This window comes from Paraburkholderia phosphatilytica (assembly GCF_003443895.1).
Taxonomy (GTDB): domain Bacteria; phylum Pseudomonadota; class Gammaproteobacteria; order Burkholderiales; family Burkholderiaceae; genus Paraburkholderia; species Paraburkholderia phosphatilytica.
The window spans coordinates 57,672-169,668 of sequence record NZ_QQOA01000004.1 but is presented as its reverse complement, the minus strand read 5'-3'; the positions used below and the strand labels follow the sequence as shown (position 1 = coordinate 169,668).

General features: G+C 65.0%; 107 protein-coding genes, 5 tRNA genes and 1 riboswitch (2 of these 113 only partly in view). Of the genes, 55 read left to right on the top strand and 57 right to left on the bottom strand.

Annotated features, from left to right (window positions below; translation table 11 throughout):
* A protein-coding gene (locus DVS29_RS06035; RefSeq protein WP_118179510.1) for a UbiD family decarboxylase crosses the window boundary here: on the bottom strand, window positions 1-823 show its 5' portion. 758 nt of this gene lie to the left of the window's left edge; 823 of the gene's 1,581 nt are visible here — the first part of the coding sequence; its start codon is at window positions 821-823; its stop codon lies beyond the left edge, outside the window.
* Window positions 824-1,395: 572 nt separating this feature from the next.
* Here DVS29_RS06035 and DVS29_RS06030 point away from each other — a divergent pair.
* Entirely contained in the window at window positions 1,396-2,589 is a 1,194-nt protein-coding gene (locus tag DVS29_RS06030) for a transglycosylase SLT domain-containing protein (RefSeq protein WP_118179509.1), read from the top strand.
* 122 nt (window positions 2,590-2,711) lie between these two features.
* Here DVS29_RS06030 and DVS29_RS06025 read toward each other — a convergent pair whose 3' ends face one another.
* The 8 genes from DVS29_RS06025 to DVS29_RS05990 all read right to left on the bottom strand — a co-directional run bounded on the left by DVS29_RS06025 (window position 2,712) and on the right by DVS29_RS05990 (window position 9,157).
* The gene (locus tag DVS29_RS06025) at window positions 2,712-3,911 is read right to left on the bottom strand and encodes a pyridoxal phosphate-dependent aminotransferase (RefSeq protein WP_118179508.1); all 1,200 of its coding nucleotides are present in this window, start codon (window positions 3,909-3,911) and stop codon (window positions 2,712-2,714) included.
* A gap of 9 nt (window positions 3,912-3,920) precedes the next feature.
* The gene (nusB, locus tag DVS29_RS06020; RefSeq protein WP_118179507.1) at window positions 3,921-4,355 is read right to left on the bottom strand and encodes a transcription antitermination factor NusB; all 435 of its coding nucleotides are present in this window, start codon (window positions 4,353-4,355) and stop codon (window positions 3,921-3,923) included.
* Entirely contained in the window at window positions 4,352-4,867 is a 516-nt protein-coding gene (ribH, locus tag DVS29_RS06015) for a 6,7-dimethyl-8-ribityllumazine synthase (RefSeq protein ID WP_118179506.1), read from the bottom strand. The genes nusB and ribH overlap by 4 nt, the downstream gene beginning before the upstream one ends.
* Before the next feature lie 72 nt (window positions 4,868-4,939).
* A complete protein-coding gene (gene ribBA, locus DVS29_RS06010) occupies window positions 4,940-6,088 on the bottom strand; it encodes a bifunctional 3,4-dihydroxy-2-butanone-4-phosphate synthase/GTP cyclohydrolase II (protein WP_118179505.1) in 1,149 nt (382 codons plus the stop codon).
* A 170-nt stretch (window positions 6,089-6,258) separates the two neighbouring features.
* The gene (msrA, locus tag DVS29_RS06005; RefSeq protein WP_118179504.1) at window positions 6,259-7,044 is read right to left on the bottom strand and encodes a peptide-methionine (S)-S-oxide reductase MsrA; all 786 of its coding nucleotides are present in this window, start codon (window positions 7,042-7,044) and stop codon (window positions 6,259-6,261) included.
* 55 nt (window positions 7,045-7,099) lie between these two features.
* Entirely contained in the window at window positions 7,100-7,612 is a 513-nt protein-coding gene (msrB, locus tag DVS29_RS06000) for a peptide-methionine (R)-S-oxide reductase MsrB (RefSeq protein ID WP_118179683.1), read from the bottom strand.
* 250 nt (window positions 7,613-7,862) lie between these two features.
* Window positions 7,863-8,279, bottom strand: a complete 417-nt coding sequence (locus DVS29_RS05995; RefSeq protein WP_118179682.1) for a hypothetical protein — start codon at window positions 8,277-8,279, stop codon at window positions 7,863-7,865.
* 212 nt (window positions 8,280-8,491) lie between these two features.
* Window positions 8,492-9,157, bottom strand: coding sequence for an O-methyltransferase (locus DVS29_RS05990; protein WP_118179503.1), 666 nt, complete (start codon window positions 9,155-9,157; stop codon window positions 8,492-8,494).
* A 95-nt stretch (window positions 9,158-9,252) separates the two neighbouring features.
* On the opposite strand from DVS29_RS05990, the gene DVS29_RS05985 reads away from it, so the two are divergent.
* Complete coding sequence (locus DVS29_RS05985; RefSeq protein ID WP_118179502.1) at window positions 9,253-9,900, top strand: TetR/AcrR family transcriptional regulator; 648 nt, start codon at window positions 9,253-9,255, stop codon at window positions 9,898-9,900.
* 21 nt (window positions 9,901-9,921) lie between these two features.
* Here the strand turns inward: DVS29_RS05985 and DVS29_RS05980 are convergent, their stop codons facing one another.
* Window positions 9,922-10,527 carry a hypothetical protein gene (locus DVS29_RS05980; RefSeq protein WP_240655486.1) on the bottom strand — a complete coding sequence of 202 codons (606 nt, stop codon included), beginning with the start codon at window positions 10,525-10,527 and terminating at the stop codon, window positions 9,922-9,924.
* Window positions 10,528-10,607: 80 nt separating this feature from the next.
* Here DVS29_RS05980 and DVS29_RS05975 point away from each other — a divergent pair, with 80 nt between their 5' ends.
* From DVS29_RS05975 to DVS29_RS05960, 4 genes are all read left to right on the top strand, one after another.
* Window positions 10,608-11,189 carry an RNA polymerase sigma factor gene (locus DVS29_RS05975; protein ID WP_118179501.1) on the top strand — a complete coding sequence of 194 codons (582 nt, stop codon included), beginning with the start codon at window positions 10,608-10,610 and terminating at the stop codon, window positions 11,187-11,189.
* A gap of 12 nt (window positions 11,190-11,201) precedes the next feature.
* On the top strand, window positions 11,202-11,516 hold the full coding sequence (locus tag DVS29_RS05970; RefSeq protein ID WP_118179500.1) for a hypothetical protein: 315 nt from the start codon (window positions 11,202-11,204) through the stop codon (window positions 11,514-11,516).
* Entirely contained in the window at window positions 11,513-11,803 is a 291-nt protein-coding gene (locus tag DVS29_RS05965) for a 4Fe-4S dicluster domain-containing protein (RefSeq protein ID WP_240655485.1), read from the top strand. Before DVS29_RS05970 ends, DVS29_RS05965 begins: the two co-directional genes overlap by 4 nt.
* Window positions 11,804-12,507: 704 nt before the next feature.
* Window positions 12,508-13,809, top strand: coding sequence for a tetratricopeptide repeat protein (locus tag DVS29_RS05960; RefSeq protein WP_118179498.1), 1,302 nt, complete (start codon window positions 12,508-12,510; stop codon window positions 13,807-13,809).
* Here the strand turns inward: DVS29_RS05960 and DVS29_RS05955 are convergent.
* The 3 genes from DVS29_RS05955 to DVS29_RS05945 all read right to left on the bottom strand — a co-directional run bounded on the left by DVS29_RS05955 (window position 13,761) and on the right by DVS29_RS05945 (window position 16,554).
* Window positions 13,761-14,888, bottom strand: a complete 1,128-nt coding sequence (locus tag DVS29_RS05955; protein ID WP_118179497.1) for a hypothetical protein — start codon at window positions 14,886-14,888, stop codon at window positions 13,761-13,763. The two genes, DVS29_RS05960 and DVS29_RS05955, sit on opposite strands and share 49 nt — an antisense overlap.
* 150 nt (window positions 14,889-15,038) lie before the next feature.
* On the bottom strand, window positions 15,039-15,647 hold the full coding sequence (locus DVS29_RS05950; protein ID WP_118179496.1) for a hypothetical protein: 609 nt from the start codon (window positions 15,645-15,647) through the stop codon (window positions 15,039-15,041).
* Window positions 15,648-15,681: 34 nt separating this feature from the next.
* Window positions 15,682-16,554 carry a hypothetical protein gene (locus DVS29_RS05945; protein WP_124800602.1) on the bottom strand — a complete coding sequence of 291 codons (873 nt, stop codon included), beginning with the start codon at window positions 16,552-16,554 and terminating at the stop codon, window positions 15,682-15,684.
* 85 nt (window positions 16,555-16,639) lie between these two features.
* Between DVS29_RS05945 and DVS29_RS05940 the strand changes: the two genes are divergently transcribed.
* The 10 genes from DVS29_RS05940 to ptsP all read left to right on the top strand — a co-directional run bounded on the left by DVS29_RS05940 (window position 16,640) and on the right by ptsP (window position 27,925).
* A complete protein-coding gene (locus DVS29_RS05940) occupies window positions 16,640-17,629 on the top strand; it encodes a sugar-binding transcriptional regulator (protein ID WP_205962408.1) in 990 nt (329 codons plus the stop codon).
* Window positions 17,630-18,099: 470 nt separating this feature from the next.
* Window positions 18,100-19,437 (top strand): NAD(P)H-dependent oxidoreductase, encoded by a 1,338-nt coding sequence (locus tag DVS29_RS05935; protein WP_205962407.1) that lies wholly within the window; start codon window positions 18,100-18,102, stop codon window positions 19,435-19,437.
* A 37-nt stretch (window positions 19,438-19,474) separates the two neighbouring features.
* Window positions 19,475-20,542: a thiamine pyrophosphate-dependent dehydrogenase E1 component subunit alpha gene (locus DVS29_RS05930; protein ID WP_240655484.1), complete on the top strand. Its 1,068-nt coding sequence runs from the start codon at window positions 19,475-19,477 to the stop codon at window positions 20,540-20,542.
* Window positions 20,539-21,576, top strand: coding sequence for an alpha-ketoacid dehydrogenase subunit beta (locus DVS29_RS05925; protein ID WP_118179492.1), 1,038 nt, complete (start codon window positions 20,539-20,541; stop codon window positions 21,574-21,576). Before DVS29_RS05930 ends, DVS29_RS05925 begins: the two co-directional genes overlap by 4 nt.
* 1 nt (window position 21,577) lies before the next feature.
* On the top strand, window positions 21,578-22,948 hold the full coding sequence (locus DVS29_RS05920) for an acetoin dehydrogenase dihydrolipoyllysine-residue acetyltransferase subunit (RefSeq protein WP_118179491.1): 1,371 nt from the start codon (window positions 21,578-21,580) through the stop codon (window positions 22,946-22,948).
* A gap of 175 nt (window positions 22,949-23,123) precedes the next feature.
* Window positions 23,124-23,519 (top strand): transcriptional regulator GutM, encoded by a 396-nt coding sequence (locus tag DVS29_RS05915; RefSeq protein WP_164707850.1) that lies wholly within the window; start codon window positions 23,124-23,126, stop codon window positions 23,517-23,519.
* 124 nt (window positions 23,520-23,643) lie between these two features.
* Window positions 23,644-24,198, top strand: coding sequence for a PTS glucitol/sorbitol transporter subunit IIC (srlA, locus tag DVS29_RS05910; protein ID WP_164707849.1), 555 nt, complete (start codon window positions 23,644-23,646; stop codon window positions 24,196-24,198).
* A 29-nt stretch (window positions 24,199-24,227) separates the two neighbouring features.
* Window positions 24,228-25,250, top strand: coding sequence for a PTS glucitol/sorbitol transporter subunit IIB (gene srlE / locus DVS29_RS05905; RefSeq protein ID WP_118179489.1), 1,023 nt, complete (start codon window positions 24,228-24,230; stop codon window positions 25,248-25,250).
* 61 nt (window positions 25,251-25,311) lie between these two features.
* Window positions 25,312-25,689 (top strand): PTS glucitol/sorbitol transporter subunit IIA, encoded by a 378-nt coding sequence (locus DVS29_RS05900; RefSeq protein ID WP_118179488.1) that lies wholly within the window; start codon window positions 25,312-25,314, stop codon window positions 25,687-25,689.
* A gap of 67 nt (window positions 25,690-25,756) precedes the next feature.
* Complete coding sequence (gene ptsP / locus DVS29_RS05895) at window positions 25,757-27,925, top strand: phosphoenolpyruvate--protein phosphotransferase (RefSeq protein WP_118179487.1); 2,169 nt, start codon at window positions 25,757-25,759, stop codon at window positions 27,923-27,925.
* A 79-nt stretch (window positions 27,926-28,004) separates the two neighbouring features.
* Here ptsP and argG read toward each other — a convergent pair whose 3' ends face one another.
* Window positions 28,005-29,339 carry an argininosuccinate synthase gene (gene argG, locus DVS29_RS05890; protein ID WP_118179486.1) on the bottom strand — a complete coding sequence of 445 codons (1,335 nt, stop codon included), beginning with the start codon at window positions 29,337-29,339 and terminating at the stop codon, window positions 28,005-28,007.
* Window positions 29,340-29,737: 398 nt separating this feature from the next.
* Here argG and DVS29_RS05885 point away from each other — a divergent pair, with 398 nt between their 5' ends.
* Both DVS29_RS05885 and katG read left to right on the top strand, forming a co-directional pair.
* Complete coding sequence (locus DVS29_RS05885; protein ID WP_118179485.1) at window positions 29,738-30,394, top strand: DUF2278 family protein; 657 nt, start codon at window positions 29,738-29,740, stop codon at window positions 30,392-30,394.
* Window positions 30,395-30,556: 162 nt separating this feature from the next.
* On the top strand, window positions 30,557-32,734 hold the full coding sequence (katG, locus tag DVS29_RS05880; RefSeq protein ID WP_118179484.1) for a catalase/peroxidase HPI: 2,178 nt from the start codon (window positions 30,557-30,559) through the stop codon (window positions 32,732-32,734).
* Window positions 32,735-32,824: 90 nt separating this feature from the next.
* Here the strand turns inward: katG and DVS29_RS05875 are convergent, their stop codons facing one another.
* Window positions 32,825-33,487 (bottom strand): DsbA family oxidoreductase, encoded by a 663-nt coding sequence (locus DVS29_RS05875; RefSeq protein ID WP_118179483.1) that lies wholly within the window; start codon window positions 33,485-33,487, stop codon window positions 32,825-32,827.
* Window positions 33,488-33,513: 26 nt separating this feature from the next.
* Window positions 33,514-33,834, bottom strand: coding sequence for a pyrimidine/purine nucleoside phosphorylase (gene ppnP / locus DVS29_RS05870; RefSeq protein ID WP_118179482.1), 321 nt, complete (start codon window positions 33,832-33,834; stop codon window positions 33,514-33,516).
* A 227-nt stretch (window positions 33,835-34,061) separates the two neighbouring features.
* On the opposite strand from ppnP, the gene DVS29_RS05865 reads away from it, so the two are divergent.
* Window positions 34,062-35,195, top strand: a complete 1,134-nt coding sequence (locus DVS29_RS05865; protein WP_118179481.1) for an acyltransferase family protein — start codon at window positions 34,062-34,064, stop codon at window positions 35,193-35,195.
* Window positions 35,196-35,211: 16 nt separating this feature from the next.
* On the opposite strand, the gene DVS29_RS05860 is transcribed toward DVS29_RS05865, so the two are convergent.
* The 4 genes from DVS29_RS05860 to DVS29_RS37585 all read right to left on the bottom strand — a co-directional run bounded on the left by DVS29_RS05860 (window position 35,212) and on the right by DVS29_RS37585 (window position 39,227).
* Window positions 35,212-35,907 carry a P-loop NTPase family protein gene (locus DVS29_RS05860; protein WP_118179480.1) on the bottom strand — a complete coding sequence of 232 codons (696 nt, stop codon included), beginning with the start codon at window positions 35,905-35,907 and terminating at the stop codon, window positions 35,212-35,214.
* A gap of 394 nt (window positions 35,908-36,301) precedes the next feature.
* A complete protein-coding gene (locus DVS29_RS05855) occupies window positions 36,302-37,504 on the bottom strand; it encodes a hypothetical protein (RefSeq protein WP_240655483.1) in 1,203 nt (400 codons plus the stop codon).
* 78 nt (window positions 37,505-37,582) lie between these two features.
* Window positions 37,583-37,924, bottom strand: a complete 342-nt coding sequence (locus DVS29_RS37765; protein WP_240655482.1) for a DEAD/DEAH box helicase — start codon at window positions 37,922-37,924, stop codon at window positions 37,583-37,585.
* Between the two features lie 82 nt (window positions 37,925-38,006).
* The gene (locus DVS29_RS37585) at window positions 38,007-39,227 is read right to left on the bottom strand and encodes a TOTE conflict system archaeo-eukaryotic primase domain-containing protein (protein ID WP_240655481.1); all 1,221 of its coding nucleotides are present in this window, start codon (window positions 39,225-39,227) and stop codon (window positions 38,007-38,009) included.
* 59 nt (window positions 39,228-39,286) lie between these two features.
* Between DVS29_RS37585 and DVS29_RS05840 the strand changes: the two genes are divergently transcribed.
* Window positions 39,287-39,514, top strand: coding sequence for an AbrB/MazE/SpoVT family DNA-binding domain-containing protein (locus DVS29_RS05840; RefSeq protein WP_009889671.1), 228 nt, complete (start codon window positions 39,287-39,289; stop codon window positions 39,512-39,514).
* Entirely contained in the window at window positions 39,511-39,894 is a 384-nt protein-coding gene (locus tag DVS29_RS05835) for a type II toxin-antitoxin system death-on-curing family toxin (protein WP_118179479.1), read from the top strand. Before DVS29_RS05840 ends, DVS29_RS05835 begins: the two co-directional genes overlap by 4 nt.
* Window positions 39,895-40,114: 220 nt before the next feature.
* Here DVS29_RS05835 and DVS29_RS05830 read toward each other — a convergent pair whose 3' ends face one another.
* Both DVS29_RS05830 and DVS29_RS05825 read right to left on the bottom strand, forming a co-directional pair.
* Window positions 40,115-40,648 carry a GNAT family N-acetyltransferase gene (locus tag DVS29_RS05830; RefSeq protein ID WP_240655480.1) on the bottom strand — a complete coding sequence of 178 codons (534 nt, stop codon included), beginning with the start codon at window positions 40,646-40,648 and terminating at the stop codon, window positions 40,115-40,117.
* Entirely contained in the window at window positions 40,636-40,911 is a 276-nt protein-coding gene (locus DVS29_RS05825) for a type II toxin-antitoxin system TacA family antitoxin (protein WP_102608629.1), read from the bottom strand. The genes DVS29_RS05830 and DVS29_RS05825 overlap by 13 nt, the downstream gene beginning before the upstream one ends.
* 82 nt (window positions 40,912-40,993) lie before the next feature.
* Here DVS29_RS05825 and DVS29_RS05820 point away from each other — a divergent pair, with 82 nt between their 5' ends.
* Window positions 40,994-41,512, top strand: coding sequence for a DUF6933 domain-containing protein (locus DVS29_RS05820; RefSeq protein ID WP_118179477.1), 519 nt, complete (start codon window positions 40,994-40,996; stop codon window positions 41,510-41,512).
* A gap of 131 nt (window positions 41,513-41,643) precedes the next feature.
* Here DVS29_RS05820 and DVS29_RS05815 read toward each other — a convergent pair whose 3' ends face one another.
* The 4 genes from DVS29_RS05815 to DVS29_RS05800 all read right to left on the bottom strand — a co-directional run bounded on the left by DVS29_RS05815 (window position 41,644) and on the right by DVS29_RS05800 (window position 45,525).
* The gene (locus DVS29_RS05815; protein ID WP_118179476.1) at window positions 41,644-42,276 is read right to left on the bottom strand and encodes a riboflavin synthase; all 633 of its coding nucleotides are present in this window, start codon (window positions 42,274-42,276) and stop codon (window positions 41,644-41,646) included.
* Between the two features lie 74 nt (window positions 42,277-42,350).
* Window positions 42,351-43,505 (bottom strand): bifunctional diaminohydroxyphosphoribosylaminopyrimidine deaminase/5-amino-6-(5-phosphoribosylamino)uracil reductase RibD, encoded by a 1,155-nt coding sequence (ribD, locus tag DVS29_RS05810; protein WP_118179475.1) that lies wholly within the window; start codon window positions 43,503-43,505, stop codon window positions 42,351-42,353.
* Between the two features lie 69 nt (window positions 43,506-43,574).
* The gene (hemL, locus tag DVS29_RS05805; protein WP_118179474.1) at window positions 43,575-44,858 is read right to left on the bottom strand and encodes a glutamate-1-semialdehyde 2,1-aminomutase; all 1,284 of its coding nucleotides are present in this window, start codon (window positions 44,856-44,858) and stop codon (window positions 43,575-43,577) included.
* 202 nt (window positions 44,859-45,060) lie between these two features.
* The gene (locus tag DVS29_RS05800; protein ID WP_118179473.1) at window positions 45,061-45,525 is read right to left on the bottom strand and encodes a hypothetical protein; all 465 of its coding nucleotides are present in this window, start codon (window positions 45,523-45,525) and stop codon (window positions 45,061-45,063) included.
* A 164-nt stretch (window positions 45,526-45,689) separates the two neighbouring features.
* Between DVS29_RS05800 and DVS29_RS05795 the strand changes: the two genes are divergently transcribed.
* On the top strand, window positions 45,690-46,910 hold the full coding sequence (locus DVS29_RS05795) for a Bcr/CflA family multidrug efflux MFS transporter (RefSeq protein ID WP_118179472.1): 1,221 nt from the start codon (window positions 45,690-45,692) through the stop codon (window positions 46,908-46,910).
* Between the two features lie 119 nt (window positions 46,911-47,029).
* Here DVS29_RS05795 and DVS29_RS05790 read toward each other — a convergent pair whose 3' ends face one another.
* The 3 genes from DVS29_RS05790 to zwf form a co-directional block, all read right to left on the bottom strand.
* The gene (locus DVS29_RS05790; RefSeq protein WP_118179471.1) at window positions 47,030-48,946 is read right to left on the bottom strand and encodes a bifunctional transcriptional regulator/glucokinase; all 1,917 of its coding nucleotides are present in this window, start codon (window positions 48,944-48,946) and stop codon (window positions 47,030-47,032) included.
* Window positions 48,924-49,628 carry a 6-phosphogluconolactonase gene (gene pgl / locus DVS29_RS05785; protein WP_118179470.1) on the bottom strand — a complete coding sequence of 235 codons (705 nt, stop codon included), beginning with the start codon at window positions 49,626-49,628 and terminating at the stop codon, window positions 48,924-48,926. The genes DVS29_RS05790 and pgl overlap by 23 nt, the downstream gene beginning before the upstream one ends.
* Before the next feature lie 151 nt (window positions 49,629-49,779).
* Window positions 49,780-51,240 carry a glucose-6-phosphate dehydrogenase gene (gene zwf / locus DVS29_RS05780; RefSeq protein ID WP_118179469.1) on the bottom strand — a complete coding sequence of 487 codons (1,461 nt, stop codon included), beginning with the start codon at window positions 51,238-51,240 and terminating at the stop codon, window positions 49,780-49,782.
* Window positions 51,241-51,782: 542 nt separating this feature from the next.
* Here zwf and DVS29_RS05775 point away from each other — a divergent pair.
* The 4 genes from DVS29_RS05775 to DVS29_RS05760 all read left to right on the top strand — a co-directional run bounded on the left by DVS29_RS05775 (window position 51,783) and on the right by DVS29_RS05760 (window position 56,188).
* Window positions 51,783-53,030: an ABC transporter substrate-binding protein gene (locus tag DVS29_RS05775; protein WP_118179468.1), complete on the top strand. Its 1,248-nt coding sequence runs from the start codon at window positions 51,783-51,785 to the stop codon at window positions 53,028-53,030.
* Between the two features lie 167 nt (window positions 53,031-53,197).
* Window positions 53,198-54,139, top strand: coding sequence for a carbohydrate ABC transporter permease (locus DVS29_RS05770; protein WP_118179467.1), 942 nt, complete (start codon window positions 53,198-53,200; stop codon window positions 54,137-54,139).
* Entirely contained in the window at window positions 54,129-54,986 is an 858-nt protein-coding gene (locus DVS29_RS05765; RefSeq protein WP_118179466.1) for a carbohydrate ABC transporter permease, read from the top strand. The genes DVS29_RS05770 and DVS29_RS05765 overlap by 11 nt, the downstream gene beginning before the upstream one ends.
* An 83-nt stretch (window positions 54,987-55,069) precedes the next feature.
* Window positions 55,070-56,188, top strand: a complete 1,119-nt coding sequence (locus DVS29_RS05760) for an ABC transporter ATP-binding protein (RefSeq protein ID WP_118179465.1) — start codon at window positions 55,070-55,072, stop codon at window positions 56,186-56,188.
* Window positions 56,189-56,291: 103 nt separating this feature from the next.
* On the opposite strand, the gene DVS29_RS05755 is transcribed toward DVS29_RS05760, so the two are convergent.
* From DVS29_RS05755 to trxB, 3 genes are all read right to left on the bottom strand, one after another.
* Window positions 56,292-56,912: a trimeric intracellular cation channel family protein gene (locus tag DVS29_RS05755; RefSeq protein ID WP_118179677.1), complete on the bottom strand. Its 621-nt coding sequence runs from the start codon at window positions 56,910-56,912 to the stop codon at window positions 56,292-56,294.
* 31 nt (window positions 56,913-56,943) lie between these two features.
* Window positions 56,944-57,717 carry a Smr/MutS family protein gene (locus DVS29_RS05750; protein WP_118179676.1) on the bottom strand — a complete coding sequence of 258 codons (774 nt, stop codon included), beginning with the start codon at window positions 57,715-57,717 and terminating at the stop codon, window positions 56,944-56,946.
* A gap of 154 nt (window positions 57,718-57,871) precedes the next feature.
* Window positions 57,872-58,870: a thioredoxin-disulfide reductase gene (gene trxB / locus DVS29_RS05745; RefSeq protein ID WP_420816073.1), complete on the bottom strand. Its 999-nt coding sequence runs from the start codon at window positions 58,868-58,870 to the stop codon at window positions 57,872-57,874.
* A gap of 425 nt (window positions 58,871-59,295) precedes the next feature.
* Here trxB and DVS29_RS05740 point away from each other — a divergent pair, with 425 nt between their 5' ends.
* Together DVS29_RS05740 and lolA are read left to right on the top strand one after the other, a co-directional pair.
* Entirely contained in the window at window positions 59,296-61,608 is a 2,313-nt protein-coding gene (locus DVS29_RS05740; protein WP_164707848.1) for a DNA translocase FtsK, read from the top strand.
* A 116-nt stretch (window positions 61,609-61,724) separates the two neighbouring features.
* Window positions 61,725-62,447: an outer membrane lipoprotein chaperone LolA gene (gene lolA, locus DVS29_RS05735; protein ID WP_118179463.1), complete on the top strand. Its 723-nt coding sequence runs from the start codon at window positions 61,725-61,727 to the stop codon at window positions 62,445-62,447.
* 12 nt (window positions 62,448-62,459) lie between these two features.
* Here lolA and DVS29_RS05730 read toward each other — a convergent pair whose 3' ends face one another.
* Window positions 62,460-63,380 carry a LysR family transcriptional regulator gene (locus DVS29_RS05730; protein WP_118179462.1) on the bottom strand — a complete coding sequence of 307 codons (921 nt, stop codon included), beginning with the start codon at window positions 63,378-63,380 and terminating at the stop codon, window positions 62,460-62,462.
* Window positions 63,381-63,555: 175 nt separating this feature from the next.
* On the opposite strand from DVS29_RS05730, the gene speB reads away from it, so the two are divergent.
* Complete coding sequence (gene speB, locus DVS29_RS05725) at window positions 63,556-64,566, top strand: agmatinase (RefSeq protein ID WP_118179461.1); 1,011 nt, start codon at window positions 63,556-63,558, stop codon at window positions 64,564-64,566.
* Here speB and cytX read toward each other — a convergent pair.
* Complete coding sequence (cytX, locus tag DVS29_RS05720; protein WP_118179460.1) at window positions 64,557-65,921, bottom strand: putative hydroxymethylpyrimidine transporter CytX; 1,365 nt, start codon at window positions 65,919-65,921, stop codon at window positions 64,557-64,559. The two genes, speB and cytX, sit on opposite strands and share 10 nt — an antisense overlap.
* A 197-nt stretch (window positions 65,922-66,118) precedes the next feature.
* Between cytX and DVS29_RS05715 the strand changes: the two genes are divergently transcribed.
* The 3 genes from DVS29_RS05715 to DVS29_RS05705 all read left to right on the top strand — a co-directional run bounded on the left by DVS29_RS05715 (window position 66,119) and on the right by DVS29_RS05705 (window position 69,110).
* A complete protein-coding gene (locus DVS29_RS05715; protein ID WP_118179459.1) occupies window positions 66,119-67,429 on the top strand; it encodes a replication-associated recombination protein A in 1,311 nt (436 codons plus the stop codon).
* A gap of 118 nt (window positions 67,430-67,547) precedes the next feature.
* Entirely contained in the window at window positions 67,548-68,843 is a 1,296-nt protein-coding gene (gene serS / locus DVS29_RS05710; protein ID WP_118179458.1) for a serine--tRNA ligase, read from the top strand.
* A 176-nt stretch (window positions 68,844-69,019) separates the two neighbouring features.
* A tRNA-Ser gene (locus tag DVS29_RS05705) sits at window positions 69,020-69,110 on the top strand.
* Between the two features lie 78 nt (window positions 69,111-69,188).
* Here the strand turns inward: DVS29_RS05705 and DVS29_RS05700 are convergent.
* Window positions 69,189-70,613, bottom strand: coding sequence for a patatin-like phospholipase family protein (locus tag DVS29_RS05700; RefSeq protein WP_124800601.1), 1,425 nt, complete (start codon window positions 70,611-70,613; stop codon window positions 69,189-69,191).
* 1 nt (window position 70,614) lies between these two features.
* Between DVS29_RS05700 and DVS29_RS05695 the strand changes: the two genes are divergently transcribed.
* The 8 genes from DVS29_RS05695 to DVS29_RS05660 all read left to right on the top strand — a co-directional run bounded on the left by DVS29_RS05695 (window position 70,615) and on the right by DVS29_RS05660 (window position 77,861).
* The gene (locus tag DVS29_RS05695; protein WP_118179456.1) at window positions 70,615-71,868 is read left to right on the top strand and encodes a metal-dependent hydrolase family protein; all 1,254 of its coding nucleotides are present in this window, start codon (window positions 70,615-70,617) and stop codon (window positions 71,866-71,868) included.
* 86 nt (window positions 71,869-71,954) lie between these two features.
* Entirely contained in the window at window positions 71,955-73,367 is a 1,413-nt protein-coding gene (locus DVS29_RS05690) for an MFS transporter (protein WP_118179674.1), read from the top strand.
* A gap of 131 nt (window positions 73,368-73,498) precedes the next feature.
* Window positions 73,499-74,284 (top strand): type I methionyl aminopeptidase, encoded by a 786-nt coding sequence (gene map / locus DVS29_RS05685; protein ID WP_118179455.1) that lies wholly within the window; start codon window positions 73,499-73,501, stop codon window positions 74,282-74,284.
* Between the two features lie 250 nt (window positions 74,285-74,534).
* On the top strand, window positions 74,535-75,068 hold the full coding sequence (locus DVS29_RS05680; RefSeq protein WP_118179454.1) for a GNAT family N-acetyltransferase: 534 nt from the start codon (window positions 74,535-74,537) through the stop codon (window positions 75,066-75,068).
* Window positions 75,069-75,268: 200 nt separating this feature from the next.
* The gene (gene minC, locus DVS29_RS05675) at window positions 75,269-76,111 is read left to right on the top strand and encodes a septum site-determining protein MinC (protein WP_118179453.1); all 843 of its coding nucleotides are present in this window, start codon (window positions 75,269-75,271) and stop codon (window positions 76,109-76,111) included.
* Between the two features lie 105 nt (window positions 76,112-76,216).
* Window positions 76,217-77,032 carry a septum site-determining protein MinD gene (gene minD, locus DVS29_RS05670; RefSeq protein ID WP_118179452.1) on the top strand — a complete coding sequence of 272 codons (816 nt, stop codon included), beginning with the start codon at window positions 76,217-76,219 and terminating at the stop codon, window positions 77,030-77,032.
* 12 nt (window positions 77,033-77,044) lie between these two features.
* On the top strand, window positions 77,045-77,299 hold the full coding sequence (gene minE / locus DVS29_RS05665) for a cell division topological specificity factor MinE (protein ID WP_118179451.1): 255 nt from the start codon (window positions 77,045-77,047) through the stop codon (window positions 77,297-77,299).
* 244 nt (window positions 77,300-77,543) lie between these two features.
* Window positions 77,544-77,861: a YXWGXW repeat-containing protein gene (locus tag DVS29_RS05660; protein ID WP_118179450.1), complete on the top strand. Its 318-nt coding sequence runs from the start codon at window positions 77,544-77,546 to the stop codon at window positions 77,859-77,861.
* A gap of 221 nt (window positions 77,862-78,082) precedes the next feature.
* Here DVS29_RS05660 and DVS29_RS05655 read toward each other — a convergent pair whose 3' ends face one another.
* Window positions 78,083-79,468, bottom strand: coding sequence for a chloride channel protein (locus tag DVS29_RS05655; protein ID WP_240655478.1), 1,386 nt, complete (start codon window positions 79,466-79,468; stop codon window positions 78,083-78,085).
* A 256-nt stretch (window positions 79,469-79,724) separates the two neighbouring features.
* Between DVS29_RS05655 and waaC the strand changes: the two genes are divergently transcribed.
* Window positions 79,725-80,774 carry a lipopolysaccharide heptosyltransferase I gene (gene waaC, locus DVS29_RS05650; protein ID WP_118179448.1) on the top strand — a complete coding sequence of 350 codons (1,050 nt, stop codon included), beginning with the start codon at window positions 79,725-79,727 and terminating at the stop codon, window positions 80,772-80,774.
* A gap of 589 nt (window positions 80,775-81,363) precedes the next feature.
* Window positions 81,364-81,507, top strand: coding sequence for a hypothetical protein (locus tag DVS29_RS37210; RefSeq protein WP_164707847.1), 144 nt, complete (start codon window positions 81,364-81,366; stop codon window positions 81,505-81,507).
* A 56-nt stretch (window positions 81,508-81,563) separates the two neighbouring features.
* Here the strand turns inward: DVS29_RS37210 and DVS29_RS05645 are convergent, their stop codons facing one another.
* The 4 genes from DVS29_RS05645 to DVS29_RS05630 form a co-directional block, all read right to left on the bottom strand.
* Window positions 81,564-81,743: a hypothetical protein gene (locus tag DVS29_RS05645; protein WP_118179447.1), complete on the bottom strand. Its 180-nt coding sequence runs from the start codon at window positions 81,741-81,743 to the stop codon at window positions 81,564-81,566.
* 212 nt (window positions 81,744-81,955) lie between these two features.
* Window positions 81,956-83,266, bottom strand: coding sequence for an MFS transporter (locus tag DVS29_RS05640; RefSeq protein WP_118179446.1), 1,311 nt, complete (start codon window positions 83,264-83,266; stop codon window positions 81,956-81,958).
* Window positions 83,267-83,701: 435 nt separating this feature from the next.
* A complete protein-coding gene (locus DVS29_RS05635; RefSeq protein WP_240655477.1) occupies window positions 83,702-84,139 on the bottom strand; it encodes an energy transducer TonB family protein in 438 nt (145 codons plus the stop codon).
* Between the two features lie 206 nt (window positions 84,140-84,345).
* Window positions 84,346-84,561: a hypothetical protein gene (locus DVS29_RS05630; protein WP_118179444.1), complete on the bottom strand. Its 216-nt coding sequence runs from the start codon at window positions 84,559-84,561 to the stop codon at window positions 84,346-84,348.
* Window positions 84,562-84,748: 187 nt separating this feature from the next.
* Between DVS29_RS05630 and DVS29_RS05625 the strand changes: the two genes are divergently transcribed.
* Together DVS29_RS05625 and DVS29_RS05620 are read left to right on the top strand one after the other, a co-directional pair.
* Window positions 84,749-85,162, top strand: coding sequence for a hypothetical protein (locus DVS29_RS05625; RefSeq protein ID WP_240655476.1), 414 nt, complete (start codon window positions 84,749-84,751; stop codon window positions 85,160-85,162).
* Window positions 85,159-85,431 carry a hypothetical protein gene (locus DVS29_RS05620; RefSeq protein WP_240655475.1) on the top strand — a complete coding sequence of 91 codons (273 nt, stop codon included), beginning with the start codon at window positions 85,159-85,161 and terminating at the stop codon, window positions 85,429-85,431. The genes DVS29_RS05625 and DVS29_RS05620 overlap by 4 nt, the downstream gene beginning before the upstream one ends.
* A gap of 136 nt (window positions 85,432-85,567) precedes the next feature.
* Here DVS29_RS05620 and DVS29_RS05615 read toward each other — a convergent pair.
* From DVS29_RS05615 to rph, 4 genes are all read right to left on the bottom strand, one after another.
* A tRNA-Ser gene (locus DVS29_RS05615) sits at window positions 85,568-85,657 on the bottom strand.
* Between the two features lie 80 nt (window positions 85,658-85,737).
* Window positions 85,738-86,961, bottom strand: coding sequence for a radical SAM family heme chaperone HemW (gene hemW / locus DVS29_RS05610; protein WP_118179672.1), 1,224 nt, complete (start codon window positions 86,959-86,961; stop codon window positions 85,738-85,740).
* Window positions 86,962-86,966: 5 nt separating this feature from the next.
* Complete coding sequence (gene rdgB, locus DVS29_RS05605; RefSeq protein ID WP_118179442.1) at window positions 86,967-87,608, bottom strand: RdgB/HAM1 family non-canonical purine NTP pyrophosphatase; 642 nt, start codon at window positions 87,606-87,608, stop codon at window positions 86,967-86,969.
* Entirely contained in the window at window positions 87,601-88,341 is a 741-nt protein-coding gene (gene rph / locus DVS29_RS05600; protein WP_118179441.1) for a ribonuclease PH, read from the bottom strand. The genes rdgB and rph overlap by 8 nt, the downstream gene beginning before the upstream one ends.
* 261 nt (window positions 88,342-88,602) lie before the next feature.
* On the opposite strand from rph, the gene DVS29_RS05595 reads away from it, so the two are divergent.
* From DVS29_RS05595 to DVS29_RS05580, 4 genes are all read left to right on the top strand, one after another.
* On the top strand, window positions 88,603-89,526 hold the full coding sequence (locus DVS29_RS05595; RefSeq protein ID WP_118179440.1) for a YicC/YloC family endoribonuclease: 924 nt from the start codon (window positions 88,603-88,605) through the stop codon (window positions 89,524-89,526).
* A gap of 76 nt (window positions 89,527-89,602) precedes the next feature.
* Window positions 89,603-90,286: a guanylate kinase gene (gene gmk / locus DVS29_RS05590; RefSeq protein ID WP_118179439.1), complete on the top strand. Its 684-nt coding sequence runs from the start codon at window positions 89,603-89,605 to the stop codon at window positions 90,284-90,286.
* A 59-nt stretch (window positions 90,287-90,345) separates the two neighbouring features.
* Window positions 90,346-90,549 carry a DNA-directed RNA polymerase subunit omega gene (gene rpoZ / locus DVS29_RS05585; protein WP_006999799.1) on the top strand — a complete coding sequence of 68 codons (204 nt, stop codon included), beginning with the start codon at window positions 90,346-90,348 and terminating at the stop codon, window positions 90,547-90,549.
* Window positions 90,550-90,723: 174 nt separating this feature from the next.
* Window positions 90,724-93,099 carry a RelA/SpoT family protein gene (locus DVS29_RS05580; RefSeq protein ID WP_118179438.1) on the top strand — a complete coding sequence of 792 codons (2,376 nt, stop codon included), beginning with the start codon at window positions 90,724-90,726 and terminating at the stop codon, window positions 93,097-93,099.
* Window positions 93,100-93,210: 111 nt separating this feature from the next.
* Here the strand turns inward: DVS29_RS05580 and DVS29_RS05575 are convergent.
* Both DVS29_RS05575 and DVS29_RS05570 read right to left on the bottom strand, forming a co-directional pair.
* Window positions 93,211-93,287, bottom strand: a tRNA-Arg gene (locus DVS29_RS05575).
* A gap of 85 nt (window positions 93,288-93,372) precedes the next feature.
* A tRNA-Arg gene (locus tag DVS29_RS05570) sits at window positions 93,373-93,449 on the bottom strand.
* Between the two features lie 146 nt (window positions 93,450-93,595).
* On the opposite strand from DVS29_RS05570, the gene greB reads away from it, so the two are divergent.
* Entirely contained in the window at window positions 93,596-94,156 is a 561-nt protein-coding gene (gene greB, locus DVS29_RS05565; protein WP_118179437.1) for a transcription elongation factor GreB, read from the top strand.
* 166 nt (window positions 94,157-94,322) lie between these two features.
* On the opposite strand, the gene DVS29_RS05560 is transcribed toward greB, so the two are convergent.
* Both DVS29_RS05560 and DVS29_RS05555 read right to left on the bottom strand, forming a co-directional pair.
* Complete coding sequence (locus tag DVS29_RS05560) at window positions 94,323-95,471, bottom strand: porin (RefSeq protein ID WP_118179436.1); 1,149 nt, start codon at window positions 95,469-95,471, stop codon at window positions 94,323-94,325.
* 558 nt (window positions 95,472-96,029) lie between these two features.
* Complete coding sequence (locus tag DVS29_RS05555) at window positions 96,030-96,248, bottom strand: hypothetical protein (RefSeq protein ID WP_240655474.1); 219 nt, start codon at window positions 96,246-96,248, stop codon at window positions 96,030-96,032.
* A 424-nt stretch (window positions 96,249-96,672) separates the two neighbouring features.
* Here DVS29_RS05555 and DVS29_RS05550 point away from each other — a divergent pair, with 424 nt between their 5' ends.
* Together DVS29_RS05550 and DVS29_RS05545 are read left to right on the top strand one after the other, a co-directional pair.
* The gene (locus tag DVS29_RS05550) at window positions 96,673-96,876 is read left to right on the top strand and encodes a cold-shock protein (protein WP_118179434.1); all 204 of its coding nucleotides are present in this window, start codon (window positions 96,673-96,675) and stop codon (window positions 96,874-96,876) included.
* A gap of 205 nt (window positions 96,877-97,081) precedes the next feature.
* Window positions 97,082-98,281: an exonuclease domain-containing protein gene (locus DVS29_RS05545; RefSeq protein WP_118179433.1), complete on the top strand. Its 1,200-nt coding sequence runs from the start codon at window positions 97,082-97,084 to the stop codon at window positions 98,279-98,281.
* A gap of 1 nt (window position 98,282) precedes the next feature.
* On the opposite strand, the gene DVS29_RS05540 is transcribed toward DVS29_RS05545, so the two are convergent.
* From DVS29_RS05540 to DVS29_RS05535, 3 genes are all read right to left on the bottom strand, one after another.
* A complete protein-coding gene (locus tag DVS29_RS05540; RefSeq protein WP_118179432.1) occupies window positions 98,283-98,891 on the bottom strand; it encodes a chorismate mutase in 609 nt (202 codons plus the stop codon).
* Window positions 98,892-99,202: 311 nt separating this feature from the next.
* Window positions 99,203-99,352, bottom strand: coding sequence for a hypothetical protein (locus DVS29_RS37205; RefSeq protein WP_164707846.1), 150 nt, complete (start codon window positions 99,350-99,352; stop codon window positions 99,203-99,205).
* A 509-nt stretch (window positions 99,353-99,861) separates the two neighbouring features.
* The gene (locus DVS29_RS05535) at window positions 99,862-100,986 is read right to left on the bottom strand and encodes an aldo/keto reductase (RefSeq protein ID WP_118179431.1); all 1,125 of its coding nucleotides are present in this window, start codon (window positions 100,984-100,986) and stop codon (window positions 99,862-99,864) included.
* Window positions 100,987-101,103: 117 nt separating this feature from the next.
* On the opposite strand from DVS29_RS05535, the gene DVS29_RS05530 reads away from it, so the two are divergent.
* Window positions 101,104-102,021 carry a LysR family transcriptional regulator gene (locus tag DVS29_RS05530; protein ID WP_118179430.1) on the top strand — a complete coding sequence of 306 codons (918 nt, stop codon included), beginning with the start codon at window positions 101,104-101,106 and terminating at the stop codon, window positions 102,019-102,021.
* 287 nt (window positions 102,022-102,308) lie between these two features.
* Window positions 102,309-104,333, top strand: coding sequence for a CocE/NonD family hydrolase (locus DVS29_RS05525; protein ID WP_240655473.1), 2,025 nt, complete (start codon window positions 102,309-102,311; stop codon window positions 104,331-104,333).
* Window positions 104,334-104,427: 94 nt separating this feature from the next.
* Here DVS29_RS05525 and DVS29_RS05520 read toward each other — a convergent pair.
* From DVS29_RS05520 to pepN, 3 genes are all read right to left on the bottom strand, one after another.
* Window positions 104,428-104,503 (bottom strand) — tRNA-Thr (locus DVS29_RS05520).
* 54 nt (window positions 104,504-104,557) lie between these two features.
* The gene (locus DVS29_RS05515; protein WP_118179428.1) at window positions 104,558-105,574 is read right to left on the bottom strand and encodes a class 1 fructose-bisphosphatase; all 1,017 of its coding nucleotides are present in this window, start codon (window positions 105,572-105,574) and stop codon (window positions 104,558-104,560) included.
* A 213-nt stretch (window positions 105,575-105,787) separates the two neighbouring features.
* The gene (pepN, locus tag DVS29_RS05510; RefSeq protein WP_118179427.1) at window positions 105,788-108,499 is read right to left on the bottom strand and encodes an aminopeptidase N; all 2,712 of its coding nucleotides are present in this window, start codon (window positions 108,497-108,499) and stop codon (window positions 105,788-105,790) included.
* 239 nt (window positions 108,500-108,738) lie between these two features.
* Between pepN and DVS29_RS05505 the strand changes: the two genes are divergently transcribed.
* A complete protein-coding gene (locus DVS29_RS05505; protein ID WP_118179671.1) occupies window positions 108,739-109,440 on the top strand; it encodes a DUF4136 domain-containing protein in 702 nt (233 codons plus the stop codon).
* A gap of 46 nt (window positions 109,441-109,486) precedes the next feature.
* On the opposite strand, the gene DVS29_RS05500 is transcribed toward DVS29_RS05505, so the two are convergent.
* The 3 genes from DVS29_RS05500 to DVS29_RS05490 form a co-directional block, all read right to left on the bottom strand.
* Window positions 109,487-110,065, bottom strand: a complete 579-nt coding sequence (locus DVS29_RS05500; protein WP_118179426.1) for a TMEM165/GDT1 family protein — start codon at window positions 110,063-110,065, stop codon at window positions 109,487-109,489.
* Window positions 110,066-110,121: 56 nt separating this feature from the next.
* A riboswitch (yybP-ykoY riboswitch) is annotated at window positions 110,122-110,297 on the bottom strand.
* Window positions 110,298-110,375: 78 nt separating this feature from the next.
* Entirely contained in the window at window positions 110,376-111,719 is a 1,344-nt protein-coding gene (gene guaD, locus DVS29_RS05495) for a guanine deaminase (RefSeq protein WP_118179425.1), read from the bottom strand.
* Between the two features lie 58 nt (window positions 111,720-111,777).
* Window positions 111,778-111,997: the end of an adenosine deaminase gene (locus tag DVS29_RS05490; protein ID WP_118179670.1), read on the bottom strand. 824 nt of this gene lie beyond the right edge of the window; only the last 220 of its 1,044 coding nucleotides appear in the window; the start codon falls outside the window, past its right edge; it ends in the stop codon at window positions 111,778-111,780.

The window sequence follows — 111,997 nt, the reverse complement described above, 5'->3', positions numbered from 1 at the left end:
TATCGACGCCCGGCGTGATGCACTTCGCGAGTTCGGTGCGGCCGCCGCGCAGGAGCCCTGCGAACTGGTACTCGGAGAGCGTGTCGGGCACCGGCGTCACCGCGCCGAGGATCGTGGCCGGATCCGCGCCGAGCACGACCGCGACCGGATACGGCTTGCCCGGGTTCTGCAGCGCGAATTCGCGGAAGTCGAGCGCGCCGCCGCGATGCGCGAGCCAGCGCATGATCAGCTTGTTGCGGCCGATCAATTGCTGCCGGTAGATGCCGAGGTTCTGGCGCGGCTTGTTCGGCCCGCGCGTGACGGTGAGCCCCCACGTGATCAGCGGCGCGACGTCGCCCGGCCAGCAATGCTGGATGGGCAGCTTCGCGAGATCGACGTCGCTGCCCTCCCAGACGATCTCCTGGCAGGGCGGCGAGCTCACCGTCTTCGGCGCCATGTCCCAGACCGCCTTCGCGAGCGACAGCAGCTTGCCGGCGTCCTTCAGGCCGCGCGGCGGCTCCGGTTCCTTCAGCGCCGACAGCAGCCGGCCGACGTCGCGCAGCGACTCGAGCGCGGCGCCGTCGCCCGCGCCCGCGCCCGCATCGGCATCGGCATCGACACCCATGCCGAGCGCCACCCGGCGCGGCGTGCCGAACAGGTTGCCGAGCACCGGGAACGCGCGCTCAGGCTGCGCCTCGAACAGCAGCGCCGGGCCGCCGGCGCGCAGCACGCGGTCGCAGAGCTCGGTCATTTCCAGGTGGGGCGAGACGTTTTGCGAGATGCGGCGCAGTTCGCCGAGCGTTTCGAGACGGCCGACGAAGTCGCGCAGGTCTTTGTATTTCATCTGTCCGATCGGGCCGCAAAAAGCGGCGAGCGTGGAGGAAGGGGCGGGTGCCGCCCGTTGATAGTCGATTGTCGATTTTACCTGTGTTGGTTGCCGCACGTTCGGAGGCGAATTATCGGCACCCCGGAGAATGAGGTTCCACGCGGCTCCTGTCGGACTGAACGCTGTTCATTATTACGTTTGGTTATAATTTCGTCGATCTATAGTGTTGACGATCTATAAAACTTTGCTAGAATCCGTGCACATTGGTTGCAGGGATTGCAGTTTTTAGCCACCGCCCCCCGGTCCAAGACGCATCGCGTCGCCGTACGCCGTCTTCCCTGCACGGTAACTGAACGGTCTTTTGCTGTCCTCGCCAGCGCCAATCGACGCTGGCTTTTCGCGTGGGAGCCTCCGAACGCGTGCTTTTCGAGCATGCCTGCGGACTTTTTGGCTCCCAGACGGTGTATGCCGTTTTCCCGACGCCGCTCGCGCCCGAACCAGAGCGTGCGACGTCTTGATTCTGCGAACACAGGCTGTCGCCGGCTCAAAGCCCGGTGCGTTCGCGGCGTCATGCAACATGGGAGATCTGAATGAACGCCTGGTTAACGTGGCGTCCCGATGCGCGAATCGCGCAGGCAACGCGCGCAGTGTTGCGCCGTGGGACGCGTGTGAGTCACCATCTTTTCAGTATCGTCGGCGTGTTCGCCGTGCTGCTCGCCGTCGCCATGTGGCTCATGCCCACGTTGCGAGGTACCCTGGCTGCCAGGATCATGCCGTTCGTGTCGGCGGCCGTTCAGGCGGGTCCTGCGCGTCTGCTGCAGGGCAATCCGCTGCCGGCCATCAATCACGACGACAACGGCTCGTCGGACGATTCGCTCGCGGTTTCCAGCAACGACGGCGCGTCGAACATGTCCGGCCCGGCCACCGCGCAGACTTTCCAGATGGCCCCGACGGCCTATGACGGCACCAGCCCGCTCGATGCATCGGGCCCCGGCACCAACGTGTCCACGCTGAACGGTCTTGACCCGCGCACGCTGCCGAGCGTCGGCCAGCTGGCGCGCCTGATTCCGGCGCAGCGCGTCGCCGCGGATGCGCGCGACGACCGCGTGCTCGTCTCCAGGCGCGAGCAGGACCTCGTCGCTAACTATCTCTCGCGCCGCTATCGCGTCGCGCAGCAACCGGTCGGCGCGCTCGTGCGCGCGGCCTTCGATACGGGCCGCGAAGTCGGCCTCGATCCGCTGCTGCTGCTCGCCGTGATGGCGATCGAATCGGGCTTCAATCCGTATGCGGAAAGCGGCGTCGGCGCGCAAGGGCTGATGCAGGTGATGTCGAAGGTGCATTCCGACAAGTTCGATTACTTCGGCGGCGAACGCACGGCGCTCGAACCGTTGACGAACATCAAGGTCGGCGCGCTGGTGCTGAAGGACTGCATCGCGCGCGGCGGTACGCTCGCGGGCGGCCTGCGCCTCTACGTCGGTTCGACGTCGCAGGACGACGGCGGCTACGGCGCGAAGGTGATGGCCGAGCGCGGCCGTCTGCGCGACGTGGCGCGCGGCGTCAAGGTGCCGATCAACGCGCCGCAGGCGCCGGTCACGACCACGGCCTCGACCAGCACGCCGGCGGCACCGGCGAAGCGCGTGACCGTGTCGCTCGACTCGGCTCACCCGCTCGCCACGACGAAGACCGCGGCGGCTGCCACGACGCAGAAGCCGGAGCAGGACGACGCCAGCACGAATGCGGCACCTGCCGCGAAGCATCCGACGTCGCCGGAGTTCGGCGCCTGAGTTTTATCGCGGCGTTCCGTGCGCCGCGCAGTATGCGTAGCGCCAAAGAAGAAGGGCACCCTCGGGTGCCCTTCGCGCTTTCAGCTCGTGCCGCTCTTCGCGAGAAGGTGCCGCGCCGCGCTTCACCCGTTCCGCGTAAACAGCACCCGCAGCCGTTCGACCGCTTCTTCTAGCTTGCCATACGCAGTCGCATACGACAGCCGGATGTAGTCGTGCGGCGCGTACGAACCGAAGTCCATCCCCGGCACCAGCACGACGCCCGCGTCGTGCAGCATCGCGTTGGTGAGCTGCGCGCTGTCGTTCGCATGCGGATGCGCAACGCCGCGGCAGTTCGCGTACACGTAGAACGCGCCGTCCGGCATCACCGGCACCGAGAAGCCGAGCGATTCGAGCGCGGGCACGATGAACTCGCGCCGGCGACGAAACTCGAGACGCCGGCTCTCGTAGATCGCGAGCGTATCCGGCTCGAAGCACGCGAGCGCCGCGTGCTGCGCGAGCGCCGACGCGCAGATGAACAGGTTCTGCGCGAGCTTCTCGAACGCGCCGACCAGGGCCGGCGGCACGACGAGCCACCCCAGCCGCCAGCCCGTCATGTTGAAGTACTTCGAGAAGCTGTTGACCGTGATCACGTCGTCGCCGTACGTCAGCGCCGAGACGGCCGGCGCGTCGTAGCTCAAGCCCTGATAGATCTCGTCGACGATCGTGAAGCCGCCGCGTGCGCGCACCGCGGCGACGATGCGCTGCAGTTCCGCCGGCTCGATCGACGTGCCCGTGGGATTCGACGGCGACGCGAGCAGCACGCCGCGCGTGCGTGCATTCCAGCGCGCTTCGACGTCGGCGGCGGTCAGCTGGAAGCGTTCGGCCGGGCCGCTCGGCACGAGCACCGGCTTGCCTTCGGCAGCCGCGACGAAATGGCGGTTGCACGGGTAGCACGGGTCCGGCATCAGCACTTCGTCGTCGCGATCGACGAGCACCGCGCACGCGAGCAGCAACGCTGCCGACGCCCCCGCGGTCACGACGATCCGCGCCGGGTCCACGGCGATGCCATACGCGTGCTGATAGTGGCCCGCGATCGCTTCGCGCAGCGCCTGCAGCCCCACCGCGCTCGTGTACTGCGTGACGCCGCGGCGCAGCGCTTTCGCGGCCGCTTCGACGACCGGCTCCGGCGCCGTGAAGTCCGGCTCGCCGATGCTCATGTGGATGATGTCGCGGCCCGCGCTTTCAAGCAGCGCGGCTTCCTTCATCAGCTCCATCACGTAGAACGGCTGGATTGCGTCGACGCGGGCGGCGAGCCGCACGAGGGGTTCTGCAACGGTGTTCATGCTCGATGCTCAGCCGCGGCGGGCCGCCTGGGTTTCGTCGGGACGCAGTTTCGCGGACAGCTTGTCGAGCACGCCGTTGACGTACTTGTAGCCATCCGCGCCGCCGAACGTCTTGGTCAGTTCGACCGCTTCGTTGATCACGACGCGATACGGGATGTCGATGTGATGCTTGAGCTCGAACGCCGCGACGAGCAGCACCGAGCGTTCAACCGGCGAGAGCTGGTCGATCGGGCGATCGAGGCAGGGCGTGAGGTCTGCCGTGAGCGTGTCGACGTCACGGATCACGCCGTGCAGCAGTGCATTCAGATGCTCATGGTCGGCCTTGTCGAAGCCCTGCGCGCCGCGCAGCTGCGCGTCGATCTCGCCGCCGGGCGCACCCGACAGCAGCCACTGATAAAGCCCCTGCGTGGCCAGTTCGCGGGAGCGTCGGCGAGCGCTCTTCATGCACGTTCCTCTTCGTCTTCATCCTCTTCGTCTTCGTCGTCATCGCCGCCCAGCTGTTCGAGCGCGACCGACAGGTTCGCCATTTCCACGGCGACCCGCGCTGCGTCGCGGCCCTTCTCGGTCATGCGCGCGACGGCCTGCTCGTCGGACTCGGTGGTGAGCACCGCGTTCGCGACGGGAATGCCGAAGTCGAGCGACACGCGCGAGATGCCCGCGCCGCTTTCGTTCGACACGAGCTCGAAGTGATACGTCTCGCCGCGCACCACGGCGCCGAGCGCAATTAGCGCGTCGAACTGGCTGCTTTCCGCGAGTTTTTGCAGTGCGAGCGGGATTTCGAGTGCGCCCGGCACTGTGACGAGCAGCACGTCTTCGCCCGTCACGCCGAGGCGTTCGAGCTCTTCGATGCACGCGTCAGCGAGGCCGTTGCAGACCGGTTCGTTGAAGCGCGACTGGACGATGCCGATGCGCAGTCCATCGCCGTCGAGATTCGGTTGGTATTGTCCGATTTCCATGTAGGGTTCCGTTGGTGGATGAACACGCCGATTGTCTGGCCGGCGTGTGTCGGTTGTCCGATGGTCTGTGGTTCAGTTGCGCGTGCCTGGCGGGCAGGGTGCTTCCGTCTTGCCGCCCGGCATCGGCACGAAGCCGGTTACTTCGAGCCCGTAGCCCGACATGCTGCCGAGCCGGCGCGGATTCGACAGCACCTGCATGCGGCCGACGCCCAGCTCGCGCAGAATCTGCGCGCCGACGCCGTAGGTCTTGAAGTCGACCGGGCGGCGCTTCATCGCCTCCGCCTTGTCTTTCTCGTCCAGCGCGAGGAACACGTCGATCAGCTGGTCCTTCGAGTCCGCGCAGTTGAGCAGCACGATCACGCCGAGATCGCGCTCGGCAATCTCGCGCATGGCGGCGTCCAGCGACCACGAGTGCGTGGACGCGCCGATCTCCAGCACGTCCAGCACCGACAGCGGCTCGTGCACGCGCACCGGCGTGTCGACGTCCGGGCTCGGCGTGCCGCGCACCAGCGCGATATGCGGCGAGCCGCTCGGCTGATCGCGGTACAGCACCGCGCGGAACGGGCCGTGCGCGGTATGCATGATGCGCTCTGCCACGCGTTCGACGATGGATTCGGTGCGGCTGCGGTAGTGGATCAGGTCGGCGATGGTGCCGATCTTCAGCTTATGTTCGTCGGCGAAGGTCATCAGGTCGGGCAGGCGCGCCATCGTGCCGTCGTCCTTGATGATTTCGCAGATCACCGCGGCGGGCGTCAGGCCCGCGAGCGCGGTGAAATCGCAGCCGGCTTCCGTGTGGCCGGCGCGCACCAGCACGCCGCCCGGCTGCGCCATGATCGGGAACACGTGGCCCGGCTGCACGATGTCTTCGGCGCGCGTGTCGCGCCCGACCGCCACCGCGACGGTGCGCGCGCGGTCTGCCGCCGAGATGCCGGTGGTCACGCCTTCGGCCGCTTCGATGCTGACCGTGAACGCGGTGCCGTACTGCGTGCCGTTGCGGTACGTCATGAGCGGCAGGTTCAGCTGCTTGCAGCGTTCCTGGGTGAGCGTGAGGCAGATCAGGCCGCGGCCGTAGCGGGCCATGAAGTTGATCGCTTCCGCCGTGCAGTGTTCGGCGGCGATGACGAGATCGCCTTCGTTTTCGCGGTCTTCTTCGTCGACGAGAATCACCATCCGGCCGGCTTTCAGTTCGGCGATGATTTCGAGGGTGGAGGCGAGCGTCATGTTGGCAAGCGTAACGGGAAAGCGCGTATTTTACGCCACGCGCCGACCCGCGTCGCCTCGGCCGAACGTCATAGGACGGATGTGCGCATCCGGCCCGTCAAGGAGCCCGCCGGGAGGAGGGAAAAACAGGCTACCGGTAACCGCGCCGCTAACCGCGCGGCCGCCGTGCGTCAGGTCGCGCCGTCTGTCGCCGCCGTTTTCACCAGCACCGGCTTCGGCTGGTAAATCTGCGGGAAAAAGTGCTTCAGGTTCTCGACCTTCGGAATGTCGTTGATCGCGATGTACGGCTGGTCCGGATGCAGCGTCAGGTAGTTCTGGTGATAGCCCTCGGCCGGATAGAACGTGCGGTTCATCTCGATCGTTGTGACGATCGCGTCCGGATACACGTGCGCCGCACCGAGCTGCGCGATGTACGCCTTCGCGACGCGGGCCTGCTCGGGGTTCGCGGCGAAGATCGTCGAGCGGTACTGCGTGCCGCTGTCGGGACCCTGGCGGTTGAGCGTCGTCGGGTCGGTCACGACGGAAAAGTAGATCTGCAGGATCTTGCCGTAGCTGATCTGGTGCGGATCGAACGTGACCTGCACGGATTCCGCATGGCCCGTGGTGCCGGTGCTGACCACCTCGTATTCGGCCGTCGAACGGTTGCCGCCCGCGTAGCCCGACACGGCGCTCTTCACTCCTTTCACGTGCTGGAAGACGCCCTGCACGCCCCAGAAGCAGCCGCCCGCGAGCACCGCGGTTTCGGTGCCGGACGGCCCCGGCGCTTCGTCGACGGTGGGCGCCGGCACCGCCCGCGCGTCCTCCGACGACGCATACGCGTGCTGCAGCCCGATGCCGGCCGCGGCGAGCGCCGCGAGCGCGAACGCCGTAGGGCCCGTGTTGCCGCGGATTCTCTGGCGCAACGCGCGCCCCGCTGTGCTCTGCGCGAGCTGGCGGATCGAATCGATGAGTTTCATGTTCTGTTTCCCGATGATGCTGACGATGGCGCGCGCGGTTGCCTCGCGCGGTCGCTCAGGCCGTAGTCGGCTTGAAGGTCAGTGCGACGCCGTTCATGCAGTAACGCAGGCCGGTCGGCTTCGGGCCGTCGTCGAACACGTGGCCGAGGTGCCCGCCGCAGCGGCTGCAATGCACTTCGGTGCGTTCCATGCCGAACGAGGTATCCGTCGTCGTGCCGATCGCGTTTGGCAGCGGCTTCCAGAAGCTCGGCCAGCCGGTGCCGCTTTCGAACTTCGTGTCCGATGAGAACGCCGCCTGCGCGCAGCCCGCGCACGAGAAGACGCCGTGGCGGTGCTCGTTCAGCAGCGGGCTTGTGAACGGCCGCTCGGTGCCGGCCTCGCGCAGCACGTCGTATTGCGCGGCCGTGAGGCGCTTGTGCCAGTCGGCGTCGCTCATCGATACGGGAAATTTCTGCGGCGGCGCGGCATCCGCGGCGCGCGCCGCGCGCGAACCATAGAACGCCACACCCGATGCCGCGGCGATGCCGGCCGTCAAACCGGAAAACAGGAAACGACGTCTGATCATGATGAAGTCCTCCGAACGGAGCGGCGACGATGCGCGTCGCGCCCTCATCCTGTGAATACGGATGAAACGGGCGTCCGGTTACAGCCTGACGAAAAAATCGTGTACGGCGGGGAACGCCGCGCGCCGATCCGTGGCCCGTTTCCGGCGGCTTGCTGGCCGCTACAGGAGGGTGAACATCGATAGTGCGCCGCTTATTCCGGGCGAGGAAGCGGATATTTCGCGGACGGGCGGTGGGGCTGATTCGTCGCGTTGGCTATTTGCCCGACACGGTCAGCCGCAACTTGCTCGCGCCTGCGGTGGTTGCGGTGATCTCGGTGCGCGAGCCGCGCGGGCCCAGGTAGAAATGCTGGCGTGCCGGCGAGTTCACGTCGTGCGTAGCGTCCGGCAGGCACGAAGCGATGTCGGCGGCGACGCCTTGCAGCGCATCGGCGCTCGAGCCGCCGTTACGGGGCGTCCATTGGCACTGGTAGCTGTCGTGGCCGCCATTGCACTGCGCGTCGTCGCCGTAGGGCTGCGCCATGCCGCGGCCGTCGTCGGGCGTCAGCGCGGCGAAGCCGTTCGGCGCGGCATGAACGATCCGCTTCAGCGCCGCGCATGGGCTCGGGGAATCGTCGGCGTGCGCGAACGGCGCTTCGATGAAGAGCATGGTGGCCGACAGCAGCGCGAGCATGATGCGGCTGGCGCAGACAGCGGTGGTGGGCACGGCGGGCTTCAGTCCATGGCGGGTTGACGTCATTTCGAACGCCTCCGGATTGCCGATGTGGCGACCCAACAAAGGAAGCACGCCGCGTACCCAACGGGTCCGATCCTGTTTGCTGGTGACCGCGGCTCGCGCATTCGCATTTCAGCGCGTGTGCTTCATCGAGCCTGTTTCATCGAGCGTCAGCCCAGCTTCATCGACACCGCGACATCGTCCGCGAACGCAACGGTGCGATAGCGTCCGCGCGCATCCGAAACCTCGGCGAGATAATCAGGACTCCGATCCGCATTGTCCGCGACGATGAGACCGCCGGTGCGCAGACGCGGCTCCAGCAGCGCCAGCACCGGCGGATACAGCGGCTTCGCGCCGTCGAGCAGCACGAGATCGAGCGAAGCGGGCAGGTCGCGCCCGAGCGTTTCGAGCGCATCGCCTTCGCGGATCTCGATCAGATCGCCGAGCCCGGCGCGCTCGAAGTTTGCGCGGGCACGCAGCGCTTTCGACGGCTCGAATTCCGTCGTGATCACGCGGCCGCCGCCGTTGTCGCGCAGCGCGGCCGCGAGATGCAGCGTCGACAGGCCGAACGACATGCCGAATTCGACGATCGCCGTGGCGCGCGTCGACCGCGCAAGCATGTACAGCAGCGAGCCGGTTGCCGGCGATATCGCGAGATACGCGTTTTTCGCGCGCGAATACAGCGCGTGGTAGTCCGCGTCCGGGTGGAGCAACTGCTCGCGTTCCGCCGCGGGCAGCGCCGCGAGCTCCGTTCTGAACTGGTGCTGCGAGGCTTCCGCCTCCGCGAAAAGTTCCGGCAACAGCGTGGCGAGCGGCGGCGTGGTCAGCGTGGTCATGGTGTTTTCCCTTGGTCCGTGGCGCTGGATTGCGCACCTCGTTAGAATACGAATAATTCATCGCATTTTCTATTCGCATTCGGAGGTCCACCGCCGTGAAAAGCCGCTCCAGCCCCGAGATTTCGGCGCGCAAGCGTCCGCAGCAGGAGCGTTCTTCGCGGCTCGTCGCGGACATTCTCGAGGCGGCTATTCGCGTTCTGGTGCGCGAAGGCGCCCGCCGCTTCACCACGGCGAGGGTTGCGGAGGAAGCGGGCGTGAGCGTCGGCTCGCTGTACCAGTATTTCCCGAACAAGGAGGCGATCCTGTTCAGGCTGCAGGCCGACGAGTGGCGGCAGACGAGCGACCTGATCGCCACGCTTCTGGCCGACACGAAACGCGCGCCGCTCGACCGGCTGCGCGCGACGGTGCGCGAATTCTTTCGCACCGAATATGAGGAAGCGGCGCTGCGCGTCGCGCTCGGCGACGCCGCACCGCTTTATCGCGACGCGCCGGAAGCGGTCACGCTGAAGGCTGCCACGATGAAGCAGGCGCACGCGTTCATGGCGGAAGCGCTGCCCGATGCGACGGACGAAACACATGCGTTCGCGGCGGAATTCGTGATGACATCGATGGCCGTGCTCGGCGAGCACGTGTCGGGCGATGCGCACTCGAAGGCGGAAGTCGATCGATGGGCCGTCGCGATGGGCGACATGCTGTGCGCGTGGCTCGATCAGCTGTCGCGGCAGCCGCGCCTGAAGTCATAACGCCATGCCGACGCATCCCGCTCACGGCGCCGGTCGCCATGCGTCGAACGTCACCGGCCGCGCGCGGTCCGCGTTCGTGACGGTCGTCTTGCCGGGCTTGCCGTTCACGAGTTCGTCGTAGCTGAAGCTCTGCACGATCTCCTTGTGAAAGAGCCAGTCGCGATGCAGGTCGTCGTAGTGGAACGTGATGTAGTCGGTCCAGTGGTCGCCGCACGCTTCGCCGTTTTCGACCGTGAAGTAGCGGTCCTTGACCGTGAGACCCTGGCCGTCTTCCACGCCGTCCGCGAATGGATCGCACTGGCCGCCCGCGTCGGCACGCATCACGACGTGATCGTTGCGGGCCGCAAGCCTGAATGTGCCATCCGGATTGCGCACGAAGATCATCAACGGGCGCGGCGAAGGCGTTTCTTTCGAATCGTCCGGACGGTGCGCGACCACCAGATAGCCGTCGGCGCCGCTGCGGTCGAGCAGTCCTGCTTTCCACAGCATCACCTGGTAGCCGGCGGGAATCTGACTGGCAATTGCTTTCGGCAATTCAGCAGCGAACGCCGGCCGCGCAGTCAGCAGCACAACGAGCAACGGCACAGCCAGCATCAGCATGGCCAGCGGGTAAGGCATGCGTTTCATCGCACGTTCTCTCCGTTCTTCGAAATTGGACATTTTTCCCACCGCCACAATATTCCCGGTCCTGAAACGTCTTCAGGCCCATGGACCCGCCGCGCACCCTGGCAACGATGACCGAAAAAGACAGCGACATCACGGCTACCGTGCTGCGTGAGCGCGCGCGGCTCGGGAATTTTATCCGGCGGCGCGTGCGCGACCCCGGCGAAGCCGAAGACATCCTGCAGGACGTCTTCAGCGAGTTCGTCGAAGCGTACCGTCTGCCCGCGCCGATCGAGCAGGCGAGCGCGTGGCTGTTCCGGGTTGCGCGCAACCGGATCATCGATCGCTTTCGCCGCCGCAAGGAATTGCCGCTGCCCGACGTGAGCGGCGACCCGGACGAAAGCGGCGACGCACCGCGGCTCGATCTCGCGTTGCCGTCGCAGGACGCGGGGCCGGAGGCGATCTACGCGCGCACGGTGCTGCTCGACGCACTGCAGGACGCGCTCGACGGTTTGCCGCCCGAGCAGCGCGACGTGTTCGTCGCGCATGAAATCGAAGGCAAAAGTTTCAAGGCGATGGCTGCCGAAAGCGGCGTGCCGCTCAACACGCTGCTCGCGCGCAAGCGCTATGCGGTGCGGCATCTGCGCGCGCGTTTGCAGCCGGTGTACGAAGGACTCGATCTATAACGGAGTGGCTCGATGAGATTTCGAATCAGATGTGTGGGCAAGGCGGTGCTCGTGGTCGTGGCCGTCGTGGTGCTGGGATGGCTCGTGATGTCGCTGTGGAACTGGGTCGTGCCGGCGCTCTTCACGGGTGCGAAGACGATCGACTTTCTGCATGCGCTCGGTCTGCTGGTGCTGAGCCGCATTCTGTTCGGCGGCTTCAAGGGGCATGGCGGATGGCGCGAACGCCGCTACTGGCGTCGCTGGGAAGCGATGACACCCGAGGAGCGCGAGCAGTTCCAGCAGGCATGGCGCGAACGCCATGGCTGGCGCAAGGAGGACCGCTCGTGAGCGCCGCCGCGAAATGCAGGCAGGAGCCGGGCGTGATCGTGCCGGTCGTCAACCTGAACCGCTGCGAAGGCAAGGGCGATTGCGCCGAGGTGTGCCCGGAGCAGGTGTTCGAGATTCGCCGCGTCGACGATGCGGACTATCGTGAGCTCGGCATGCTCGGCCGCCTCAAGCTGCGCGTGCACGGCATGCAGGTGGCGTACACGCCGCGTGCGGACGCATGCCGTTCCTGCGGGTTGTGCGTGACCGCGTGCCCCGAGCGTGCGATCACGCTGGCACGGGCAACATAGCGGAAGCGGGATGGCCGCGGACCCGATGCGCGGAAGCCGCAGTTAAGTGCGGCTTCGCACTGAAGCGGTCAGGCGATTTTCGGGGCTACCTCATCAGGCGAATGAAGGCGATGATCAAGCCCACCAGACCGATGAGCAGAACAGGACCGAGGATGCCGCGAAGTCTCACCATGATGCTGCCTCATTCTTCTTACGAGTGCACGCGCGTCATCAAACCTGGCGTGCCAAAAGCGCGTTGCAACGCGATGTTTCAACTGCAACTTTCGATGACGGATCTTAGCATCGGCCGAAAGACTGACGGCTGATGTGCGCGGGCGCTCGTACTTGATGCGATAGTTTTCGCATTTTTCGAAATGCTTGTAATACTTCGGATGCCGTATTGATTTCGATAAGGCACCATCTTGGTCTTCGCAGGGTGACGTTGCCGGTGCACCGCCCGCGAATGTCCTCGCGCGGTGCACACCGCGATGCGAAATATGACCTGTTTGCGAAAATGACGCGGGGCCGGATCGTCGAAACAGGCGATACATTTTGTTCTGCTTTCGCTGTTGACCTTTGCTGCGCAGCCGATATCATAAATTTCCGCTTTGTCCGCGCCGTGCACCTGGTGCTTCTGCTTCGGTCTTTCCCCAGTTAGTTCCCGCACCCTGTCACCGCGCGAAGCACGGCAGCAACATGATGGTTTGCCACGTAAAGGTCAGGAAATGCCCGGTGATTCCAGCTTCATCAATCGCATACGCAGCCAGTTCAGGCGCACGATCGGCCGGTCTGAACACGTGCTGTCGCGCTCGCTGCTAGAACGGGGTTCCGCACAGCCCGAGCCGCGCGCGCCGCGGCCTGCTCCGTCGCGCTCATGGGTCAAGCCGCCGCACGTCGCGTGGCGCCGGCTGCTTTCGTGGGGGCAGGGGAACGCGCCCGTTCATGGTGGCTACGAGCAGTCGCCCTACGCATTTCGCGAGGAGTCGCCGTTCGGGCCCGGCGCCAACTGGAAGAACATCGCGTATGTGCTGACGGTGCTGCTCGTCGTCGTGTCGGGTCTGTTCGCGTACGTGCTGATGAATCGCGGCGACCGTAGCAACCCGAGCGACGACAACAGTTCGCCGATGCTCGCACTGCAGACCGCCACGGGTGTGATCGCGAGCGACGGCACGCATCTGCCCGCATCCGCTCCGGCAGTCACTGCCGCAATTGCACCGGCGCATCGTTCGACGCATCCGGCGCCGCAGTCTCATGCGCGGCCGGCCGCGGTGCCGCCGGTTCAGGCGAACGTGCCCGCGCAGCCCGACACGAAGCCGGTCGCCGCGCAGGCGCCGGTGTCGGTCGCGCAGAACCCGGTGACGCAGCCTTATCAGCCTCAAGCGCAGCCGCAGCCTTATCAGCCGCCTCAGCAGACGCAACAGGTCCAGCAGACCCAGCAGACCCAGCAAGATCCGCTGAATCAGACGCCGTATCAGCAGGCACAGCAGTACCAGCAGCAGTACGCGCAGAACCCGCAGCCGCAGCAGGCTCAACCGGCACCGCAAGGCCAGCCCAACCAGCAGCTGGCGATGCAGAACCCGCAGGCCGAGCAGAACCAGCAGTGGCGTCGCACGGAACGCGTGCCGAAGCCGCCTGAAGCGAAGGCGGCGGACGAATCGCAGCAGGCCTCGGCGCACGTCGCGTACGATCTGCGCGTGGCGCGCGCGAGCCTCGACAAGGACAACCTCGGCGCGGCGCGCGCGGCGCTCGGCCGGGTGCTGAACGCGCAGCCGCACAATGCCGACGCACTGGCGATGCATGCGGATCTCGAGTCGCGCGAATTCCAGCGCGACAGCATTCTTGCCGCCGCGCGCAGCTGCATTGCGCAGGATCAATGGACCTGCGTGTGGCGCGATGCCGGCAAGGCGCTCGTGATCGACGCATCGAGCAACGAAGCAAAGACGATGCTCACGCAGGCGATGACGCAGTCGGAACTCGATCAGCGCACGGGCGCGACGCGCGTGCCGCGTCCGCCTGGTGCGCCTTGATCGTCGTCGGTTGTGGCTGTAGCGCTGTCCGCTGAAGGTGCGCGCTCAGCGTTGGCATGTTGAACCGCGGTATAGCTCGGCGCACCGCCGGGTCCCGCGGGGTCCGGGTTGCCGAACTTCGGCAGGTTGCCGTTTTCTCTCGCGCTGTCGAGTTCGGCTTTGACCTCGGCGCGCGTTCTTGGTCCTTGTACCGCTTTCGTCGATGTGCTGCCTGATGATGGCAACGCGGGAACGTCCACGCGGCGTGATTCGACTGGAAGCGGTGCAGACGATTGCGGCTGCGATGGCGTTGCGTTGTCCGGTGTGGCTGGCAAGGCGGCAGGCGCAGGGGCAGGCGTCATTTCAGGCGCCGCAGCCGGTGCAACGGAAGGCGTTATCGCAGGCACGACAGCCGGCACAGTCGCATCGACGCTGCTGTTCGTCGATGTCGATGCAGCAGGCGTCATCTCCGTTTTCGTCTCCGCATTCGCAGCAGGCGCGGCGCTCGCTGCCGGCGCGGAGGCAATCGGCGTCGCGGTCACCGCACTCGCCGCCACACCAGCCTGCCCATTCGCGCGCTGACCCTGACCCTGACTCGCCGCGCTCAGATCCGCTCCCTCAGCCGCGTTCTTCTTTCCACGGTGCGCATAGTCATAGCCATGCCACGAGCCGCCGGCCCGTTTAGCGGTGTGCGGGTGAACCGATGGCGCCGAGGCCGCAGCCGTTTCGCTCGCGATGTTCTCGCGCGCCTGCAGATCCCGTTGCAGGCTCAGCACGCGCGGATCGTGCGGATGCACGGACTGCGCGGTATCGAGCAGCAGCTTCGCCGCAGCCAGGTTGTTTTTGCGCAGACTTTCGCGTGCCGCATCGACGATCTGCGCGATATCCGCGTCGGGCTGCGCATCGTCGGCAGTGGTGGACACGGAGCGCAGCGTGCCGCCCGATTCGCTGTCCGCCGCGCGCGCGGCGAGTGTGTCGTCGTGAAGGCCCGGGCCGCTCCCCCATGCGCTCGCGCTGCCCGGCCGCAGTGCGTACGCGATGAGCAGCAACGCCACGGCGACGAGGCCCAACAGCGCGATCTGCATCGGCCTGCTGTTCATGAGAGCCACCTTCGAGACGATACGCGGCGAGCGCCGCGCGTGTGCAGCCCGCGTAGTCAACGCCCGACAAAAAAATCCTGCTATCGGGATTAAGGCCTAAGCCGTGTGGAATCCGTGTGTCGAAGTTCGTCGCGGTTGTGCGGGTCGGACTCAGGCCGTGGTTTTGCTGAAGCTGTGCGCGGCAGGGCGGTTGATGATCTGGTTGGGTTCGCGCCAGTTCGGCTCGAGCCCCATGAAGCGGTCGAGGTACGCGATCGCAAGACCCGGCTCTTCGACGAGATTTTCGCGGAACGCCTGCCACGCCGTCGGCTGCTGGACGGCCTCGGCGGTACGCAGTTCGACGCCGCATTCTTCGCGCACGGCCTGCTTGAGCGTGCCGATGCAGAAGTAGGTCGGCACGTAGCCCACCGGCCACCAGTCCGCGATATCGGCGGGCGCGGGACGCAGCGGCGGCATCAGGTCGCCGCTCAGACGTACGGCCTTTTCGCTCAGCAGTTCGCGCAGCAGCACGCCAAATGCGAAGTGAAAATAGTCGACCGCGTTGTGGCTGCGATACGGCTCGTTGTGCGCGATCACGTCGAGCCACGCGAAGAACGCGATCGCGAAACGACGATCGTCCACTTCGACGCGCACCGCGTGGCGCGCGTTGTACTCGTCGCAGCACTGCTGCAGCAGCCGGCGGCACGGCACCAGCTTCTGCACTTCCTTCCACGTGCGGGTTTCGTCGACGGTGCTGGTGCTGCAAAGCGTGAGGCTCATTCGCGACTCCAGGGCGCGGCTGCGCGCCGTTCTCTCAGCAGAGATGCCTGATCACGTGTTCGATTTCGCGCGACAGCGCGTGCAATGGCTCGTGGCTCTTCAGCGCGAAACGGAACGCGCTTTCGCGCGCGCCGATCACGTCGGAGAAAAAGCGCATCACCGCGTCGGGTTCGGTGACGAGGCCCGACGGACACACGTCCTTCGCAAGCGACGCGAGCGACAGCATCAGGAACACGTACGCATTCGGTTCGGTGACGAGCCACCACGGCGCGCTCGCATCGGGCAGCACGTCGAAACGCGTGCTGCGGATCGGCTGCTGCTCGATCAGCGCCAGCGCGAGCTGCGCGCTCGTGCGGCACAATCCGGCGCGCGAGCCCATGTCGTCGGCGAGCGCCTTCGCGAGTTCGGTGCGCGGGCCGCGCTGCGCGGCGCCGATGCACTCGAACGCGGCGCTGATGCGATGTTCGAAGATGAGTACGTCCACGGCGCCGCTCTGCATGATCATCCGCTTCGCGGCTGCGTACCACGTCATCGAAAAACGGCGCAACGCTTTCGCGTGGCCGTCGCGCGGCGTGAGCCAGCCCGTCAGCGGTTCGAGCGGAACCGGCGACTTCCAGTGATCCTGAAGGGTAGGGACCGCGTGACCGGCGAACGATTCAGCGGTTTCGATCAGGTCGTCGGCGAGATGCGCGACCGATTCGACGGACAGGTGCGACGGCAGCCGGAGCGGCGTAGCGGCCGATGTGCTCATTGCGGGCGGCCGCTCGGCTTTGACCGGGTCGCTTCTGACGGGACCCGGCACGTTGCGCGCGGCGTAGCGGAGTTGACGCACACAGTCCTTGAGTGCGAGCCCAAGCTGACTGATGTCGCGGCTCAGGTGCTGCGGCAAGGGCGATTTCGACTCCATAGGCGTCTCTGTCATGCAACATTTGAAGTTAAGATAGCACAAGTGTTCAGGCGTCAACCTGACTTTTTCACTGCAGGAGCCGAGGTTGCAGAAAGCGACTGTTTCCCCCGAGAGCATCGAGAACGACGAGCAGAATCCGGCGCGGCGCCTGCGTTTGCGCGCGGCGTGGATGTACTTCGTCGAAGAGATGACGCAGAACGAAATCGCGCTGAAGCTGGGCGTCGGGCGCGTGACTGTCGTGCGTCTGCTCGCGGCCGCGCGCGAGCGCAACGAGGTGAAGATCACGATCGGCGATCGCCTCGCTGAATGCGTCGAGGCGGAGCGTCTGCTCGAGCGCCGCTACGGCGTCGAGGAAGCGATCGTCGTGCCGCTGTCCGGACGCGGCGCCGATGCGACCGGCCCGGTGGCGGCCGCGGCGGGCGCGTACGTGTCCTCGCTCGTGCGGCCGAACATGCACATCGGCGTGGGCTGGGGCCGCACGCTCGTCAGCGCGCTCGCGTTCATGAGCGAGCGCACCGTGGAGAATCTTTCGGTGGTGTCGCTGCTGGGCGGCATCATGAAGGCGCGCAAGTTCAACCCCGCCGAATTCGCGTGGCGCTTCGCGTCGCTGTTCCAGGCGGACTGCTACCTGATGCCGGCGCCGATCGTCGTCGATAGTGCCGAGACACGGCAGACGCTGATCGAACACTGCGGTCTCGACGACCTGTTCGAGCTCGCGAAGTCGCTCGACGCGGTGCTGTTCAGCGCCGCGAGTCTCGCGCAGGACCAGACCGCGCATCAGTCGAAGATCATCTCCGCGGCGGACCGCGCGTCGCTGCTCAAGGCGGGCGCCGTCGGCGACGTGATGTTCAACTTCTTCGATGCGCGCGGCGAACTGGTCGATCATCCGATCAACGAACGCGTGATGACGATCCCGCTCGACATCATCCGCAAGGTGCCGATCCGCGTGATGGCCGCAGGCGGCGCGAGCAAGGTGCAGGCGATTGCCGGCGCGCTGAAGCTCCTGAAGCCGACGGTGCTGATCACCGATGAATTCACCGCGCGCGACGTGTTGAAGCTCGCCGGCGAAGGCTGAGCGCATAGCAACACAGGGCGGCTCTGGCTCCGGCCAGCGCCAGTCCCGTTTCCTCTGGCGATCCACGTTCATCGCAATCTTTATCTTCATGAATCCCTCAGCTCGGCGCGGGTCGATCCCCGTGTCGGCGCTTCCTGTCCCATTCAGCTTCCGTAACGCGTAGCACGTAGCGTGCGGGCATTCGTCCGCCGAATCCTGCTTCCTTCCGCCGCGAGCCTCGCCAGACGGCCGTCCGCGCGGTCCGCTGCACATCCTCATCGCACTGCCAGCTCCCGCGTCGCACCCACACGCCAGGGTTTGTCCCGACCCAGAAACGCGCTTTTCGGCCGCGTTCAATCTTGTCTCTGGCGTGAACAAAGTGCTATTGTGAAATACAAATGTGCTTGACTCGACACGATAGCACACCGAGGCGACGACGCCCGTCCAGACCTTCCTGCGCGTTTTCGCGCCGCAATTCAGGAGACATGCCAATGCACAACATCACCCCCAGCGGTCTTGCCGCCGACCTCGAAAAGCGCGCTGCGTCCGGGCGTCCGATCCGTATCGGCCTGATCGGCAGCGGAGAGATGGGCACCGATATCGTGACGCAGGTGCGGCAGATGCATGGCCTCGAAATCGGCGCGATCGCCGATCTGCGGCCCGAAGCCGCGTGCGCGGCGGTGCGCACCGCGCGCGGCTCGGATGGCGGTTACCGGATGGCGGACACCCGCAGCGCGCTGGAGCAGGCGATCGGCGCCGGCGACATCGCGATTACGCAGGATCCCGAAGCAGTCTGCACGAGCGAACTGATCGACGTCGTGATCGACGCGACCGGCAAGCCCGCGGTCGGCGCGCAGATCGGCCTGCTCGCGATGGAGCACGGCAAGCATCTCGTGATGATGAACGTCGAGGCGGACGTGACGATCGGCGCGTACCTGCGGCGTGAGGCGGAGCGGCTCGGCGTCGTGTATTCGCTGGGCGCGGGCGACGAACCGAGCTCGACGATCGAGCTGATCCAGTTCGTCAGCGCACTCGGCTATCCGATCGTCGCGGCGGGCAAGGGCAAGAACAACCCGCTCAACATCGAGGCTACGCCCGATCTGTACATGGAAGAAGCGCGTCGCCGCAACATGAATCCGCGCATGCTGGTGGAGTTCGTCGACGGTTCGAAGACCGCCGTGGAGATGGCCGCGATCGGCAACGCAACCGGTCTCGTGCCGGATATCCCCGGCATGCACGGCCCGTCCGCGACGCTCGACGAGCTGCACAAGGTGCTGTGTCCGCGCGAGGACGGCGGCGTGCTGTCGCGCAAAGGCGTGGTCGACTACACGATCGGCAAGGGCGTGGCACCGGGCGTGTTCGTCGTTGCGGAGCTGGCGCATCCGCGGCTGCGCGAGCGCATGGAAGACCTGAAGCTCGGCGAAGGCCCGTACTACACGTTTTACCGACCGTATCACCTGACGAGCCTCGAAGTGCCGCTCACCTGCGCGCGCGCCGTGCTCTATCACCGCGCGGACATGGAGCCGCTGCCGGTGCCGGTCGCCGAAGTGTGCGCGGTCGCGAAGAAGGATCTGCAGCCGGGCGAACGGCTCGATGCGATCGGCGAATACACGTACCGCGCGTGGGCGATGACGGTGAGCGATGCGCGCGAGCAGGGCGCGATTCCGTGCGGGCTGATCGAGAACGGCAAGGTCACGCAGCCGATCCGTCGCGGCGAACTGCTGACGTATCGCAACTGCGCGGTGGATGCTGGCGCGCAGATTGTCGCGCTGCGCCGCAAGCAGGACGAGATGGTCTACGGCGCGGCGCAGCAAGCCGCGGCCGCGTAACCCGCTGCCTGGAGGAGACAAGTACATGGAGCAGGCAATGGATATGCCGACGAGACCCGTCGCCGCAATGCCCGCCGTGTTTCGCCGGCATGACGCGGCCACGCTGCGCGCGGCGCTGCGCCGCATGGTGCTGGTGCGCCGCTTCGAGGAAAACGCCGAGCAGGCTTATATGCGCGGCCTGATTCACGGCACGATGCATCTTTCTATCGGGCAGGAAGCAAGCGCGATCGGCGCGACGCTGCCGCTGCTCGATACCGACTACATCACGTCGACGCATCGCGGTCACGGTCACTGCATCGGCAAGGGCGCGGACCCGAAGCGGATGTTCGCCGAATTCTTCGGCAAGGAAACCGGCTACTGCCGTGGCCGCGGCGGCTCGATGCACATCGCGGACGTGAGCCGCGGCAATCTGGGCGCGAACGGCATCGTCGGCGGCGGGTTGCCGATCGCCGTCGGCGCGGCGCTGTCGGTGAAGAAGCAGCGCCGCAACAGCGTCGTGATGTGCTTCTTCGGCGATGGCGCGAACAACGAAGGCGCGTTCCACGAGTCGCTGAACTTCGCGTCGATCTGGAAGCTGCCGGTGATCTTCGTGTGCGAGAACAATCGCTACGGGATGTCGATGTCGGTCGAGCGTTCGACGGCCGTCGCGCACATCGCGCAACGTGCGATTGCGTACGACATTCCCGGCGTCACGGTGGACGGCAACAGCTTCGTGGACGTGCTCGACGCGAGCGAAACGGCGGTGGAGCGTGCGCGCAAAGGCGAGGGGCCGACGCTGATCGAATGCGAAACGTACCGGCTGCGCGGCCACTCGAAGAGCGATCGCAACCGCTATCGCACGCGCGAGGAAATCGACGACTGGAGCGCCCGCGATCCGATCGGACGGCTCGAACACGAGCTGCAGCAGTACGGCCTGCTCGACGCCGCCGCGATCGCCGCGATTCGCGATGAAGTGGAAGCGGAGATCGCAGCCGGACTCGAGTTCGCGCAGCAGAGCCCGGCGCCGTCGCGCGACGAACTGACCCGCTACGTCTATGCGCCGGACGGCGCGTCGGCAGCAACCGGAACAACCCACGCGACCCCGCCCACGGAGAACGCACGATGAGCGCGGAAGCCACTCTCGAGAAGCCGCAGCAGCAAGCGACGACGGAAGTGCGCGAGCTGACCTATGCGCAGGCGATCCAGGAAGCGATGGCGATCGCGATGGAGCGCGACGAGCGTGTGTTCCTGATGGGCGAGGACATCGGCGTGTACGGCGGCGCGTTCCAGGTCACGGGCGATCTGTACCAGCGCTTCGGCGCGGACCGTGTGATGGACACGCCGATCTCCGAGCTGGGCGGCGCGGGCGTCGCGATCGGCGCGGCGATGACCGGCTCGCGACCCATCTATGAGTTCCAGTTCTCCGACTTCGCGACGCTCGCGATGGAGCAGATCGTCAACCAGGCCGCGAAGATGCGTTTCATGCTGGGCGGCGAAGCGTCGGTGCCGGTGGTGATGCGGTTTCCGGCGGGCTCGGGCACGGGCGCCGCGGCGCAGCACAGCCAGAGTCTCGAAGCGTGGTTCGCACATGTGCCGGGGCTGAAGGTGCTGCAGCCCAGCACGCCGCACGATGCGAAGGGGCTCCTGCTCGCCGCGCTCGAAGATCCGGACCCGGTGATGATCTTTGAGCACAAACTGCTGTACAAGACGAAGGGCCCGGTGCCCGAGGGCTATTACACCGAGCCGATCGGCCGGGCGGCGGTGCGCCGCGCGGGCCGCGACGTGACGATCGTCGGTACGTCGATGATGGCGGTGCGCGCGCTCGAAGCGGCGAAGGTGCTGGAGCAGGAAGGGATCGATGCCGAGGTGATCGACCTGCGCTCGATCCGCCCGATCGATCGCGACGCGATCATCGCGAGCATCCGCAAGACCTCGCGCCTGATCTGCGTGTACGAAGGCGTGCAGCAGCTGGGCGTGGGCGCGGAAGTCGCGTCGATCGCGTGCGAGAGCGAAGCGTTCGACTATCTCGACGCGCCGGTGATCCGCCTGGGCGGTGCGGACTGTCCGTTGCCGTACAACCCCGATCTCGAAAAAGCCGCGGTGCCGCAGCTCGACGACATCGTCGCGGCGGCGCGGCGCAGCGTGTCCAGGAGAGCGTGAGATGCCGACCGAAGTCATTCTGCCGCGCGTCGACATGGACATGACGGAAGGTTCGATCGCCGCATGGCGTGTGAGCGAGGGCGACGAGGTCCGCGAAGGGACGGTGATCTTCGAGATCGAGACCAGCAAGGCGACGATGGAAGTCGATGCGCCTGCGAGCGGCATCATCCGGCAGATCAGCGCGCCGGTTGGCACGACGGTGCCGGTCGGGACCGCGGTCGCGTGGATCTATGCGGCGGGCGAGGCGGTGCAGGAACGGCCGGGTGCGGGTGGCGGTGGTGCTGCCGAGGAAGCTACGCAGGAGAGGGCACAACCCCAAACCGAGACGGAAACCGAAGCGCGCGCAACGAACCCCGGCGCCGCAGCGCGAAACGACGACGAACCCGTGCGTGCCACGCCGGCCGCTCGCCGGCTCGCGCGCGAACGCGGCCTGCAGCTGGTGAGTATCGCGGGCTCGGGTCCGCAGGGACGCATCGCCGCTCAGGACGTGCTGCGGATGGCCTACGCCGGTGGCGCATCAACGAACGGGGCCGAGGCGGAGGCCACGCTCGCGGGCGAACATGACGCACTGCACACCGTGTGGCTGCAGCGCGGCAGCGGCGACACGCAGGTGCTGCTGCATGGCTTCGCCGCGGAATCGAACAGCTGGCGGCCGTTCGCGCAGGCGTTGAAGCGACTGACGGGCGAACGCCTGAGCCTGCTCGCGATCGACCTGCCCGCGCACGGCAAATCGCCCGACACAGCGGCGGGCTCGCTCGAATCGATGGTGGCGGCGGTCGAACGCACGCTGCTGGCCGAGGGCATCAAGCAGTGCCATCTGGTCGGCCATTCGTTCGGCGGAGCGATTGCGCTCGCAACGGCGGCATCGTCCACGCGGGTGAGCGTGCGTTCGCTCGCGCTGTTCGCACCAGCCGGGCTCGGCCCCGAGAGCAACGGCGCGTTTTTGCGCGGCGTCACGCAGGCATCGCGCCGCGCGAGTCTCGCGCCGTGGCTGCGCCAGCTGTTCGCGGACCCATCGAAGATGGACGAGGGCTTTGTCGCGACGGCCGCACAGCAGCTGGAGCGCGCCGACGTGCGCGAGCGTCTCGCGGCGGTGGCGGACAGGTTCTTCCCCGATGGCACGCAATGCCTCGATCTGCGCGACCGGCTCGCCGCGCTGACGATGCCGGTGCGGATCGTGTGGGGCCTGCAGGATCGCATCCTGCCCGCGCGTCACGCGGATGGCGTGCCGGGCCGGATCGCGGTGCATCGCTTCGCCGGTGTCGGCCATCTGCCGCAGGTCGAAGCTCAGGATGACGTCGCGCGGCTCGTGCTCGCGAACATGGCCGGTGCAGATACCGAGAGCAGAGGCGGACATGCCGCGATAGGATGACGGCGACAAAGCGAACGGAACCCGCCGACTGGCGTTTTCCCGAATGTCGCAAGGAGTGAACAATTGTATTATTAGAGTACAAGATGTTCAGGATGTCTGACCAGAGAGTCCGTCATCGCGCTGCTCCTCCCGGCGCACCTGTGGACGGCAACTCCGGCGGATCATGGAGACAGGTATGGACTATGTGCGCGGTGCGTTGCTCGCCCTGGCGGTGTTCTGGACGCTGCAACTGATCGGTTCCTGGTATCAGATGCGCCGCTACGGCGACGCGGTCCGCGATGCGGCGCGTAGCTGGCAGGGCGGCTTTCTCGGTGTGGGCGCATGCAAGGTGCGCCTCGGCCGCGGCGCGGTGGCGATCGTCGTGCTCTCCGACGACCTGCATGTGCGCCAGTTCCAGAGCATGTCCGGCTTCACGGTGTTCAGCCGCTTCCGTCCGCATGACGGCTTCGACGGACTCTCCATCAACGAATTCGCCGCGCGGCTGAAGACCTCGCGTTTGCGCCGCAGCATCGCGCAGGCCGGCACCGACGCGCTCGAACGCGCGCGCCGCGCCGCCGAAGCGCCCGCCTGATCCACCGATTTCCGTCAGTGCCGTACCTGTAGTTTCAGGTTCCGCGTGGCCGGCCGGTTGACGCCTCGTGGAGCGTTTCGCGATCGCTTCGCTTCCTCATGGGCACCCTCAAGGGAGATACGCCATGTTCGTCCTGGATTGGCTCACACACGTCGCAGAAGGGTTCATCGGCATCTTCAATGCCGGCGGCAAGACGTTTATCGGTTTCGTCACGGGCATCCTGCCCACGCTGATCGTGCTGTTGACCGCGGTGTACACGATCATCGCGCTCGTCGGCGAGCATCGCATTCAGGGGCTCGCGCGCTTCTTCTCGAAGAACGTCGTCACGCGTTACACGCTGCTGCCGCTGCTCGCGATGTTCTTCCTCACGAACCCGATGGCGTACACGTTCGGCGTGTTTCTCGAAGAGAAGCACAAGCCCGCGTTCTACGATTCGGCGGTGTCGCTGTGTCACCCGATCACCGGGCTCTTTCCGCACTGCAACCCCGGCGAGCTGTTCGTGTGGCTCGGCGTGGCGGCGGGGCTGACCAAGCTCGCGGAAAGCCATCCGTTGCCGTTCACCATCCCCAAGCTTGCTCTCTACTATCTGATCGTCGGTCTCGTCGTGAACCTGCTGAAAGGCATCGTCACCGAGTGGTTGACGAAGATGCTCGCGCATCGCGAGCACATCGAACTGTGATTCGACCGTAGACGGAGAGGAGACCCGCCATGGACACGAGAGCTTATCGGACCGTCAAGGTCGAACGGGGCCCCAACGGATGGGGCGGCCCGCTGTACATCCAGCCGACAGCGGAACGCAACAAGATCGTCGCCGTGACCGGCGGCAGCATGCCCGAGGTCGCGAAGCGCCTCGCCGAACTGACGGGCGGCGTGCTCGTCGACGGCTTCCGCGCGCCGCCGCTCGAATCGGAGATGGCCGCGGTGGTGATCGACTGCGGTGGCACCGCGCGCTGCGGCGTGTATCCGCGCAAGCGCATTCCCACCATCAACCTGACCGCGGTCGGGCAGTCGGGCCCACTCGCGCAGTTCATCACGGAAGACACGTACGTGTCCGGCGTGACGACCGAGAGCCTGACGGCCGTCGAAGGTGCGGGCGCACCAGCGCCGGCCGCGCCCGCGGCCAGCAGCGCGCAGCAGTTCGCGTCGCCGGCGGCGGCCGCCGCGGCACTCGGCACGCCGGACTCGTCGCAGGCATCGCGCGGCATCGTTGGCTTCATTACGTCGATCGGCCGTGCGATGGGCGGCGTCGTCAACGTGCTGTTCAACAGCGGCCGCAAGGCGATCGATACGGTGATCCGCAACGTGCTGCCGTTCATGGCGTTCGTGACGATGCTGATCGGCGTGATCAACTCGACCGGCATCGGCACGGGCTTCGCGCACCTGCTGTCGCCGCTCGCGGGCAACATCATCGGCCTGATCGTGCTGTCGGCGATCTGCGGGCTGCCGTTCCTGTCGCCGGTGCTCGGCCCGGGCGCGGTGATCGCGCAGGTGATCGGCGCGGCGATCATCGGACCGGCGATCGGCAACGGCACGATCCCGCCGCAGATGGCGCTGCCCGCGCTGTTCGCGTACGACACCCAGGTGGGCTGCGACTTCGTGCCGGTCGGTATGGCGCTCGGCGAAGCGAAGCCGGAGACGATCCGTATCGGCGTGCCGGCGGTGCTGATCAGCCGGCAGATCATGGGACCGATCTCGGTGCTGATTGCGTGGGTCGTCAGCTTCGCGCTGTGATTCCGCTTCGGTTCCGCTTCGACTCGATAGTTAGATAACCGCTTCAACATCGGACTTTCTCATGCATTACTACAGGACAGTGATTTCCGAAGTGGGACCCGAGGTGCAGGACCTGCTCGAAGGTGGCGTGCTGATTCTCTACGCGGACGGCGCGCCGCCGGAGCTCGCCGAGGTGTCAGTGTTGCATCGGGTCGAAGCGGCAGAGCAGCGGGCGCCGCGGGTCGGCGCGCAGTTGCGCATCGGCGAGGTCAGCTCGTTCGTGACGGCGGTCGGGCCGACCGCCTGGAACAAGGTGAGCGAACTCGGTCACGTCGTGATCAATTTCAACGGCTCGCCCGCCGCGGAACGGCCCGGTGAAATCTGCACGCAGCCAGTCGATCCGGCCGCGCTGCTCGCGTGCATCCGCAGCGGCGCGGTGATCGAGATCGTCGATCAGTAGAGGGTGAGGGCATTGCTGGTGTTTTGCGTTGCGCGTTGCGACCCCGCGTTTTGAGGAAGGACCTGACATGCTGGAAACCGCTGTTGTCGTCAAAGTAAACGAGGGGCTGCACGCGCGTCCCGCGACCCAGTTCGCGAAGCTCGCGAAGGAGTTCTCGTGCTCGTTGCAGGTGGTCCGCGGCGCGAACAGCGCGGATGCGAAGAGCGCGGTCAAGCTGATGCTGCTCGGGGTGCGGCAGGACGACCAGATCCTGCTGCGCGCGGACGGCTCGGACGAGAGCGATGCGATGCAACGGCTGTTCGCGTTCCTGTCGGAGCCATCGTCGGGCGTGGCCGCTGCGGGTGAGAAGGGCGCTGCGGGCGTCGCCACAGGTTTGGCGATCGTGACGAACCTGCCTTCGAGCGCAAATTCGGGCGTTGCGGCGAAGGCGGCGCTGGAGGAAGCATCGATCGCGGCGGCGCGCGTAGCGCAGAGTGACGTGACTGTCGCGGCGGTGGCGGTGGATGCCGATGGCGACGTGACGCGCGCGGCGGCGCTTACTGCTACCGCTACTGCGCAGCCGGGCGCAGCCGTCGTGACCAAAGCGGCTTCGGCGAGCGATGCGACCGACACCGCAGGCACCGATGACCTCGTGTCGAGCAAAGGCGTGGCCGCGAGCGAAGGCCTCGCATGCGGGGACGCGTTCATCTATCTGCCGGAAGAACTGCGTGCCACGCGGCAGTTCATTTCGCCGGACGAAGTGGATGGCGAACTCGTCCGCTTCGCCACCGCGTTTCGCGAGGCGATCGCGGCGCTCGACGCATCGGGCGCCGCGATGGGACAGCACGACGACATCGTCGAAGCGCTGTCGGACGTCGCGCAGAGCGAGGAGTTTTCCGGCGCGGTGAAGCAGCGCATCGCGTCCGGCTGGGATGCCGCGGCGGCCACGTTACAGGTGGGCGAGGACCTCGCGGCATCGTTCGCCGCGCTGGACGACGAATACCTGCGCAGCCGCGCCGACGACGTGCGCGGCATCACGCGCCAGGTGGCGCTGCGTCTGCTCGGCAAGGAAGATGTGAGCCTCGCGAATCTGGCGCGGCCGTGTATCGTGCTCGCGACGGACCTCACCGCGCTCGACTTCGCGCGGGCCAACGTCGCGAACATTGCGGGGCTCGTCTGCACGAAGGGCAGTGCGACGTCGCATCTCGCGATCATGGCGCGCGCGCACGGCATTCCGACCGTGCTCGGCCTGCCCGTCACGGAAGCGCGCATGCGCGATGTGGCGCACGTCGCGCTCGACGGCGGACGCGGTCAGGTGTGGTTCGATCCGCCGCCGCAGCTGGAACAGGAATTCGCCGCGCGCATCGAAGCGGAGCGCGAGAAGCGCGCGGAGCTCGGCAAGTATCGCGACATCGAACCGGTTACGCGAGACGGCCGGCACGTCGACATTGCCGCGAACCTGGGTGCGCTCGCGGAGATCGATGCGGCGCAGGCGGCCGGCGCGATGGGCGTTGGCCTGTTCCGCACCGAGCTGCTGTTCATGGATCGCCGCACGCTGCCCGACGAGGACGAGCAGTATCACGTGTACAGCCAGCTCGCGAAGGCCTTCGCGCCGCGCGCGGTGGTGATCCGCACGCTCGACGTCGGCGGCGACAAGCCGGTGCCGGGCATCGCGTTTCCGCAGGAGGACAACCCGTTCCTCGGCTGGCGCGGCGTGCGGATGTGTCTCGATCGCCTCGACGTGTTCGAGCCGCAACTGCGCGCGCTGCTGCGTGCCGCCGCCGACGGCAACGTGCACGTGATGCTGCCGATGATCGACGACCTCGACGAGATCCATCGCGTGAAGGCGCTGATTGCGAGCTGCGCCGCGGAACTCGCGCGCGAAGGCGTGCGGTATGCGATGCCGAAGCTCGGCATCATGGTGGAGACGCCGGCCGCGGCGCTGACTGCGGACCTGCTTGCGCCGGAGGTCGATTTCTTCTCGATCGGCACCAACGATCTGACGCAATACGTGATGGCGGTGGACCGCGTCAATCCGAACCTCGCGTCGCTGTACCGCGCCGATCATCCAGCCGTGCTGCGCGCGATCGGCATGGTGTGCGAGGCGGCGAAAAAGGCGGCCATCAGCGTGGCGGTATGCGGGGAGGCCGCCGCGCGGCCGGAGATGATTCCGCTGCTGGTCAACCTGGGTGTAAACGAGCTGAGCATGAGCCCGTCGTCGGTGCTGCGGGCGAAGAAGATCGTCAGCGAGTTGTGAGGGGCGGTTTTTGCTGGCCGGAAAATGACAAAGGCGCCTTCGTGAGGCGCCTTTGTCGTTGCTGCAGTTGCCGAGCCGCTTACTTCTTCTCTTCCTTGATCTGCGGCAGCGCCGACGATTCGCCCGGCGCGAGCAGGCCAACCTGCGAGTAGATGCGCAGCTTGTCGCGCGTATCCGTGATGTCGAGATTGCGCATGGTCAGCTGGCCGATCCGGTCGCGCGGCGAGAACGTCGACGCGACCTTCTCCATCGACAGACGCTCCGGCTGATACGTGAGGTTCGGCGACTTCGTGCTGAGGATCGAGTAGTCGTTGCCGCGGCGCAGTTCGATCGTCACTTCGCCGGTGATCGCGCGCGCAACCCAGCGCTGCGCCGTTTCGCGCAGCATGATGGCCTGCGGGTCGAACCAGCGGCCCTGATACAGCAGGCGGCCGAGACGACGGCCGTTCTCGCGGTATTGCTCGATCGTGTCTTCGTTATGGATGCCGGTGACGAGACGCTCGTACGCGATGTACAGCAGCGCGAGACCCGGGGCTTCGTAGATGCCGCGGCTCTTCGCTTCGATAATGCGGTTTTCGATCTGGTCGCTCATGCCGAGACCGTGACGGCCGCCGATGCGGTTCGCTTCCAGCAGCAGTTCGACCACGTTCGGGAAGGTTTTGCCGTTCAGCGCGACCGGCTGGCCTTCCTCGAAGCGGACCGTGATTTCTTCCTTCGCGACCGGTACGTCGTCGCGCCAGAACGCGACGCCCATGATCGGGTTCACGATCTTGATGCCGCTTTCCAGGCTTTCGAGGTCCTTCGCCTCATGCGTGGCGCCGAGCAGGTTCGAGTCCGTCGAATAGGCCTTTTCCGCCGACATCTTGTACGCGAAGCCCGACTGGCGCATGAACTCCGACATTTCGGCGCGGCCGCCGAGTTCGTCGATGAACTGCTGGTCGAGCCACGGCTTGTAGATCTTGAGGTCCGGGTTCACGAGCAGACCGTAGCGGTAGAAGCGCTCGATGTCGTTGCCCTTGTACGTGCTGCCGTCACCCCAGATGTTGACGCCGTCTTCCTTCATCGCGGCGACCAGCATCGTGCCCGTGACCGCGCGGCCGAGCGGCGTGGTGTTGAAGTACGTGACGCCGGCAGTGGAGACGTGGAACGCGCCGCTTTGCAGCGCCGCGATGCCTTCGGCGACGAGCTGCGCGCGGCAGTCGATCAGGCGCGCACCCGCGGCGCCGTATTCGGTGGCGCGGCGCGGGATCGAGTCGTAGTCGTCTTCATCGGGCTGGCCGAGGTTGGCGGTGTAGGCGTACGGAATCGCGCCTTTCTGCTTCATCCAGTGCAGCGCGGCGCTGGTATCGAGGCCGCCGGAGAACGCAATGCCGACCTTCTGGCCGGTCGGGAGACTTTCGAGGATCGTGGTCATGAGAAAAACCGGTAGGTGAATCCTTGGGATGGGGGTGATTTTAGCATCGTGGGCGGTTGCGGCGCGGCGGGCGGGTGTTGTGGGCTATCGGGCGGACGGCCCTACGACGCATGCTTTCCGCTGCTTTCGCATGGATTCGGCGTGCCGATATTTGATTCGGATGGCGAATTAACCATTCGACCGTAAGCAGATTGACGGGATCGGGCTCGACCGGACGGTGTCGCGCCGTTGTCATATTCGAGTCACCCAGGCCCGCTAGCTTCGTCTTCCTTGAGCCTTCATCCGGCAGCGCGCGGCCGCGGTTGCTTCGGCATTTCCAGGGAACTTTGCAGCGCGCTTCGCATCATGACGAGACACAGCAGCACGCGAACCGCTTACCAACCACGGACCCCATCATCATGAAGCGCTTCCCCCAACGGCAATACGGCGTGCTGACCGGCACGATTCAGGATGGTCAGCTCGATCCGAGCGGCGCATCGCCGCACTACGAAATCTGGATCAAGGGCGCGGGCGTCGACTACCGCGCGGCGGTCAACGTGAAGTCCGACGAAGGCAGCGAGGTCTATGCATACTTCGACGCGAACTGGCAACTGGCGGCCGGGCTCGCCGATCCGCTCGCCAACCGGACGCCCGGCTTCACGGCGCTGCAGACCGGACCGAACGGGCAGGGGCTCGACTACCTGCGCATGAAGGGCCTCTTTCCGCTCGACCAGATGACGCAGATTCCGCCGGAAGGCAGCGGCGTGACGCTGCAGAACCTGCTCGATGCGCAGATCGAACGCGCGAAGGCCGATGCGTCGTCGAGCGTGTTCGTATTTGGCGAGTACTTTCAGGACCAGGGCAGCGACAAAACCTTCGGCTTCTCGCCGGAGCGCGGCGTGCACGACATCCACATGATGCAGGGCAACCCGCGCGGCGGCGGCCACGACGCCGACAACCGCATCTATGGCGACGGCGCGCTGTTCATCCGCTTTGCGAGCGAGACGGTGGCGCTGTTCGTGCGCTTCGCGTCGCAGTCGCTGAACACCGACGACAACGGCATGCCGCAGAACTGACGCAAGCAGGCCGCTATCGCGTCGATTGATGGGCGCAGCCTAATGCGTCCATCAAATAAGCCAATTTCCGCCGCCGCCGGTTGATCGATACCATGCTCCTCACCCTTTGCTCAGGCTTCACCGTGAGCGCCCTGGCTGCAAACATCATGAGGAGAAGAAAGCATGTCGAATGAAGCAAAGTGCCCGTTTAACCATGCCGCAGGCGGCGGCACGTCCAATCGGGACTGGTGGCCGAACCAGCTGAACCTCAAGATCCTCCATCAGCACTCGTCGCTGTCTGACCCGATGGGCGAGCGCTTCGACTACGCGGAAGCGTTCAAGAGCCTCGATCTCGCCGCGGTGAAGCAGGACCTGCATGCGCTGATGACCGTTTCGCAGGACTGGTGGCCGGCCGACTTCGGCCATTACGGCCCGCTCTTCATCCGCATGGCGTGGCACAGCGCCGGCACCTACCGCACGGGCGACGGCCGCGGCGGCGCGGGCGCCGGGCAGCAGCGCTTCGCGCCGCTCAACAGCTGGCCGGACAACGGCAACCTCGACAAGGCGCGCCGTCTGCTGTGGCCCGTCAAGCAGAAATACGGCCGCAGGATTTCGTGGGCCGACCTGATGATCCTGGCCGGCAACGTCGCGCTGGAATCGATGGGCTTCAAGACCTTCGGTTATGCAGGCGGCCGAGAAGATGTGTGGGAACCGGAAGAGAACGTCTACTGGGGCACGGAAACCACCTGGCTGGGCGGCGACAAGCGCTACACCGGCGTGCGCGATCTCGAGAATCCGCTGGCCGCGGTGCAGATGGGCCTGATCTACGTGAACCCGGAAGGCCCGAACGGCAACCCCGATCCGCTCGCAGCCGCGAAGGACATTCGCGAGACGTTTGCGCGCATGGCGATGAGCGACGAGGAAACGGTAGCGCTGATCGCGGGCGGCCACACGTTCGGCAAGACGCATGGCGCGGGTCCGGCATCGCATGTCGGTGTCGAGCCGGAAGGCGCGGGCATCGAGGAGCAGGGCTTCGGCTGGAAGAACAGCTTCGGCACGGGCAAGGGCGCCGATGCGATCACGAGCGGCCTCGAAGTCACGTGGACCACGACGCCGACGCAGTGGAGCAACAACTTCTTCGAGAACCTGTTCGGCTACGAATGGGAGTTGAGCAAGAGCCCGGCGGGCGCGCATCAATGGGTCGCGAAGGGCGCAGCGGAGACGGTTCCGGACGCGCACGACACAACGAAGAAGCGTCTGCCGACGATGCTGACGACGGACCTGTCGCTGCGTGTCGATCCGGCTTACGAAAAAATTTCGCGTCGCTTCTACGAGCATCCAGAGCAGTTCGCCGATGCGTTCGCGCGCGCGTGGTTCAAGCTCACGCACCGCGACATGGGTCCGATCGCGCGTTATCTCGGCGCCGAAGTGCCGGGCGAAACGCTGATCTGGCAGGACCCGATTCCCGCGGTGGATCATGCGTTGATCGACGACGCGGACATCGCGGCGCTGAAGACGAAGGTGCTTGCGTCGGGCGTGTCGGTGTCGGATCTGGTGTCGACCGCGTGGGCATCGGCGTCGACGTTCCGCGGTTCGGACAAGCGTGGCGGCGCGAATGGCGGACGCGTTCGTCTCGCACCGCAGAAGGACTGGGACGTGAACCAGCCGGCGCAACTCGCGCAGGTGCTGGAGACGCTGCAAGGCATTCAGGCCGCTTTCAACGCTGCCGCGAAGGGTGGCAAGAAAGTGTCGCTCGCGGATCTGATCGTGCTGGCGGGTTGCGCTGGCGTCGAACAGGCCGCGAAGAACGGGGGACATGCAGTGACGGTGCCGTTCACGCCGGGGCGCATGGATGCATCGCAGGAACAGACCGACGTCGACTCGTTCGCGGTGCTCGAACCGATTGCCGATGGCTTCCGCAATTACCTGAAGGGCAACTACACGGTGCCGGCCGAGGCGCTGCTCGTGGACAAGGCGCAACTGCTGAAGCTGACCGCGCCGGAGATGACGGTGCTCGTGGGCGGCATGCGCGTGCTGAACACGAACGCCGGCCAGAGCCAGCACGGTGTGTTCACGAAGCGGGCCGAAGCGCTGACCAACGACTTCTTCATCAACCTGCTCGATATGGGCACGGAATGGAAGGCGGCGTCCGCGGCGCAGGATGTGTTCAACGGCTTTGATCGCGCGACGGGCGAGGTGAAGTGGACCGGCACGCGCGTCGATCTGGTGTTCGGTTCGAATTCGCAGCTGCGTGCGCTGGCCGAGGTGTATGGCAGTTCGGATGCGCAGGCGCAGTTCGTTCAGGACTTCGTCGCGGTGTGGGACAAGGTGATGAACGCCGACCGGTTTGAACTGGCTTGATGTAGCAAGACGCTAAAGCAGAAACGGCCCGATCGTTTTCGATCGGGCCGTTTTTGTTGGTGTCTGCATCACACGCGATGCGGACGTTCGTTACGCTTCCTTTTCGTCGTTCTCGTCCTTCGCCAGCACCTGCTCGATGATCTGCTCGAACGCTTCGACCGGTTGTCCGCCCGTCACCAGATAACGGCCGTTGAAGATGATCGACGGTACCGATTGAATGCCCATCGCGGCGTTGTTGCGCTCCGCCGCGCGAATTTCCGCCGCGTAGTCCTGGCTTTCGAGCACCGCACGGGCTTCGTCGGCATCGAGTCCGACCGAGCGCGCGGCGTCGAGCAGCACGTCGTGCCTGCTCGGGTCTTTGGCCTCACCGTGATAGGCCTCCAGCAACGCCACCTTGAGCGGCAACTGCTTGCCTTTGAGTCCCGCCCAATGCAGCAGCCGATGCGCGTCGAACGTGTTGTACGCATGCGTGCGCGGCCCGAAGATGAAGCCGACTTCGGCGCCGCGTTCGCGGATCATCGCGTGCGTCTGCGCGATCTGCTCCGGCGTGCGGCCGTACTTTTCGCTCAGGTATTCGATGATCGGCTTGCCTTCGGGCGCCATGTCGGGATTCAGTTCGAACGGATGCACCGCGATCTGCGCATCGACCTTGTCGCCGAGATGCGACAGCGCAAGCTGTAACGAAGACAAACCGATCGCGCACCATGGGCAGGCGATGTCGGAGATGAAATCGATGCGAAGCGGTTGCGTCATGATGTTCTCTCTACCGTGCTTTCAAACTACAGATAGCTGCACACGTAATCGAGCGTTTCGATCACGTCGATGTCGAAGCGGCTCTTGCCGGGCACCGAGAAGGTTTCGCCGGCGGCATACGTGGTCCATTCGTCGCTGTCTTCGAGGCGGATGCGGCAGCGGCCAGCCTGCACTTCCATCAGTTCCGGAGCATCGGTGCCGAAGTTCAGCGTGCCGGGCAGGATCACGCCGAGCGTCTTGCGCGAGCCGTCCGCGAACAGAACCGTGTGCGACACGCACTTGCCGTCGAAGTACACGTTGGCGCGCTTGACGACGGAGACTTGATCGAATTGGGTGGTGGTGGTCATGAGGGTCTTCACAGGGTTGAACGGAAATTATATCGAGTCCGGTCGTTTCACGTGTTTGGGCCGCATATTGCGATCCAGCCGGTCGTAGCTCGCACAACCACCGCCTGAGCGCTTCCGTGCGCTAGCCCGCAGATTCAAAATATCGTTCCACCCTAATCTTTCACGTCCTGACCGGCGCCGGGGTCTGCTGGCGGCACACATTCAGTTCAACAATCTGCGCTTCGACCATGAGCAACGAGAATCGCGCCATCCGTGGTGGACGGATGGAGTACCTCGACGTCCTGCGTTTTCTGCTCGCCCTCGCGACGATGACGTGGCACTACTACTACTTCGGACCGCGCTCGGGTGTGATAGCGAGCGCCGCGCTGAATGTTCCAGGCATTCGTTACTTCTCGTTTTCCGTCGAGATATTTTTCATCATCAGCGGCTTCGTGATCGTGGCGTCGGCCGTGAACCGGAAGCCGCTGGAATTCCTCGTCGGGCGAGCGATCCGACTCGGACCGTGTCTGCTGATCTGCGCGACCATCACGCTTGTTCTGGGCATGGGCACGCGCTTTGGCGCGCAACTGTCCAGCGTCGCCGCGTCGGTGCTGATCGTGCCTTTGACGTGGATGTATGGGGCGGACGCGTCGTACTGGTCGCTTCGGTACGAAATCTTTTTCTACGCGCTCGTGTTCGGAATGCTGTGCGTGTGCAGGTTCGAGCGGCACATCTTTCGTCTGGCGCTCGCGATCATCGCGTATGACGCGATCATGATCGCGCTGTCCTGGCTGCCGGTCAGTTCCGACATCCGCCATGCGCTGTCGTATCCGGTCGAACAGTACGCGCCGTTCTTTGCGATCGGCATCCTGCTGTATCTCGTGCTCTTGAGGAAGGAAGTCAACCTGAAGATCGCGGCCGCGCTCGCTATGGCGGTGCTTTGCGCCGCGTTCCGGTGTTACACCGAAGCCGACCGGATCTCTCAATCCATCTCCGACGGACCGGTCAGCGCGCTACAGGCCGTCGCGATTCTCGCCGTCGTGCTAGGCATCTTCCTGATCTTCGCGGCGAACCGGCGCGGCACGGGTGTACCGCGTGTCTCAGCGTTGCTGGGAAAGGCGAGTTACCCGCTATATCTCGTGCACCAGAACCTGGGCTATCGGGTCATCGATTGGGTCGCCGAGCGGCATCTCACCGCTTGGGACATCAGGCCGTTCGTGATGGCAGGAATCGCGACGCTGGCCATTGTGATCGCGGCGTGGCTGGAGCCGGTTGTCGCTGCGGGATATCGGCGTGTGCTGCGACTGCTGTTCAAGGAAAGCGTTCGCTCTGCGCGACCGCCCGTGCCTGCCGTTCAGGCGATGTCCGAGCGGTCGTCGTAGCAGCAGCGCTGTCGGGTCACGGCGCGATCCGGTCCAACCCTTCGTAGAAGCGATCGAGCCACACCTTCACGCGCTGACGTTCGAGGATCGAGAACCCCGTCGACGCACGGTCCGGATGATTCAACGCGGCCCAGAAGCTCAGGCTGTTCTGGTCGATCTTCTGCATGGTCGCGTCGGGAAGATGGCGCAACCGCACAAAGCGCGCGCCGAGGGCTTCTGCACGCTGGCGCGTGCCCGACGATTCGAGCAATGCGAACTGATCGCCGCGAAGCTCGTTGAGTACGACGACGAGGCGCAGTCGCTCGCCAAACTGGTCGAGCCACCCGTTCAGCAGATCCACCGAGTCGCGGCCGGCGTCCATCACGTGCCACCACGTCAGCGCAATGCCGTTTTCGTGCGCGACGCCGAGCACGTTCGAATCGTCGAACCAGTTCGACACCGACTGCTGCGTCTGTGCCGCCAGATCGACGAGGATGCGGTGCCCGGGGTCGGCGAGCGCGCGCTCGATCACGGGGTCCAGACTGTCGTGACCGTCGAGCACCGCCGGCTCGGTGTATTCCGGGTAGTAGCGCAGCAGCGCGCCATGCGAGCGATCCGTGTCGAGACAGAGCAACGGCCTGCCACGGTCGATGAAGTATTGCGCGAGCAGGCGGGCCACCAGCGATTTACCCACGCCGCCTTTCTCACCACCGATGAAATGAACCAAGCTCACGAGTTCTTTCCTTGATGTCCGGGTTGATCGGCTAACCATGGCCGGCGCGCGACGTTGCCACTGCACGCATTTGTCGCGGGGCACACCAAATTATATCGGACAGGGTGAGGGCGTCGATGCGTATCTTTGGCTGTCTCTTCGACTACGACGCGCGCTGCGCGGGGGACGCAGCGGACAGCATCCGCTCCACGTACCGCGCAATTATGTTGAGCCTGGTCACAAACGCTTGCCCCACAAGGCGAGGGTGTTGCCGGTGCGTGTGTATACCGGCAGAAATACCGTCGGCTGATCGTGATTGTATCGAGACTGCGATGGACGCCACGAGACGCTTCACAAGATGCAATGGGTCTCGCTTCACTTCGCCTGCACCGAGGGCGATGACTATTCCGTTCGCTCATCGCTTTGCCTCCCACATATATCCAGCCTTCGTCAACCGGGCAACCCAGGCACCGCGTTTTCCATGCTGCGTCATCAGTCGTGCGAGCCGACGTCGAAATGTCGCATCGCGTTTGGCACCTGCATACGCTTCGGCAAGATCCTGCAGCGCCCTGAAAGCCTGGTCGTAGGACGATCCGGATCCTCGCTGGAGCTTTGAGTCGATGGCGGACCACGCACTGTCTTCGTCTTCAAGGAGCGAGGTAAGGTAGCCTGAGCGCTCTGCCTTGCGTCGCGCTTCTGCCGTCTCGTGTGCTTCGCGTTCCTGCTGTTCGCGAGCGAGACGATGAAGACTGACTCGTGCCTCAATTTCGCTTACACATCGGGGCACTACTAGGCTCGCAACGCGCTTGGGAAGCCGCTCCTGTTCCCAGGTGCGGAACCTGCGCCGAAGGGTTCGCTCGGTCTCCTGGTGTCGTCCTTCGAGCAGCATGCGCAGCGCAGTACGCATTTCATCTTCCGTCAATTCGGACAGCCACGGATCGAATCGGTCATTATCGTCAGAGCCGGCAGAGAATGGGGGGCTCTTTTCTGCCGCGGCGGCGAGCCAGTCCGGATCGAGCATCAGGAATTCAGCGAGGGCATTCTGCGCGGACGTCAGTGTCTTGAGTCCGTCCGGCAATGGTGGTTCACGGTCATCGGCGCTTAACTCGCCGTTACCTAGTCGGGCTAGCCAGCCGAGATAAAGCGGACGTGTGTCGCCTCTGAGCAGTTCATCGCGGATGGGCAGCAGTCGTGCCATCCACCCTGCGCCGTCAGCTTCTTCGGAGAAGCGAACGTGTTCTCCAGCGTCGTCGTTGAACCACCAGTCGAGGAGGCAATGTTCGCCAGTGTCGATGGCATCGAACGCTTTCGCAAACTGCGACCGTGCCGCGCGCCTCTCGCGACCTGTGTAATCGAGCAGCGACCGAGCATCGAATATTGTCCGCGGCAGTCGCAACAGAAGGCGGCAGCTTCCCCAGTTGGCGGAGTAGACATGGGCGTCGAAGTAGCGCTCTACCCAGTCGAGCGGTTCGCCTTTCAGATTGCCCCAGTGATATTCATTGATGAAGCTCGTGGCCGTGATCGTCGCTCGCGTAGAGCGGCTTCGCAACTCGGCCTGCTGCTGCCCGGTAAGCGGTCGGTCGATTGCGGCAAATTCGTAGTATTGGTATTCGCTCACGTTTCAATCGTCATGTCGAGGGAGTCAGTTGCCGCGCCAGGTTGTGGTTCGCTGAACTTTCCTGCCGTTGATCGGCGGCTATAGAAGCCGATGAGTCGGGTTGGGGTGTTCTACCCTATATCCCATTGCCCGATAACCTGCTTGGCGCTTGTCCCACATCCGGAGCAAGCCCGGATGTCCTGTGTCGACGAAATCGAGGATGCGAACATCGGCTTTCGTTGCATGCTCGCGGTGTAGTCTTCCAGCGTATTGCTGAAGCGTGCCTTTCCATGAGATGGGCATTGCGAGGACGAGCGTATCGAGCGGGGGATGGTCGAAACCTTCGCCCACGAGTTTACCGGTTGCCAGAACCACCCGCGGAGCATTTGCCGGTAAGGCTTCGAGTTCGGCGATTACGAGACTTCGTTGTTTCTTCGACATGCGACCATGCGGTGTGAAAATCTTCTCCACGCTTCCGGTCAGAACTTTTTCTATGGCCGCGCGACGTGTTCGGTGCGCTCGGTCAGAACGAGAACCTTGCGCCCGCTGGAAAGCGCGGCGACCACCTCGTCCCCGATGACCGCCGTACGGTAGGGGGCGGTAGCGACATGCCGGAAGACGTCCTGAATACCTGCTTCGGCGGGTAAATCAATCGTCGAAGACTGGATTCGGGGAATGACCTCAAGGTCGTGTGGCGCCGTGTCCGGTCGAGCGAAGCCGGCATCGGGCCCGGCAGTGTATCTTGCTGGCGTTTACGCACTTTCCACGGTTCCGTCTGATCCTCCTCGGTAATGAAGGTAACGTCGAGAGGATGCGTACCGCCTGTAGCATCCGTGATGGCTTGCTCGACAGAGTCAGTCCCCATCGATTGGATCGAAGCCAGGTAAGCCCACTGGTCCGTGTAGGGTTGGAAGTCCTCGTCGACGAAAACACTGCAATCCTGCTCGCGCGGCGTCTTTTGCAAAGGAAGTGCTATCAGATTGCCGAAGCCACCTTTCGGCATCGTGTCCTGGTTAGGGAAGAGGCGGTCGTAGGATGCCAGTTTCAGTTGCCGGGTTCGCACGCATGTATGGCTGATGATCGCGGTGCCCAGGCGTCGCGCATCCCGAGCAGGTACGGCCGACCGGAAGAAAATCCAGATATGTGCGCCATTGCCGGATCGCGAGATTTCCAGCGCAGCCGGTACGCCTAATTCGGTGCATGACGACCTGAAAGCCTGAGCATCTTCCCGCCAGTCGGCATCATCGAAATCGACGGCGAGAAAATGACAGGTATCGTCAGCCAGCAAGGGGTAGACGCCAATCGTGTGCCTGCCAGCAAGGTGGTCATAGATGATCTGGTCGGACAACGATATCAGGAGGCGGTGGCCGCAGTCGGAGCATTTGATTCGGGGTTTCTCACAATTACCGGGTCTCCACTCGTTGGCACAAGCGGGTGAGTAGCCTGATTTGCCAGCCTTGCTTTGCCATCTGACTGGATAAACATCGGGACGACCCTGAAACAGCCGGCGAAACAAAGCGACTTTCTCGTCCGTACTAAGCCAGCACACCTCCTTCTGCTGCGGGGCTGCTGGCTCGGCCAACGACCGTTGGAAGTCGATGCCGTGCGCATCGAGCACGGCACGGAGCCGTGCATTTTCGGCGCGCAAACGCGCCAGTTCGCTAATCTCTGGCGTTGTGTCGGCGTCGCGAACGGGATGGCCACCTTTGTGTCCCTGAACACGATCTGTTGGAGAGTCGGTCAATCCTTGTCCTTTGGACAGGCGGTTGCTATATAATGAAGATTATATAGCGAGGAGGTGCCATGCTTACATTCAAGGTCACAACTGTCGGGGCTTCTGCCGGTTTCATTCTTACCAAGGAGGCGATGGCACGGCTCAAGGTGCAGAAGGGCGATACCGTGTATCTGACCGAGGCCCCCGAAGGTGGTTATCGGATTACGCCGTACAACCCGGATTTTGAACGCCAGATGAAGCTGGCGGAAGAGATCATGCACGATGACCGCGATATTTTACGGGCGCTAGCCAAATGACAGCATGGCGCTGGGTGCGTGCGGACCTGACTTACGCAATCCATGATCGCCAGCTCGCAGAGCATGGCGGGCTCGATGGTGTGCGCGACAAGGGAGCGGTGGAGTCGGCACTGGCACGACCGCAGAATCTCGATGTTTATGCGAGTGCAGACGCGGCCGCGCTCGCCGCCGCATATGCCTATGGGTTGGCGCGGAATCATGGCTTTGCGGACGGCAACAAGAGAACCGCTTGGGTGGTTGCGCGCCTTTTCCTGGCAGACAACGGCTATCGGCTGAAGTTTGATCCGGCCGATGCCGTTAGGACCGTGGAAATGGTTGCCGCTGGCACGCTGGACGAAGCCGCGCTGGCGGCGTGGTTCCGGCAGCGGATTGCCGAGTAAGTCGGTGGAGGATAAAACTCGAAGCTCGCGCTGGTTTAACCAGTTACGAGCGTCCCTTGGGGGACGCCGATGACAGCATCATTTCGGTGTACCGCGCGATTATGTTGAGGTCGGCCGGAGATGCTTGTCCCGCAAGGCGGGCGATTCGGCCGCGTTTGCGTATACCGTCAGAAACACCGTCATGTCACTCAAGCTGTAGCGCGACATCAATGGACGATCCCTACTTCTGTTTGCCCGATGCAGCAGGCATGAGTAGTCGACGAGCGTCCTTGAGCAATAGCAGCAATTGCTGCTCTCGCACCGGTGAAGCTTCAAATCCGAAACGCAAATAAAACCGGGCTGCATCCTCATCGATCGGGTGTGTCAGCAGCGCGCGAACGCCGACTTGTTCGGCGATGGCCACTGTACGCCGGATTGCATCTTGCAGCATGCCAATTCCGACACCACGACCATGGTCCTGCGTTGCCACCGCCAGCCGAGCAAGGATGACCACAGGGCTTGGATAGGCTCCCATCCCTTTGCGGACTCGATCGGGTGCCTCAATCGTATCGATTTGTCCTACCGCCAGGCTGTAGTATCCAACTAGGCGTTGATCTTCGGTAACGACGTAGGTCTTGGCCGAGCCACTAGCTTGCGCCTGCCGCGCATGGCGCAGGAGCCAGTCATTCATCCCAGGCTTGCCGCAATCGAAGTCCTCCAATACATGGTTGGAGCCTAGTGCTTGCAGTGCGGACAGCGACATCAGTTTTCCCAAGGCGCCGTTCGGGAGAACAACTCCTTCAAGCCTGCATTGTCTTGGGTCGGACGATCGAGCATGTCAAGCAGCGCCTGCGATTGGCTTTCCGTCACGAGGAACAAACGCTGGTCAAGCAGAGTTCGTTCGGCAACCTGGCAAGCGCTGTCGAGAATAAAATCGGTCATTGATTTGTGTGCGATCTCGGCTGCACGGCGCAGCACTGCTTCCTGCTGTGGCGTGGCCCGCAAACCCAGGCGAGCGGAACGGGTAGATGTGCTCATGAAATTCTCCTTCAGATGTACGTCACGTTAGCACAAAAGGCGTACATCTTCTGTCGATATACGAACTGCCCCTTTTTAAAGGCTGTATCTTTGCTGCACTCAAAAGCTGCTCCAGCGTCTGAAACCCGACGTCGTCGAGGCCGGAAGTGGCACGACGACGCTGGGCAACTGGTACGCCACTGTTTTGTCCTGGAGGCCGCAGATTGCGATGCTCGTGAGTGAGCGGACGCTACTGCCGGTGCTGATGCCGCTGGCTCCGGCGGCAAGCTTAGCGGTCAGATTCCCTGAGGCACTGATGGATATATTGACCGCGCACGGCGTACCGCGTCCGTTCATCGAATCGGAAGTGTCCGAAATGCACAGCGTCAAATACACGAAGACGCAAAATCGCAGCGTTGTCGGCATCATGACCGAGTTTGCGCATCTCGCCGAAGCCTACCGCGCCCACGACAAACCGAACGAACTCATCGAGCTGTCGCTAAAACTGGCGCACACGCCATGTAGCCCCCTTTACAAGGGGCCCGTGTCTCCGGAGCGGGCGTTGAAAGAGTTGGCGAGCGGTGGAGGGGCGGCCGCGCAATCGCGAGTTGCCGTGGCGTAGTTCGGTTTGAGTGGGCGGCAGGGCCGAAACCCAACGTGCCGGGTGCAAAGTGTTCAAGAGTTGCAGAGTCGCCCGATGAGCGACTTGTCGCAGAGCGAAAAATATTCGCGCTGCGAGGCTCCTCGCAGCGGTCAGCTACGCTGTATGGTCGATGCCGTCGACAACATCCTTTCGACATACCGCGCAATCATATCCACCTCAAGATTCACCTTCACCCCGGCACCGAGATGCTTGATCGTCGTCACTTCCGATGTATGCGGGATGATGTTGATCGAGAACTCGCACCCATTTTCGCGATCCACCACCTCGTTCACCGTCAGGCTCACGCCATTCACGGTAATCGAGCCTTTGTACGCGAGATAGCGGCCAATTTCGAGCGGCGCGAGAATGCGCAGCTCGTGCGATTCGCCCACACGTTCGAAGCGCGTCACGGTGCCGAGCCCGTCCACGTGTCCGGACACGATATGTCCGCCCAGCCGGTCGTGCGCGCGCAGCGCCTTCTCCAGATTCACCTCGCCGCCCACGCGTTCGAGTCCGACCGTCAGGCTCAGACTTTCGCGCGACACGTCGACGTCGAACGACGCCGCTGTCTTCTCGATCACCGTCATGCACGCGCCCTGGATCGCGATGCTGTCGCCGATCTGCACGTCGTCGAGGCCGAGGCCCGCAGCCGAGACCTTCACGCGCACGCCGGCGTCGGCGGTGGTGCCGAGCGGTTCGATCGATTCGATGCGGCCCACTGCCGCGACAATTCCAGTAAACATCGTTGCGTTCCCCAGGTTCGATTGCATGTTGCGTATCGCGTGCTGCGTGTCGCCTGACCGGGCAGACGGCAGGTTCAGCGGCCCATCGACGGTGTCGGCGTCGGCGCGCTCGGCTCCGGCGCATCGCTCGCGAAACGCGCGAGGATCCGCAGATCGTCGCCGACGCGATCGACCGAATGAAACGCGAACCGCGTGCGTCCATCAAGTGTATCGGGCGCGGCGATGCCGAACATGCCCATCGATTCCACCCCGAGCAGGCTCGGCGCGACGTAGACCAGCAGTTCGTCGACGCAGCCTTCGCGCAACAGCGAGCCGTTCAGCTTGTAGCCCGCCTCGACGTGCAGCTCGTTCACGCCGCGCATGCCGAGCACTTTCAGCATCTCGGGCAGGTCGACCTTGCCCTTGTCGTTCGCGAGCGGCACGATTTCGGCGCCGCGTTCGCGCAGCACCTCGGCGCGCGCTTCGAGCTGCGCATCCAGCGTCGCGCAGAACACCAGCGTCGGCGCACCGGCGAGGATCTGCGCGGTGGGCGGCACCTCCAGACGGCTGTCGATCAGCACGCGCTGTGGCTGGCGCGGTGTATCCACCGCGCGCACGGTCATGCGCGGATCGTCTTCGCGCACGGTGCCGATGCCGGTCAGGATCGCGGATGCACGGGCGCGCCACGCGTGGCCGTCCGCGCGCGCCGCCGCGCCGGTGATCCACTGGCTCTCGCCGTTCGGCAGCCCGGTGCGTCCATCCAGCGACGCCGCGACTTTCATCCGCACCCATGGCCGTCCGCGCGCCATCCGCGACACGAACCCGATGTTGAGTTCGCGCGCATCGTGTTCGAGCAGCCCGCAGCGCACTTCGATGCCGGCATCACGCAGGATGCGCAGCCCGCGTCCCGACACGAGCGGATTCGGGTCTTCCATCGCGGCGATCACGCGCGCGATCTTCGCTTCGATCAGCGCGTTCGCGCACGGCGGCGTGCGGCCGAAGTGGCTGCACGGCTCCAGCGTCACGTAAGCAGTGGCGCCGCGCGGGTCGTGGCCGCGCGAGCGCGCATCCTTCAGCGCGCGGATCTCCGCGTGGTCCTGGCCGGCCGGTTGCGTAAAGCCCTCGCCGATGACGATGCCATCCCGCACGAGCACGCAGCCGACGCGCGGGTTCGGATCGGTCGTGTACATCCCGCGCGCCGCGAGGGCGAGCGCGCGTTCCATGTAGGTGAAGTCGGTTTGCGAAAACATCGGCGCGAGCGGTCGAACGGTTCGGACAATTAGCGAGCGAGTGTGAGAAGAGCGGCGGACGTCAGCCCGTCACGCGGCGAGCGCGGCGAACGCGCGCTGCGCGGCGGCGACGGTCGCGTCGATCACCGCGTCGTCGTGCGTGCTCGACACGAAGCCCGCTTCGTACGCCGACGGCGCGAAGTACACGCCCGCGTCGAGCATCTTGTGGAAGAACGCGTTGAAGCGCGCGATGTCGCTCTTCGTCACGTCGGCGAAGCTCTCCGGCACCTTCCCGGTGAAGTAGAGGCCAAACATGCCGCCGAGCGAATCCGCCGCGAACGGCACCTTCGCTTCGCGCGCGGCCGCGACGAGACCGTGCACGAGCCGCGTGGTCTGCGTGGTGAGGCGTTCGTAGAAGCCGGGCGCCTGGATCAGTTCGAGCGTCTTGAGGCCCGCGGCCATCGCGATCGGATTGCCCGACAGCGTGCCGGCCTGATAGACGCCGCCGAGCGGCGCGAGGTGGGCCATGATGTCGCGGCGTCCGCCGAACGCGGCCGCCGGCATGCCGCCGCCGATCACCTTGCCGAGGCACGTGAGGTCCGGCGTGATGCCGTACACCTGCTGCGCGCCGCCCAGCGCGACGCGGAACCCGCACATCACTTCGTCGAAGATCAGCACGGCGCCGTATTCGCTGCACAGGCTGCGCAGCGCGGCGAGGAATTCGGGCGTGGCGCGCACGAGGTTCATGTTGCCGGCAACCGGCTCGACGATCACCGACGCGATCTCGTTGCCGAATGCCTTGAACGCTTCTTCGAGCGCCGCGATGTTGTTGTACTCGAGCACGGTGGTGTGCTTCGCGATGTCCGCGGGCACGCCGGCCGAAGTCGGATTGCCGAAGGTCAGCAGACCCGAGCCGGCTTTCACGAGCAGGCTGTCCGCATGGCCGTGGTAGCAGCCTTCGAACTTGACGATGCGGCTGCGCGCGGTGAAGCCGCGCGCGAGGCGCAGCGCGCTCATCGTCGCTTCGGTGCCACTCGACACCATCCGCACCTGTTCGATGGACGGCATCAGCCTGCAGATCGTCTCGGCGATCTCGACTTCGGCTTCGGTCGGCGCGCCGAACGAGAAGCCGTTGCCGAGCACGCGCTGCACGGCTTCGAGCACTTCCGGATGCACGTGGCCGAGGATCATCGGCCCCCACGAGCCGATGTAGTCGATATAACGCTGGTCATCGGCGTCCCAGAAGTACGGCCCCTGTGCGCGTTCGATGAAGCGCGGCGTGCCGCCGACCGAACGGAAGGCGCGCACCGGCGAATTGACGCCGCCCGGAATGGTGAGCTGGGCGCGTTCGAAGAGTGCTTGATTTCTGGACATGGCAATCGAACCTGACGAATGGAGAGGCGTAGCTGCGCGACGGTGGAGCGATCGTGCGGACCCTGGGTGAGCGCGATCGTCGCGACATCCGTGCGCGCCCGGCTGAACCGATGGCGCACCGCAGCAGCTGGACTGGTTTGCCTGAAATTGTACCGGACTCGCACGGGACGGGCCGGCAGTCGCGCGCTGCGGCAAAGCGGCTTCAGTCTGCCGCGGCAACGGGTCGCGGCCGCCGGCCGGTCAGCTCCGCCCAGCGCTTCTCGAGCGCGCCTTCCGCGATCGGCTTGATCACAGTGCCGGACGACTGCGCGTCCCAGGTCTGCACGGAGAACGGATGCACCCGCAACGCGTCGCGCGGAATCACGGGCGCCGTGCGCGCGTCGACGAGCCAGTCGTAGACGAACTCGATGCACAGCCGGTAGCCTCGTTTCGTCGACGGATCGGGCACTTCGTACGGCGCGCGCGTGACCCAGCCGGAGCCGAACACGCCCTTCGGTTCCTGCGCGACGCGATGCAGGAACACCCGGTCACCGGGCAGGATGCCGCGCGCGAATCCGCAGCCCCATACGTCGGCGACGGCCTCGCCGGCGGCCACGCGTTTCGCGATGTCCGGCAGTTCGGGCCATGGCCATTTTTTGGGGCTCCAGATCAGCAGGAAGGCAGTCATCGTTCGGTTGCGCGCGCAGGCGGAAAGGCACGGATGGTCGGAAAGCGGCAGCTTAACCGCTCGAAAGCGTCGCGTACAATGACGTATCGATCCGCGCGCTTTGCCGCGCCCAACCTGTCCGCGAGGCGCCTCCTGTGCCCGCGGATTGCCTCACACGGATTCCCATGTCTGAACCCACGCGACGCCGGCCCGATGGCCGGCTGATCCTGTTGCTCGGTGCGCTCGCCGCGTGCGGCCCGATCTCGATCGACATGTATCTGCCGAGCCTGCCATCGATCACGACCGCGTTCAACGTCAGCGCGGAGGCCGCGCAGGCCACGCTCACGAGCTTCATGCTGGGCTTTTCGCTGGGCATGCTGCTATACGGTCCGCTGTCGGACTCGTATGGACGCCGGCCCGTGCTGCTCGGCGGCATCGCGATGTATGTGCTGGCAAGCGTCGCGTGTCTCGTGTCGCCGTCGATCGGCACGCTGGTGTCGTTCCGCTTCGTGCAGGCGCTCGGCGCGGGCGCGGCGTCCGTGCTCGCGCGCGCGATCGCCCGCGACGCGCACGACACCACCGACGCCGCCCGCGTGCTGTCGATGCTGTCCATCGTCACGTCGATCGGCCCGCTGCTCGCACCGCTGATCGGCGGGCAGTTGCTGCTGCTGGGCGGCTGGCGCGTGGTGTTCGCGGTGCTGACGGCGTTCGGTGCGCTGTGCGCGGTCACGGCGTTCCTGCGCGTGCCAGAAACCTGGCCGAAGGAAAAGCGCGCGGGCGGCGCGGTGCTGCAGTCGTTCGCCGCGTATGGCCGCCTCGTGCGCGATCCGGTCGCGTGGGGGCACATGCTGTGCGGCGGCATGGCGTTCGCGTCGATGTTCGCGTACATCACCGCGACGCCGTTCGTGTACATCGAGTACTTCCACGTGTCGGCGCAGCACTATGGGTTCCTGTTCGGCCTCAACATCATCGGCATCATGGCCGGCAACTTCCTGAACACGCGCTTCGTGCATCAGTTCGGACCGATGCGGATCATCTCGGCGGCGTCGCTCGTCAGCGTGGTCGCGTCGCTGTTCGTCGCGGTGGTGTGTCTCGCGGGGTGGGGCGGGCTGCGGTCGATCGTCGCCGGGCTGTTCTTCGTGGTCGGCACGGTCGGTGTGCTGTCGGCGAACTGCACGACGGAGCTGATGCACCGCTATCCGCACAATGCCGGCGCCGCGGCCGCGGTATTCGGCGCGGTGCAGCTCGCGCTGGGCGCGCTCGCGAGCGTGATGGTCGGCGTCTGGCACGGCAACACGCCGCAGGGCATGGGCATGACGATCGGCGTGACCGGCGTGCTGTGCTTCGCGGGCCGCGCACTCGTGCAGCGCTGGCATGGGCGGCCGGCGCCGTCGCTTGCGGCGTGATTCGCTGGCGAGCAGGCGCGGTGGACTCGCGCATCACCCGATGAAATGAAAAACGCCTGACGTTCGATCGAACGTCAGGCGTTATTTTTTACGGCTCAGCGTTTGCAGCGAGGCGCAGCTCAGTCCTTCGCGGAATACGCGGCGCCGTGACTCAGCCAGTCGAGCACCGCAGATGCATCGTCGTCCCCGCTGTCGCGCGCGCGCGAGACGGTCTCGCTCAGCTCCGCGTCCGGCGCCGCGCGGCGGATCGCGACGCCCACCGCGAGGATGTCGATCATCAGCAGATGCAGCACGCGCGAGATCATCGACAGCTGGGATTCGCGAATCTCTATGTGGTCGGTCTCCAGCGCCACGGTTGCGCGCTTCGCGAGCGGCGTATTGCTCGACGTGATCGCGATCACCTTCGCGCCGGCCTGCATCGCGACGTCGAGCACGCGCAGCAGTTCCGGCGCGCGGCCCGACTTCGACACCGCGACGATCACGTCGCCCTTGCCGAGCAGCGCCGCCGACGCCGCCTGCATATACAGGTCGCCGTACGCGATGGTCGGAATGCCGAAGCGGAAGAACTTGTAGTGCGCGTCCTGCGCGACGATGTTCGAGTTGCCGAGACCGTAGAACTCGATGCGGCGCGCGCTGTTGAGCAGATCGATCGCCTGCTCGACGTGCTCGAAGTTCAGATGCTCGCGCAGCTGCAGGATCGCCGACACGGTGTTGTCGAGCACCTTCGCGCCGAAGTCGGTCGCGGTGTCGCCGAGATGCACCTGGCTGTGGCTCACCGGAATCGTGCCGGTCAGGCCCGTCGCGAGCTTCAGCTTGAAGTCGGACAGCCCCTGGCAGCCGAGCGAGCGGCAGAAGCGGATCACGGTCGGCTGGCTCACGTCGGCCTTGCGCGCGATGTCGACGATCGGGTCGTTGATGATCGAGCGCGGATGGTTCAGCGCGAGGTCCGCGACGCGGCGCTCAGCCGGCGTCAGCGCATCGCGCATCTGACGAATGCGCTCGAACACCGCGGACGAGCTGCCGCCCGCGCGGCTCGACAGCTGCTCCGCGAGGATCGCGGACACGCCGAGGAACGCCGGGTATTCGGCGGTGATCACGTAGGTCGGGATGTTCTTCAGGTAGTTCTCGAAGCGGCCCTTCGCTTCGAAGCGCGCGCGGAACGACGAACGCGCGAAGAACTCGCCGAGGCGCGGCACCACGCCGCCGCCAATGTAGATGCCGCCGAGCGCGCCGAGCGTCACCGCGATGTTGCCGGCGAAGGTGCCGAGAATGCCGCAGAAGCAGTCCACGGCTTCCGCCGCGAGCGCATCGCCTTCCAGCGCCTTCTTCGAGATGTCCGCCACCTCGATGTGGGCCGGCACGCGCTTCTTGTCGCGCGCGGCGAGCGCGCGATAGATCACCTCGATGCCGGGCCCGGCCGCCACGCGTTCGAACGACACGTGCGGCCATTTCTTGCGCGCGTACTGCATCACGAGGTCTTCGCGCTCGTCCATCGGCGCGAAGGTTGCGTGGCCGCCTTCGCTGCCGAGCGCGATCCAGCGGTCGTCCGCCGGAATCAGGCCCGACACGCCCATGCCGGTGCCCGGCCCGAGCAGGCCGATCACGCTGTTCTGCCGGCGCGAGCCGCCGCCCACCTGCACGCGCTGCGCGTCGGTGAGGCCCGGCAGCGCCATCGCGAGCGCGGTGAAGTCGTTGACGACGAGCAGCGTGTCGAAGCCGAGCGCGCGGCGCGTCGCCTCGATCGAGAAGGTCCAGTCGTGATTGGTCATCTTGACCTGATCGCCGTCGACCGGATTCGCGATCGCGATCGCCGCATGGTTCACGCGGCCGATCTTGGTGTCCTTCAGATACTTGCGGATCACGTCCTGCACGCCGGGATACTCGGCGCACGGATAGATCATCACGTGCGAGATGTCGCCCGGGCTCATCTCGAGCGCGAAACGCGCATTGGTGCCGCCGATGTCGGCGAGCAACCTCGGTCCGTCGGCGTGCTGCCCCTGCGCGGGGGCCGCTTTAGTTTGCACACCAGTAGACATCGAGTTTCACTCCTTTGTCGTTCGCCAGCGTCGAGATGGCATTTTTTTGTGGTGCCGCGACGGCTGCGTTCAGCACGTCGAGCTTTTTCTGGCCGGCAATCAGCAAAAAGAGCCGGTCGATCCGCTTGAGGGCGGACATCGACCAACTGATGCGCGCATGCGGCGCCGCGCCGGGATGCACGGCGACGAAGTGGTCCTGCGTGGTGATCGCGACGTCCCATTCGGGCGCGTCCGCGAAGATCGACGCGGTGTGGCCGTCTTCGCCCATGCCGAGCACGGCGACGTCGGGCAGCTTGCGCGTGGCGTCGCGATTGAGCGCGGCGACCCACGCTTCGAGCGGCTGGCTGATGTCGACGAGCGGGCGGAACCTCGCTTGCGCGGCTGCATTCTGCAGCATGTATTCGTGCGCGAAACGCGAATTGCTGTCGGGATCGGTGTCGGGTACCCACCGGTCGTCGACGAGCGTCACATCGATGCGCGGCCAGTCGAAGGTCTGCGTGGACAACGTCTGCAGAAACGGACGCGGACTGCTGCCGCCCGACACTGCAAGCGTCACGTGGCGCTGCGCGGGATTGGCCGCCCCAGCGCGGGCGGCGAGGCACGCCTGCAACGCGTCGCCTGTCGCCTTCGCCAGCGCGTCGGACTGGGCGCGCTGATCGTCGAACGTGTGAAGCTGGATCACTTCTCCTCCATGCTGCTTTTTTGTTGGTCTGGGGAATGCATCGCGGCATCAACCGCTAGTGTGCCCCACACGCGCCGCGGGGCAAAAAAGGGCGCGCCCTGGGGGAGGCGCCACTGCGATGCGGCCGGTCGAACCGGTAAGTTGCAACGGTTCAGTTCTCTTCCTCGAGCCAGCAGGTGCCGTGCTGCGCGAGCATCGCGCTCGACGCGGCCGGCCCCCACGTGCCTGCCGCGTACGGTTTCGGCGGACGCGTCGAGCCGGACCATTCGTTCAGGATCGGCTCGACCCACGTCCACGCGGCTTCCTGTTCGTCGCGGCGCACGAAGAGTGCGAGGCGACCGTTGATCACGTCGAGCAGCAGACGCTGATACGCCTCCATCTGACCTTCGCGGAAGAACTGGTCGAACGCGAGGTCGAGGTGCACGCTCGACAGGTTCATGCCTTCGCCCGGCTGCTTCGCAAGGCAGTAGAGCCGGATCGTTTCGTTCGGCTGCAGGCGGATCACGAGGCGGTTCGAACCCGCGCGCAGCGCCGTCGGGCCCAGCGCCGAATGCGGCACCGGCCGGAAGTTGACGACGATCTCCGCGACGCGATCGGCGAGCCGCTTGCCGGTGCGCAGGAAGAACGGCACGCCGGACCAGCGCCAGTTCTCGATCTCCACCTTCAGCGCGACGAAGGTCTCGGTGCTGCTCTGCGGCTTCACGCCGTGCTCGGTCGCATAGGCCGGCACCGACTGGCCGCGGATCGTGCCCGCGTGATACTGGCCGCGCACCGCGACCTTCGAGATGTCGCGCTCGTCGATCGGCTTCAGCGCGCGCAGCACGCGCAGCTTTTCGTCGCGGACCGAATCAGAATCCATCGAGTGCGGCGGCTCCATCGCGACGATGGAAAGCAGCTGCAGCAAATGGTTCTGCACCATGTCGCGCAGCGCGCCGGTGTTGTCGTAGAAGTCGCCGCGCGCTTCCACGCCGAGCTCTTCGGCGATCGTGATCTGGATGCTCTCCACCCACTCGCGGCGCCACAGCGGCTCGAAGAGCGCATTGCCGAAGCGCAGCGCGAGCAGGTTCTGCACCGGCTCTTTGCCGAGGTAGTGGTCGATCCGGTAGATCTGCTCTTCCGCGAAGATCTCGCCGACCGCGTCGTTGATCGCGTTCGACGAACGCAGGTCGTAGCCGAGCGGTTTCTCGAGCACGATGCGCGAGTTTTCGTTGAGACCCACAGAAGCGAGCGCGCGGCAGATCGGCACGAACAGCGACGGACCGGTGGCGAGATAGAACACGCGGATGCCCGCGAGTTTGTCCACGGCGTCGCGCAGCAGCACGAAATCTTCAGCCTTGCTGAGGTCGATGCGGACGTAATCGATACGGGCAACGAAGCTCTTCCACGCGGCTTCGTCGAGACCGTTCTTCGACACGTGCGGCTTGACGTGCTCTTCGACCCACTGGAGGTAGCCCGAGAGGTCGTCCGCATGACGCGCGACGCCGACGATCTTGCCGCCTTCGGCGAGCATGCCCGCACGATGCGCTTCATACAGAGCCGGCAGGATCTTGCGCATGGCGAGATCGCCCGTGCCGCCGAACAGGACGAAGGTGAAGCTGGAATCGGTTTGCATGTGTCTCCGTCAATGTCGAGGAGGCTGCGAAAGCGTGCAGAGGAGCAGCCGTAGTCCGATAAAATTTTTTTTGACACTGAATTGTAGTTTAACTACAATCCAAATCAAGAGGTAGCCGTCATTCGAAGAAAAAAGCGTGCGCGAAGCGGCAGGAAAGCGCGTTTCCGAGGATGAGGGAAGTGTTTTCCTGCATGGTAACGGACATCGCGAATCTGCATATTTCCGGTGGTCCGTAGGCAGCTGTCTGCCGGCTCGGCGGGGCTGCGGTGCGGTGATGGCACGGCGCCTCGAGTCTGCCGCACGCCCTACGGTGCAAAGCGGGGCAGGCAAAAATCAAAAGAGGAGACAGTCTTTGCATTCCAAACCACTCATCTCTTGAGCATCCTGCGGCCGAAGATCGTCGGCTCGCCGGCCCATGTGCACACATGCGCTTGCCCGATGCTCGATCGTCCATGCTTTGCCTGTTTGACCAAACCATCGCACCCTGGAGACATCAGGGGTCATTCGTGTTTTTTTGTTCAGGTGTCTGGAGGAGATAAGCAATGAAATTCCGCGCGATCATGGGTGCCCTGTGCGCCGCAGGTCTGATGTGTGGCGTCACGGCGGCGCAGGCTGCCGAGTCGCTCGAAGTGCTGCACTGGTGGACTTCGGGTGGCGAATCGAAGGCCGTCGGCGTCCTGAAGGACGACATGACGAAGCAAGGGTATACGTGGAAGGACTTCGCGGTTGCGGGCGGCGCGGGGGCTGCTGCGATGACCGCACTGAAGACCCAGGTGATCTCGGGCAACGCGCCGAGCGCAGCGCAGATCAAGGGTCCGCTGATCCAGGAATGGGCTGACCAGGGCGTGCTCGTGCCGATCGATTCGGCCGCGACGGACTGGAAGGCGAACCTGCCGCCGCAGATCGACAAGATCATGCACGCGGGTGGCCACTACGTCGCTGCGCCGTTCTCGGTGCACCGCGTGAACTGGGTCTGGTACAACAAGGCAGCGCTCGACAAGGTCGGCGCGAAGGTCCCGACCACGTGGCCGGAATTCTTCGCAGTGGCTGACAAGCTGAAGGCTGCCGGCATCCAGCCGGTTGCCGCAGGCGGCCAGCCGTGGCAGGACCTGACGCTGTGGGAAGACGTCGTGCTGTCGCAAGGCGCTGACTTCTACAAGAAGGCGCTGGTGGACCTCGACCAGAAGACGCTGACGTCGCAGCAGATGGTCGGCGTGTTCGACACGGTCCGCAAGATCGAGACGTACATGGACAACGGCCGTACGGGCCGCGACTGGAACCTCGCCACGGCGATGGTCATCAACGGCAAGGCCGGCATGCAGTTCATGGGCGACTGGGCGAAGGGCGAGTTCGCGAACGCGAACAAGCAGCCGGGTACGGACTACATCTGCGCGGCAGTGCCGGGCACGGCGAAGTCGTACACGTTCAACGTCGACTCGTTCGTGTTCTTCCAGCAGAAAGGCCAGAAGGAAGCAACGCCTGGTCAGCTCGCGCTGGCGAAGACGATCATGAGCCCGGCGTTCCAGGAGCAGTTCAGCCTGTACAAGGGTTCGATCCCGGTCCGTCTGGGCGTGTCGATGGACAAGTTCGACTCGTGCGGCAAGCAGTCGTACGCGGATGAGCAGACCGCGATCAAGTCGGGCGGCTATGAGCCGTCGCTGGCTCACGGCATGGCTCAACCGGACGCAACGGCCGGCGCCATCACCGACGTCGTGACGAAGTTCATGAACTCGACGCAAGACTCGAAGAGCGCAGTCGAAGCGCTCGCGAAGGCAGCGAAGACGAAGTAAGCCGCAGTATCCGACGCCCGGCTGTCCTCCACGCCAGCCGGGCGTTTGCTTCACGCAAGACGTTTTACCCGATAGACATACGCGCCGTACCCACGCGCCCAGCCGTCGCACCAGCAGCTTCGCCTCGAGCGAATCGCGGCCGCGCGGCACAGTCTCAGGAGTCAGGAGTGACTGCTTCCATTAGCGGAAACGGGAAGTCGACCGTCCCGGTTAACCGCCGCACGTCGCCGATGTCGGCGCTCGCCGACCGCTGGATTCCGAAGCTGGTGCTGTCGCCCAGCATCGTGATCAGCCTCGTGTTCGTGTACGGCTTCATCATCGTCACCGGCTATCTGTCGTTGACCAACTCGCGCATTCTTCCGCGCTACGAATTCGTCGGCTTCGACCGGTACAGCGAGCTCTTCAGCAACGACGTCTGGTGGACGTCGGCCGCGAACCTCGGCTGGTTCGGCATTCCGTTCATCGCGATCTGCGTGTTCCTCGGCCTGTTCCTCGCGATCCTGCTCGACCAGAAGATCCGCACCGAAGGCGCGCTGCGCGCCGTGTTCCTGTATCCGATGGCGCTGTCGTTCATCGTGACCGGCACCGCGTGGCAGTGGATCCTGAACCCGAACCTCGGCATCCAGAAGGTGCTGCACGACTGGGGCTGGGCCAGCTTCCAGTTCGACTGGCTCGACAATCCGGACCGCGCGATCTTCTGTATCGTGGTCGCCGCGGTGTGGCAGTCCACCGGCTTCGTGATGGCGCTCTTCCTCGCCGGTCTGCGCGGCGTGGACAGCGAAATCTTCAAGGCCGCGCAGGTGGACGGCGCGACGCTGCCCACCATCTACCGCAAGATCGTGATTCCGAGCATGCGTCCGGTGTTCTTCTCGGTGCTGCTGATTCTCTGCCACATCACGATCAAGACCTTCGACCTCGTCGTCGCGCTGACGGCAGGCGGCCCGGGCACGTCGTCGTCGCTGCCGGCCATGTTCATGTACACGTTTTCGTTCAACCGCGGGCAGCTCGGCGTCGGCGCAGCGTCGTCGATGATGATGCTCGCCACCGTCGTGGCCGTGCTCGTGCCGCTGATGTATATGGAATCGAGGAGCACGCGCAATGCAGCCTAAGATGACGATCAGCCGTGCCGTGATCTACGCGGCGCTGATCCTGTTCGCGTTGTACTTCCTGTTCCCGCTGTACGTGATGCTGTCGACGTCGTTCAAGGACATCGATCAGCTCCGCACCGGCAACCTGCTGACGCCGCCGTCGCATCCCACCTTCGATCCGTGGATCAAGGCGTGGGCGCATGCGTGTACCGGCGTGCGCTGCGACGGCATGGAACCGTTCTTCATGAACTCGGTGCGGATGGTGATCCCCGCCGTGCTGATCTCGTCGATCATCGGCGCGTTCAACGGTTATGTGCTCACGCACTGGCGCTTCCGCGGCGCGGATGGCCTGTTCACGATGCTGCTGGTGGGCTGCTTCATTCCGTTCCAGGCCATCCTGCTGCCGATGGCGCGCCTCGAAGGCATCCTCGGGCTGTCTAACTCGGTGCCGGGCCTCGTGCTCGTGCACGTCGTGTACGGCATCGCGTTCACGACCATGTTCTTCCGCAACTTCTACGTGAGCATTCCGGCGGAGCTCGTGAAGGCGGCGCGGATCGACGGTGCGGGCTTCTTCACGATCTTCACGAAGATCCTGCTGCCCGTGTCGCTGCCGATCTTCATGGTCTGCCTGATCTGGCAGTTCACGCAGATCTGGAATGACTTCCTGTTCGGTATCGTGTTCTCGGGCGTCGATTCGATGCCGATCACGGTGGCGCTGAACAACCTCGTGAATACGTCGACGGGTGTGAAGGAATACAACGTCGACATGGCGGGCGCGATCATCGCCGCGCTGCCGACGCTGCTCGTCTACGTGATCGCCGGCCGCTACTTCGTGCGCGGTCTGACGGCGGGCGCGGTGAAGGGTTAATTGTTCAAACGGCATCCGGCCTGAGGCGTCTCGCCCGATGCGACGTATCTGACAACAGTACGTGAGACTAGAGGATTCACAGCATGGCAAGCCTTTCCATCCGTGACGTGTTCAAGACCTACCCGAACGGGGTGCCGGTTCTGAAGGGCGTCAACATCGACATCGAAGACGGCCAGTTCCTGATCCTGGTCGGCGGCTCGGGCTGCGGCAAGTCGACGCTGCTCAACATGATCGCGGGCCTCGAGACCGTGACGAAGGGCGAGATCCAGATCGACGGCAAGGTGGTGAACGACCTGTCGCCGAAGGATCGCGATATCGCGATGGTGTTCCAGTCGTACGCGCTGTATCCGTCGATGACCGTGCGCGACAACATCTCGTTCGGCCTCAACATCCGCAAGGTGCCGAAGGGCGAGCAGACGGAGATTGTCGGGCGCGTGTCGAAGCTGCTGCAGATCGAGCATCTGCTGGACCGCAAGCCGGGCCAGCTGTCGGGCGGCCAGCGTCAGCGTGTGGCGATGGGCCGTGCGCTCGCGCGCGATCCGGTGATGTTCCTGTTCGACGAGCCGCTGTCGAATCTCGACGCGAAGCTGCGCATCGAGATGCGTTCGGAAATCAAGCTGCTGCATCAGCGTCTCGGCACGACGATCGTGTACGTGACGCACGATCAGATCGAGGCGATGACGCTGGGTGACCGCATCGCGGTGATGAAGGACGGCATCGTGCAGCAGTTCGGCGCGCCGCAGGAGATCTACGATTCGCCGTCGAACCTGTTCGTGGCCGGCTTCATCGGCGCGCCGCCGATGAACTTCATCCAGGGCAAGCTGGTGGAGCAGGGCGCGGGTGTGGGCATCGAGCTCGATACGGGCGTGAAGCGCACGGTGCTGAACCTGCCGTTCGATACTGCGAAGGTGAAGTCGCAGGTTGGCCGTGAAGTGATTCTCGGGCTGCGGCCGGAGCGTATTACGGACCAGCGCAGCGCGCACAACGTCGAAGATGCGCAACTGCAGCCGATCGAAGTGAAGGTCGATGTGATCGAGCCGACCGGTCCGGATACGCTGGTGTTCGCGCAGGTGAACGGCAAGCGCATCGTGAGCCGTGTGCACCCTGCGAGCAATCCGCAGCCGCAGACGAATATGTCGCTGCTGTTCGATGTGTCGAAGGCGGTGCTGTTTGATCCTTCGAACGAAGAGCGGATTGCTTGAGGGCATTTTTAGCTTAGCTTCGCTTCGCTAGCTTTATCGAAGAGGCCTCGTGCAGGTGACTGCGCGGGGCTTTTTTGGGGCTTGCGGCGACTGTGTTCGCGCGTCAATGCGGCAACCGCACATCAAACCTGAATGTGACGAGTCTGGCGAGCAGAATGAACCCCGTCGCAATCAACACCGCATACACGTTATCGAACTGCAGATAATCGAGCCCGACGTACAGCGCGCAGCCGACGAACGCACACGTCGCATAAGGCCGTGAGTCGCGCAGCAGCAGCGGCACTTCGTTGCACACCACATCGCGGATCACACCGCCGAATACACCCGCCAGCACGCCGATCATCACCGACGTAAAGCGCGGCATCTCCGCATCGAGCGCCATCGACGTTCCCGATACGCTGAACAGCCCAAGCCCGATCGCATCCGCAACCAGCAGCGCACGCTGCGAAATCAATCGTGACGTGGCGCGCAGCACGACAGGTGCAAACAGCGACATCACGAAGATCGCGATCACATAACCCTGATGCTGGACCCAGTAGAACGGCCGGCGTTCCAGCAGAACGTCACGCACGGTCCCGCCGCCGAACGCGGTCGCCATCGCGACGAGAAACGTCCCGACAGCATCCAGCCGCCGCTCGCGCGCCTCGATGAACCCGGAGATCGCGTACGCGAAGATAGCCAGCGCTTCCATGATCGAAAGCGCGAAGGTGAGACGCGGATGAATCACATACCCCTCGATGAACCGAACAAGAAAACTATGATGAAGGCGCACCCTGGTGAGGCGTGCGCCCCGGCTGCAGCAGCACGAGCACCGCACCCGCGCCGCCGTCGTGCGGCCGCGCCTGGCTGAACGCGATCACTTCGTCCTTCTGCACGAGCCACGCGCGAACCTTGCCCTTGAGCACGGGTTCCTTGCCGACGGAGCCGAGCCCCTTGCCGTGAATCACGCGCACGCAGCGCAGCCCGCGCTTCACCGATTCGCGGATGAATTCCGCGAGCGCCTCGCGCGCTTCCTCGCGGCGCATCCCATGCAGGTCGAGTTGCGCCTGCACGATCCACGCGCCGCGTCTGAGCTTCTTCACGACTTCCTGGCTCACGCCGGGCCGGCAGTATGACAGCGTTTCGTCGATGTCGAGCAGCGCTTCCGGATCGAACTCGTCCGACAGCGTTTCCTGCAGCACCGCCTTTTCGTCCAGTTGCGTCTGCAGCGGCAAAGGCTCGGGCGGATTGCGCGGCTTCATCGCGCGCGCGGCGGCGGTCAACGGCGCAACCGCACCGATCTCGCGACGGAATTCGCTGGCATCCGCTGCGGCTTCGCGTGCTGCCTTCGCGGTGGCCGCGCGTTCCTTGTCGCGGCGCTCGGCATCGCCCTTCAGCGCATCGCGCAGCGAACCGAGACCGGAGAGGCCGGCTTTCGGATCGACAGTCGGCTTCACGGGCGCGGCGGCGGGCGCGGGCGGATTGGTCTGCGCATTCGCTGCGGCGCGCCGGCGGTTCGGATCGCTAGGGTGAGAAAGGTTCTTTGGCATGACGGTAACGACAGCACGGAAGCACGAAAGCACGCGAACGCGCACGGAAAACAAAAAGGCCGCGGCCCTGACGGGCGCGGCCTTTCGTTCCTTCGAAGCTCGGAACAACGCGGAACGGCGGGTCGGGGCGCGCCCGACGCCATTTTACCGGTCCTTATCGATCCGCTTCGTGGCTCATCACGTGTTCGCTCGTGAGCTCGTGGATGCTTTCGAGGTAACGCTGCGCATCCAGCGCGGCCATACAGCCGGTGCCCGCGCTCGTGATCGCCTGACGGTACACGTGATCCTGCACGTCGCCGGCGGCGAACACGCCCGGCACGCTGGTGCCGGTTGCATTGCCGGCAAGGCCGCCGTTCGTGATGATGTAGCCGTTCTTCATCTCGAGCTGGCCTTCGAAGATGTCCGTGTTCGGCTTGTGGCCGATCGCGACGAAGAGACCTTGCAGATCGATATCGGTCGTCTCGCCGGTCTTCGCGTGCTTGATGCGCAGGCCAGTCACGCCCGAGTTGTCGCCCTTCACTTCGTCGAGCACGTGATTCCACTTGATCTCGACCACGCCTTCCTTCTCTTTCTCGAGCAGGCGGTCGATCAGGATCGGCTCGGCGCGGAACTTGTCGCGACGGTGAATGACGGTGACCTTCTTCGCGATGCCCGCGAGGTACAGCGCTTCTTCAACGGCGGTATTGCCGCCGCCCACCACCGCTACGTGCTGCTGCTTGTAGAAGAAGCCGTCGCAGGTGGCGCACGCGGACACGCCGCGGCCCATGAACGCTTCTTCCGACGGCAGGCCGAGGTACTGCGCCGACGCGCCCGTCGCGATGATCAGCGAATCGCAGGTGTACTCGCCCGAATCGCCGATCAGGCGGATCGGCTTCTCGTTCAGCTTCGCGGTGTGGATGTGATCGAAGATGATCTCGGTGTTGAAGCGCTCGGCGTGTTCGAGGAAACGCTGCATCAGTTCCGGACCTTGCACGCCGTTCGCATCCGCGGGCCAGTTCTCGACGTCGGTCGTGGTCATGAGCTGGCCGCCCTGTGCAAGACCGGTGACGAGCACCGGCGACAGGTTGGCGCGCGCCGCGTAGACGGCGGCCGTGTAACCGGCGGGGCCAGAACCGAGAATCAGAACCTTGGCGTGTTTTCTGGAAGCGGACATGATCGAATTCCGTAAAAAGCGGCGGGCACGTGGCCGGTGATGCGCCGGATTGGCGTCGCGCATCGTGCTGAACCGGCTGCGGCACCCTGAGGGGCTGGTGAATCGGATGTGGGTATCAGCACGCAATTATAAAGGGCCGGGCAATCGCCCGCTCGATGAAGCTTTTGCATCGCGGCGATAGCGCGGCGGCTGCCACCCGGCCAGTCACGCAATGCGGCAGCGAACGTGGCAGCAAACGTCGTGCGCGCGCATCGATTGTTGCCCGGATGGCTATCGTTACGGTCATTTACAGCCTCAGGCCAAACAACGCGTTTACAATAGCCCGGATCGACTGGCGGGCCGCAGAGCACCTCGCGGGCGCCTCGCGCCGGCCCGCCACCGCGCTGGTGGCGCGCCCCGACGGGACCGCACACGTTACAGGATCAATGGCAAAAGCACCTTATTCCGCGAACGCGCAGGCCTTGCCGCACCGCATGTCGCGTCTCTTCACCGAAATCCGCTGGATTCTCCAGGTGGCGCTCGGCGTTTTCCTGCTGATGGCGCTCGTCAGCTACAGCCGCCACGACCCGAGCTGGAGCTACGCGTCGCGCGTCGACCACATCGGCAACTGGGCGGGCCGCGTCGGCTCGTACGTATCGGACATCCTGCTCGAACTGTTCGGTCTCTCGGCGTACTGGTGGGTCGTGCTGCTTGGCCGCCGCATTTCTGCGAACTACCGGCGCATCACCGGCAACGAGGAACCGGCCGAAGACGCGCCGCGCGACAACAGCTGGATCGCCGAGGCCGGCGCGTTCATCGTCGTGCTGCTCGCGTGCGACGGCATCGAGGCGATGCGCATGTGGTCGCTGAAGGTGCAGTTGCCGCGCGCGCCGGGCGGCATCGTCGGCGAGGCGGTATCGAACGGCGTGTCGCACGCGCTCGGCTTCACCGGCGGCACGCTCGCGCTGCTGATCGCGCTCGCCGTCGGGCTGTCGCTGTACTTCCGTTTTTCGTGGCTGTCGGTGGCCGAAAAGGTCGGCGATTCGATCATCTCGTGGGTCACGCTCGCGCGTCTGCACCGCGAAGCTGGCCGCGACCGCAAGCTGGGCGAAGCGGCCGCGGTGAAGCGCGAGGGCAAGGTCGAGCAGGGCCGCGTGCGCATCGAGGAACACGAGCCGGTCACGATCGTGCCGCCGGTCGTGAAGCCGGAGAAGTCGGAGCGCGTCGAGAAGGAGCGCCAGGTGCCGCTCTTCACGGACCTGCCCGGCGACTCCACGCTGCCGCCCATTTCGCTGCTCGATCCGGCCTCCGAAAGCCAGGAGGCGATCTCGCCGGATACGCTCGAATTCACGTCGCGTCTGATCGAGAAGAAGCTGAAGGATTTCGGCGTCGACGTGAGCGTCGTGGCCGCGTATCCGGGGCCGGTCGTCACGCGTTATGAAATCGAGCCCGCCACCGGCGTGAAGGGCAGCCAGATCGTCAATCTCGCGAAAGACCTCGCGCGCTCGCTGTCGCTCGTGTCGGTGCGCGTCGTTGAGACCATTCCGGGCAAGAATTTCATGGCGCTGGAGCTGCCGAACCAGCGCCGCCAGACGGTGCGTCTCTCCGAGATTCTCGGCTCCACGGTCTATGCGGACGCGCCGTCCGCGCTGACGATGGGCCTCGGCAAAGACATCGGCGGCAAGCCGGTCTGCGCCGATCTCGCGAAGATGCCTCACCTGCTGGTGGCCGGCACCACGGGTTCGGGCAAGTCGGTCGGCATCAACGCGATGATCCTGTCGCTGCTCTACAAGGCGAGCGCCGACCAGGTGCGGATGATCCTGATCGACCCGAAGATGCTCGAAATGAGCGTCTACGAAGGCATTCCGCATCTGCTGTGTCCGGTCGTCACCGACATGCGCCAGGCGGGCCACGCGCTCAACTGGACGGTCGCCGAGATGGAGCGCCGCTACAAGCTGATGAGCAAGCTGGGCGTGCGCAATCTCGCGGGCTACAACAACAAGATCGACGAAGCGACGAAGCGCGAAGAGAAGATCCCGAATCCGTTCAGCCTGACGCCGGACGAGCCGGAACCGCTGTCGCGCCTGCCGAACATCGTTGTCGTGATCGACGAGCTGGCCGACCTGATGATGGTGGTCGGCAAGAAGGTCGAAGAGCTGATCGCGCGGATCGCGCAGAAGGCGCGCGCGGCCGGCATTCACCTGATCCTCGCCACGCAGCGTCCGTCGGTCGACGTGATCACCGGCCTCATCAAGGCCAACGTGCCGACGCGGATGGCGTTCCAGGTGTCGTCGAAGATCGACTCGCGCACCATCCTCGACCAGCAGGGCGCGGAGTCGCTGCTCGGCATGGGCGACATGCTGTACCTGCCGCCCGGCACCGGCCTGCCGATTCGCGTGCACGGCGCGTTCGTGTCCGACGACGAAGTGCATCGCGTCGTCGAGCGGCTCAAGGAGCAGGGCGAGCCGAACTATATCGAGGGCATCCTCGAAGGCGGCGTGACGGGCGAGGGCGACGAAGGCTCGGCCGGTGCGGGAACCGGCGCGGGCGGCGACGAGTCCGACCCTCTGTACGATCAGGCGGTGGAGATCGTCATCAAGAACCGGCGCGCGTCGATCTCGCTGGTGCAGCGGCACCTGCGCATCGGCTATAACCGTGCGGCCCGCCTGCTGGAGCAGATGGAGCAGTCGGGGCTGGTGTCGGCGATGTCGTCGAACGGCAACCGCGAAATCCTCGTGCCGTCGCGCGAAACCGAATAGCCATCGCGCGCGGTTTCCGCGACATGCCCATGTGGCCAGCGCACCGCGCGTCGCGGTGCGCGGCCCGTGAATCGCAGGCCACCCTCCATCGCGTCGTTTCATCCACGGAGAGTCTCATGCAGCACTACGTCGGGCAGTCTGCCCGTGCGGGCAGTTCGAATCACATCGGGGGCGCGCTGCGGCGCGCGGTCGTGGCCGCGGGCGTCGTAATCGGCGCATCGCTGATGTTCGCGTCGAGCGCGTACGCGAGCGGCATCGAGCAGCTGAAGGCATTCGTCGCGCAGGTCCATTCGGCGCGCGGCGACTTCGTGCAGAAAGAAGTGAAGGCGCCCAAGGCCGCGCAGGGTGCGAGCGGCGCGATTCCGACGCTGCCCACCACCGGCACGTCGAGCGGCACCTTCATGTTCGCGCGGCCGGGCAAGTTCATCTGGTCGTACGAGAAGCCGTATCAGCAACTGCTGCAGGCGGATGGCGACACGCTCTACGTGTACGACAAGGACCTGAACCAGGTCACGGAACGCAAGCTCGGCAACGCGCTCGGCGCGAGCCCTGCGGCGATCCTGTTCGGCAGCAACGATCTCGACAAGAACTTCACGCTGCACGACGCGGGCGTGAAGGACGGCATCGACTGGCTCGAACTGATTCCGAAGGCGAAAGACACGCAGTTCCAGCGCGTCGGCATCGGTTTCCGCGACGGCAATCTGCAGGCGATGGAACTGCACGACGTGTTCGGCAACGTGACGCTCCTGACGTTCTCGAACATCCAGAAGAACCCGCCGATGCCGGCCGATCAGTTCAAGTTCACGATGCCGAAGGGCGCCGACGTGATCAGCGGTTGATCCGCAGCCGGGTCAATTGATCTCGTCAGGCCGCCGCGTTTCATGCGCGGCCATCATGTCGTCGACGAACGCGTCGACGATATCCGAACGGTGCTGCCGCGCGCGCGTAACCATGTGGAACGCGACGCGGTAGCGCATCTGCCGCGGGTTCAGCGCGGCGAGCAACCCTTCCTTCACGTACGGTTCGGCGAAGTGCCCCGGCAGATAGCCGAGGTGATGGCCCGACAGCACGAGCATTGCGACGGCCTCCATGTTGTCCGCGACGGCTGTCACATGCTGCGGCGTGGTCGAGCTGGCGGCTTCCGGCAGCGGGTAGCTGCGCCACGCCCATTCGTGCTGCGCCGCTTCGGCGGGCGCGATCTTGCCGGCTTTGCCGAACAGCGGATGCCGGCGCGCGCAGTACGCGAACTGCTCTTCCGCGAAAATCTCCGTGTATTCGAGCGACGGCACGCGATGCCAGAAGTAGCCGATGCCCACCTGAATCCGCCCGCTTAGCAGCAGCTCTTCGAGTTCGCCCGGCGAGCGCACGAACACCGCAAACCGCACCGACTCGTCGCGCTCGCGAAAGCGGCCGATCGCCTCGCTGATGCGCGCGCTCGCTGCCACGGGCGTGTGGCCGATCATGCCGATGCCGAGTGTGCCGACCAGCTTGCGGCCGACGTTGCGGGCCTGCATGCCGAACGCGTCGATCGCGGACATCAACGAGCGCGACGCCTCGACGAACTGCTCGCCGCGCGCGGTCAGCGCGAAGCCGCTGCGGCCGCGTTCGCAGAGCCGGTAGCCGAGGCGCGTTTCGAGCGTCGCAAGCTGGGTGCTGATGGTCGACTGGCCGACGTTGAGCGTCGCCTGCGCGGGCGAGACGCCGCCGGCATCGACGATCGCAAGGAACACGCGGATCAGCCGCAGATCGAGGTCGGTGAGCTGCGAGAACATGGCGATAAGGGTGGCGTCGGGCAATACATCGGTGGGAATCGATGTGAAGTTTAGCCCATTGGTATTTTATGTTGGCGTTGGCTGCACAAGAATGATTCATCGCCCGGCATTTTGGCCTTTTGCAAGGCACCGATGACCGGCCCGTCGCGAAACGTTCGATCATTGTCCCGCTGCGATGAATCATCCCACTCCGTTCGTCTCTCCTGACTCCCACGCAGAGTTCGCCGGGCGCCCGCAGCCGTTGTCCGGCAACGCGATGCCTCGCTGCGGCGGCATCGCGACGATGATGCGGCTGCCGCACGTCGCGTCGGCGCAGGGGCTCGATGCGTGTTTCGTCGGCGTGCCGTTCGATCTCGGCACGTCAAACCGCACCGGCGCGCGCTTCGGTCCGCGTCAGATTCGCACCGAGTCCGTGCTGCTGCGGCCGTACAACATGGCGACGCGCGCGGCGCCGTTCGATTCGCTGAACGTCGCGGATATCGGCGATGTCGCGATCAATCCGTACAACCTGCACGATTCGATCGCGCGCATCGAAGCCGCGTACGACGCGATCCTGCGCCACGGCACGAAGCCGGTCACGCTGGGCGGCGATCACACGATCGCGTTGCCGATCCTGCGCGCGATCCATCGTCGGCACGGCAAGGTCGGGCTGATTCACGTCGACGCGCACGCCGACGTCAACGACACGATGATGGGCGAGAAGATCGCGCACGGCACGCCGTTTCGTCGCGCGGTCGAAGAAGGTCTGCTGGATTGCGAGCGGGTCGTGCAGATCGGCCTGCGCGGCACCGGCTACGCGGCCGAAGACTTCGACTGGTGCCGCGAGCAGGGCTTCGAGGTCGTGCAGGCGGAGGCTTGCTGGAACCAGTCGCTGGCGCCGCTGATGGCGCGCGTGCGCGAGCGGATGGGCGACGGCCCGGTCTACATCACGTTCGATATCGACGGCATCGATCCGGCCTTTGCGCCGGGTACCGGCACGCCGGAGATCGCAGGGCTCACGGTGCCGCAGGCGCTCGAGATCATTCGCGGCGCGCGCGGCCTCAATATCGTGGGCTGCGATCTGGTGGAGGTGGCGCCGCCGTACGATCCGTTCGGCACCACCGCGCTGCTTGGCGCGAACCTTGCGTTCGAGCTGCTATGCGTGCTGCCGGGCGTCGAATATCGGGCGGCGACGCGTCACGCGTAAGCCGTTCTGCGCGCCGACACCAGCACCAGATAGCACACCGCGCCGATCGCGAGCGACGGCAGCGTCGCGCCGAGATTCGGCAGCCACGTATTGATCGCCTGGTACGCGGCGATGCCGATCGCCCACGCAAAGAACGCGCTCAGATGCCAGCCGCCGGAGAAACCATAGCGCCCGCGCGGATCGGCGAGCGCGTCGACGTCGATACGACGGCGGCGCACGATGAAGTGATCCGCGAGCACGACGCCGAACAGCGGCGCGAACACCGAGCCGATCAGTAGCAGGAAGTTCTCGTACTTGCCCATCGCGACGACGAGCGCGATCAGCGTGCACAGCGCGCCAAACGCCGCCGACAGCAGCGGCACCGAGCCGCGCTGCCAGAACGTGCCCGTCGACACCGCGGCCGAGTGGATGTCGGCGAACGCGTTGTCGATCTCGTCGATCAGCACGAGCAGCAGCGCGAGACCGCCGCCGGCTTTCGCGAGCGCGGTAGTCAGGAGCGCATCGCCGCCGCCCGCGGCCAGCCCATACACCGCACCCAGCGCGTAGAACCAGACGTTCGCGATGCCGAAGCCGAGCAGCGTGCCGCGGAACGTGTCGCCGGGACGGCGGCTGAAGCGCGTGTAGTCGGCGATCAGCGGCAGCCACGACAGCGGCATCGCCACCACCAGATCGATCGCGCTGCCGAACGTCATCTCGCCGGTGCCCGCGCGATGCATCAGCGCGCCCAGGTCGTAATGCGCGAGCAGCGACCACGACAGCCACGCCGCGCCCGCCAGCAGAATCCAGATGCCCCAGGTGCGCAGGAAGCGCCGCACGAAGGAGAGCGGGCCGCTGATCGCAAGCAGCGTCGCGAGGATGCCGAACAGGACCGTCCAGATGAGCGGCATCGAGAAGCCGAACGCCTGCTTCGCGAGCGCATCGGCGGAATCGCGCATCACGATGATCTCGAACGAGCCCCAGCCGATCAGCTGGATCGCGTTCAGCACCGCGGGAATCGTGACGCCGCGGATGCCGAGCGTCGGACGCAGCGACGACATCGCCGCGAGCCCGGTGTCCGTGCCGATCACGCCGGCGAGCGCGAGCAGCACGACGCCCACCACACTGCCGATCACGATCGCGGCGAGCGCGTTCGGCAGCGACAGGCCGGGCACGAGCAGCGCGCCCGCCTGCGCGACCAGCAGGCCGATGCCGAGCGAGAACCAGAGCGCGAACGCGTCGATGGTGCGAAACGCTTGGCGCGCGGCCGGCACGGGGGCGAGCGGTGCGTAGGTCGAGCCGGCGTTGTCGGCGGGGGCAGTCGACTGCTGGGCGGCTTGAGCGTTCGGTGGCGTCGGGCCGGATGTATCGATGGCCATTGGGATGGTGTCCTCTCTGTGGCGGGTCGTGGTCTGGCTGCTTCGCGGCGTGCGGCGGCCGGTGGGCGGAGGCGCCGGCTGTCATAATGCTGGATTCCGGCGGCGGGTCCGGCCCGTCGCGCGGGCGCTTCACCCGAAGTCAGCCCGCAGTCCGCATGCCGCAAACAGCAGAAAGCCGAGATTATCTCTAAAACGCCATGTTCGAAGAAACCCGCGCCAATGTCCCGCTCGCCGAGCGCCTGCGGCCGCGCACCATCGATGAAGTGATCGGGCAGAAGCATCTGCTCGGGCCGAACAAGCCGCTGCGCGTCGCGTTCGAGTCCGGCGAGGCGCACTCGATGATCCTGTGGGGCCCGCCGGGCGTCGGCAAGACGACGCTCGCGCGGCTGATGGCGGACGCGTTCAGCGCGCAGTTCATCGCGCTGTCGGCGGTGCTGTCGGGCGTGAAGGATATTCGCGAGGCCGTCGAGACCGCGCAGATCCATCGCGCGAACGGGCATCAGACGCTCGTCTTCGTCGACGAGGTGCATCGCTTCAACAAAAGCCAGCAGGACGCATTCCTCCCGCACGTGGAGTCGGGCCTGTTCGTGTTCATCGGCGCGACCACCGAGAACCCGTCGTTCGAGGTGAACAGCGCGTTGCTGTCGCGTGCGGCGGTGTACGTGCTGAAGAGTCTCGATACCGACGAACAGCGCGAACTGCTCGACCGCGCGCAGCAGGAGCTGGGCGGCCTGACTTTCACCGACGAAGCACGCGACGCGCTGATCGGTTCCGCCGACGGCGACGGCCGCAAGCTCCTGAACAACCTGGAGATCGTTGCGCGCGCGGCCGCGCAGCAGAAGACGACGGAGATCGACGGCGCGCTGCTCGGCAGTGCGCTCGCCGAAAACCTGCGCCGCTTCGACAAGGGCGGCGACGCGTTCTACGACCAGATCAGCGCGTTGCACAAGTCCGTGCGCGGCAGCAATCCGGATGGCGCGCTGTACTGGTTCTGCCGGATGCTCGACGGCGGCGCGGACCCGCGTTATCTGGCGCGCCGCATCGTGCGGATGGCGTGGGAGGACATCGGCCTCGCGGACCCGCGCGCGGCGCGAATCACGCTCGATGCCGCCGAAACGTATGAGCGGCTCGGTACGCCGGAAGGCGAGCTGGCGCTCGCGCAGGCGCTGATCTATCTCGCGATCGCGCCGAAGTCGAACGCCGGCTATATGGCCTATAACGAAGCGCGGCGCTTCGTCGGCAAGGACCAGTCGCGCGCGGTGCCGATCCATCTGCGCAATGCGCCGACGAAGCTGATGAAGGAACTCGGCTACGGCCACGAGTACCGCTACGCGCACGACGAACCCGATGCGTACGCGGCCGGCGAGACCTATCTGCCGGACGGCATGCGCGAACCGCACTGGTACCAGCCGACGCCGCGCGGGCTCGAAGGCAAGATCGGCGAGAAGCTCTCGCGGCTCGCCGAACTCGACGCGCAGTGGCGCGCGGAGAACAAGGGCAAGAAGTAGCGCCGGCGGCGCGTTTCGCGCGGCGGCGGTCGGGCCGCGGGCCATTCGGCCCGGCTGTCGGACCGCCACGCCGGTGCGCTAGAATCCAGCTTTCACACAACGAATTTTTCCCCGTCCCATGCTCGACATCCAGCTGCTGCGCAAAGACCTCGACGGCGTCGCGAAGCGCCTCGCCGACCGCGGCTACATCCTCGACGTCGCAGCGCTCTCCGCGCTCGAAGCGGAACGCCGCGCGATCCAGACCCAGACCGAAGAGCTTCAGTCGCGGCGCAACAGCCTGTCGAAGCAGATCGGCGCGATGAAGGGCCGGGGCGAGGACACGTCGGCGGTGATGGCCGAGGTGAGCGGTATCGGCGACGAGATGAAGGCGTCGGCCGCGAAGCTCGACGAGATCCAGACGAAGCTGTCGGACCTGCTGCTCGGCGTGCCGAACCTGCCGCACGAGAGCGTGCCGGTCGGCAAGGATGAGGCGGACAACGTCGAGGTGCGCCGCTGGGGCACGCCGCGCCAGTTCGATTTCGAGGTGAAGGATCACGTCGACGTCGGCACGCCGCTCGGGCTCGACTTCGAAACCGGCGCGAAGCTGTCGGGCGCGCGCTTCACGATGCTGCGCGGACAGATCGCGCGGCTGCATCGCGCGCTCGCACAGTTCATGATCGACACGCACACGCAGCAGCACGGCTACACGGAAATCTACACGCCGTACATCGTCAACCCGGAAATCCTGTACGGCACGGGCCAGCTGCCCAAATTCGCGGACGACATGTTCCGCGTCGAGAAGGGCGGCGGCGAGAGCACGGTCACGCAGTACCTGATTTCGACTTCGGAAATCTCGCTGACCAACACCGTGCGCGACAGCATCCTCGAAGCGAATGCGCTGCCGGTGAAGCTGACCGCGCATTCGCCGTGCTTCCGCTCGGAGGCCGGTTCGTACGGCCGCGACACGCGCGGCATGATCCGTCAGCATCAGTTCGACAAGGTCGAGATGGTGCAGGTGGTTGCGCCGGAAATGTCGTACGACGCGCTCGAACAGATGGTGAAGCACGCGGAAGCGATCCTGCAGAAGCTCGACCTGCCGTACCGCGTGATCACGCTGTGCACTGGCGACATGGGCTTCTCGGCCACGAAGACCTACGACCTCGAAGTGTGGCTGCCGGCGCAGAACACCTACCGCGAGATCTCGAGCTGCTCGAACACCGAAGCGTTCCAGGCGCGCCGCATGCAGGCCCGCTACCGCAACGCGCAGGGCAAGCCGGAACTCGTGCATACGCTGAACGGGTCGGGGCTGGCGGTGGGCCGCACGCTCGTCGCGGTGCTGGAGAACTTCCAGAACGCCGATGGCTCGGTCACGGTGCCGGCGGTGCTGCGTCCGTATCTGGGCGGTGTCGCGCGGCTGGAGGTTGGCGCGGCCTGACGCGCTCAACGCGCCGCTGCCCAGCATGGTTTGTTCGCGACGAAAAATGCTTGGAGAACGCGGCTCATCTGTTCTATAATCTTCGTCTTGCCAAGCAGCGGCCTGCTGGGCAAGCGAAGAAGCAGAACGTGCGGAGTGGTCAACTTCAACCCGCCACAGTCGCTTCGGGACAAGCTGGAAAGGTGGCAGAGAGGTCGAATGCGCCGGACTCGAAATCCGGTGTACAGTTATGCTGTACCGTGGGTTCGAATCCCACCCTTTCCGCCAGAACATGCAAGCCCTGTAGATCCCAAAGGTCTACAGGGTTTTTGCTTTTGGGCTCGGCGTTTGCCGCATGCTGGCGCATCACCCGCCCACAGCCTTCTCCCCACACAGACCCTCCCACGCGTGCAACGCATCGGCGAAAGTCGCATGCCCCAGCACGCACTCCAGGTCGGCATTAGCGATGATCGGCTGATTCGCGATATTCCCCGCGAACCACGATTCGCACAGCTTCCCGATCCGCTCGACATCACGTTGCGCGAGCGCCGCGAGATCGCGCTTGAGCAGCCATTTGAACTCCTTCTGCGTGAGCACCGGGCCTGCATCGCTGCCTGTTAGCACCCACGTCTGCGTCGTGTGATCCAGCGACGGCTGCAGCATCGGGTTCATCCGCACGAAGCGGCTGTTGCGCATCGCCTTGCGCGCCTCGGCGCGTACCAGCGACTGTCCGAGCAGCACGTACGTATCGAAGGTGGCGGCATCGGGCGGATCGTCGAGGATACTCGTTGCGATCAGTTCGGCATCGCGGATCGCGCCCGGCTTCTGCTGACGCGCAACCAGCACCGGCCATTGCGCGGGATGACCGCCCGCGAGCGGCAGATGCGTGCCGCCGGTGCCGATGCTGAGGATCTGCAGCGCGTCGAGCGGACTCTGATAGCGCGTCGCGTTGCCGCATGCTTCGATCACCGCGGCGAGCACGGGGTTGTCGTAGCCGCCGATTGCGCCATCCCAGAACCGTCGCTTCTGCGGCGGCTTGCCATAGACGACCGTAGCGGGCGCATCGAAATAATGAACCGGCGCCGTCGATGAAGCATGGATCGCATCCGCCAGCGTCGGCGCGCTGTCGCTCTGTCCGCCGGTCGACAGCGACGCGAGGTCGGAGCGAAACAGCGTCGCGCGATGCAGGTCGTAGTCGAACGCGGGAATCAGGATGCGCGGCAACGGCGTGCCCGGTATCGCGGCCTGCAATGCATCGAGCGTCACGTCGCCGAGCGGCCCGAGCACATTCCTGATCGCCTTCAGCTTGGCCTTCGTCGAAAAACGCGCGCCGATGCCAAGCAGCTTCTCGGCCTCGCGGACCGGATCGGCAATATCGTCCACGTCATGAAAGATCGCGCGACGCGTTTTCCGGCTTTCGAACAGCGCGAGCAGTTCCCCGAGCGTCATGCCGGCAAGCAGGCCGCCCAGCACGATCGCGCCGCCCGAATTCGCGGCCACGAGGTCGAAGCGCGCGAGCACGTCGAGCCCGCGCGCCTCGGCGCCGTAGAGCTTCTGCAGCGCCTTGACCTGAATCAGCGCCCAGGTGCCGCCGCCGTCGAGCGACAGAATCCTGAATGTCATCGTCGTGCCTCGCTTGTGCCTTGCTGGTGCGTCGCTGGTGCCGGGCATCGCGCCCGGCGGCGCGGCCATTTTTGTCGCGCATGTCGACATGCGGCCTTCGAAGCTTATTATTAGCAGTCGCGTCCGCGAAGTTCCAGTTGCACGCGACGCTTCTTTCAGGAGGATCACGATGAACTCCGTGCTGTTCCGCAACGGTGCCTTGCTCGATCCCACGCAACCTGACAGTCTGCTGCCCGGCCACGACGTGCTCGTGGAAGGCAGCACGATCCGCGAAGTCTCCGACCGCCCGATACGCAGCGACAGCGCGCGCGTGATCGACCTCAAGGGCAAGACGATCATGCCCGGCCTGATCGACCTGCACGTGCATGTGGTCGCAATCGAATTCAACCTGCCGCGCGTCGCGACGATGCCCAACGTGCTCGTCACGTTGCGCGCCGTGCCGCTGATGCGCGCGATGCTGCGGCGCGGCTTCACGACGATCCGCGACGCGGGCGGCGCCGGCTATCCATTCAAGCAGGCGGTCGAAACCGGGCTCGCCGAGGGCCCGCGGATGTTCGTGTCGGGCCGCGCGCTGAGCCAGACGGGCGGTCACGCCGACATCCGCGCCCGCAACGACTTCATGCCGCCGGATGCGCCATGCGGCTGCTGCGTGCGCGTCGGCGCGCTGGGCCGCGTGGCCGACGGCGTCGACGAGGTGCGGCGCGCGGTCCGCGAAGAGCTGCAGATGGGCGCGGACCAGATCAAGATCATGGCGTCGGGCGGCGTCGCATCGCCTACCGATCCGGTCGCCGCGTGGGGCTATTCGGAAGACGAGATCCGCGCGATCGTCGAAGAAGCGCGGGCGCGTCAGACCTACGTGCTCGCGCATGCGTACACGGCCGAAGCGATCGCGCGCGCAATCAAGTGCGGTGTCCGAACCATCGAGCACGGCAACCTGATCGACGACGCCACCGCGAGTCTCGTCGCGAAACACGATGCGTTCGTCGTGCCGACGCTCGTGACCTACGACGCGTTGGCCAGCGAAGGCGCGAAGTACGGTCTCCCCGAGCCGAGCATCGCCAAGGTCGCCGACGTGCACGAAGCGGGCTTGCGCTCGCTCGAAATCCTGAAGCGCGCGGGCGTGCGGATGGGCTTCGGCACCGATCTGCTCGGCGAAGCGCAGCGGCTGCAGAGCGACGAGTTCCGCATCCGCGCGCAGGTGCTGTCGCCGGCCGAAGTGATCGCGAGCGCGACGCTGGTCGGCGCCGAGGTGCTCGGCATGACGGGCAAGCTCGGGCGGCTCGCCGAGGGCGCGTACGCGGACGTGCTGGTGGTCGACGGCGATCCGCTGAAATCGGTCGACTGTCTGCGCGGGCAGGGCGAGCACATTCCGCTCGTGATGAAGGGCGGGCATATCCACTTCGACGAGCTCGACCGCGCGTAATCCGGGCGTTTTGCTCGCGCACACGAAGCACGCAGCAGGCAGCACGCATCCAGTCGCAACGTCCATCGTTCGAGAGAGAGGTGTTCATGTCGCAGCCATCGTCGCAGTCGTCCGGTATTGCCACGTCGTCGATCGCCGCGCGCATCGAGCGAATGCCGTTCTCTCGCTATCACCGCCGCCTGCTGCTGATGGGCGGCCTCGGCTACACGTTCGATGCGATGGACGCCGCCGTGCTCGCGTTCCTGCTCCCGGTGCTGCGCACGCAGTGGTCGCTGTCGAGCGTGCAGACGGGCGTGCTGGGCAGCGGCACCTTCATGGGCTACTTCGTCGGAGCGATGCTTGCCGGCGTGCTCGGCGATCTGATCGGGCGGCGGCGGGTGATGATGGTTGCGCTCGTGATCTATTGCATCGCGTCGCTCGCGAGCGCGACCGCGCACGACTGGCCGTTCTTCCTCGCCACGCGCATCGTCGCCGGGCTCGGCACCGGCGCGGAAAGCGCGATCGTCGCGCCGTTCCTTTCCGAGTTCGTCGCGCGCCGCTACCGGGGCGCGTTCACCGGCAGTCTCGCGGGCTTCTTCTCTTTCGGCTTCGTCGCGGCCGCGCTGCTCGGCTACCTCGTGATTCCGGTCGCGCCGTCCGCATGGCGCGTCGTGATGGTGATCACCGCGTTGCCGATCGTGATGCTGCTGTGGTGGCGCCGCGCGCTGCCGGAATCGCCGCGCTGGCTCGAAGCGCGCGGCCGGCACGCGGAAGCCGAAGCGATCGTCGCGCACGCTGAAGCCGAACTGCGCGCGGAAGGCGTGCAACTCGAAGCGTTGCCCGACGCGGACGTGGTGCCGCCCAGCGTGCCGGTGGCGACGAACCGCGCATCGGTCGTCGCGAACGTGAAGGCGTTGTGGTCGCGCAGCCTCGCACGCGTGACGGCGATGACCTGGCTGATGTGGCTGTCGATCACGTTCAGCTACTACGCGTTCTTCACGTGGATTCCGGGCCTGCTCGTGCAGAACGGCATGACGATCACGCGCAGCTTTTCGTATTCGCTCGTGATCTATCTCGCGCAGATTCCCGGCTACTTTTCGGGTGCCTGGCTGAACGAACGAATTGGCCGGCAGGCGACGATCGCGGCCTACATGGTGCTAGGCGGCGTGTCCGCGCTCGGTCTTGCGCTGACGCGCAGCGACGCCGGCATCATGATCGCGGGCGTGCTGCTGTCGTTCTTCATGAACGGCACCTATGCGGGCGTCTATGCGTACACGCCGGAAGTGTTTCCGACCGACGTGCGTACCACCGGCGCCGGTCTCGCGTCGTCGATCGGACGGCTGGGCGCGATCGCGGCGCCGATTCTCGTCGGCTACGTGTATCCGGTTGCGGGCTTCGCCGGTGTATTCGGCGCGACCACCACGGTGCTGCTGATCGGCGCGCTCGCGGTCGTGCTGATGGGCGTGCCGACGCGCGGCCGTTCGCTCGAAGACATCGCGGCCGGACAGTTGCATCGCTAGCGGCGACGGCCCGTTCCGCGGCGAGGGACGCGCCATCCTCTGTACAATGCCCCCATCGACGGCCGCCGGTCCGCCGCGCGTGTCTCGCGCCGGCGCATGGCGCGGCGGCCAGCAGCCCGGAACTCCTCATCATGGCCATTACCTTCAAATCGCCGGACGATGTCGCTGCGTTGCGCGTCGCCGGACGTCTTGCCGCCGACGTGCTCGCGATGATCGGCGAACACGTGCAGGCGGGGGCATCGACCGAAGACCTCGACGCGATCTGCAACGACTTCATCGTCAACAAGCAGCGCGCGATTGCCGCGAACGTCGGCTATCTCGGCTTTCCGAAAACCGTCTGCACGTCGGTGAATTCGGTGGTCTGCCACGGCATTCCGAACCGCAACGAGGTGCTGAAAGACGGCGATATCATCAACATCGACGTGGCCGTGATCAAGAACGGCTACTTCGGCGACACGAGCCGCATGTACGTGGTCGGCAAGCCGAGCCCGGTCGCGTTGCAGCTGATCGATACGACGTACGAAGCGATGCTGGCCGGCATCCGCCAGGTGAAGCCGGGCGCGACGCTCGGCGACATCGGCCACGCGATCCAGAAGACCGCGCAGCGCGACGGCTTCTCGATCGTGCGCGACTACTGCGGTCACGGCATCGGCAAGGTCTATCACGAAGAACCGCAGGTGCTGCACTACGGCCAGCCGGGGCAAGGCCTGCGCCTGAAGCCGGGCATGGTCTTCACGATCGAGCCGATGATCAACGCGGGCCGCGCGGGCACCTCGGTGCAGCGCGACGGCTGGACGGTGGTCACGAAAGACCGCTCACTGTCGGCGCAGTGGGAGCACATGCTCGCCGTGACCGACGACGGCTACGAAGTGCTCACGCCCTGGCCGGACGGCACCGGTTCTTACGAAGCGCCTTGATGCATCTGGTGCGCGTGTAGCGTGCGGTGCGTGTCATAGCCCTAACGCGTGGCGCGCTTTATGCGGCAAAGCAGCAATGGTGTTGTCGCATTCTTGAGCGCGGCAACGGCTGTTTCGTGCCTTTGTCAAGGCCGAAAGCATGAAGGCCGCGCGTGCGCGTTGTACGGTCCGTATCCTGCAATTAAGGATTTGACTCGCACGCCGGTTCGGTTAAAGCTACGTGTTAGGAAACAAAGAGGCTTTCGTTCGCATGAATCCGTCATTGACCGTTCGCCGCATTGCCGCTGAAGAGGGCGCAGTGTTCCGGGAGCTTCGCACGGCGTCGCTGCGCGAAGCGCCTTATGCGTTCGGCGAGACGCTCGACGATGCACTGGCGGCCGACGCATCGACCTATGACGACACCGCGCGAAAACATGCTACGTCGCGCGACATCGCGTCGTTCATCCTCTACACCGAAGGACATCCGGCGGGTCTGATCGGCGCGTGCTTCGACGACTCGGCGGCGCGCCGCGCGTTCGTCAGCGAACTGTGGGTGGCGCCGGCCGTGCGTCATCTGCGCGGCGGCGAACTGCTCGTCAACACCGCGGGCGACTGGCTCTCGGATGGCGGCGCGACCGAGGTCTACGCGTGGATCGCGGACGCCAACCGTACCGCGATGCGCTTCTACGAAGCGCTCGGTTTCGGCCCCACCGGCGAACATACCCGCAGCACGCGCGCGCCCGACCAATGGGAGTCGCTGCTCGTGCGCCACGTCGCGCAACAGCAGTATCTGGCCGCGCCCTGATGTACCGGCGGCTATCGGTCAACTCCGGGTCATCTCCGCCTGCCTGTCGCTACTTCAAGCTCCCTGCCGCCGTTCTCTACTCTCCGCAGTGCCCGTTGCCGCTAACACGGCGCCGTGTCGTCGCGAGCGGCTTTCCGCAGAAAAAGCCTGGCTGCACGCGTGTACGCCTGTAAAATACGCAAAATTTTTTGCCGAACGCTATGTCGCCCAAGAAATCGCCATTTTTCGAACTGCGCAGCGGCGTGGTCGACACGCTGCTGTTCGTGGTCAAGACGACCGACCTCGAAGCGATGCGTGTCGAGCTGACCCGGCGCTTCGAGGCGACCCCGGAATTCTTCGCGAACGACGTCGTTGCGATCGACGTGCGCCGGCTTGCGGCTGACGAGCGCGTGCCGCTCGCCGAGCTCGCGGCGCTGCTCGACAGCGTGCGGATGCGCCCGATCGGCGTCGTCGCCGAGCCGTCGCAGACGTGGGCGGCCGAAGGCGCATTGCCGCTGCTCGAAGCGCGCGATCGCCGCGTCGGCGGCAAAGCGGCTGCGGAAGAAGCGGGCGACGCGGCGGTGCAGGCATCCGGCCCGGCCGCGGCAGACACGGCCGCCGCTGCGGCATCCGCGGTCGCGGCTGCGCAGCCCAACGGTGCGCAGGCAGCACAAGCGGCAGACCCCAATGGCATTCCGCAACCGGAAGCAGCGCGCACCGATTCGGCGCCGCAGACGCTCATCGTCGAGCGTCCGCTGCGTTCGGGGCAGCGCGTCTACGCGAAGGGCGATCTCGTCGTGCTCGGTCTCGTGAGCAACGGCGCCGAGGTGATCGCCGAAGGCAACATCCATATTTACGCGCCGCTGCGCGGCCGGGCACTCGCCGGCGTGCACGGCAATCACGACGCGCGCATTTTCTGCACGCGTCTCGAAGCCGAGCTGATCTCGATCGCGGGCATCTACCGCACGACCGAAAACCCGCTGCCTGCCGACGTGCAGGGCAAGCCGGTGCAGATCTGGCTCGACGAGGAAAAGCTGATGATCGAACCGTTGCGGCTCACCTGACGCGGGCCGCGGCGCGTCGCGGCATGCATCGCGCGGGCCGCACCGGTCGACGAACCTCGACTCACCTGATAAATAGACGAATCTGACGAACGCAAGGTAAGGCTAATGGCAAAAATCATTGTGGTGACTTCGGGCAAGGGTGGCGTCGGCAAGACGACCACGAGCGCGAGCTTCGCGTCGGGCATCGCATTGCGCGGCCACAAGACGGCAGTCATCGACTTCGACGTCGGCCTGCGCAATCTCGACCTCATCATGGGCTGCGAGCGCCGCGTCGTGTACGACCTGATCAACGTGATCCATGGCGAAGCGAACCTGAACCAGGCGCTCATCAAGGACAAGAAGTGCGAGAACCTGTTCATCCTGCCGGCCTCGCAGACGCGCGATAAAGACGCGCTCACGCAGGAAGGTGTCGAGAAGGTCATCAACGACCTGATCGCGATGGACTTCGAATACATCGTCTGCGATTCGCCGGCGGGTATCGAATCGGGCGCGCTGCTCGCGATGTACTTCGCCGACGAAGCGCTGATCGTGACGAACCCGGAAGTGTCGTCGGTGCGCGACTCGGACCGTATTCTCGGCATCCTGTCGTCGAAGACGAAGCGCGCGATCGAGAGCAAGGATCCGATCAAGGAGCACCTGCTGATCACCCGCTACAACCCGAAGCGCGTGAGCGAAGGCGAAATGCTGTCGCTGACCGACATCTCCGAAATCCTGCGCATCGATCTGATTGGCGTGATTCCGGAATCGGAAGCGGTGCTGCACGCATCGAACCAGGGTCTGCCGGCCGTGCACCTCGACGGAACCGACGTCGCCGAAGCGTACAAGGACGTGGTGTCGCGCTTCCTCGGCGAAGAGAAGCCGCTGCGCTTCACCGACTACCAGAAGCCTGGCCTCCTCCAGCGCCTCTTCGGCACCAAGTAAGGGGGCGCAACAATGTCGATTCTTTCGTTTTTGCTGGGCGAGAAGAAGAAGTCCGCGTCGGTAGCGAAGGAACGCCTGCAGTTGATCATCGCTCACGAGCGCGCTGGCGGAAAGGCGCCGGCCGATTATCTGCCGGCGTTGCAGCGCGAACTCGTCGCCGTGATTTCGAAGTACGTGAAGATCTCCGACGACGACATACGCGTGAGTCTCGAGCGTCAGGACGATCTTGAAGTGCTCGAAGTCAAGATCGAGATCCCGCAGACCTGACGCACTGCCGGCCGCCCCAGCCGGTTCTTCTCTCTCCTCCGACTATCTCTCCAGGCGAGGCCGCGTTCGCGGTCCCCGCCTGTTCCCGCTCGCTTCGTTCTCCCCACGTCCGTACGAAATTTCCCGTTGCAAATCAGGCGGGCCGGTAACACGTGCGCTGTCAGCGGGATCGAGGGCTCGCGCATTGAACGGTCAGCGCCACCGATGGCGTTGAAGTCCTGGGGTTACTGAACGGAGAAAAACGATGAACCAGATTATCCGGATGCGCATTGCACAACTCGCCCTGATCGCTGCCGGCGCATTCGCCGTCGCGTCGGCCACGGCTGCCGAAGTGATCGTCGTCGAACCGAGCGCGCCGCCGCCCGCCGTGCGCTACGAGGCGGTGCCTGCAGCTCGCGCGGGCTACGTGTGGGACAAGGGTCACTGGCGCTGGGATCACGGCCAGTACGTGTGGGTGACGGGCCACTGGCAGGTCGAGCGCGTGGGCTATCACTGGGTGCCGGGTCACTGGATCCAGCATGGCCCGAACTGGCGTTGGGTCGAAGGCCACTGGGCTGCCTGATTGATGGCTTGACGGCCTGATGGCCTGATCGTCGAACGCGGCAGCCCGTTCGCAGGACGGGTTGCATGCATCCGCGGCAGCGACGGCGCCTGGCCTGTCGTGCCGCTCACGGAGATTTCCATGAAGAGAACGTTGCTGGCCATTGCGCTCGTCGCGATTGCGCTCGCGGGTTGCGTCGTCGTGCCGGCGCGTCCGGTGGTGGTGCGCGCGCCGGTCGTCGTTTACTGACTGGCCGTGTCGGTGCGCGGCGCGTCGCGTGCTTCGTCATGCGGCGCGGCGTCTTCGAGTGCTTCGGGCACTTCAGGCGCCGGTTCGGACGGCGGGTGCGGATGCGGCGCCGCATAGCGCTCGGACAGCGCTTCGTAGAGCGGCGGCGCGAAGAGGCGCGACACGCGGCTTGCCACGAGCGCCGTCGCCATCAGCGAGATCACGAGCGCGTGGCCGTTGATCATCTCCATCACGATCACGAATGACGTGATCGGTGCCTGCGTGACGGCGGCCATGTAGCCGACCATCGCGAGCGCGATCAGCATCGGCAGCTGCATGTTCGAGAACACCATGTGCAGCACATTGCCGAAGCCCGCGCCGATCGATAGCGACGGTGCGAAGATGCCGCCGGGAATGCCCGGCAAATACGAGCCGACCATCGACGCCATTTTCAGGAACGGATACGCGACCGACAGATGCTCGGTGCCGTACAGCAACCCGCGCGCTTCCGCGTAGCCGCTGCCGAAGGTCGTGCCGCCCGAGACCAGTCCGATTACCGCGATGACGAGACCGCACAGCGCGCCGAACACTACCGGCCGGCCGCTGTGCAGTGCGCGCAGCGGCGCCGGTATCCAGCGCCCGGTGTTGAGCAGCAGCCAGCAGAACACGCCGCCCGCGATGCCGGTGACGATGCCGGTCACGACGACCGCCAGTGCCATCACGTTGGGGAAGTGCGTGCCGACCTGGATCGTGCCGAAGTACGTGTAGTTGCCGTTGATGCCGAGCGCGACCACGCCGGCGATGATGATCGCGGTGATCAGCACGCCGCTCGCGCGCGCTTCGAAGCTGCGCGTCAATTCCTCGATCGCGAACACGATGCCGGCGAGCGGCGTGTTGAACGCCGCGGACAGCCCTGCCGCCGCGCCTGCGAGCACCAGTTGCCGGGCGATCACCGCATTGGAGCGCGGGTAGAGCCGGCGCAGGTTGAACATCAGCGCGGCGCCGACCTGCACGGTCGGTCCTTCGCGGCCCATCGTGAAGCCGCCCAGGATACCGAGAAACGAGACCGCGATCTTGCCAAAGAGAATTCGCAGAGTTAGCAGGCGGCTGCCGGATTCGGACGGCGCGCCGTGCAGCGTGGCGATCACCTGCGGAATGCCGCTGCCTTCGGCGCCTCTGAAGAACTTGCGCGTGAGCCAGACCGAGGCCGCCGCGACCGCCGGCGTCAGGATGAGCGGAAGCCACACGTGCTGCTGCTGGAGTTCGCGGAACGTGTTGTAGCCCCAGTCGATCAGGCGCGCGTACAGCACTGCGATCAGGCCGACCGCGATCGCGCCGAGCCAGAACACGCCGTACTGGCGCCACAGACGCCGAGCCCGCCGGGTGAATGCGTAGGCCATCGGTGTCCGGGTGCTGGTCATGGAATTTTTAGATGCGGCAAAAGGGCAATTATAACGAACCGTCCCGCGCGACCCTCGGGCTCCGCGCAAATCGCCAGCAAATCCAGTGCCGCAAAGGCTCCGGCCCGTTTGTGACATCCGTTGTAATCTTTCGTTACATACGATTGCCGGTAAAGGGAGAAAATGTGACGCTTTTGGTTAACCCGCACTTCCGCGGGGCGGCCAAACGATTGCGAACTTTTATGACGAGCCGGCAATGAAGCGGATTCTCATCATCAAGGTCACGTCGCTGGGCGACATCATCCAGGCACAGCCGGTCGTGGCCGATCTGCGTCGCGCGTTTCCCGGCGTCGTGATCGACTGGGCGGCCGACGAGGCATTCGCCGAGGTCGTGCACTGGAACCAGGGTGTCGAGCGCGTGCTGTACGCGCCGCTGCGTCGCTTCAAGAAGGCGCGGCACTGGGCGGACCTGAAGGCGATCTGGGCGTCGATCGCCGAACTGCGCGAGCATCGCTACGATCTCGTGCTCGATATTCACGGCGTCTACAAGAGCGCGATCATCGCGTTCATCGCGCGGGCGCGCCGGCGTGTCGGCTATCTCGCGCAGGACCTGGGCGAGCGCGGCGCCGCTTTCGCGTATTCGGACCGCTTCGGTCCGCGGCCCGATTGCGATGCGTGGCATGGCATGCGCGTGAGCGTCAGCGACAAGCTCGGCTATCCGCTAGACCCCACACCCGACTACCACCTCACGATTCCGCCCGCGCAGCGGCGCTGGGTCGACTCGCTCGGTGCGCCGGTGGCGCTGTTCTTCCACGCCACGTCGAAGGACGACAAGAAGTGGCCGGTGTCGCACTGGATCGAAGTGGGTCGCGAACTGACGGCGCGCGGGTTCCATGTGGCGCTGCCATGGGGCTCCGATGCCGAGCGTCGCGCCGCGAACGAGATCGCGGCCGGACTGCCCATTGCGACCGTGCTGCCGCGGCTCAGCGTGACCGAGGTGGCGCAGGTGATCGAGGAGTCGTCGCTGGTGGTCGGCACGGACACCGGCTTTGTCCACCTCGCGCACGCGCTGCAGAAGCGCACCGTGATGATCTTCACCGCGACCTCGGCCGCGCACCTCGGCATTCGCGCGCCGTACCGGTCGCTGTCGATCGGTGACGATCATCGGCCGCCTTCGGTCGCCGACGTGATCGGCGCGATCGACTACGTGCATTCCACGGCGCCGGCCGCTCCAGCCGTCGCGCAGCCGGTGGTTCCCGCTGTCGCGCAAGGCGCGCGCGTGGCTTCGGCTCACGCGGCGGCCTGAGGGGTTGCTTGAGCGCGGGTTGACTATGCGCGTCGGCGGCGCGTTTTGCTTCGGCTATGTGAGCCGTATTTCGAGCTGTAAGTCGGGCGGGAACAGCGGGTGCTTGCTGTGTTCTCGCCGCACCAAAAGAAAGAGGCGCGACGCACGGGACGCTGTTGGCGGGCGGCCCGGCGATGCGCCTCGAAGCACCCGTGCCAAAGCAACACGGGCCGAGAGGAAGGTATGCAGAGCAAAACGACTGCAATTACAACGACAGACCGTGCAGCACACGGGGAGTTCAATTTCGAGACGAAATTGACGTCGAAATTTGTGGTCTCGCGCCGACGCTGTCGCTGACACTGCATTACACGGCTGTTAAAACTGTCGCCGTTCGTTGGGGTGCCGGCGCGCGAACGTCGCAGCGCGCCCCGCCGCACCACGTTTCTCCGCATCCAGACGGGCTCGCCGGCCAACGCGTGTAACGTGCCCGGAACCGATGCTTACACATTGCAACGCCCACGGGCGGGCCGCTCATGTCCAATGAACGTAGCCGGAAACGACGCGCGAAGCAGCGCGCCGGATGACCCGGATCATTCGACAGGAGAACGATGTGAAACGACTGACGTTGGCTGTGATCGCAGGGGCGCTCCTCGCGTCGATGCTCGGAGGATGCGTGATAGCGCCGGCGCCGGGTTACTACGGTGGCGGCTACTACCATCCGCACTACTACGGCGGCGGCTACTACTATCGCTGAAGCCTTTCAGCGGCGTAAGGCGGCACGCAGGCGCGCGACGCGCTGCATGCCGTCATTCAGGACACCATCATCTCGAATGCGACGACCGCGGCGATTGCCGCGGCGTTCGCCGCCAGCGCCTCGAGCACAATGCCTCGCCAGGTCGCGGGCTTGAAGCGCAGCGCGAGCAGCAGCGATCCGAGCAGCGCGAGCGCGATGATCACCACGATGTCTGCATTGCCGATCTGCACGTTCATGGGCAGTCCCTCCGTCTCTCGATGCAAGCGGGGCCGTAGCGGCAACCGTTGATTCGAGTATAGGCAAGCCAAAATGTCTGGCGAATCCAGGAGAAACGCGAGGGTAGTGGAGGCAAGGGCGAGCCGCGGTCATCGGAGCCGTGCGGGGTCGAAATGCAAAACGGGCCGTACGCTCGCACGGCCCGCTCTTCATCTTCAGGCTGACGCTCCGCTTACATCAGGCGGGCGTCGCGCGTCTCGCGCATGCATAGCACGCCGAACAGACTGACTGCGGCGGCTACGGAAACATACCCGCCCACCCACGACAACCCGCCCTGTGACGCGAGCACCTGCGCGATATACGGCGCCACCGACGCGCCGAGAATGCCGCCCAGGTTGTACGCGACGCCGGCGCCGGTATAGCGGACGTTGGTCGGGAAGAGTTCGGGCAGCAGCGCGCCCATCGGCGCGAAGGTCGCGCCCATCAGGAACAGCTCGATGATCAGGAACAGCTGCACGAGCGGCAGCTGGCCGCTGCCGAGCAGTGGCGCCATCAGGAACCCGGACAGGATCGCCGCGATGATGCTCACGATCAGCACCGGCTTGCGGCCGAAGCGGTCGCTGGCCCACGCGGAGATCGGCGTGGCGAGCGCCATGAACAGCACGGCGACGCACAGCATGCCGAGGAAGGTCTGGCGCGGGATGTGCAGCGTGCCGACCCCATACGACAGCGAGAACACCGTCGAGATGTAGAACAGCGTGTAGCACACGACCATCGCGAGCGCGCCGAGCACCATCGGCCACGCGTGATGGCCGAGCAGCGTCGCGACCGGCACGCGCACGCGCTCCTGGCGTTCGATGGCCGCCTTGAACGCGGGCGTTTCCGCGATCTTCAGCCGTACGTAGAGTCCGAGCGCGACCAGCACCGCGCTGACGATGAACGGAATGCGCCAGCCCCAGCTGCGGAACTGCGGGTCCGACAGCGACACCGCGAGCCCGAAGAACAGCCCGTTGGACGCGAGAAAGCCGATCGACGGTCCCAGTTGCGGGAACATGCCGAACCAGCCGCGCTTGCCGGCCGGCGCGTTTTCCGTCGCGAGCAATGCCGCGCCGCCCCATTCGCCGCCCAGGCCGATGCCCTGGCCGAAGCGCAGCACGCACAGCAGGATCGGCGCGATGCTGCCGATCGCGTCGTAGCCGGGGACGAAGCCGATCAGCGTCGTCGACAGACCCATCACCAGCAGTGACGCGACGAGCGTCGACTTGCGGCCGATGCGGTCGCCGAAGTGCCCGAACAGGAACGAGCCGATCGGTCGCGCGACGAACGCGATGCCGAACGTGACGAACGCCGACAGCGCCTGCGCAGTAGCCGAACCGTGCGGGAAGAACACCGGGCCGATCGCGAGCGCGGCGGCGGTCGCGTACACATAGAAATCGTAGAACTCGATCGCGGTGCCGATGAAGCTCGCGAAGATGACGCGCGCGGGGCGGTTGCGCGCGGCGGCATCGGGGGATTCGGCCGTGGACAGCGGCGAAGTGGACATGCGGGTCTCCAGTTGTCACTGGCGCGGCGGTCGTGACGCGACCGCGCCTTGTATTCGAGCGGCGGATGCTGTGCAGCAGCGGGCGTGAGCTGACGCCAATTCTGCGTGAATGCTGCCTGTTGCGCGGAACATCGTTCGACAGCTTACATCGGCTGCCGGTGCTGGCGGCGCGCGGATTCCCGTGCCTTCGATGAGTGCGGGTTCGTGTGCGTCAGCATTCGATGCGATCAGGAATGCGTCGCGCGTTTCCGGGTGAGAGCAGCGCGGCGACAGACCGGCGGCCGGGCAGCGCGCCGGGTAGAGGCGCGCGACATGCCGGACCGGGTGGCGTGGGGTAGGCGGGAAATTATAGCGACTGCTTACAAAGCGCGGCAAGCGGACTGTCGGGCGGCTTGCGCGTCTTTCGCGTCTCGTGCGCGGGACGTGGCGCGTGGCTCAGTCGATGGTTTGCGACTGCGGCGACGCGAGTTCGCGGAGCTGGAACTTGCCGTCGTCGTTGAAGAGCCAGTCTTCCATCAGCTCGAGACGGCCGCGCGCGTCGAGCAGCTTCGTCGGCGGTTGCGGCAACGGCGCCGCGCGACGCAATGTGGCGAGAGCAGTGCTCTCGGCTTCATCGTCGCCATTCGTTCGGTAGACCGACGACGCGAGGATGCGTCCTTCCCGATCGACGGTGAACGACACCACAACGAGCGAGCGCAGCATTGCCTGCGGCGTGCCGTGCAGTACGTAGGACGGGTTGCGCTCGGCGATGCGTTTTGCGACCGCGTCACGATACTGGTCGAGCGTCGCGCTGTTGATCGCGGCGGGCGGAATCATCAGCGTGGGGCGGGTAGGCGGCGTGAACGTGCAGGCCGATACGGCAACCATGCCCATGCAAGCGGCTGCGCGCAGGAAAACAGCGGCGCGGACGAGGTCCGGACGGACGGCGGTGAGGCAATGACGCACGCGAGTGAGCATCGGACGAAGCCCTGATGCGAAACGTCTTTTAATGCTAGCTCAAAGATGTAGAGAATCAATCCGCAGCGTCCCTGTGCGGCGATTCGATGCGGCTTGCTTCGCGCGTTTGCGGGTTGCTGCGGTTATTGCGCGGTCAGCTGCGTGCAGGGGTCGTCCGGCATCGTTGCGCAGGCGTACGTGGAGTACTGGCCGCTCTTCACGACGAGTTCCTTGCCAACCTGCAGATCCGAACGGAAATCCGGCGACGTTTCGAAAGCGATGTACGTGGAGCACATCACGGCGGACAGCACCACGAAGGCAAACGCGAACCTTTCAGCGATTTGGTAACGGTAAGGCATCGGTAATATTTTCCAATAACTTGTGATATTGTACCGCAAACTAGGGTTTATACCTAGCATTGTGTTGTGGCGCAGCAATGCTGTGGAATACGCTGGTTGCAGGTCAAGATTTTTCGCGGCCGCCCGATATCACGGTTGCCTCTTCCCTTTCCGCGAAGATCTTTCCGACTCCACGATGAGCGATCGAATGAAATCCTGGCTGCTCGCGAGCGGCGTGAGCGCTGTGCTGGCGCTCATCGTTTGGTGGCTCAATCTGAAACTGCTGGTGTTCGCGGTGCCTCAGCCGGACTGGATGATCGCCGCGCACGTGGGCTGCGCGTTCGTCGGCACGCTGGCGGTTGCACGCTTCATCCAGGGGGCGCCGGACGCATTGCGTGCCCCCACTGCGAAGACGGTCGTTGCACAAGGCGTCGTGGCGCGCGTCGGTGTGGTCAATTTTGTGGTGCCCGGCAAGAGCGCTTTCTTCTCCACCGGACGCTGCCTGATGGTTCTGTGTTTCATGCTTTGTCTGATGGCGCAGTTCGTCGCGGTGGGAGGCGGCGCCGACACAGCGCCCAACGGTCCAAACGCACCGACGGCCATTCACCGGTTGACGGCATGAGCCGTTCGCGACCGTCGGACGATGGCGACGCCGCCATTGACGCCACGCGCGCAACTGCTACGCGTGCGCGTAGCGGGACGCTCGTCGCATTGCTCTTCGTGGTGGGGATCGCTTCGATCTGCTTCGGGCTGTACAGCACCATCGCCGCGTTCGACGTGTTCGATCAGGCGCTTCCGTTCAAGGTCTATTTCTGCCGCGCGATCGTGGCGATCGCGATCGGTGTGGTCGCGGTACAGGTCGGCAGTCACTTCGCGAAAGACGCTTTGTGACGCGGGCGTTTTGCCGTGCGTCCGCAGACGGCATGGCGGCGAAGAAATCAGGTGAGGGAGCGAGAGAGACCGTCGTGTCCGCGCAAAGACTACGTGGCAGATTCACGGGACGCTCGGGAAGGCGTGCGCCTGGCGCTGGCGGAGGCGGTGAGATTCGAACTCACGGAAGGGTTACCCCTTCGCCGGTTTTCAAGACCGGTGCATTCAACCACTCTGCCACACCTCCGAGGCCGCAGATTGTACCCTGGAACGCGATGCTCACGACAGCGTTCGCATCGCATTCACATCCGCAAACGCGCGCGTACGCTACGCGTCGTCCTTCAGAAACATTGCCTGCAGATCGTTGAGGAACCGCTGGCCGAGCGGTGTCGGCTCGATGTGTTGATGATCGCGCGCGATCAGTCCGCGCCGTTCCGCTTCCTGCAATGCCGGCTCGATCGACGTCATCGACATTCCCGTGCGTTCGATGAAGCGATGCACCGGAAATCCTTCCACGAGCCGCAGCGCGTTCAGCATGAATTCGAACGGCAGATCGCGCGTGCCGACCTCGTGCTCTTCCTGGACCGGCGTGCCGGCCAGCGCCTGCTCGATGAACGTCGTCGGGTGCTTGTAGCGCGCCTGCCGCACGATGCGATCGGGGAACGACAGCTTCGTATGCGCGCCCGCGCCAATGCCGAGATAGTCGCCGAAGCGCCAGTAGTTGAGGTTGTGTTTGCTCTGCCGATGCGGCTGCGCGTACGCGGACACTTCGTAGCGCTGATAGCCCGCCGCGGCCGTGCGCTCGTGAATCCACTCCTGCATGTCGGCGGACGCATCGTCGTCGGGCAACGCCGGCGGAAACTTCGCGAACAGCGTGTTGGGTTCGAGCGTCAGGTGGTACAGCGACAGATGCGGCGGCGCATAAGCGAGTGCGGTCTCCACGTCAGACTGGCATTCTTCCAGCGTCTGCTGCGGCAGCGCGAACATCAGGTCGAGATTGAAGTTGTCGAAGGTGCGCGCGGCCACGTCGACCGCATGCCGTGCCTGCGCCGCGTCGTGAATGCGACCGAGCGCCTTCAGATGCTGTTCGTCGAAGCTCTGGATGCCGACCGACAACCGGTTCACGCCGCTCGCGCGAAACTGCGCGAATTTGGCAGCTTCGAAGGTGCCGGGATTCGCTTCGAGCGTGATCTCCGCGTCGGCGTCGAGCGGCAGCAGCGCGCGCACGTCGGACAGCAGGCGGTCGAGTCCAGCCGCGGACAGCAGGCTCGGCGTGCCGCCGCCGATGAATACGGTGTGCACCTGGCGTCCCCACACGAACGGCAGCGAGCGTTCGAGATCGGCGCGCAACGCGTCGAGGTATTCCGTCTCCGGAAAGCGTTCGCCTTTCCACTCGTGCGAGTTGAAATCGCAGTACGGACATTTGCGCACGCACCACGGAAAATGCACGTACAGCGCGAGCGGCGGCAACGAGGTCAGACGGATGCGGCCCGGCGCGGTGAACGCCTGGACCACGCCGCCTTGCGTGCCGGACGAAGAAACGGGAACCACCGGAATCACAGAGCCTCCGGCAGACGCGCGAGCAGTTTTTTCATCGCGATCGCGCGATGACTGGTTGCGTTCTTGGTGGCGGGGTCGAGTTCGGCCGCGGTCGCGTTCAGCGCCGGCACGAAGAAGTGCGGGTCGTAACCGAAGCCGTGCGCGCCGCGCGGCGTATCGACGATCGCGCCATGCCAGCGGCCTTCGGCGATCAGCGGCTCGGGGTCGTCCGCGTGACGCACCAGCGCGAGCACGCAGAAGTAGTGCGCGCTGCGATCGTCGTGTCCGACCAGTTCTTCGATGAGCCTGGCATTGTTCGCCGCATCGCTTTTCTCGCGGCCCGCGAGCTGCGCGTAGCGCGCCGAGTAGACGCCGGGCGCGCCGCGCAATGCCTTCACGCACAGGCCGGAATCGTCGGCGAGTGCGGGCAGGCCGGTCAGCTTCGACGCATGACGTGCCTTCGTGAGCGCGTTTTCGACGAAGGTCGGATACGGTTCTTCCGCTTCCGGCACGCCAAGCTCGCCTTGCGGAATCAGCTCGATGCCGAGCCCCGCGAGCAGCGCGGCAAACTCGCGCAGCTTGCCCGCGTTGTTCGACGCGAGCACGACTTTGCGCAATCCGGTGGCGGCGTCATAGCCAGTGACAGCACGATCAGTCACCCTTGATCTCCAGCGCGGCCTTCTGCTTGTCGATCAGCGTGCGAATGCCGCTTTGCGCGAGATCGAGCAACGCGTCCATTTCGTCGCGCGTGAACGGCACGCCTTCGGCCGTGCCCTGAATCTCGACGAAGCCGCCATCGCCCGTCATCACGACGTTCATGTCGGTGTCGCACTGCGAGTCTTCGGCGTAGTCGAGGTCGAGCACCGGCAGCCCTTCGTAGACGCCCACCGACACCGCCGCGACGTAGTCGTTGATCGGCGACTTCTCGATGCGGCCGGTGGCGAGCAGCTTCGCGACCGCGTCGTGCGCGGCGACGAACGCGCCCGTGATGCTCGCGGTGCGCGTGCCGCCATCGGCCTGGATCACGTCGCAGTCGATGTTGAGCGTGCGCGCGCCGAGCTTTTCGAGGTCGAATACCGAGCGCAGCGCGCGGCCGATCAGGCGCTGGATTTCCTGCGTGCGTCCGGTCTGCTTGCCGCGCGCCGCTTCGCGGTCGCTGCGCGTGTGCGTCGCGCGCGGCAGCATTCCGTATTCGGCGGTGAGCCAGCCCTGGCCGCGATCGCGCAGGAACGGCGGCACGCTTTCGGCGATGCTCGCGGTGCAGATCACTTTCGTATCGCCGAATTCGACCAGCACCGAGCCTTCCGCGTGCTTCGTGTAGTGGCGCGTGATGCGGACGTCGCGCAGCGCGTCGGCGCTGCGGCCGCTCGGGCGTTGAATGGGTTCGTTCATCGTGGGTGGGCGGCGAAAAAAAGTGGTGTGTGAAACCGCGATTTTACCGCCGATCCCGACGGCATTCAGGTCGCGCGTCGTCGCGCTCGCGGCCGGTGCACGCTCGCGCCGATGCCACCATGGCGCTGCGATCCGCGTATGGCGGGCCGTTTCGTCAAAAGTGGGATAATGCGCCCTCTACGCCCCGCGTCTCGTACACGCCGGGCGCCTCGTATCCACCGGCCGCGCGAGCGCCGCGCGGTCCTTCCTTCGAGACGAACCATGATCTACAGCATGACGGGCTATGCGAGCGCGACACGCGAACTCGTGGCGGCATCGGGCAGCGGCGGCGTCAGTGTCTCCGTCGAACTGCGCACGGTGAACTCGCGCTTCCTCGACCTGAACTTCCGCATGCCGGAAGACGTGCGGGTCGTCGAGCCGACGTTGCGCGAGATGCTGATGAACAAGCTGTCGCGTGGCAAGGTCGATATCCGCATCAATCTGCAACGCAGCGAGCAGACGGCCAACGCGGGCGCGTTGAACCGCGATGCGCTCGAGCAGCTCGCGGTGCTGGAACGCTCGGTGCTCGACGCATTCCCCGACGCGGGGCGTCTGCGCACGGGCGAAATCCTGCGCTGGCCGGGTGTGCTGGCGGAGAGCGGCGTCGAGGCGGAAACGCTGCGCGACGCAGTGCTCGACTGCGGCAAGCAGGCGATCCGCGATCTGATCGATGTGCGCGCGCGCGAAGGCGCGCAGCTCGCGACGATGCTGCTGTCGAACGTAACCGAGATGGAAACGATCGTCGCGAAGATCACGCCGCTCGTGCCGGAGCTGATCGCGAAGCATCAGCAGAAGATCGTCGAACGTCTGCAGGAAGCGCTCGGCATCGCCGCGCCGGATGCGACCGCGACGATCGTGTCGCGCGAAGAGATCGCGGAGCGTATCCGTCAGGAAGTGACGATGTACGGCATCCGCATCGACATCGCCGAAGAGCTGTCGCGTCTCACCGCGCACCTGAACGAAACGCGTCATGTGATCGAGAAGGGCGGCAAGGTCGGCAAGCGGCTCGACTTCATGATGCAGGAGCTCAACCGCGAAGCGAACACGCTCGGCTCGAAGGCCGCGGCGAAGGAACTGGCCGATGCGTCGATGACGCTGAAACTCCTGATCGAACAGATGCGCGAGCAGGTGCAGAACCTCGAATAACGTAGAACGTCATCGCTACAGCAACAGCAACGACTGAAGAATGGCAGTAACCGAAGCAACTGGAGTCACGCACAACATGACTGACCACACACGCGAAGGCGGCGCGCCGCGCAACCCATACGCGGGCGTCTATCCGGGCAACCTGTTCATGGTGGTCGCCCCGTCCGGCGCCGGCAAGTCGACGCTCGTGAACGCGCTGCTCGCCGAAGACCCGGCGATCCGTCTGTCGATTTCGTACACGACGCGGCCGCCCCGTACGAAGGAGCGCGACGGCGAGCACTATCACTTCACCTCCGTCGACGATTTCCTCACGCGCCACGCGGCCGGGGAGTTTCTCGAAAGCGCGGAAGTGCATGGCAACTACTATGCGACGTCGCGCGTGTGGATCGAAGAGCAGATGAAGATCGGCCACGACGTGCTGCTCGAAATCGACTGGCAGGGCGCGCAGCAGGTGAAGAAGCAGTTCCGCAACGCGGTCGAGATCTTCATCCTGCCGCCGTCGCTCGATGCGCTCGAAGAGCGTCTTAAGAAGCGCGGCCAGGATGAGCCGAACGTGATCACGCGGCGTCTGCTCGCAGCGGGCAGCGAGATGGCGCATGCGCCGGAAGCGGAGTATGTCGTGATCAACGAAAACTTCGATCGCGCGCTCGCCGAACTGCGCTGCATGGTGATGGCGACGCGTCTGCGCTTCGCGTCGCAATACGCACGCCATACCGAGCTTTTCGTGCAGCTCGGCATCCATCTGCCGCACGCCGGGTAAAGGCGGCGTGTCGAGCACATAAGGTAGAATAAGCAACGTACAGAGAAGGAATTCCCAACATGGCCCGCATCACCGTCGAAGACTGCCTGAAACAGATCCCGAACCGTTTCGAACTGGCGCTTGCCGCTACCTATCGTGCGCGCCAGCTCGCACAGGGACACACGCCGAAGATCGAAAGCCGCGACAAGCCCACCGTCGTTGCGCTGCGCGAAATTGCGGCAGGCCAGGTCGGGATCGAGATGTTGAAGAAGGTGCCCGTCTGAGGCACCGTACGGATACGGACCTGCCGGTCAACTGATCGTCGATCGTCAACTGACCCGGGCAGACAACCGTTATCAGCGTAATCACCTACGCTGTTTAGCAGGCACCTTGAACTGCATCCAGACCGCGCCGCCCGCAATTCCGGCGGCGCGTTTTCAACCGACAGGGAGGCGAACATGAGCACCACACCGTCGCCGACCACCACGTCGGAAGCCGAACACGACACCGAGTCGTCGTCGGCACGCAAATACATCGACGCGGTCCTCGAACAGTCGTTTCGCCATCTGTTCGGGCCCACCGCCACGCCGGAGCAGCCGCGCCGGCATTCCGTCGTCTCCATCGCAGGGCTCACCGCAGCGCTGTCCGGCTACCTGTTGCCCGACGAGATTAAAGACGTCAAGGCGGCGTTTCACTTCAGTGACGAAGCGCACCTCGGCCAGTACCGGCAGAGCGGCGAGCCGTACATCACGCATCCAGTCGCCGTCGCGGAAATCTGCGCGGGCTGGAAGCTCGACGCGCAGTCCATCATGGCCGCGCTGCTGCACGACGTGATGGAAGACCAGGGCGTGACCAAGGCCGAACTCGCGGAGCGGTTCGGCCCGAAGGTCGCGGAACTGGTGGACGGTCTGTCGAAACTCGACAAGATGGAGTTTCGCAACCGCGAGGAAGCGCAGGCGGAAAACTTCCGCAAGATGCTGCTCGCGATGGCGCGCGACGTGCGCGTGATTCTCGTCAAGCTCGCCGACCGGCTGCACAACATGCGCACGCTCGGCGCGGTGCCGCCGGAAAAACGCCGGCGCGTTGCGCGCGAAACGCTGGATATTTACGCGCCGATCGCACACCGGCTAGGTCTGAACAACACGTATCGCGAGCTGCAGGACCTGAGCTTCGCGAACTTCAATCCGCACCGCTACGCCACGCTCGAAAAAGCGGTGAAGGCGGCGCGCGGCAACCGGCGCGAAGTGGTCACCAAGATTACCGAATCGGTGCAGCGCGCCATCTCGGACGCGAAGATCAACGCCGAGGCCACCGGCCGCGAGAAGACGATCTTCAGCATCTACAAGAAGATGCGCGACAAGCAGCTGTCGTTTTCGCAGGTGCTGGACGTGTACGGTTTTCGCGTCGTGGTGGAAAGCGCGCTCGAGTGCTACACCTGCATCGGCGCGCTGCATGCGCTCTACAAGCCGGTACCGGGCAAGTTCAAGGACTACATCGCGATTCCGAAGGTGAACGGCTACCAGTCGCTGCACACCACGCTCGTCGGTCCGTTCGGTGCGCCGGTCGAGTTTCAGGTGCGCACGCGCAAGATGCACGAGATCGCCGAAGCGGGCGTCGCCGCGCACTGGCTGTACAAGAACGGCAGCGCGGACCTGAACGACGTGCAGAAGCGCGCGCACCAGTGGCTGAAGTCGCTGCTCGATATTCAAAGCGAAGCCGGCGATTCGAGCGAATTCCTCGAGCACGTGAAGATCGACCTGTTCCCGGATGCGGTCTACGTGTTCACGCCGAAGTCGAAGATCATGGCGCTGCCGCGTGGCGCCACGGCGCTCGATTTCGCGTATTCGATCCACAGCGACCTGGGCAACCAGTGCGTCGCGGTGAAAATCAACAACGAACTGCTGCCGCTGCGCACGGAGCTGAAGAGCGGCGATATCGTCGAAGTGATCACGGCGCCGTACTCGAAGCCGAATCCGGCGTGGCTCGGCTTCGTGCGTACCGGCAAGGCGCGCTCCGCGATTCGCCACTACCTGAAGACGATGCGCCTGAACGAATCGGTGCAGCTGGGCGAGCGGCTCGTCGACCAGTGCCTGAAGGGCTATGGGCTGTCGCTGTCCGACGTGACGCCGGAAGCATGGGAAAAGCTCGTGCAGTGGACGGGCAACAAGAATCGTCAGGAGATTTTCGCGGACATCGGTCTCGGCCGGCGCGTCGCCGCGGTGATGGCGAAGCGCATCGAGGTGCTGATGAGCGGCCGCGAAGGTCACGAGAACGACGACGACTCGCCGCGCTCCGAGCATGCCGCGCCGGCCGTCGCACCGCCGCCGGTCGTGATCACGGGCACCGAGGGTATGTCGGTGCAGCTGTCGGCCTGCTGCCGCCCGATTCCCGGCGACAACATCATGGGCTACATCGGTATCGGCCTCGGCATGGCGATCCATACGACGGATTGCCGCGTCGCGCAGCGCATCCACCGTCGCGATCCGGGCCGCTGGATCGACGTCGCGTGGGCGCCGCAGCCTGGACGGCTGTTCGACGTCGCGGTGAAGGTGCTGGTGAAGAACACCAAGGGCGTGTTCGCGCGGGTCGCGGCGGACATCACGTCGGCGGATGCGAACATCGTGCACATCGCGATGGACGAAGACCTGTCGCAGGAATCGACGATCCTGCGCTTCGTGATCCAGGTCAGCGACCGTGTGCATCTGGCCAATGTGATGCGCCGGGTGCGGACCAATCCGGACGTGATGCGGATCGCGCGGGAGCGGCCGAGCGACGAGTCGCATCATCGCCACGATGGCGGGATGCGGATCGACCGGGAGCGGGCGGATTATTGATCGGGGCGCCCCCGCCCCGATCGAGCTTGATGCGACCGGTTGCCCGCAGCCAACAGCAGACGCCAAAAACAAAAGGGCCTTCCGCGATGGAAGGCCCTTTTGCATTGCTGGTGGCGCGGCTGGCAGGATTCGAACCCACGACCCCTTGGTTCGTAGCCAAGTACTCTATCCAACTGAGCTACAGCCGCACGCTAAGACGATACCGCTAAAACCGATTCAGCGAAAATGCCGCTGAAATGAAAGAGCCTCCCCGGAGGGAGGCCCTCGAAAAAGTGGCGCGGCTGGCAGGATTCGAACCCACGACCCCTTGGTTCGTAGCCAAGTACTCTATCCAACTGAGCTACAGCCGCACGCAGAAGTGAGATTATAGCAAAGGCGTGAAAAAAGGGAAGAGCCGGTTACGATTTGTCGTCGAGCCCTGATCGTTTATGCTTGTTCACAGGGAGGACGCGCTGCCGCGCGGCCTTGTACCGCCTGATTTTTCGCACACTTCATCATGAACAAGGCTTTTGTCAAAGAGTCGAGCGACGCCGATGACGACGACCTCGACGCCACCCAGCCCGAGATTCCCGCGGGCGCGAAGAACTACATCACGCCGGCCGGCCACAAGCGCTTGCGCGACGAACTGCTGAACCTGATCGACGCGGAGCGGCCGGAGGTCGTGCGGCTCGTGTCGTGGGCCGCCTCGAACGGCGACCGCTCCGAGAACGGCGACTACATCTACGGCAAACGGCGCCTGCGCGAGATCGACCGTCGGATCCGCTTCCTGACCAAGCGGCTCGATCTGGCCGAGGTGGTCGACAGCAGCCGGCAGGAGAACACGGACCAGGTGTTCTTCGGCGCAACGGTCGACTACGCGGGCGACGACGGCGAGGTCCGCACGGTGACCATCGTCGGTGTCGACGAAGTCGATCTGGACCTGGGACACGTGAGCTGGATCTCGCCGGTGGCGCGGGCGCTCCTGAAGGCGAAGATCGGCGACCAGGTCACGCTCATCACGCCTGCCGGCCCGGAGCCGATCGACGTCATCGACGTGCACTATCCGGCGCCGCACTAGCGACGCGGTGGGCCGCGGCGCCTCGGCTGCGCACGCGGGCAGCAGCAACTTGCGGTTCGTCGCGGCGGCCTGCTCGCCGCTGCCAGCGTCAGCCGCCAAAAAGAAAAAGGCGCCGCGAGGGCGCCTTCTCCGATGCTGCAACTACCGCTAAAGCTTGGAAGCGGTCTTAGAAGCGGTGACGCAGACCCGCCGTCACAGCAATCTGCTTGTTGTTGTTCGACGCAGCCAGACCGTTGATGTCGGCGTCGACGATCGCGTTCTGGTTGGCCTGCTGGTATTCGCCCTGCAGGTAAACGTCGGTGCGCTTCGACAGCGCGTAGTCCGTTTGCAGGTTGAACTGGTTCCAGTGGTCGTGCTGACCGACCAGGCTGCCCTTCGTGTACGTGTACGAACCGGCGATGCTCAGTGCCGGCGTCAGCGCGTAGCGAGCGTTTGCTTCGATGTTCTGGAAGCGCGCGCCCTGGCCGCCCGTGAAGCCGATGCCACCGGTCTGGCCCGACGCGCCCGCGCCGATACCAGCCAGCGACGACAGGTTCGTCTGCGTGTACACGAGGCCGACGGTTGCCGGGCCGAACGCGTAGTTCGCGCCGGCGCCGAACGTCCGCTGGCGGCCAGCGAAGAACGTGTTGTCGCCCGACACTGCGCCGCCCGAGTTGAACGCCGCAGCCGCGCTCGTCGCGCCGTTGCTGTTCAGTTGCAGGTAGCCCGCGCCGACGTTCAGGCCGCCGTAGTTGTACGACGCGCCGAGGCTGTACGCACGGTTGTTCGAGAAGCCGTCAGCCTGGTTCGAGAAACCGTACAAGCCGCCGAACTTGAAGCCGCCGTAGTTCGCGCTCGTGTACTTGATCGAGTTGTCGATCCGGAACGAGTTGTTCAGGTTGTCGTTATCGAACGGGTGGGCGAACTGCGTGCCGCCGTACTGCGTGCCCGTCAGTGCGAGCGGCGCGAGGTAGTCGACCACGCTGTCGTATTGACGGCCGAGGGTCACCGCGCCGTACTGGTCGCTGGCGAGACCGACGAATGCCTGACGGCCGAAGATGCGGCTGTTCTGCTTGAGCGTGCCGTCGTTGATGCCGAAGCCGTTTTCCAACGTGAAGATTGCCTTCAGGCCGCCACCGAGGTCTTCAGAACCGCGCAGGCCGAAACGGCTGCCGTTGACGGAACCGGTCGTTTCCTGCCAGTTGCTGTGGCCATGCTGGTTGTTCGTGTAGGTGATGCCGGCGTCGATCAGGCCGTACAGCGTGACGCTGCTTTGTGCATGAGCGGCCGTGGCAAATACGCCCGACAGGGCGGCGACCATAAGAGTCTTTTTCATCTTTTCTAACTCCGAGTTCAGGATGGGCCTTGTATACCCAGGCTTGAAGGAAATCTCCGCATGAAAAACGTTGCGAGATCGTTTTTTCACGTGAATTGCGCGCATTCACACAGCAGCGCTGATTTCCTGACGAACAGAGTGTAAAGATCGGTTACGGCGCGACCTATTCCGATTCGCGCAATAAATCATTCCGCCTGCGGAAACGATTTGTCTGAGCAGCCGGAGGCCTTGCCTGGAGCGGGTTTGCGAGGGAATGTTCGAGCGGCGGGAGAGGTGTCAACCCGTTAGCGTTGTGCGATCGCTACACGAATCGATGGCTAAAAACAACGTAAAAAATCGTAAAGCGAAGATTGTTGTCGGACTTGAAATAGAGGATTGTGGATTGCGTTGGTAATGAGAAATGCACTCGCCGTTATACTGCAATCTCTGCTTTTCGAAGCAGACTTTTTCGTTGACGAAAAAGATCTCCAAACCTTTGTCGGCGCGACTTCCCAGTCGCGCTTTTTTTTCGTCCAGCGTCCGTGCGGACCCGCGCGCCATTGTGCGGCGCGGCAGATCCTAGTGTGCCGGATCGTCGGCGAACGCCGGCGACGGTGCGAACGACCAGTCTTCCATCACATAGTGGCGAGCGTCCATCGGCGACGCGAGCAGATTCTGCCAGTGGTCGCCGTGCCAGGTGACGTCGAACGAATCCTGGATGGACTGCGTGGCGGGGGAGTCGGATCGATCGGTCGAAGGTTGGAATTGCGCGAGAAAGCGCCGGATCGCATTCAGCATGACGTTCTCCATTCATTGCAAGTGCCTGTTTTCATGTTGGTTTGCTTGCTGTCAGCCAGCAACCCGGATAAACACTTACGATTGACAAATTTTGTTACAAATGGAGTAATTTTTGCCTTTCTTCGGATTTGACGCGTTTCAATATTCGGTCATTTTGACGAACATGCCGATTTGATCGGCGTTCGATCAAATGCGCGCTGAATCAATCGTTTTATAGGGTTAGCGATGATAAAGCGTCGCGGAAAATTCGCTTGACGCTCGTTGAGCGTTGCCCTTATAAAAGCAGGGCTGGATTTTCGTCCAACAGGCATGGCAGCAAGAACCCGGCATCACAGCCGTTCGCGCTCGCGGTACCCGTTAGTCACGTTAGTCACCGGCGTTGAGGGCATTGCCCGCTTTATTCAAATCTCGAGGAAACAGGAACATGGAAACCGGTATCGTCAAATGGTTCAACGATGCTAAGGGCTTTGGCTTTATTACGTCCGACGCTGGCGGCGACGATCTGTTCGCGCATTTTTCGGAAATTCGTGCTGACGGCTTCAAGTCGCTGAAGGAAAATCAGCGCGTGTCGTTCGAAGTCAAGACCGGCCCGAAGGGCAAGCAGGCTGCGAACATCCAGCCGCTGTAATCGGCGCCTGGCGTATCCGGCGGCGCTCGGTCGCTGCCGGCATCAGAAGCCTCCGGATGCGGAGGCTTTTTTCATGGGCGTCTTATCGGGTGTGGGCGCTGAATCTGTTTCGGCGACACATCGCCGGATTTCTTCCCCGGCTGTCTGGCCGCTATCTGGTGCATACTCGGTGCAGTTTGTCTTATCCGCAGCGGAAACTCCCCACATGTTCGAACCCTACCTGTCGAATCCGGCGATCGACGTGCCGATCGTATTCGTCGACCTCGAAACCACCGGCAGTTCCAGCGGCGAGCATCGGATCACGGAAGTGGGCGTTGTCGAAGTGGGGCCGAACGGCGTATCGCGCTGGAGCACGCTGCTCGATCCGCAGCAGTCGATTCCGCCTTTCATCCAGCAACTGACCGGTATCACCGATTCAATGGTACGCGGGCAACCGACCTTCGAATCGATCGCCCCCGCGCTGCTGGAACGTCTGGACGGGAAGCTGTTCGTCGCGCACAACGCATCGTTCGACCGCGGATTCCTGCGCGGCGAATTCCAGCGCGTGGGTCTGACGTTCAATCCCGACGTGCTGTGCACGGTGCGGCTGTCGCGGGCGCTCTTTCCGGCGGAGAAGCGCCACGGGCTCGATGCGCTGGTCGAGCGTCACGCGCTACGTCCGTCCGATCGTCACCGGGCGCTCGCCGATGCCGATCTGCTCTGGCAGTTCTGGCGCCAACTGCATGACATCGTGCCGGTCGAGACGCTGCGCGTGCAGATCGATCGCACGATGCGCCGTTTCCGGCTTGCCGGCGACATCACCGAAGACCTGCTCGACGAAGCACCGGCCGGCTGCGGCGTGTTCGCGTTCTTCGGCGAGAACGACGCGCCGTTGCTGGTGGGTCGCAGCGTGCGCGTGCGGCAGCGCGTGCGCGCCTATCTGAGCGGCGAACGCCGCTCGTCGAAGGAAATGCGCATCGCCCAGCAGGTGCGCCGCGTCGAATGGCGTGCGACGGGCGGCGAGCTCGGCGCGCTGCTCGCCGAGGCGCAGTGGATCGCCGCGCTGCGTCCTGGCTTCAACCGGCTGCCGCGCGCCGCGGCGAGCGATCCCGCCGATGCGCCCTGGCCGTACACGGGCGCGATCGCCTTCGAGGAGTTCGACGAGGGATCGCAGACGCGCATGTTCCATGCGGTGGATCGCTGGCGTTATATCGGTGGCGCGCCGAGTCTCGACGCGATCGCGCAGCTGGTCACCGCGGGGGCCGCTGCGGCCGTCTTCGAGCCGTCGACGTATCGCATCATGCAGGGCCATCTGTCGCGTGGGCTGCGAGTGATGCCTCTGATGGCCGCGCCTTCTCCTCTACCGTCGGCGGAGCTGCAAACGCAGCCGCAACCAGGCGCCATCGCGGCGCCGTTCGTGTCGTAGATCAGCCCGTCGCGCCCACGCCGCCCGACGCGCAGACATGACCCAGCGCGCGCGTGAGCGCGGCCGAATGCGCGGCGTCGTAGCGCGTCAGCGTTTTCCAGTTCGCGATGCCCTGTGCGACCTGCGACGGGCAATCCGGCGCATCGCGCAGCGGCGCGACGCGTGTCAGCGCAACGATCAACGTGCGGGTCAGTTCATCGAGCTGCGGACGCGTCGTCGTGGCGAGGTCGGGGGCTGGCCCCTCGGGCGGCCGCGTCGCGCGCCAAGTCGCGAAGAGCGCGTTCTGCACGTCTTTGCTCGCATCGATCTGATCCCGGAAGAACGCGCGCGCGAACGCCGGATCGAGACCTGCCGACGCTGCGCGCCGTTGCACGTCGTCGAGCAGCTTGTTCTCGCGCGGCGTGTCGGTGATCGGCTGATGATGCGCCCACTTGTAGCGCGCAACCGGCTCCGCGAGCGCGAGGCGTTGTGAGGCCAGCGAGATCAGATTGGTGAGCGCGGTGTCGTCGCCGTCGGCGAGCGCGGCGCGCGGCGTCGCGCACATCAGCAGGCCGAACGCGGCCGAGGTCGCCAGCGCGGCGCAGAGTCGCGCGCGGAATGAACGGGTCATCGATGAAGATGGAAGAGAAAAGACCGAAGAATAACGGAGGAACGACCGGATGTGCAGTGAGCATGCACAAGACAGGACGCGCGCCAGATTAACAGGGCGCGGTAAATGCAACTGAGTACCACTGAGTGAACCAGGGAAACTGCGGAGAAAACCACTAAATCTGCGCGATCGGGCGATTTTGCAGAATTTAAAAGTTCAGACGAACGAATATACCGGCTTAAATCAGACAGCCGGATTATCCAGGCGAATGCCGTCGGTCGGCTTTCCCGGAACGAAAGCCGACTGCATTGCTGCGCCGCAAAATACCCCGATTACTTCGGTTCGCACGACTTGCGTTGCTCGTCAAAGAACGCCCGCACATGCTCAGGCAGTTCCGCGCCGAGGAATTCAACGCCTACGGGCTCCGGATCCGGACTGAACACCTTGTCTGGGGTCGGCGCCTTGGGCGGTTTGGTATCCATGATCTTCTCCTGTATGGACCGATTATCTCTCCCGGTCCCCGCTTGGCACCAGTGATGTGACGGCGTAAAACATTTTCCGTCTGCTTACTGTTGCTTTAACGGCACAGCGTTACAACGATTAAGAGCTCGCGAATAAAATCTTTGATGCTACGCGGGAAATTCCTGGTGTCGCATCGCGGCACGCATTCCCGGTGTTCTCATACGAATCTGCTGGTCTTCCATCGCGCACCCCGGCATTCCAATCCAGTCTCAAATGCCCGAACCGGCCAGGCTCGATGTTCCGGCCCCTGCCTGTTCGCGTTCTTCTTCAATGGAGTGGTCTCTTCGTGCGCCTCGCAGCGAGTGGTCTTGTGTTGCCGCTCGCGCGGTCAACCTTCCCGTCTGTCTAACGGACGATCGCGCCGCTCCGTTGACGTGCTTTCACACTTCGAATGCAAGTCGATGAAGCGACGCGATTTCTTAGACGAACAACGGCTCGCGGAATTGAAGCGAACGGGTCGCCACGCGGGTCATCGATCGGATGAAGGCGCCGGCACGCGCACCGCGCGATCGAACGTGAGAGGCTTGTCGGCCACTTCCACCTGACCGTGGATGCGCGCCTGATGTCCGTCGGCGAACATGTAGTAGGGGAACGGACGCGCGGGCTCGGAGATCGCATCCAGTCGCGCGACGAGTTCCGGCGCGAGCGTGAAGTCGAGCGCGCCGAGCGACTCCTGCAGCTGTTCGACCTTCGTCGCGCCGACGATGATGCTCGACACGCCGCGCTTCTGATGCAGCCAGTTCAGCGCGACCTGCGCCATCGGACGACCCGCTTCATTCGCGACCGCTTCCAGCTCGGCGACGATCTGGAAGTTGCGGCCGGTCAGCTTGTCGAATCCCGGCGGCGGCGCGCTCGCGAGGCTCGCGAGGCGCCCGGCGCCCGTAAATGCGGCGCCGTTGCCGGCCGCCTGCGAAGGCCGGTACTTGCCGGACAGCACGCCCATGCCGAGCGGGCTCCATGGCACGAGACCCATGCCGAGATTCGCCGCGAGATCCGCGAACTCGTTCTCGGCGTTGCGCTCGATCATCGAGTACTCCAGCTGCATTGCCGCGACCGGCTCGAAGCCGCGCCAGTCCGCGAGCGTCTGCGCGCGGCCGGCAAACCACGCGGGCGTGTCCGACAGCCCGACGTAGCGGATCTTGCCCGCGCGCACCGCGTCGTCCATCGCGCGCATCACTTCGTCGACCGGCGTCATGCGGTCCCACGTGTGCAGGTAGTAGAGATCGATGTAGTCGGTACCGAGACGCTTCAGCGAACCGTCGAGCGCACGCAGCAGGTTCTTGCGATGATTTCCGCCCGCATTCGGATTGCCCGGCTGCGCGTTGTAGCTGTACTTGGTCGCGATCACGAGCCGGTCGCGCAGGCCTCGTGCCGCCGCGAAGCGGCCCACCCACTCCTCGCTGGTGCCCTCGGTATACAGATCGGCGGTATCGATGAAGTTGCCACCCGCATCGACGTACAGATCGAACAGGCGCTGCGCGAGTTTCTCGTCCGTGCCCCAGCCCCATTCGGTGCCGAACGTCATCGTGCCGAGCGAGATCGGGCTCACGCGCAGACCCGAGCGACCCAGAAGCGTGTAGCGGTTCATCGTCATGACAGTCTCCTTCGAGGGGAAAAGTTGAGTGGATGGACGTATCGTGCGCCAATCGTTTCTGTGGAAAAATCGGGTATCGTTAAAAGGATTCTGAAGCCAGACTTCACAATAAAATCGATGGATTCAGCTCAACTTCCCGCGCTCGCGGCGTTTGCGGCCGTCGCGCGGCATGGCAGCTTCACGCGCGCGGCGGGCGAGACGGGCGTGTCGCCGTCCGCACTGTCGCAGACCGTGCGCGCGCTCGAGACGCAGCTCAACGTGCGGCTATTCAACCGGACCACGCGCCGTGTTGCGTTGACCGAGGCCGGCGCGCAGTTTCTCGAGCGCGTGCGTCCGGCGCTCGCGGCGCTCGCCGACGCAGTCAATGCGCTCGACGAAACGCGCGACCATCCGGCCGGCACGTTGCGCGTGACGCTGCCGCGCGTCGCGAGCGAACTGCTCGTGCTGCCGCACCTCGGCGAATTTGCGCGGCGCTATCCGCAGATCCGGCTCGAACTCGCGCTCGACGACGGCTTCACCGATCTCGTCGGCGAAGGCTTCGATGCCGGCATCCGGCTTGGCGAGAGCATCGCGCAGGACATGGTCGCGATTCCGCTCGGCGGCGAGGTGCGGATCGCGGTGGCGGGTGCGCCGTCGTACTTCGAGCGCCATCCGCGTCCCGAGACGCCGGACGATCTCGCGTCGCACGATTGTCTGCACTACCGGTTCGCGACGAGCGGCGGCCTCTATCGCTGGGAATTCGCGCGGCCGGATGACCGCACTCGCGTGTTCGACGTCGAGACGCGTGGCCACTTCGTCACCAACGATCTGCGCACGATGGTGCGCGCCGCGGAGGAGGGCGTCGGCCTGCTGCACGTGATCGACGATTACGTGCGGGCGCAGCTCGCGGACGGCCGTCTGGTGCGCGTGCTCGACGCGTGGTGTCCGACGTTCCGCGGCTTCTATCTGTACACCCCGAGCCGCGCGCAGATGCCGCTCAAGCTGCGTGCGTTGATCGAGTTTCTGCAGGAAAAGCGGGCTGCCGCTTTGCGATGAGTGAAGTATGGATTCCTGATGAATCGATAGAATCGCTAACCCGAACTCAACCTCATCCGTTCCATCCCGCATCAATACGGTTTCAAACATCCCCGCCCGCGCCCGTGGCAACACGCATATACCCGCACGCTCAGGTTTGGATCAACTGTTCCATATACTTTGCCGCCGTCACGTATTAGCGTTAGGCCCACACGAGACTCGACAGAAGTCCACAGGGAGACGGTATGTGGGAGCGAAGCATAGCGGAATGCAGGAGGGCGTTCGTCCGTCATCGGCGAACGGGATCGATGGCGATCGCAGCGTTCGCGTCGCTGTGCGCGGCGGCGTTGATCGTGGCCGGATGCGGCGGCGGTGCTTCATCGACCGGCACTGAAGCAGCGGTGGCTGCAGCCGCGTCGTCCGTCAGCAACGCCACAGCGAGCACGGCATCAGGCGCAACCGCAAGCACATCGCAAACCGCTTCGTGGACAACGCTCGGCACGCGTGCATCGACTAGCCAGCCCGGCACCTCGATCACATCGAACGCGAACGCGACGTGGACCGACTACGACCCGCCCACGCTCTATCCGAAAACGGTCACCGAGCCGCTGCAATACATCACGATGCCCGACGGCACGAAGCTCGCCGCGTACGTGACCTTGCCCGCCGACGCGAACGGCAACGCGATTGCGGGCACGTTCCCGACCGTGCTCGTGCAGACCTCGTACAACGGCGGCGACGGTCAGCTGGAAGGCAGCACGATCGGCGCGGCGCTCGGCGGCGCCGATCCGTACATCGTCGAGCATGGCTACGCGACAGTAGTCGTCGACGTGCGGGGCACCGGGCAGTCGCAGGGCAACTGGGACGCGTTCGGCGCGGACGAGCAGTCGGACTATGGCAACACGGTGAACTGGGTCACGCAGCAGTCGTGGAGCAACGGCGCGATCGGCGTGTATGGCGTGTCGTACCTCGGCATCACGGCGATCATCACGGCCGCGCAGAATCACCCGGCGGTGAAGGCCGCGTTCCCGATCGTGCCGATCGGCGACGGCTACCGCGACATCGTGTTCACCGGCGGCCAGACCAATCTGACGTTCATCCCCGCGTGGTTCGGCCTCGTGTCGGTGCTCGGCTTGACGGACCCGACGCTGCTCACGAATCCGCAGGTTGGCGTGCCGGTCGTGCTGCAACACATCGAGAGCTCGATCGCGACGTTCCAGTTGCCGACGATGCTGCAGGCCGTCGCCGGCGATCCGTCGACTGCATACGACGGCCCCTTCTGGCAGACCCGCTCGCCGCTCGAACACGATGGCGATATTCGCGTGCCGACGTTCGTCGTCGGTGGCTTGCACGATCTCTTCCAGCGCAGCGAGCCACTCAGCTACGAGGAGATCAAGACGCACGCGCCGGCGAAGCTGCTGATCGGACCGTGGACGCACCTCGAAGCGGCGCTCGGCAGCGGTCTGCCGGCCGATGGCGTGCCGGCGCTCGATCACATCGAACTGCAATGGTTCGATCAGTACGTGAAGGGTCAGCAGGTTGGCGCGGACCGGTTGCCGAACGTCACGCAGTACGTGACGGGCTACGGCCACTACGTGACCGCGACCGACTGGCCGCATCCGCAGGTGCAGGCACAGGCGTTCTATCTGCACGGCGACCAGAGTCTCAGCGCGACCGCGCCCGCGACCGGCGAGCGCGCGAACCAGGTGCTGCAGGATCCGCTCGACGGCGCCTGTTCGCCGAGCCTGTCGCAATGGACCGCGGGCATCACCGGCTACATACCGCTGCCGTGCGAAAGCAATGACAACGTCGCGGAACTGCTCGACACGAAGTACCAGACCGCGCCGATGACGAGCGACACCTATCTGAACGGTCCGATCGAAGCGGACGTATGGATCTCGACGACCGCGCTCGATGCAGGCGTATCGGTGCGCATCGACGATGTCGACGCGAACGGCAACGCGACGCCGCTCACGGATGGATTGCAGACGGCATCGCTACGCGCCGTCGATGCGACGCGTTCGCGCACGATGAACGGCCAGATGATCCAGCCGTGGCATCCGTACACGGCGGCGTCGGTGCAGGCGGTGGGACCGGGCAATGCGGTGCTGGTGCCCGTCGAGGTCTTCCCGACAAGCGCGATGATCGCGAAGGGACACCGGCTGCGCGTGGCGGTGGGCGCGAGCAATCTGCCACAAGGCGTGCCGCCATTGCCGACGCTGCTCAGTTCGCTCGCGGGCGTGCTCACGATCTACAGCGACGCGAGCCATCCGTCGAAGATCGTGCTGCCGGTGGTGCCCGCTTCGGCGTTGAGCAGCGCAGGCGGGGCGTGAGTGCTGCGGGTCTCGCGTAGCGTATTCACGCAAAGTGATGCTGGAAAAACAAAAAGCCCAGTCATGACGACTGGGCTTTTTGCCTGATTCTTGATGGTGCCGGAAAGAGGAATCGAACCCCCGACCTTCGCATTACGAATGCGCTGCTCTACCGTCTGAGCTATTCCGGCATCAGGGAAACGAAATTATATGGACTATCTCAGCGGTTTGGCAAGCCCATTTCGTCACTTTTTTGCTTCGCGATGATAGCGGGTCACCCGGTCGACCTCGTTCTTCGAACCGAGGAACACCGCGACGCGTTCGTGCAGGTTCTTCGGCTGGATGTCGAGAATGCGCTGCTCGCCATTGGTTGCCGCGCCACCCGCCTGCTCGACGATGAACGCCATCGGATTCGCCTCGTACATCAGGCGCAGCTTGCCGGGCTTGCTCGGGTCGCGCCGGTCGGCCGGATACATGAAGATGCCGCCGCGGCTCAGGATACGGTGCACGTCCGCCACCATCGACGCGATCCAGCGCATGTTGAAGTTGTCCTGACGCGGGCCGTCCTTGCCCGCATTCAGTTCGCCGACGTACTGCTGCACCGGCTCGTACCAGTGACGCGCGTTCGACGCGTTGATTGCGTACTCACGCGTGTCCACCGGAATCTTCATGTCGCTTTGCGTGAGCACCCACGAGCCGAGCTCGCGGTCGAGCGTGAAGCAGTTCACGCCGAAGCCGGTGGTCAGCACCAGCACCGTCTGCGGGCCGTACACCGCGTAGCCTGCCGCGACCTGCTTCGTGCCCGGCTGCAGGAACGACTGTTCGGTGGCCTGCGCGCTGTCCGGGCAGCGCAGCACCGAGAAGATCGTGCCGATCGACACGTTGACGTCGATGTTCGACGAGCCGTCGAGCGGATCGAACACCAGCAGGTACTCGCCCTTCGGATAGTTGGCGGGGATCGGGAAGAACGTCTCCATTTCTTCCGATGCCATGCCGGCCAGGTTGCCGCCCCATTCGTTCGCTTCGAGCAGGATTTCGTTCGACAGGATGTCGAGCTTCTTCTGCACTTCGCCCTGCACGTTCTCGCTGCCCGCGGTGCCGAGTGCGTCGCCGAGCGCGCCCTTGCTGACGTGATAGCTGATCGCCTTGCACGCGCGCGCGACGACTTCGATCAGCAGGCGCAGGTCCGCCGGCAGATTGTTGTGCTCGCGCTGCTGTTCGATCAGGTACTTCGAGAGGGTAGTGCGACGCTGCAGGTTCATTGCTGTACTCCGGGAAAGCAAAGGGATAGGCGAATTTTAACCGTTTGCTTTCGCGGGGCCGGTCATTTTCGTGACATTGCGCGATATCGTGCGTCTCGCGGACGTAAAGCGAACGACCGCACAGAAGAAAAAAGCCGGCGACGATGCGCCGGCTTTCTGGTGAGAACCACCGCGCCGCGGTGGTTCGTCAGGTCAAAGGTCAGCGAGGCCGCGTCAGCCTAGCGCCTTCTCGACGATCTCGCGCACGTCGCGCGATTTCACGTTTGCCGCCACCTGTTCCAGTGCCGCGCGCATCTTCTCGCGCAGTGCCGGAGTGAAGCGGCGCCACAGTTCGAGCGAGCGCGCGAGGCGCGCCGCGACCTGCGGATTCAACGCATCGAGCGCGATCACCTGCTCGGCCCAGAACGCGTAGCCCGAGCCGTCCCCGGCGTGGAACTGCGCCGGATTCGCCGCGCAGAAGCTGAAGATCAGCGAGCGCGCGCGGTTCGGATTCTTCAGCGTGAACGCCGGATGCGCCATCAGGCTGCGCACGATGCCGATGGTCGGACGCGCGGCGCTGCCGCGCTGCGTCGCCTGCAGTGCGAACCACTTGTCGATCACGAGCGGTTCCTTCTCGAAGCGCTGGTAGAAATCGGCCAGCGACTTCGCGGCGATCGTGTCGTCGCCGTGCACCGCAGCGGTGTTCAGCAACGCCGACAGCGCCGCCGCGCGATCCGTCATGTTGTTCGCGGCGTCGTACTGCGCGGTGGCGAGTCGCACCACGTCGGCGGCATCGTCGAGCTCGGCGAGATACGACAGCGCGAGGTTCTTCAGCGCGCGATGGCCCGCAGCTTCCGGCGTCGCTTCATATGCGCCCGGCGTGCGATGCGAATCGTACGCCTTCAGCCACTCGGTCTTCAGTGCTGTCGCAAGACGCTTGCGGACGAACTGCCGTGCCGTGTGCACCGCAGCCGGATTCGACTCGGCCATCTGCTCGGCAAGATAGGTCTCTGACGGCAGCATCAGAGCGAGTTCGCGGAACGACGGCGACAGCGACGCGTCCGTCAGCACGCGGCCGAACGCGGCCACGACCGAATCGTCGAGCGATAGCGCACCGCCTTCCGCGGCACGCGACGCAAGCGACAGCAACTCGCGCGTCGCGAGCCGCTGGCCGGCTTCCCAGCGGTTGAACGGATCGCTGTCATGCGCGAGCAGGAACGCGAGTTCGTCGGCGCTGTAGTCGTACTCGACGATCACCGGCGCGGAGAAGTTGCGCAACAGCGACGGCAACGGCGCCTCGGCGACGTCGACGAACGTGAAGGTCTGCTGCTCTTGCGTGAACTCCAGCACGCGCGTGGTCGCGCCCGCCGCGCTTTCGCCTTCGAGCTTCAGCGGCAGGTCGTTGCCGCTCTTGCCGATCAGGCCGATCGCGAACGGAATCAGGAGCGGCCCTTGCTGCGTTTCGCGCGCGGCCGCAGAACTCTCGCCATAGCCTTGCGCGAGCGTCACGGTGAAGCGGCGCGCGGCGGCATCGTACGCGGTCTTCACCTTCACGCGTGGCGTGCCGGCCTGGCTGTACCAGCGCTCGTACTGCGCGAGATCGCGTCCGTTCGCATCGGCCATCGCGAAGCGGAAGTCGTCGCAGGTCACGGCGTGGCCGTCGTGGCGCTTGAAGTACAGGTCCATGCCCTTGCGAAAGCCGTCGCGGCCGAACAGGGTCTGGTACATCCGCACGACTTCCGCGCCTTTCTCGTACACGGTCATCGTGTAGAAGTTGTTGATCTCGACGAAGCTCTCCGGCCGCACGGGGTGCGCCATCGGGCCCGCGTCTTCGGCGAACTGCATCTGCCGCAGCACGCGCACGTCTTCGATGCGCTTGGTCGCACGCGCCGCTGCCGCGGCCGCGTCGTCCTGCGTGCCCGCGGCCATGTCGGCGGAGAACTCCTGATCGCGGAACACCGTCAGGCCTTCCTTCAGGCTCAGCTGGAACCAGTCGCGGCAGGTCACGCGGTTGCCGGTCCAGTTATGGAAGTACTCGTGACCCACCACGGCTTCGATGTTGGAGAAATCCGTATCGGTCGCGGTCTCGGGATTCGCCAGCACGTACTTCGTGTTGAAGATGTTGAGCCCCTTGTTCTCCATCGCGCCCATGTTGAAGTCGCTCACGGCGACGATCATGAAGCGGTCCAGATCGAGTTCGAGGCCGAAGCGCTTCTCGTCCCACTGGATGGAGTGGATCAGCGAATCCATCGCGTGACGCGTCTTGTCGAGATCGTGCGGCTCGACCCACACCTGCAATAGCTTCTCTTTGCCCGAGCCGGTCTTCACGCGTTCTTCGAGCGCGACCAGCTTGCCCGCGACGAGCGCGAACAGGTAGCTCGGTTTCCTGAACGGATCTTCCCAGCGGGCAAAATGCCGGCCGTCGCCGAGGTCGCCTTCCTCGAGCAGGTTGCCGTTCGACAGCAGCACCGGATACTCGTCCTTGCTGGCGCGCAGCGTGACGGTGTACGTGGACATCACGTCCGGACGGTCGAGGAAGTAGGTGATGCGGCGAAAGCCCTCGGCCTCGCACTGCGTGAAGAAGTTGCCGCTCGACACGTAGAGGCCCGACAGCGTGGTGTTCGCCTCGGGGTTGCAGATGCTTTCGATGGTGAGTTCGAACGCATCGGGCACGTCGTCAATCGTGAGGCCGTGCTCGTGCGCCTGCACGGCGCTGTGCGGCTTGCCGTCGATGGTTGCGGCGACGAACTCGATCTGCTCACCCAACAGTTCGAGGCGCGGCGCGCGCACCGCATCCGGATTGCGTCGCAGCCGCATCGTGTTGCGCACCACGGTGCGCTGCGGCACGAGGTCGAACTCGAGCGCGACGGTATCGATCAGGAATGCGGGCGGCGCGTAGTCGGCGCGATGGATCACGGCGGGTGTTGCGATATCGGAATCAGCCATGGTGTCTCTGGATTGAAAGTTCTGGAGGCCGTGCGACACGCCCGGCCATTGGGCCATTGTACAAAGCCAGAAAGCGGCGTGCCCGGCTTCGCTTCGCAACGAACTTTTTACCGGGGATGCGGGTCAGCGTATTATCAGGCCGCCACTCGTCGCGCATGACCGGATCGCTATCGGTTCATGCGGATCGGACTGGCCCGATAACAGGTTTGACAGCGTGAAAGAGGGTGAAAGAGGTGACCATGAAATTCGATCGATTGAGCCGGTACGCATTGCTGGGGATGGTCGCGCTCGCCGCGCTGCTGTCCGGTTGCACGTCGTACGTCACGAGCCAGGTGACGGCCTTCTCCGACTGGCACGGCGGCACCGATGCGACGCGCACGTACGCGTTCACGCACTCGCCGCAGCAGCAGAACAACCTCGAACAGGCCACGTACGAACGGGCCGTTGGGAACGAGCTGGTTTCGCAGGCGTTCCGTCAGGTGAGCGCAAGCGACGCGCACTACTACGTCGCGCTCTGGTACGGCACGCACTCGCAGAACGTGACGGTCGCGCAGCCGGCGTTCATGGGTCCGTGGCCGGGTCCGTACTGGGGCCGGCCGCTCGATCCGTGGGGCCCCTGGGGGCCGTGGGGCGCGTATCCGCCGGCCTACGTGAGCGAGACCTACCCGGTCTTCACGCATGCGCTCAACGTGCGCATCACCGAGCGGGCGACGGGCAAGGAGGTCTATAACGTCACCGCGCGCACCACCACCGACGACGGCTCGCTCGTCGACGTGATGCCGTTCCTCGCTCGCAGCGCGCTCGCGCAGTTCCCGCTCGGCAACGGCGTGGTCACCACGGTGAAGCTGCCGGTCGGCAAGAACGGCGGTATCGCGAGCAATGAAACCGCGGCGGCGGCTTCAGCGCCCGCTGCCGCGTCGGCGCCGAAGCCGGCGCAGTGACGGCGCATTGACGTTCACGGCGCCCTGGACGCCCATTCGCGCGCTTTCAGGTCCCCGTGCCGATCCCCAGCAGCGCGAGCGTGCCCAGCACGACGAACATCACCGCGGCGATGCCGTGCACGAGCCTGGTCGGCAGCTTGTGCGCGAAGCGGTCGCCGAGCAGGATGGCCGGCACGTTCGCGATCATCATGCCGAGCGTCGTGCCCGCGACCACGCCGAAGAAGTCGTGAAAGCGCGCGGCCAGCGCGACCGTCGCGATCTGCGTCTTGTCGCCCATTTCCGCGAGGAAGAAGGTCAGGACCGTCGTGCCGAACACGCCGAAATGGCTGCGCGCGGTCTTCGTGTCGTCCTCGTCGAGCTTGTCGGGCACGAGGATCCACAACCCCATCACGACGAATGACGCCGCGAGCGCCCAGCGCATGATGCCCGGCGTCAGGATCGCGCCGAGCCAGGTGCCGAGCGCGCCGGCGCCGGCGTGGTTGATCAGGGTGGCGGCGAGCACGCCGAGAATGATCGGCATCGGTTTGCGGTAGCGCGCCGCGAGCACGAGCGACAGCAGTTGCGTCTTGTCGCCGACTTCAGCGAGCGCGACGGCACCCGTCGAGATGAGAAAGGCTTGATCCACGTTTGGTAGGGTCCCCGGGCCGAGATATGAGCGAGCGACGATCCACCGGCTGCCGGGCCCTGTTGCGGCAGTGGGTGAATCATCGGTCTCGCCAGGCCAGAGGCTGCATCTGCCATGGCCGCGACGGCCAAGTCTGTTGACAGATGCCCCCGCCCGATCTGCGCGCTGCGTGGCCGATGAAACCGGGCCAGCGTGGGCAAGGGCGGGGCGGCTACTCCCCAATGAGGGACGGAGTATAGCACGCAGGTTCGCGGAACAATTTGAACCGCGCGTGAAAGTTGCTGCGGGTGCGAGCCGTTTACGTGGTTGCTTAAGCCGCCTTGCGCGTCTCGTTCCCGCTTCGATCGCCGCCGCGCGCCGCATCGCGCCGATGCACGCGCTGACCCGCCGCATAGGTCTCGAAGATCGCGCGATCGTCGCCGAGCAGCGCGAACGCGAACAGCAGCTCTTCGAGCGTGTTCGTGCGCGACGTGCGGCGCGCGAGCAGCGGCGTCGCCTGCGGATCGAGCACGACGAAGTCCGCCTCCGACTTCGGCGCGAGCGTGCCGACCTTGTCCGCGAGATCGAGCGCCTCGGCGGCGCCCGCCGTCGCGAGCCAGAACATGCGCGTCGCGGTCAGATGATGGCCGGTCAGCCGCGCGACCTTGTGCGCTTCGTTCATCGTCTGCAGCATCGAGAACGACGTGCCGCCGCCCACGTCGGTAGCAAGCGCGACCGGCATGCCGGTTTCGCCGGCTTTGTCGAAATCGAACAGGCCGCTGCCGAGAAACAGGTTCGAGGTTGGGCAGTGCGACGCGACCGTGCCCGTTTCCGCCATCCGGCGGCGATCCTCGTCGTCGAGGTAGATGCAGTGGCCGTACACCGCGCGCCGCCGCAGCAGTCCATAGTGATCGTAGATGTCGAGATAGCTGCGATGCCCGGGGAATAGCGACGCGACCCACTTCACCTCGTCGGTGTTCTCGGCCACGTGGCTCTGGATGAACACGTCCGGATGCTCGCGCGCGAGCACGCCGCACGCTTCGAGCTGCGCCTCCGTCGACGTGGGCGCGAAGCGCGGCGTGAGCGCGTACATCTGCCGGCCGCGGTTGTGCCAGCGGCCGATCAGCTCGGCGCTGTCCTCGTAGCCGGACTGCGCGGTGTCGCGCAGGAACTCGGGGCAGTTGCGATCCATCAGCACCTTGCCCGCGACCGTCCGCAGGTTGCGCGCCTCGCTCGCGGTGAAGAGCGCGTCCGCGGATTCCTTGTGCACCGTGCAGTAGACGAGCGCGGTCGTCGTGCCGCACGCGAGCAGTTCGTCGACGAAGAAGTTCGCCGTGTCCGCCGCGACGGCCGGATCCTTGAAGCCGCGCTCCGTCGGGAACGTGTACGTGTCGAGCCAGGGCAGGAGGCCCGGCGCCGGCGACGCGATCATGTCCGTCTGCGGATAGTGGATGTGCGTATCGATGAAGCCGGGCACGATCAGCTTGTCGCGCATCTCCTCGACGTGGGTGCCCGGCGCGAGTTGCGACGACAGCGCCGCATACGCGCCGGCCGCGACGACGTGCCCGTCCTCGACGATGAGGAGGCCGTCTTCGCTGAACGCGGCCGCGTGGGACGATTGCGCGGGATCGCCGTTGAAGGTGAGCAGTTGTGCGCGAAAAGCCGATTGAGTCATGAAACCACGTCTCCGAATCTGTAGGGATAAAAAGCCACTGCGGAACGACTGCCGTGTTTTACGTTATGGCATTCGCATGCCAGTGCGCGTCGAGTCTCGCGATCAGCGCGTCGCGTTCCGCGTCGGTGACGAACGACGCTTCGAAGCTGTTGCGGATGATCGTGTAGACCTCGGCGTCGGTGAGCTGCAAAGCCTCGACCGTCGCGCGATAGTTTTCGTTGACGTAGCCACCGAAGTACGCGGGGTCGTCGGAATTGACCGTGACGGCCACGCCCTCG

Excerpts from the sequence above, each read along its gene's own strand:
- DVS29_RS05540 (WP_118179432.1), bottom strand. The coding sequence starts at position 98,891 with ATGACCCGTTCATTCCGCGCGCGACTCTGCGCCGCGCTGGCGACCTCG.
- rpoZ (WP_006999799.1), top strand. The coding sequence starts at position 90,346 with ATGGCCCGCATCACCGTCGAAGACTGCCTGAAACAGATCCCGAACCGT.
- DVS29_RS05795 (WP_118179472.1), top strand. The coding sequence starts at position 45,690 with ATGTCTGAACCCACGCGACGCCGGCCCGATGGCCGGCTGATCCTGTTG.
- speB (WP_118179461.1), top strand. The coding sequence starts at position 63,556 with ATGAATCATCCCACTCCGTTCGTCTCTCCTGACTCCCACGCAGAGTTC.
- DVS29_RS05560 (WP_118179436.1), bottom strand. The coding sequence starts at position 95,471 with ATGAAAAAGACTCTTATGGTCGCCGCCCTGTCGGGCGTATTTGCCACG.
- nusB (WP_118179507.1), bottom strand. The coding sequence starts at position 4,355 with ATGAAGAGCGCTCGCCGACGCTCCCGCGAACTGGCCACGCAGGGGCTT.
- DVS29_RS05660 (WP_118179450.1), top strand. The coding sequence starts at position 77,544 with ATGAACCAGATTATCCGGATGCGCATTGCACAACTCGCCCTGATCGCT.
- DVS29_RS05915 (WP_164707850.1), top strand. The coding sequence starts at position 23,124 with ATGGACTATGTGCGCGGTGCGTTGCTCGCCCTGGCGGTGTTCTGGACG.
- guaD (WP_118179425.1), bottom strand. The coding sequence starts at position 111,719 with ATGACTCAATCGGCTTTTCGCGCACAACTGCTCACCTTCAACGGCGAT.
- zwf (WP_118179469.1), bottom strand. The coding sequence starts at position 51,240 with ATGCAAACCGATTCCAGCTTCACCTTCGTCCTGTTCGGCGGCACGGGC.
- DVS29_RS05595 (WP_118179440.1), top strand. The coding sequence starts at position 88,603 with ATGATCTACAGCATGACGGGCTATGCGAGCGCGACACGCGAACTCGTG.
- DVS29_RS05930 (WP_240655484.1), top strand. The coding sequence starts at position 19,475 with ATGGATATGCCGACGAGACCCGTCGCCGCAATGCCCGCCGTGTTTCGC.
- DVS29_RS05925 (WP_118179492.1), top strand. The coding sequence starts at position 20,539 with ATGAGCGCGGAAGCCACTCTCGAGAAGCCGCAGCAGCAAGCGACGACG.
- srlE (WP_118179489.1), top strand. The coding sequence starts at position 24,228 with ATGGACACGAGAGCTTATCGGACCGTCAAGGTCGAACGGGGCCCCAAC.
- DVS29_RS06025 (WP_118179508.1), bottom strand. The coding sequence starts at position 3,911 with ATGAACACCGTTGCAGAACCCCTCGTGCGGCTCGCCGCCCGCGTCGAC.
- DVS29_RS05555 (WP_240655474.1), bottom strand. The coding sequence starts at position 96,248 with ATGCTGAATGCGATCCGGCGCTTTCTCGCGCAATTCCAACCTTCGACC.
- lolA (WP_118179463.1), top strand. The coding sequence starts at position 61,725 with ATGCAGCACTACGTCGGGCAGTCTGCCCGTGCGGGCAGTTCGAATCAC.
- DVS29_RS05875 (WP_118179483.1), bottom strand. The coding sequence starts at position 33,487 with ATGACGCAACCGCTTCGCATCGATTTCATCTCCGACATCGCCTGCCCA.
- rph (WP_118179441.1), bottom strand. The coding sequence starts at position 88,341 with ATGAACGAACCCATTCAACGCCCGAGCGGCCGCAGCGCCGACGCGCTG.
- DVS29_RS05690 (WP_118179674.1), top strand. The coding sequence starts at position 71,955 with ATGTCGCAGCCATCGTCGCAGTCGTCCGGTATTGCCACGTCGTCGATC.
- DVS29_RS05505 (WP_118179671.1), top strand. The coding sequence starts at position 108,739 with ATGAAATTCGATCGATTGAGCCGGTACGCATTGCTGGGGATGGTCGCG.
- DVS29_RS05885 (WP_118179485.1), top strand. The coding sequence starts at position 29,738 with ATGAAGCGCTTCCCCCAACGGCAATACGGCGTGCTGACCGGCACGATT.
- DVS29_RS05955 (WP_118179497.1), bottom strand. The coding sequence starts at position 14,888 with ATGAACAGCAGGCCGATGCAGATCGCGCTGTTGGGCCTCGTCGCCGTG.
- DVS29_RS05635 (WP_240655477.1), bottom strand. The coding sequence starts at position 84,139 with ATGGGCATGGTTGCCGTATCGGCCTGCACGTTCACGCCGCCTACCCGC.
- DVS29_RS05900 (WP_118179488.1), top strand. The coding sequence starts at position 25,312 with ATGCATTACTACAGGACAGTGATTTCCGAAGTGGGACCCGAGGTGCAG.
- DVS29_RS05620 (WP_240655475.1), top strand. The coding sequence starts at position 85,159 with ATGAGCCGTTCGCGACCGTCGGACGATGGCGACGCCGCCATTGACGCC.
- DVS29_RS05525 (WP_240655473.1), top strand. The coding sequence starts at position 102,309 with ATGGCGATCGCAGCGTTCGCGTCGCTGTGCGCGGCGGCGTTGATCGTG.
- DVS29_RS05990 (WP_118179503.1), bottom strand. The coding sequence starts at position 9,157 with ATGACCACGCTGACCACGCCGCCGCTCGCCACGCTGTTGCCGGAACTT.
- DVS29_RS05715 (WP_118179459.1), top strand. The coding sequence starts at position 66,119 with ATGTTCGAAGAAACCCGCGCCAATGTCCCGCTCGCCGAGCGCCTGCGG.
- ptsP (WP_118179487.1), top strand. The coding sequence starts at position 25,757 with ATGCTGGAAACCGCTGTTGTCGTCAAAGTAAACGAGGGGCTGCACGCG.
- minE (WP_118179451.1), top strand. The coding sequence starts at position 77,045 with ATGTCGATTCTTTCGTTTTTGCTGGGCGAGAAGAAGAAGTCCGCGTCG.
- DVS29_RS05775 (WP_118179468.1), top strand. The coding sequence starts at position 51,783 with ATGAAATTCCGCGCGATCATGGGTGCCCTGTGCGCCGCAGGTCTGATG.
- DVS29_RS05950 (WP_118179496.1), bottom strand. The coding sequence starts at position 15,647 with ATGAGCCTCACGCTTTGCAGCACCAGCACCGTCGACGAAACCCGCACG.
- DVS29_RS05630 (WP_118179444.1), bottom strand. The coding sequence starts at position 84,561 with ATGCCTTACCGTTACCAAATCGCTGAAAGGTTCGCGTTTGCCTTCGTG.
- waaC (WP_118179448.1), top strand. The coding sequence starts at position 79,725 with ATGAAGCGGATTCTCATCATCAAGGTCACGTCGCTGGGCGACATCATC.
- minD (WP_118179452.1), top strand. The coding sequence starts at position 76,217 with ATGGCAAAAATCATTGTGGTGACTTCGGGCAAGGGTGGCGTCGGCAAG.
- minC (WP_118179453.1), top strand. The coding sequence starts at position 75,269 with ATGTCGCCCAAGAAATCGCCATTTTTCGAACTGCGCAGCGGCGTGGTC.
- srlA (WP_164707849.1), top strand. The coding sequence starts at position 23,644 with ATGTTCGTCCTGGATTGGCTCACACACGTCGCAGAAGGGTTCATCGGC.
- greB (WP_118179437.1), top strand. The coding sequence starts at position 93,596 with ATGAACAAGGCTTTTGTCAAAGAGTCGAGCGACGCCGATGACGACGAC.
- katG (WP_118179484.1), top strand. The coding sequence starts at position 30,557 with ATGTCGAATGAAGCAAAGTGCCCGTTTAACCATGCCGCAGGCGGCGGC.
- DVS29_RS05825 (WP_102608629.1), bottom strand. The coding sequence starts at position 40,911 with ATGAGCACATCTACCCGTTCCGCTCGCCTGGGTTTGCGGGCCACGCCA.
- DVS29_RS05815 (WP_118179476.1), bottom strand. The coding sequence starts at position 42,276 with ATGTTTACTGGAATTGTCGCGGCAGTGGGCCGCATCGAATCGATCGAA.
- DVS29_RS05765 (WP_118179466.1), top strand. The coding sequence starts at position 54,129 with ATGCAGCCTAAGATGACGATCAGCCGTGCCGTGATCTACGCGGCGCTG.
- DVS29_RS05740 (WP_164707848.1), top strand. The coding sequence starts at position 59,296 with ATGGCAAAAGCACCTTATTCCGCGAACGCGCAGGCCTTGCCGCACCGC.
- DVS29_RS05835 (WP_118179479.1), top strand. The coding sequence starts at position 39,511 with ATGACAGCATGGCGCTGGGTGCGTGCGGACCTGACTTACGCAATCCAT.
- ribH (WP_118179506.1), bottom strand. The coding sequence starts at position 4,867 with ATGGAAATCGGACAATACCAACCGAATCTCGACGGCGATGGACTGCGC.
- ppnP (WP_118179482.1), bottom strand. The coding sequence starts at position 33,834 with ATGACCACCACCACCCAATTCGATCAAGTCTCCGTCGTCAAGCGCGCC.
- DVS29_RS05535 (WP_118179431.1), bottom strand. The coding sequence starts at position 100,986 with ATGACGATGAACCGCTACACGCTTCTGGGTCGCTCGGGTCTGCGCGTG.
- DVS29_RS05530 (WP_118179430.1), top strand. The coding sequence starts at position 101,104 with ATGGATTCAGCTCAACTTCCCGCGCTCGCGGCGTTTGCGGCCGTCGCG.
- trxB (WP_420816073.1), bottom strand. The coding sequence starts at position 58,870 with ATGTCCGCTTCCAGAAAACACGCCAAGGTTCTGATTCTCGGTTCTGGC.
- cytX (WP_118179460.1), bottom strand. The coding sequence starts at position 65,921 with ATGGCCATCGATACATCCGGCCCGACGCCACCGAACGCTCAAGCCGCC.
- DVS29_RS05840 (WP_009889671.1), top strand. The coding sequence starts at position 39,287 with ATGCTTACATTCAAGGTCACAACTGTCGGGGCTTCTGCCGGTTTCATT.
- DVS29_RS05640 (WP_118179446.1), bottom strand. The coding sequence starts at position 83,266 with ATGTCCACTTCGCCGCTGTCCACGGCCGAATCCCCCGATGCCGCCGCG.
- DVS29_RS05515 (WP_118179428.1), bottom strand. The coding sequence starts at position 105,574 with ATGAACCTGCAGCGTCGCACTACCCTCTCGAAGTACCTGATCGAACAG.
- DVS29_RS05980 (WP_240655486.1), bottom strand. The coding sequence starts at position 10,527 with ATGAAACGCATGCCTTACCCGCTGGCCATGCTGATGCTGGCTGTGCCG.
- DVS29_RS05655 (WP_240655478.1), bottom strand. The coding sequence starts at position 79,468 with ATGGCCTACGCATTCACCCGGCGGGCTCGGCGTCTGTGGCGCCAGTAC.
- DVS29_RS05695 (WP_118179456.1), top strand. The coding sequence starts at position 70,615 with ATGAACTCCGTGCTGTTCCGCAACGGTGCCTTGCTCGATCCCACGCAA.
- DVS29_RS05920 (WP_118179491.1), top strand. The coding sequence starts at position 21,578 with ATGCCGACCGAAGTCATTCTGCCGCGCGTCGACATGGACATGACGGAA.
- DVS29_RS05790 (WP_118179471.1), bottom strand. The coding sequence starts at position 48,946 with ATGTCTACTGGTGTGCAAACTAAAGCGGCCCCCGCGCAGGGGCAGCAC.
- DVS29_RS05865 (WP_118179481.1), top strand. The coding sequence starts at position 34,062 with ATGAGCAACGAGAATCGCGCCATCCGTGGTGGACGGATGGAGTACCTC.
- pepN (WP_118179427.1), bottom strand. The coding sequence starts at position 108,499 with ATGGCTGATTCCGATATCGCAACACCCGCCGTGATCCATCGCGCCGAC.
- ribBA (WP_118179505.1), bottom strand. The coding sequence starts at position 6,088 with ATGACGCTCGCCTCCACCCTCGAAATCATCGCCGAACTGAAAGCCGGC.
- DVS29_RS05760 (WP_118179465.1), top strand. The coding sequence starts at position 55,070 with ATGGCAAGCCTTTCCATCCGTGACGTGTTCAAGACCTACCCGAACGGG.
- ribD (WP_118179475.1), bottom strand. The coding sequence starts at position 43,505 with ATGTTTTCGCAAACCGACTTCACCTACATGGAACGCGCGCTCGCCCTC.
- hemL (WP_118179474.1), bottom strand. The coding sequence starts at position 44,858 with ATGTCCAGAAATCAAGCACTCTTCGAACGCGCCCAGCTCACCATTCCG.
- map (WP_118179455.1), top strand. The coding sequence starts at position 73,499 with ATGGCCATTACCTTCAAATCGCCGGACGATGTCGCTGCGTTGCGCGTC.
- DVS29_RS05645 (WP_118179447.1), bottom strand. The coding sequence starts at position 81,743 with ATGAACGTGCAGATCGGCAATGCAGACATCGTGGTGATCATCGCGCTC.
- DVS29_RS37205 (WP_164707846.1), bottom strand. The coding sequence starts at position 99,352 with ATGGATACCAAACCGCCCAAGGCGCCGACCCCAGACAAGGTGTTCAGT.
- DVS29_RS05995 (WP_118179682.1), bottom strand. The coding sequence starts at position 8,279 with ATGCTCGCGCTGCTGTCGGCCACCATGCTCTTCATCGAAGCGCCGTTC.
- DVS29_RS05545 (WP_118179433.1), top strand. The coding sequence starts at position 97,082 with ATGTTCGAACCCTACCTGTCGAATCCGGCGATCGACGTGCCGATCGTA.
- DVS29_RS05550 (WP_118179434.1), top strand. The coding sequence starts at position 96,673 with ATGGAAACCGGTATCGTCAAATGGTTCAACGATGCTAAGGGCTTTGGC.
- DVS29_RS05625 (WP_240655476.1), top strand. The coding sequence starts at position 84,749 with ATGAAATCCTGGCTGCTCGCGAGCGGCGTGAGCGCTGTGCTGGCGCTC.
- DVS29_RS05960 (WP_118179498.1), top strand. The coding sequence starts at position 12,508 with ATGCCCGGTGATTCCAGCTTCATCAATCGCATACGCAGCCAGTTCAGG.
- DVS29_RS05580 (WP_118179438.1), top strand. The coding sequence starts at position 90,724 with ATGAGCACCACACCGTCGCCGACCACCACGTCGGAAGCCGAACACGAC.
- DVS29_RS05935 (WP_205962407.1), top strand. The coding sequence starts at position 18,100 with ATGCACAACATCACCCCCAGCGGTCTTGCCGCCGACCTCGAAAAGCGC.
- DVS29_RS37765 (WP_240655482.1), bottom strand. The coding sequence starts at position 37,924 with ATGTCGAAGAAACAACGAAGTCTCGTAATCGCCGAACTCGAAGCCTTA.
- DVS29_RS05945 (WP_124800602.1), bottom strand. The coding sequence starts at position 16,554 with ATGGAGTCGAAATCGCCCTTGCCGCAGCACCTGAGCCGCGACATCAGT.
- DVS29_RS05680 (WP_118179454.1), top strand. The coding sequence starts at position 74,535 with ATGAATCCGTCATTGACCGTTCGCCGCATTGCCGCTGAAGAGGGCGCA.
- msrA (WP_118179504.1), bottom strand. The coding sequence starts at position 7,044 with ATGAAACTCATCGATTCGATCCGCCAGCTCGCGCAGAGCACAGCGGGG.
- DVS29_RS05800 (WP_118179473.1), bottom strand. The coding sequence starts at position 45,525 with ATGACTGCCTTCCTGCTGATCTGGAGCCCCAAAAAATGGCCATGGCCC.
- DVS29_RS05975 (WP_118179501.1), top strand. The coding sequence starts at position 10,608 with ATGGACCCGCCGCGCACCCTGGCAACGATGACCGAAAAAGACAGCGAC.
- argG (WP_118179486.1), bottom strand. The coding sequence starts at position 29,339 with ATGACCACGATCCTCGAAAGTCTCCCGACCGGCCAGAAGGTCGGCATT.
- serS (WP_118179458.1), top strand. The coding sequence starts at position 67,548 with ATGCTCGACATCCAGCTGCTGCGCAAAGACCTCGACGGCGTCGCGAAG.
- DVS29_RS06030 (WP_118179509.1), top strand. The coding sequence starts at position 1,396 with ATGAACGCCTGGTTAACGTGGCGTCCCGATGCGCGAATCGCGCAGGCA.
- gmk (WP_118179439.1), top strand. The coding sequence starts at position 89,603 with ATGACTGACCACACACGCGAAGGCGGCGCGCCGCGCAACCCATACGCG.
- DVS29_RS05730 (WP_118179462.1), bottom strand. The coding sequence starts at position 63,380 with ATGTTCTCGCAGCTCACCGACCTCGATCTGCGGCTGATCCGCGTGTTC.
- DVS29_RS05970 (WP_118179500.1), top strand. The coding sequence starts at position 11,202 with ATGAGATTTCGAATCAGATGTGTGGGCAAGGCGGTGCTCGTGGTCGTG.
- DVS29_RS05750 (WP_118179676.1), bottom strand. The coding sequence starts at position 57,717 with ATGCCAAAGAACCTTTCTCACCCTAGCGATCCGAACCGCCGGCGCGCC.